Source organism: Bacillus sp. T2.9-1 (genome assembly GCF_950097965.1).
Lineage (GTDB): Bacteria > Bacillota > Bacilli > Bacillales > Cytobacillaceae > Niallia > Niallia hominis.
This window is the reverse complement of sequence record NZ_CATNHG010000035.1, coordinates 1-83,645: the sequence shown is the minus strand read 5'-3', so window position 1 is coordinate 83,645 and position 83,645 is coordinate 1. Positions and strand designations below refer to the sequence as shown.

81 protein-coding genes, 1 riboswitch and 3 other annotated features are annotated in these 83,645 nt (G+C 34.3%); of the genes, 13 read left to right on the top strand and 68 right to left on the bottom strand.

Annotated elements, in window-relative coordinates; translation table 11 throughout:
• Window positions 1–537 precede the first annotated feature (537 nt).
• Window positions 538–693 carry a hypothetical protein gene (locus QQZ16_RS03565; protein ID WP_284561102.1) on the top strand — a complete coding sequence of 52 codons (156 nt, stop codon included), beginning with the start codon at window positions 538–540 and terminating at the stop codon, window positions 691–693.
• A gap of 212 nt (window positions 694–905) precedes the next feature.
• Here the strand turns inward: QQZ16_RS03565 and murA are convergent, their stop codons facing one another.
• From murA to QQZ16_RS03550, 3 genes are all read right to left on the bottom strand, one after another.
• A complete protein-coding gene (gene murA, locus QQZ16_RS03560) occupies window positions 906–2,210 on the bottom strand; it encodes a UDP-N-acetylglucosamine 1-carboxyvinyltransferase (RefSeq protein ID WP_284561101.1) in 1,305 nt (434 codons plus the stop codon).
• 28 nt (window positions 2,211–2,238) lie between these two features.
• Entirely contained in the window at window positions 2,239–3,021 is a 783-nt protein-coding gene (locus QQZ16_RS03555) for a DeoR/GlpR family DNA-binding transcription regulator (protein ID WP_284561100.1), read from the bottom strand.
• A 220-nt stretch (window positions 3,022–3,241) separates the two neighbouring features.
• A complete protein-coding gene (locus tag QQZ16_RS03550; protein WP_284561099.1) occupies window positions 3,242–3,838 on the bottom strand; it encodes a DJ-1/PfpI family protein in 597 nt (198 codons plus the stop codon).
• A gap of 136 nt (window positions 3,839–3,974) precedes the next feature.
• Between QQZ16_RS03550 and QQZ16_RS03545 the strand changes: the two genes are divergently transcribed.
• Window positions 3,975–5,039: a DmpA family aminopeptidase gene (locus QQZ16_RS03545; RefSeq protein WP_284561098.1), complete on the top strand. Its 1,065-nt coding sequence runs from the start codon at window positions 3,975–3,977 to the stop codon at window positions 5,037–5,039.
• A gap of 44 nt (window positions 5,040–5,083) precedes the next feature.
• Here QQZ16_RS03545 and QQZ16_RS03540 read toward each other — a convergent pair whose 3' ends face one another.
• The 25 genes from QQZ16_RS03540 to QQZ16_RS03420 form a co-directional block, all read right to left on the bottom strand.
• Entirely contained in the window at window positions 5,084–5,650 is a 567-nt protein-coding gene (locus tag QQZ16_RS03540; RefSeq protein WP_284561097.1) for a nitroreductase family protein, read from the bottom strand.
• A 113-nt stretch (window positions 5,651–5,763) separates the two neighbouring features.
• Complete coding sequence (locus QQZ16_RS03535) at window positions 5,764–6,381, bottom strand: NUDIX hydrolase (protein WP_284561096.1); 618 nt, start codon at window positions 6,379–6,381, stop codon at window positions 5,764–5,766.
• A 22-nt stretch (window positions 6,382–6,403) separates the two neighbouring features.
• Window positions 6,404–7,576 carry an ABC transporter permease gene (locus QQZ16_RS03530; RefSeq protein WP_235251520.1) on the bottom strand — a complete coding sequence of 391 codons (1,173 nt, stop codon included), beginning with the start codon at window positions 7,574–7,576 and terminating at the stop codon, window positions 6,404–6,406.
• Window positions 7,566–8,282, bottom strand: coding sequence for an ABC transporter ATP-binding protein (locus QQZ16_RS03525; RefSeq protein ID WP_031537767.1), 717 nt, complete (start codon window positions 8,280–8,282; stop codon window positions 7,566–7,568). Before QQZ16_RS03525 ends, QQZ16_RS03530 begins: the two co-directional genes overlap by 11 nt.
• A gap of 356 nt (window positions 8,283–8,638) precedes the next feature.
• A complete protein-coding gene (locus tag QQZ16_RS03520; protein WP_235251522.1) occupies window positions 8,639–9,301 on the bottom strand; it encodes a DUF975 family protein in 663 nt (220 codons plus the stop codon).
• 173 nt (window positions 9,302–9,474) lie between these two features.
• On the bottom strand, window positions 9,475–10,503 hold the full coding sequence (locus tag QQZ16_RS03515) for a glyceraldehyde-3-phosphate dehydrogenase (protein WP_284561104.1): 1,029 nt from the start codon (window positions 10,501–10,503) through the stop codon (window positions 9,475–9,477).
• Window positions 10,504–10,682: 179 nt separating this feature from the next.
• The gene (locus QQZ16_RS03510) at window positions 10,683–11,501 is read right to left on the bottom strand and encodes a protein phosphatase 2C domain-containing protein (RefSeq protein ID WP_284561095.1); all 819 of its coding nucleotides are present in this window, start codon (window positions 11,499–11,501) and stop codon (window positions 10,683–10,685) included.
• Between the two features lie 93 nt (window positions 11,502–11,594).
• On the bottom strand, window positions 11,595–12,122 hold the full coding sequence (locus QQZ16_RS03505) for an AAA family ATPase (protein WP_284561094.1): 528 nt from the start codon (window positions 12,120–12,122) through the stop codon (window positions 11,595–11,597).
• A 27-nt stretch (window positions 12,123–12,149) separates the two neighbouring features.
• The gene (locus QQZ16_RS03500) at window positions 12,150–13,043 is read right to left on the bottom strand and encodes a GNAT family N-acetyltransferase (RefSeq protein ID WP_284561093.1); all 894 of its coding nucleotides are present in this window, start codon (window positions 13,041–13,043) and stop codon (window positions 12,150–12,152) included.
• A 17-nt stretch (window positions 13,044–13,060) separates the two neighbouring features.
• Complete coding sequence (locus QQZ16_RS03495; RefSeq protein WP_284561092.1) at window positions 13,061–13,702, bottom strand: histidine phosphatase family protein; 642 nt, start codon at window positions 13,700–13,702, stop codon at window positions 13,061–13,063.
• A gap of 18 nt (window positions 13,703–13,720) precedes the next feature.
• A complete protein-coding gene (locus QQZ16_RS03490) occupies window positions 13,721–14,452 on the bottom strand; it encodes a class I SAM-dependent DNA methyltransferase (protein ID WP_284561091.1) in 732 nt (243 codons plus the stop codon).
• Between the two features lie 250 nt (window positions 14,453–14,702).
• Window positions 14,703–15,038: an HAD family hydrolase gene (locus tag QQZ16_RS03485; RefSeq protein WP_284561103.1), complete on the bottom strand. Its 336-nt coding sequence runs from the start codon at window positions 15,036–15,038 to the stop codon at window positions 14,703–14,705.
• A gap of 55 nt (window positions 15,039–15,093) precedes the next feature.
• A complete protein-coding gene (locus QQZ16_RS03480) occupies window positions 15,094–15,402 on the bottom strand; it encodes a hypothetical protein (RefSeq protein ID WP_284561090.1) in 309 nt (102 codons plus the stop codon).
• Between the two features lie 144 nt (window positions 15,403–15,546).
• Complete coding sequence (locus tag QQZ16_RS03475; RefSeq protein ID WP_031537782.1) at window positions 15,547–15,975, bottom strand: GNAT family N-acetyltransferase; 429 nt, start codon at window positions 15,973–15,975, stop codon at window positions 15,547–15,549.
• Window positions 15,976–16,071: 96 nt separating this feature from the next.
• Entirely contained in the window at window positions 16,072–17,136 is a 1,065-nt protein-coding gene (locus QQZ16_RS03470) for an AbrB family transcriptional regulator (RefSeq protein ID WP_235251529.1), read from the bottom strand.
• A gap of 90 nt (window positions 17,137–17,226) precedes the next feature.
• Window positions 17,227–17,994 carry a hypothetical protein gene (locus tag QQZ16_RS03465; protein ID WP_235251530.1) on the bottom strand — a complete coding sequence of 256 codons (768 nt, stop codon included), beginning with the start codon at window positions 17,992–17,994 and terminating at the stop codon, window positions 17,227–17,229.
• A 425-nt stretch (window positions 17,995–18,419) separates the two neighbouring features.
• The gene (gene parC / locus QQZ16_RS03460) at window positions 18,420–20,855 is read right to left on the bottom strand and encodes a DNA topoisomerase IV subunit A (RefSeq protein WP_235251531.1); all 2,436 of its coding nucleotides are present in this window, start codon (window positions 20,853–20,855) and stop codon (window positions 18,420–18,422) included.
• Window positions 20,852–22,831, bottom strand: a complete 1,980-nt coding sequence (parE, locus tag QQZ16_RS03455; protein WP_284561089.1) for a DNA topoisomerase IV subunit B — start codon at window positions 22,829–22,831, stop codon at window positions 20,852–20,854. Before parE ends, parC begins: the two co-directional genes overlap by 4 nt.
• 589 nt (window positions 22,832–23,420) lie before the next feature.
• Complete coding sequence (locus QQZ16_RS03450) at window positions 23,421–23,834, bottom strand: CoA-binding protein (protein WP_031538642.1); 414 nt, start codon at window positions 23,832–23,834, stop codon at window positions 23,421–23,423.
• A 524-nt stretch (window positions 23,835–24,358) separates the two neighbouring features.
• On the bottom strand, window positions 24,359–26,071 hold the full coding sequence (locus QQZ16_RS03445; protein WP_235251533.1) for a glycosyl hydrolase family 18 protein: 1,713 nt from the start codon (window positions 26,069–26,071) through the stop codon (window positions 24,359–24,361).
• A 161-nt stretch (window positions 26,072–26,232) separates the two neighbouring features.
• On the bottom strand, window positions 26,233–26,658 hold the full coding sequence (locus QQZ16_RS03440) for a GNAT family N-acetyltransferase (RefSeq protein ID WP_235251534.1): 426 nt from the start codon (window positions 26,656–26,658) through the stop codon (window positions 26,233–26,235).
• Between the two features lie 168 nt (window positions 26,659–26,826).
• Window positions 26,827–27,411, bottom strand: coding sequence for an energy-coupled thiamine transporter ThiT (gene thiT / locus QQZ16_RS03435; protein WP_031538646.1), 585 nt, complete (start codon window positions 27,409–27,411; stop codon window positions 26,827–26,829).
• A gap of 68 nt (window positions 27,412–27,479) precedes the next feature.
• Window positions 27,480–27,578: riboswitch (TPP riboswitch) on the bottom strand.
• A gap of 113 nt (window positions 27,579–27,691) precedes the next feature.
• Window positions 27,692–28,954 carry an MFS transporter gene (locus QQZ16_RS03430; RefSeq protein ID WP_235251535.1) on the bottom strand — a complete coding sequence of 421 codons (1,263 nt, stop codon included), beginning with the start codon at window positions 28,952–28,954 and terminating at the stop codon, window positions 27,692–27,694.
• The gene (locus tag QQZ16_RS03425) at window positions 28,938–29,543 is read right to left on the bottom strand and encodes a TetR/AcrR family transcriptional regulator (protein ID WP_235251536.1); all 606 of its coding nucleotides are present in this window, start codon (window positions 29,541–29,543) and stop codon (window positions 28,938–28,940) included. The genes QQZ16_RS03430 and QQZ16_RS03425 overlap by 17 nt, the downstream gene beginning before the upstream one ends.
• Before the next feature lie 465 nt (window positions 29,544–30,008).
• Window positions 30,009–31,487, bottom strand: a complete 1,479-nt coding sequence (locus QQZ16_RS03420) for an aminotransferase class V-fold PLP-dependent enzyme (protein WP_235251537.1) — start codon at window positions 31,485–31,487, stop codon at window positions 30,009–30,011.
• Between the two features lie 111 nt (window positions 31,488–31,598).
• Here QQZ16_RS03420 and QQZ16_RS03415 point away from each other — a divergent pair, with 111 nt between their 5' ends.
• Window positions 31,599–32,543 carry a tyrosine-type recombinase/integrase gene (locus tag QQZ16_RS03415; protein WP_235251538.1) on the top strand — a complete coding sequence of 315 codons (945 nt, stop codon included), beginning with the start codon at window positions 31,599–31,601 and terminating at the stop codon, window positions 32,541–32,543.
• 53 nt (window positions 32,544–32,596) lie between these two features.
• On the opposite strand, the gene spoIIP is transcribed toward QQZ16_RS03415, so the two are convergent.
• The 4 genes from spoIIP to QQZ16_RS03395 form a co-directional block, all read right to left on the bottom strand.
• Window positions 32,597–33,736, bottom strand: coding sequence for a stage II sporulation protein P (spoIIP, locus tag QQZ16_RS03410; protein WP_031538655.1), 1,140 nt, complete (start codon window positions 33,734–33,736; stop codon window positions 32,597–32,599).
• Between the two features lie 211 nt (window positions 33,737–33,947).
• On the bottom strand, window positions 33,948–34,367 hold the full coding sequence (fabZ, locus tag QQZ16_RS03405; protein WP_235251539.1) for a 3-hydroxyacyl-ACP dehydratase FabZ: 420 nt from the start codon (window positions 34,365–34,367) through the stop codon (window positions 33,948–33,950).
• Window positions 34,364–34,969 (bottom strand): lysophospholipid acyltransferase family protein, encoded by a 606-nt coding sequence (locus tag QQZ16_RS03400; protein ID WP_235251540.1) that lies wholly within the window; start codon window positions 34,967–34,969, stop codon window positions 34,364–34,366. Before QQZ16_RS03400 ends, fabZ begins: the two co-directional genes overlap by 4 nt.
• A gap of 406 nt (window positions 34,970–35,375) precedes the next feature.
• On the bottom strand, window positions 35,376–36,143 hold the full coding sequence (locus tag QQZ16_RS03395; RefSeq protein ID WP_235251541.1) for an alpha/beta hydrolase family protein: 768 nt from the start codon (window positions 36,141–36,143) through the stop codon (window positions 35,376–35,378).
• Between the two features lie 220 nt (window positions 36,144–36,363).
• Between QQZ16_RS03395 and QQZ16_RS03390 the strand changes: the two genes are divergently transcribed.
• Window positions 36,364–37,155: a histidinol-phosphatase HisJ family protein gene (locus QQZ16_RS03390; protein WP_031538661.1), complete on the top strand. Its 792-nt coding sequence runs from the start codon at window positions 36,364–36,366 to the stop codon at window positions 37,153–37,155.
• A gap of 181 nt (window positions 37,156–37,336) precedes the next feature.
• Here QQZ16_RS03390 and manA read toward each other — a convergent pair whose 3' ends face one another.
• The 5 genes from manA to QQZ16_RS03365 form a co-directional block, all read right to left on the bottom strand.
• The gene (gene manA, locus QQZ16_RS03385; RefSeq protein WP_031538662.1) at window positions 37,337–38,281 is read right to left on the bottom strand and encodes a mannose-6-phosphate isomerase, class I; all 945 of its coding nucleotides are present in this window, start codon (window positions 38,279–38,281) and stop codon (window positions 37,337–37,339) included.
• Window positions 38,282–38,492: 211 nt separating this feature from the next.
• On the bottom strand, window positions 38,493–39,716 hold the full coding sequence (locus QQZ16_RS03380) for an MFS transporter (RefSeq protein ID WP_031538665.1): 1,224 nt from the start codon (window positions 39,714–39,716) through the stop codon (window positions 38,493–38,495).
• The gene (locus tag QQZ16_RS03375) at window positions 39,713–40,147 is read right to left on the bottom strand and encodes a MarR family winged helix-turn-helix transcriptional regulator (RefSeq protein WP_031538666.1); all 435 of its coding nucleotides are present in this window, start codon (window positions 40,145–40,147) and stop codon (window positions 39,713–39,715) included. Before QQZ16_RS03375 ends, QQZ16_RS03380 begins: the two co-directional genes overlap by 4 nt.
• A 236-nt stretch (window positions 40,148–40,383) precedes the next feature.
• Window positions 40,384–41,103 (bottom strand): MOSC domain-containing protein, encoded by a 720-nt coding sequence (locus QQZ16_RS03370; RefSeq protein ID WP_235251542.1) that lies wholly within the window; start codon window positions 41,101–41,103, stop codon window positions 40,384–40,386.
• 80 nt (window positions 41,104–41,183) lie between these two features.
• Window positions 41,184–41,516 carry a DUF3889 domain-containing protein gene (locus QQZ16_RS03365; RefSeq protein ID WP_031538670.1) on the bottom strand — a complete coding sequence of 111 codons (333 nt, stop codon included), beginning with the start codon at window positions 41,514–41,516 and terminating at the stop codon, window positions 41,184–41,186.
• A gap of 149 nt (window positions 41,517–41,665) precedes the next feature.
• Between QQZ16_RS03365 and QQZ16_RS03360 the strand changes: the two genes are divergently transcribed.
• The gene (locus tag QQZ16_RS03360; protein ID WP_235251543.1) at window positions 41,666–42,271 is read left to right on the top strand and encodes a biotin transporter BioY; all 606 of its coding nucleotides are present in this window, start codon (window positions 41,666–41,668) and stop codon (window positions 42,269–42,271) included.
• Between the two features lie 259 nt (window positions 42,272–42,530).
• Here QQZ16_RS03360 and QQZ16_RS03355 read toward each other — a convergent pair whose 3' ends face one another.
• On the bottom strand, window positions 42,531–44,186 hold the full coding sequence (locus tag QQZ16_RS03355) for a copper resistance CopC/CopD family protein (protein WP_235251544.1): 1,656 nt from the start codon (window positions 44,184–44,186) through the stop codon (window positions 42,531–42,533).
• A gap of 340 nt (window positions 44,187–44,526) precedes the next feature.
• Here QQZ16_RS03355 and QQZ16_RS03350 point away from each other — a divergent pair, with 340 nt between their 5' ends.
• Together QQZ16_RS03350 and QQZ16_RS03345 are read left to right on the top strand one after the other, a co-directional pair.
• Window positions 44,527–44,700 carry a hypothetical protein gene (locus QQZ16_RS03350; protein WP_192840946.1) on the top strand — a complete coding sequence of 58 codons (174 nt, stop codon included), beginning with the start codon at window positions 44,527–44,529 and terminating at the stop codon, window positions 44,698–44,700.
• 261 nt (window positions 44,701–44,961) lie between these two features.
• Entirely contained in the window at window positions 44,962–45,981 is a 1,020-nt protein-coding gene (locus QQZ16_RS03345) for a cation diffusion facilitator family transporter (protein ID WP_031538677.1), read from the top strand.
• Window positions 45,982–46,079: 98 nt separating this feature from the next.
• Here the strand turns inward: QQZ16_RS03345 and QQZ16_RS03340 are convergent, their stop codons facing one another.
• From QQZ16_RS03340 to QQZ16_RS03330, 3 genes are all read right to left on the bottom strand, one after another.
• Window positions 46,080–46,487 carry a hypothetical protein gene (locus QQZ16_RS03340; protein ID WP_031538679.1) on the bottom strand — a complete coding sequence of 136 codons (408 nt, stop codon included), beginning with the start codon at window positions 46,485–46,487 and terminating at the stop codon, window positions 46,080–46,082.
• A gap of 110 nt (window positions 46,488–46,597) precedes the next feature.
• Complete coding sequence (locus QQZ16_RS03335) at window positions 46,598–47,599, bottom strand: LLM class flavin-dependent oxidoreductase (RefSeq protein ID WP_235252134.1); 1,002 nt, start codon at window positions 47,597–47,599, stop codon at window positions 46,598–46,600.
• A 90-nt stretch (window positions 47,600–47,689) separates the two neighbouring features.
• Window positions 47,690–48,850, bottom strand: coding sequence for a metallophosphoesterase (locus QQZ16_RS03330; protein ID WP_235252135.1), 1,161 nt, complete (start codon window positions 48,848–48,850; stop codon window positions 47,690–47,692).
• A 247-nt stretch (window positions 48,851–49,097) separates the two neighbouring features.
• Between QQZ16_RS03330 and QQZ16_RS03325 the strand changes: the two genes are divergently transcribed.
• Both QQZ16_RS03325 and QQZ16_RS03320 read left to right on the top strand, forming a co-directional pair.
• Window positions 49,098–50,033 carry a MerR family transcriptional regulator gene (locus tag QQZ16_RS03325; protein WP_031538683.1) on the top strand — a complete coding sequence of 312 codons (936 nt, stop codon included), beginning with the start codon at window positions 49,098–49,100 and terminating at the stop codon, window positions 50,031–50,033.
• A 165-nt stretch (window positions 50,034–50,198) separates the two neighbouring features.
• Window positions 50,199–50,993 (top strand): HAD family hydrolase, encoded by a 795-nt coding sequence (locus QQZ16_RS03320; protein WP_235252136.1) that lies wholly within the window; start codon window positions 50,199–50,201, stop codon window positions 50,991–50,993.
• Window positions 50,994–51,077: 84 nt separating this feature from the next.
• Here the strand turns inward: QQZ16_RS03320 and QQZ16_RS03315 are convergent, their stop codons facing one another.
• The gene (locus tag QQZ16_RS03315) at window positions 51,078–51,515 is read right to left on the bottom strand and encodes a hypothetical protein (protein ID WP_031538686.1); all 438 of its coding nucleotides are present in this window, start codon (window positions 51,513–51,515) and stop codon (window positions 51,078–51,080) included.
• Window positions 51,516–51,848: 333 nt separating this feature from the next.
• Here QQZ16_RS03315 and QQZ16_RS03310 point away from each other — a divergent pair, with 333 nt between their 5' ends.
• Entirely contained in the window at window positions 51,849–52,166 is a 318-nt protein-coding gene (locus QQZ16_RS03310; RefSeq protein ID WP_031536788.1) for a thioredoxin family protein, read from the top strand.
• A 67-nt stretch (window positions 52,167–52,233) separates the two neighbouring features.
• Here the strand turns inward: QQZ16_RS03310 and ppc are convergent, their stop codons facing one another.
• The 4 genes from ppc to QQZ16_RS03290 form a co-directional block, all read right to left on the bottom strand.
• Complete coding sequence (gene ppc / locus QQZ16_RS03305) at window positions 52,234–54,996, bottom strand: phosphoenolpyruvate carboxylase (protein ID WP_031536787.1); 2,763 nt, start codon at window positions 54,994–54,996, stop codon at window positions 52,234–52,236.
• Between the two features lie 442 nt (window positions 54,997–55,438).
• Window positions 55,439–55,738, bottom strand: coding sequence for a heme biosynthesis protein HemY (locus QQZ16_RS03300; RefSeq protein ID WP_031536786.1), 300 nt, complete (start codon window positions 55,736–55,738; stop codon window positions 55,439–55,441).
• 219 nt (window positions 55,739–55,957) lie between these two features.
• Window positions 55,958–56,338, bottom strand: a complete 381-nt coding sequence (locus QQZ16_RS03295) for a hypothetical protein (RefSeq protein ID WP_031536785.1) — start codon at window positions 56,336–56,338, stop codon at window positions 55,958–55,960.
• A 277-nt stretch (window positions 56,339–56,615) separates the two neighbouring features.
• Complete coding sequence (locus QQZ16_RS03290) at window positions 56,616–57,230, bottom strand: YitT family protein (protein ID WP_231512529.1); 615 nt, start codon at window positions 57,228–57,230, stop codon at window positions 56,616–56,618.
• Between the two features lie 239 nt (window positions 57,231–57,469).
• Here QQZ16_RS03290 and QQZ16_RS03285 point away from each other — a divergent pair, with 239 nt between their 5' ends.
• Window positions 57,470–57,919, top strand: a complete 450-nt coding sequence (locus tag QQZ16_RS03285) for an Lrp/AsnC family transcriptional regulator (protein ID WP_031536783.1) — start codon at window positions 57,470–57,472, stop codon at window positions 57,917–57,919.
• 54 nt (window positions 57,920–57,973) lie between these two features.
• On the opposite strand, the gene QQZ16_RS03280 is transcribed toward QQZ16_RS03285, so the two are convergent.
• From QQZ16_RS03280 to QQZ16_RS03250, 7 genes are all read right to left on the bottom strand, one after another.
• Window positions 57,974–58,762 carry an HAD family hydrolase gene (locus QQZ16_RS03280; protein WP_235252138.1) on the bottom strand — a complete coding sequence of 263 codons (789 nt, stop codon included), beginning with the start codon at window positions 58,760–58,762 and terminating at the stop codon, window positions 57,974–57,976.
• Between the two features lie 204 nt (window positions 58,763–58,966).
• Window positions 58,967–60,157, bottom strand: coding sequence for a class I SAM-dependent rRNA methyltransferase (locus tag QQZ16_RS03275; RefSeq protein WP_235252139.1), 1,191 nt, complete (start codon window positions 60,155–60,157; stop codon window positions 58,967–58,969).
• Window positions 60,158–60,290: 133 nt separating this feature from the next.
• On the bottom strand, window positions 60,291–60,872 hold the full coding sequence (clpP, locus tag QQZ16_RS03270; RefSeq protein WP_031536780.1) for an ATP-dependent Clp endopeptidase proteolytic subunit ClpP: 582 nt from the start codon (window positions 60,870–60,872) through the stop codon (window positions 60,291–60,293).
• A 28-nt stretch (window positions 60,873–60,900) separates the two neighbouring features.
• A complete protein-coding gene (locus tag QQZ16_RS03265) occupies window positions 60,901–61,515 on the bottom strand; it encodes a sigma factor-like helix-turn-helix DNA-binding protein (protein ID WP_031536779.1) in 615 nt (204 codons plus the stop codon).
• A gap of 72 nt (window positions 61,516–61,587) precedes the next feature.
• Entirely contained in the window at window positions 61,588–63,087 is a 1,500-nt protein-coding gene (locus tag QQZ16_RS03260; RefSeq protein ID WP_031536778.1) for a DUF4153 domain-containing protein, read from the bottom strand.
• Between the two features lie 95 nt (window positions 63,088–63,182).
• Window positions 63,183–63,803, bottom strand: coding sequence for a hypothetical protein (locus tag QQZ16_RS03255; RefSeq protein WP_251628219.1), 621 nt, complete (start codon window positions 63,801–63,803; stop codon window positions 63,183–63,185).
• A gap of 20 nt (window positions 63,804–63,823) precedes the next feature.
• Window positions 63,824–64,156, bottom strand: a complete 333-nt coding sequence (locus tag QQZ16_RS03250) for a PadR family transcriptional regulator (RefSeq protein ID WP_235252140.1) — start codon at window positions 64,154–64,156, stop codon at window positions 63,824–63,826.
• 173 nt (window positions 64,157–64,329) lie between these two features.
• Here QQZ16_RS03250 and QQZ16_RS03245 point away from each other — a divergent pair, with 173 nt between their 5' ends.
• On the top strand, window positions 64,330–65,196 hold the full coding sequence (locus QQZ16_RS03245) for a YitT family protein (protein WP_031536775.1): 867 nt from the start codon (window positions 64,330–64,332) through the stop codon (window positions 65,194–65,196).
• Window positions 65,197–65,920: 724 nt separating this feature from the next.
• Here QQZ16_RS03245 and QQZ16_RS03240 read toward each other — a convergent pair.
• The 7 genes from QQZ16_RS03240 to QQZ16_RS03210 all read right to left on the bottom strand — a co-directional run bounded on the left by QQZ16_RS03240 (window position 65,921) and on the right by QQZ16_RS03210 (window position 74,021).
• Window positions 65,921–66,100, bottom strand: a complete 180-nt coding sequence (locus tag QQZ16_RS03240) for a hypothetical protein (RefSeq protein ID WP_031536774.1) — start codon at window positions 66,098–66,100, stop codon at window positions 65,921–65,923.
• A gap of 127 nt (window positions 66,101–66,227) precedes the next feature.
• Window positions 66,228–67,127 carry an AEC family transporter gene (locus QQZ16_RS03235; protein WP_031536773.1) on the bottom strand — a complete coding sequence of 300 codons (900 nt, stop codon included), beginning with the start codon at window positions 67,125–67,127 and terminating at the stop codon, window positions 66,228–66,230.
• A gap of 79 nt (window positions 67,128–67,206) precedes the next feature.
• Complete coding sequence (locus tag QQZ16_RS03230) at window positions 67,207–68,454, bottom strand: glutamate-5-semialdehyde dehydrogenase (RefSeq protein WP_031536772.1); 1,248 nt, start codon at window positions 68,452–68,454, stop codon at window positions 67,207–67,209.
• Window positions 68,455–68,470: 16 nt separating this feature from the next.
• On the bottom strand, window positions 68,471–69,568 hold the full coding sequence (proB, locus tag QQZ16_RS03225; RefSeq protein ID WP_235252141.1) for a glutamate 5-kinase: 1,098 nt from the start codon (window positions 69,566–69,568) through the stop codon (window positions 68,471–68,473).
• Window positions 69,569–69,644: 76 nt separating this feature from the next.
• Window positions 69,645–69,859 (bottom strand) — a binding site (T-box leader).
• 153 nt (window positions 69,860–70,012) lie between these two features.
• Window positions 70,013–70,789: a Cof-type HAD-IIB family hydrolase gene (locus QQZ16_RS03220; protein ID WP_235252142.1), complete on the bottom strand. Its 777-nt coding sequence runs from the start codon at window positions 70,787–70,789 to the stop codon at window positions 70,013–70,015.
• A 360-nt stretch (window positions 70,790–71,149) separates the two neighbouring features.
• Complete coding sequence (locus QQZ16_RS03215; protein WP_031536769.1) at window positions 71,150–72,118, bottom strand: DMT family transporter; 969 nt, start codon at window positions 72,116–72,118, stop codon at window positions 71,150–71,152.
• Between the two features lie 190 nt (window positions 72,119–72,308).
• On the bottom strand, window positions 72,309–74,021 hold the full coding sequence (locus QQZ16_RS03210; RefSeq protein ID WP_031536768.1) for an ABC transporter ATP-binding protein: 1,713 nt from the start codon (window positions 74,019–74,021) through the stop codon (window positions 72,309–72,311).
• 633 nt (window positions 74,022–74,654) lie between these two features.
• Between QQZ16_RS03210 and QQZ16_RS03205 the strand changes: the two genes are divergently transcribed.
• Window positions 74,655–75,569, top strand: coding sequence for a LysR family transcriptional regulator (locus QQZ16_RS03205; RefSeq protein WP_235252143.1), 915 nt, complete (start codon window positions 74,655–74,657; stop codon window positions 75,567–75,569).
• A 154-nt stretch (window positions 75,570–75,723) separates the two neighbouring features.
• Here the strand turns inward: QQZ16_RS03205 and trpA are convergent, their stop codons facing one another.
• The 8 genes from trpA to QQZ16_RS03165 form a co-directional block, all read right to left on the bottom strand.
• A complete protein-coding gene (trpA, locus tag QQZ16_RS03200; RefSeq protein ID WP_031536766.1) occupies window positions 75,724–76,515 on the bottom strand; it encodes a tryptophan synthase subunit alpha in 792 nt (263 codons plus the stop codon).
• A gap of 2 nt (window positions 76,516–76,517) precedes the next feature.
• Window positions 76,518–77,714 (bottom strand): tryptophan synthase subunit beta, encoded by a 1,197-nt coding sequence (trpB, locus tag QQZ16_RS03195; RefSeq protein WP_235252144.1) that lies wholly within the window; start codon window positions 77,712–77,714, stop codon window positions 76,518–76,520.
• Between the two features lie 17 nt (window positions 77,715–77,731).
• A complete protein-coding gene (locus tag QQZ16_RS03190) occupies window positions 77,732–78,343 on the bottom strand; it encodes a phosphoribosylanthranilate isomerase (protein WP_235252145.1) in 612 nt (203 codons plus the stop codon).
• Window position 78,344: 1 nt separating this feature from the next.
• Window positions 78,345–79,136, bottom strand: a complete 792-nt coding sequence (gene trpC, locus QQZ16_RS03185) for an indole-3-glycerol phosphate synthase TrpC (protein ID WP_235252146.1) — start codon at window positions 79,134–79,136, stop codon at window positions 78,345–78,347.
• Window position 79,137: 1 nt separating this feature from the next.
• A complete protein-coding gene (gene trpD / locus QQZ16_RS03180) occupies window positions 79,138–80,163 on the bottom strand; it encodes an anthranilate phosphoribosyltransferase (protein ID WP_031536762.1) in 1,026 nt (341 codons plus the stop codon).
• Window positions 80,160–80,744, bottom strand: a complete 585-nt coding sequence (locus tag QQZ16_RS03175) for an anthranilate synthase component II (protein ID WP_031536761.1) — start codon at window positions 80,742–80,744, stop codon at window positions 80,160–80,162. Before QQZ16_RS03175 ends, trpD begins: the two co-directional genes overlap by 4 nt.
• Window positions 80,725–82,122: an anthranilate synthase component I gene (gene trpE / locus QQZ16_RS03170; RefSeq protein WP_031536760.1), complete on the bottom strand. Its 1,398-nt coding sequence runs from the start codon at window positions 82,120–82,122 to the stop codon at window positions 80,725–80,727. The genes QQZ16_RS03175 and trpE overlap by 20 nt, the downstream gene beginning before the upstream one ends.
• Window positions 82,123–82,211: 89 nt before the next feature.
• Window positions 82,212–82,446, bottom strand: a binding site (T-box leader).
• Between the two features lie 45 nt (window positions 82,447–82,491).
• Window positions 82,492–82,742 (bottom strand) — a binding site (T-box leader).
• 61 nt (window positions 82,743–82,803) lie between these two features.
• On the bottom strand, window positions 82,804–83,445 hold the full coding sequence (locus QQZ16_RS03165; protein WP_031536759.1) for an MOSC domain-containing protein: 642 nt from the start codon (window positions 83,443–83,445) through the stop codon (window positions 82,804–82,806).
• Window positions 83,446–83,645 lie beyond the last annotated feature (200 nt).

The following is an 83,645-nucleotide window of genomic DNA, read 5'->3' as shown; positions in this document are numbered from 1 at the left end:
CAAGATGCACTTAAACAAACGAATAAGAAAATCAAAAAAATAATTCAAAGTCAACTTGAACAGTGGATCGCTGGCCTTCCTAATTATATCAAGGCTTATTTGCCGATATCACTCTGCGAAAGTTGAGATAGTAATTATATTGGAATACGAAAATGTTTTTTTTGACAAAATACCCCAATAATTATTTTATATCTATTGATGCGCTGGCTTCTTCCCTCCTCTTTTTCTTTTGCACACACTTTTTCCATAAACTTCTATGTATGGTCCTGCCACCTCTCCTCCGTCTTATATACTTCCTCTATTTAATACGAATATTATAGAGAAAGGTTTCATTATTTTTACACCGTATTCAAGCAACTTGTTTTTAGTTAACTAACTAATTAGATGTATCGCTATTGTTCGTACCGTAATTTGTCACCATAAATGAACTATTCCTTTGGGATATAGATTGTTTTTAAGCTTTTTTCTTGTATATATACTGAAATAAAAAGATAATTAAAGAGGAGACTTATAAATATTTTTTAGGAGGATTGTACGTTGAACATACATATTAGCAAAGCTGCTTTAACTTGGTTTAAAGAAGAAGTAGGGTTAGATACGGGAAGTTATGTGCGCTTTTATCCAATGATTTACGGAAATAGTCCCGTTCAAGAAAACTTGGCTTTTCCATCGAGGCACCTGTTGATGCAATAGCAAGTAGTGAAGCAGAAGGAATTCATTTTTACGTAGAGGAAACAGATGTTTGGTACTTTAATGGGCACGACTTATATGTAGAATTTAATGAAGCAATGGATGAAGTGGAATATCAATATAAATTACCAAAATAAAAGGTTGAAATATATATAACCGCCGATAAACTGGCGGTTATATGGAATTTACATATTAGATGATACAATTTCGTTTTACTAATTAATTTTTTTAAGTTCTTCTATCAATCTATCATTTGTAATCTCGTCAGAATGATGTAAAGTGATATTTGCTCCTAGACTATTAAAAGCTGCTACTGCATTGTCGTATCCTCGTTCTATATGTTCAATCCCAGTAATCGTTGTTGTTCCTTCTGCGATGACACCTGCAAGAATAAGGCATATTCCTGCGCGGACATCGGAAGCATTAACTAATGCTCCATGTAAATTTGATTTCCCTTTAATATGTGCAACACCATTTGTTACCTCTATACTAGCTCCCATTTTATTCAACTGATATACATGATTAAATCGATTCGGATAAACCGTTTCCCGAAGCGCACTTTTCCCACTCGCTTGTGTTAGCAATACGGTTAAAGGCTGCTGCAAATCCGTAGGAAATCCTGGAAACATAGCGGTTCTTACTCTTGTCGCTCTAATACGACCATCTAAAAAGGATGTAATATTATTTTCTTTTATTTCAATGCCTACACCAATCTCTTTTAATTTCGTTATACAGGAAGTAAGATGTTCTGGAATAATATCTTTTACTGTAATCGTGCCTCCCGTAATCCCAGAAGAAATCAGAAATGCTCCTGCAATAAGGCGGTCAGGAATAACGCTGTAGGTACAGCCATTTAATTGCTTAACACCTTTAATTTTGATTGTATCTGTACCTGCACCGATGATTTTTGCACCCATTTGATTTAAAAATAACGCTGTATCTGTTACTTCAGGATCTCTTGCGGCATTTAATAGAATAGTTTCCCCTTCTGCTAATACGGCTGCTAGCATACTATTAATTGTCGCCCCTGAAGTAATTGTATCAAAATAGATTGTTGCACCTTTTAACTTAGAAGCTTCTACTTCATAATAATCTTTATAAATAGTGAATGATGCTCCTAGTTTTTCTAATGACTTTATATGCTGATCAATAGGTCTGCTTACAAAATCATCTCCGCCTGGATATCCTAGTGATACTTTTTTAAATTTAGCGAGTAATGCTCCAATAAAATAATAGGCTGTTCTGAATTTACCAGATTTTTCAGGTTCAATTATTGTATTATTTATTTTAGTCGGGTCAATATGGACGTCTCCTAAACTATCTCGATTCATTACACATCCAATTTCATCTCCAATTTGACGAAGCACTCCAAAATCTGCGATGTTTGGGATGTTTTTTAAAATTACGGGTTCACTAGCTAAGCATGCTGCCGCAAGAATTGCGAGTGAGCTATTTTTCGAACCTGGTACTGTTAAGGAACCTTCTAGCTTAGAAGGTCCTTCTATGTTCATCCATCTCATTATGAATCTCCTATTCCTCTCATTCTAATCAATGTAAATCCGCAAAAATAATTTGCGTTCTTTTCTTTTTTATCTCTTGAATTGTTTTTTCCGGGGCACCTAGATCTGTGATAAGAATATCTATATCCTCCATTGGTATGGATTGCATAAACATTTCAAGCCCTATTTTTTCATGGGGTGCAAGGCATACTACTTTTTGGGCAACACTTGATACTGTTTGGGCAAATGCTGCGGCTTCAGGAGTCGACGTACTAATTCCTTTCGCATTAACTCCTCCTCCTGTTAAAAAACAAATATCTAAAGAGAATTTACGCATCATTTCCATAGCAAGACAATCTATCATACTACCAAATGAATCCTCTCTTAATTTCCCTCCGATTAAATAGGAGCTAATATTTTCTCGTGCTCTAATATGTTCAGCAATTTTTAAGGAATTAGTGACAATTGTAAATGGGATATCCTTTGGCAAATATTTTATCATTCCATAATGAATACCTGCTCCTCCAAGAAAAACAGTATCATTTTTTTTTATATAGGAAGCTGCTAATTTCGATATAGCATTTTCATGTGGAGCACCTACTCCATATCTGATTGATTCTTTCTGTGGCATTGTTCGGACTTTAGGTGTTGGTCCATGAAGAATAGCACCACCATATGTTTTTTGAAGCAAGCCTTGTTCTTCCATAATCGTTAAGTCTCTTCTTATCGAATCAAGAGACATCTCAAATTGACTTGCTAAATCTTTGGCTATTACTTTGCCATCTGTTTCGATAATTTCTAAAATTCTTTTTCTTCTTTCCTCCGCTAACATATTCTTCCCTTTCTCAATAAGATATAAATTTATATTATTCCGTTTTATTAAGTATTGTCAATCTTATTTTTTCCTTTTCTTTCATTTTCATTCCGTATTATTCGTTTTTTGCACATACAGAACATTTGTTCTATTTTTTTAAAAGCATCCACTAGAATTTGCTAATACAAAAATGATTGCTGCATAAAAACAGCAATCATTTTTGTAATGTTTCCCACTATTAAAGGTCGATATCATATTCCATTCGCTTCGCAGTTTCTGTCATCAATTTAGTACCTACCAAACGCTTTCCAAGATGAAAAGACATATTTATTCCTGCGGAAATCCCTCCTGAAGTAATAATATTCCCTTCATCTACAAATTTAACGTTTTTCACTACATTTACTTCGGGATACTCGTTTTCCAACCTGTCTAGACTTGCCCAGTGTGTTGTTGCTTTTTTTCCATCTAACAAACCTGCTTTTGCTAACAATAATGCACCAGTACAAACAGACGTCATAAATTGTACCTCTTCCATTTGCTGTGATATCCAATGAATAACACTTTCCTTCTTTATTTCGCTCTCTCTTGCCCCAAGCCCTCCTGGAATAATTAAAATATTAAAGGTTGGCATCGTTTCGAAGCTAAAATCAGGGTGCACCTTCAAGCCATTTCTCGCATGTATCATTTGTCCGTTCTCTGAAATGGTATGCACAGAAAATGGTTTCGTCCCATCTTCACTTGTCGTGACAGAGAATACTTCAAATGGACCTGCAAAGTCTAGAACCTCCACATCATTAAATAGAAAAATGCCTACTTTCCACTGTTTATTTTCCATTTTACCCTCCCTAAATCTTTTCTTTCATCATTATAGCTAATAATCCCATTAAGAGGAGTAAATTCTAATAATAAACTTGATAACCTTCTTAATTTTTGAAAAAATAAAACTATCTAAAAGGAAGGCAGGCTATAGAATGAAACAACAAAAAAGAGTGAGAGATTACGGGTTGACAGTTGGTAGACTAGAAACGGGCAGTAATAATGCCATTACAGATGTTGAGGGTGTTACTGTTGGTCATGTTACATTAAGCAATGGTGATATACAGACAGGTGTAACGGCCATTTTGCCACATCAAGGAAATGTTTTTAAAGAAAAAGTAATCGCTGCAAGCCATGTGATTAATGGTTTCGGCAAAACGATGGGCACCATTCAAATCAATGAATTAGGGACAATTGAAACACCTATCCTCTTAACAAACACATTAAGCATTGGTACTACTGCTGATGCACTCATTGAATATATGCTAAATCAAAACGAGGAAATTGGCAGATCGACTGGAACCGTCAATCCGATTGTCTGTGAATGTAATGATATGTTCCTAAATGACGTAAGAGCACGAAACATTACAAAAGAACATGTTTTCGAGGCTATCGCTAATGCATCTATTGAATTTGAAGAAGGTTCTGTTGGTGCTGGGAGAGGAATGCTTTGTTATTCATTAAAAGGTGGAATTGGTACATCCTCTCGGTTAATGACAATGGAGCATAGGACATATACAATTGGTGTGTTCGCTCTAACTAATTTCGGGATATTAAGTGATTTAACAATAGCGGGGAATCCAATTGGGCAAGAACTAAAAGAATATCTTCTCCAGGCAAAGAATGACAAAGATCAAGGTTCTGTCATTATTATTGTTGCGACAGACCTTCCAGTGTCAGAGAGACAATTAAGCCGCATCATTAAGCGGGCTGTTTCTGGTCTTTCCCGTACTGGCTCCATCATAACAACAGGTAGTGGTGAAATCGTCATTGGTTTTTCAACAGCAACAAAAATACCTCACGAAAAGCCAGCTTCAAGCGTTCCTGTTTCGACAATCCATGAAGAAGATATTGATTTAGCTTTCAGAGCCGTTGGTGAGGCAACAGAAGAAGCAGTGCTCAACTCCTTAATCACTGCAACCCATGTAACTGGTCGAGAAGGAAATGAGCGTCCTGCCCTTAAAGATTTAATCGATAAATATGCAATTAGTCTTAACTAGTAAAAAACCAGACGCCTGTTTTCATACACCGCGTCTGGTTTTTCTTATTTATATTTTCCTTCAAAGATTGTTTCGACTAACGGACGACGATTGGAAGGTAGCTCACGTGCTTGAAAATCTTCTGGCAATGCATCCTTCTCTCCTTGATATCCAATGGCAATTGCTACTTGAACATTATACTCTTCTGGAATATTTAATACTTCTCGTGCTTTGTCCTTATCAAAGCCACCAATTGCATGTGTTTTTAATCCTTCTTTGATTGCCTGTAAAGATAAGAATCCCCATGCAGTTCCACTATCAAATGCATCCATCCGATTTTGGTTATCTGATATAAGCACCGCTAACACAGGCGCATTTTTGCACCACTCTAAGTTTCTTTCAAAAATAAATGAATAAAATAGTTCACGTTCTGCTTGGGTACGAGCAAGGATAAACCGCCATGGCTGCGAATTATTAGCAGATGGAGCCCAACGAGCAGCCTCGAAAACACGCATTAACACTTCTTCTGGCACTTCTTTTTTTAAAAAAGAACGGGGAGACCAACGATTGATAAAAATGGGATCAATCTCATGGTCTGGTTGACGTAATTGTTGTATTTCTTTTTCGTTCATTAATAATCATCCTCAAAAATTTTTTCAGTTCCCTTCCATTTTAATTTTTTCAAAATTACAAATCAACTAATTGATTTCCCTATTTAATAATTACATGCTCATTTTAACAGGGGTTAGTCTAAATAAGCAGTCTCCTCTGGATGATGTAAATGTTTAAAAGCTAAATAAATTTGTGATTCTGTATTTCTTGGTATGGATAGACGCGGAAGTTCATTTTCCGGAAAAAAAGCCACGGAACTTGTTTCCATTCCTTCTTTCGCCTCTCCACCTATAATCTCACATTGAATAAACATCTTATATACATGGTATGGAGAAGGTGGATGAGGATGGCACTTCTTGTCTATTACCCCAATTAACTTAACAGCTTTCACATCGAAACCTGATTCTTCCTGAACCTCTTTTACCGCAACTTCTGCCGGAGTTAACCCAATATCTCCCCATCCTCCTGGTAGCGCCCAGGACTGATCTGTTTTTTCTTTTACCATTAAAATTTTCTCGTCTTTAAAAACCACTGCTCGGATATCCACTTTTGGAGTAGCATAACCTGTTTCATTTGCAAAAAGTTCACGAATGATTGACGTATCAACTTTTGTATATTCCGACATCATTTCTATACTCATTTTTCTAATCTCTTCAAATCGTTCTAAATCATATATATCTTTTGAATACGTCAAGCCTGCTTGAGCTATCGCTTGAAGTTGCTTTGCCCACTGTAACCATTTTTGTTCCATACTATGCCTCCCTTTTTATATTTTAGACAATACCAATCATTTCCTTTAACAACCAAACAATTGTATAAAATAAGATGATGACTAATAAAGCTAGAACGAGCATAATCCATACGCCTCTTTTCCTTGCTGAAAAATAAAAATCACGATCCATATATTTATTCATTAATGGATTATACTGACAGACTTTATCCCATAGAGAAAAAAGCCATCCATACATCATAAAGCAAAAAGCGGTAAAAATTGTTAATTTTAGCCACAAGGGTGGGACGAGAATAATAGCCCATGTTGTACTATTGATTAACATAAAATAGCCATATAAATAACTTGAATTTCGAACCACAATTTTAATAAACAATTCGATCAAGCCATTAATTGGAGTACGCTTTTTAAAAATTCGTTTGGAGTTCCGGAAAAGTAATGGTTTTTTTCTTCTTATCACCACTGGCTTTTCTATTTGCGGCGAAGCCATAAAGATAAATTGAGTAATACTCGATTTTCTTTCTTGCTCCATTTCAATATGTATGTCGAGTGAACCTTTTTTCCCTATCGCTTTCAGACTTAATAGAATCGACAAAATAAGTACTGAAATAGAAATAACATAAACTGGAAGATGATAACCACTATCTATAATACGATACATCCATTGACTGCACCAATTAAAAACCAGAAACAAACAAAGTGTGATGATACTTTTTCGAAAAGTAGAGACAACTTTTCTGATTGGATATTTCAGAAATAGGAGGCACGCTTGTAAAGAACGAAAATAAACAAATAAGACGATAATCTCCTGCCAGCTTAACAAATAATAATTAAGCAAAAAAGGTAGAAGACAACTAAACCCTGCACATATGACAAGCAATTGTTGAAGAAAAGAATAAAGATAAGCCCTTCTTTTTAAGCCACTTAGCAATTCAGGCTTTTTCACCAAAAATACTTTGTCCGCTTCCACAATAAAGGTCCGTATATTTCCGCTCCATGAAAGAAGGTAAAGGAAGAAAAACGGGATGATAAAAGGAATGTTATCAAGCCATTCAGGTAATTCCTTCCACCATGAAAAATATACTGCTGTACAAAAAATAACTGCAGGAATAAGAATATATAAGACTACCGTCCAATCAGCCACAGAACGAAAAACCTGACTTTGAAACTTCCAATTTCTTATTACACGATCATAAAATAGCTGCCTACTTTTCATTCTTAGTACCTTCCGCTAGCACATGAAAGCAATCATACAAGGAGCCATCTGGCAATTGGCACTGTCTTCGTATATCCTCTAGCGTGCCTTTGGCAACGAGGTGTCCATCATGAATCATAAGAAATCGATCGCATATCTTTTCTGCTGTATCTAATACATGTGTAGACATCAGGATTCCAGCGCCACGCTTTCGTTCCGCTTCAATCGATCCTAGGAAAAGCTTCATCGCATTTGGATCAAGTCCCATAAATGGTTCATCAATAATATATAATAAAGGATTCGTTATCATCGCAAGAACGAGCATTGCTTTTTGCTGCATACCTTTTGAATATTTCGTTGGGTTTTCATGTGCATGTTTAGATAGCTTGTACTTATCCAATAACGTATTTGCCTTTTCCTTATAAGCTAGTTCTTCTAAACCTTCCATTGCCGCAACAAAATCAAGATGTTCCCATAAAGTTAATTCATCATAAAAAATCGGCCTTTCTGGTAAATAAGAATAAGTGATACCATCTTTGGATGAAATCTCTCCATCTAATTGGTCCATTAAACCAAGCAGACTTTTTATCGTTGTGCTTTTACCAGCCCCGTTTGGTCCTATTAAGCCAACCAACTCCCCTTTTTCAATTGCGAAATGAATGTCTTTGATGATGTCTTTCTTTTTTTCATAGCCAGCTGATTCTATCGCTACACGTAAAAGAGACATGTCCACACCCTCCCTCTCTTGTTACAAGTACATACGAGTGAAAAGAGGAAAAAGTTTCTATATTGAATAAGAAAGATGTATTTTTTCCCATATAGATACAACTTGCCAATAGTAATAAAGTGGAATGGTTATACAATAATATTATGCAATAGTTCGTGTTTGGAAAGAATTATATAAAAAAGTCCGTTGTTATTACCCGCGGTCTGAATACACTCATTTTCCATGGGCTATGGGCTTTGCCTGTGGGGTCTCACCTTTCTCGCTGATCCTACAGGAGTTTTTGTGTATTCAGACTGCTCAGTTCTTCCATAGAAATGAAGTTTTTCTATTTCCATAATCGTTTATAGAAAAACAATCTAAAGTTCTATTACTTCTTTTTCTGCAATATGATTCTCATAGAAAGTAGCATTAGCAGTATATACGTAAGGAACTAACCAAAGAAAGCCAATTCCGATGGAAAGGATACAAAGTAGTCCCCAGCCAATAAAGCTTAGACCTAACAAAAAGTACTTCCACTTGTATCCATCCATTCTTCTTCTACTTTCAGTAATTGCTTCAAAGATTCCAAACTCTGGATTATCCTTTAACAGTAACATCGTTTGGGAATAAGCTAACCCTTTAATAATTCCAGGAATAAGGAACAATAAGGACCATAAAAAGGTAAAAATGCCAATCATGATATTTGTGCCAATCAGCTTCACAGATAGTGCAACATTTGTATAAATGCTAAAAATTTGAGAAACTTGTGGATTTTCAGTACGTACTAAGCCAAGATAAAACCAAATAATGCCTACAGTTAAAGGAATATACAAAAGAGAGATGATAAAATTTCCAAATTCAGAGCCGACAGGAGAGTATTCCTGATAAAGCCAATTATGTATCCCACCACTAAATAAAATATCAACGATTGTTGTGAGAACCATACTAACAAAGAAATAAATGAAAGATATGAAGACACCTTTTCCCCAATATCCTCTCAGAGCTTGCCTTGCTTCTGTTTTAATTTGTTTTATTTTCATTTCTATTCCTCCTTATTCCAAATTAATGAAACCATCCTCCTGTCATTCCTAAATATAAATATGCGTAATATTCCCATTTATGAAAAGGAAAAAGGCTATGCTTAGCAAGAGAATAAAAAAGATAGATGCAGTTAGGTACATTACCTTTCTGCATCTATCTTTTTTTCTTTCATTTATACAGCTTGACTATCCATTTTCATAACCATTTTGCTTCCGATAAGCTTGACTAAATCTACCACTCGATTTGAATAGCCCCATTCATTGTCATACCATGCTAGTATTTTCACTTTATTGTGGCCGATAACCATTGTCGATAAAGCATCAATAGTTGCAGATTCGGTCGTTGTATTAAAATCAATAGAAACTAAAGGCTCCTCCGTAATAGCAAGAATACCTTTCAAATTCCCCGTTGATTCCTTCTCAAAGGCTCGATTAACTGATTCTCTCGTCACATTTTTTTCTAAATCAACGACTAAATCTACTAAAGAGACATTCTGTGTTGGCACTCTTAATGCCATTCCATGGAGTTTCCCTTCTAAGTGTGGAAGAATCTCTTTCAAAGCCTTTGCAGCACCTGTCGAAGTTGGAATAATATTTTGCCCACATGATCTTGCACGCCGTAAATCATTATGTGGATTATCTATATTGTTTTGATCATTTGTAAAGGAATGAATCGTTGTCATTAATCCATTCTTTATCGTAAAATGTTTATCTATAACCTTAGCAATTGGCCCTAAACAATTGGTTGTACAGGAGGCATTCGAAATAATATGGTGTTTATCCATATTTAATACCTCTTCATTCACTCCCATTACGATGGTTGCATCAGCATTTACCCCAGGAGCTGTAAGCACTACTTTTTTCGCGCCGGCATGTAAATGCATTGCTGCTTTATCTCTATTGTTAAATTTCCCCGTAGCTTCTACAACGATATCAATATCCAGTTCACGCCAAGGTAATCTTTCTGGATTGCGATTATTTACTAATAGAATCTCTTGACCATCTATTAGAATCGAATGATCCTTAGCTACTACTTTTCCAGGGAATTTCCCATGAATTGTGTCATACTTTGTTAAATGTGCTATCGTTTCAGAAGGATAACTGGCATTAATAGCAGTAATATGTATATTTTCATCATTAATAGCATTCCTAAGCACCATTCTTCCGATTCTCCCAAAGCCATTAATTGCTACTGATATTATCATATAATCCGCTCCTTTTTTAAATATGTTATACTAATAATCCTTAATCTTTAATAAGTATAACACACATAAAGTAAAATACATCTTATTTATTAAAATAAGATGTATCATTCTTTCTTATTTGGTTTTAAGAGTAGATAAACATTACTATCTCTTTAGTCAACAACGCACGATTGAAGTCACGAGGATTCTCGGCTAAAGCCTAAATCACTCGGTGTTGTAGCTTCTTTGGTATTTCGAACAAACCAAGATATAATAGTAGTGCTATCACGAATATTTTTATTTTTGATGTCTTTTAACAAATAATAGACACTCTCTTGATTAGAAAATGTTTCAAATCCTTTAAAAATAGATCCTATCTTATGATAATCCGTATTGGGGCATTCAATTAGTCCATCAGTGGTAAGGAAGATATGTGTTATTCCTTTTCTCAATTCTTTCACACCTAGATTATAAGTGGGCACATCTTGATGAAAGGTACTATTTTGTCCAATCCATTCATAGAAGCTTCGATGATTTTGCTGGTATTCTCCCAATTTTGAAAACTCTGGATGATTTAATGCGAGTATGCAGTCGCCAATTGATAACCACCATAAATAGTTTTTTTTTCGCACAACGATTAAACATGCAGTTTCTCCTTTAATCATTTTGCATTGCGCTAGAAATTCCTTGCTGGCGAAATGGTTTAAGAAAAAAGTAGTAATTTGTGGGAATACTTTATTTAGTGGCAATTGTAGAATTGTTTTTATCTCCTCTTTTTTTTCATCCATGCTTTTTATCACTAAATCTGCGCTTTGTGCTGTATCATGTGCATCTAAAAGGGTCGCTAATTCCCAATCATCTTGTTCGTTTATCCAGATTAAGCAGCCATCTTCATTTTTGTATTGACCTACAGAAGAATTTCCTCCAAATCTGCCTAATACTAGATTATTTTTTAGCTGAAGAATGTTAATCTCATCCACAAAATGTTTGTCACTACCTACCCATTTATATTCCATATAGTTCTTCCTCACATATAAAGCAACATATAGCCATTTCCCATTCCCCCTATGATAAAAATGGATAGAAAATCTAATGTCTCCTTGAAAGAATCAATAACCCTTTCGAAAAAATTTTTGATATGCAACTTTTTTACTCTTAACCACGAAAACCTTTCCCTGATACTCTTGATATTTTTTTAAAAAATCAGGCTTGCCCACTTCTTCAAAGTGTTTATTCCATTGAAACATTTTAAAGAAAATCTTAAAGGAAGGCTGATAATGTGCTTTTTCAATGCCTACCTTTTGCTTAATAAATCTTTTCATAATGCGATAGGTACGAATATAATAATTAGTATCCAAGAAAATAATGATATCCGCTTGTTGGAAACTGTTCTTTACCCATTCGTCATGATGAACTCCTTCGATAATCCATTTATCTGTTTGGACAATCCTATGTAATAATTTCTCTCGTTCCTCTTCGGTTCTTCTGCTATCTCCATTTTCCTTTCGCATCCAAACGACATTATCGAGTTCATAATATGGAATTTCTAGTTTCGTTGATAATTCCTTCGCTAATGTTGTTTTTCCACTACCAACAGAACCAATGATATGAACTTTAGCTGGAGCAGTTTTCACCATTCAACACCTCCCTATGATAGCCGATTATTATGCATGAGAGGTAAGTGGAAAAAGGATTGGTTCAAGGTTTTCAATCTTTCTCGCATGTCGAATAAATAAAACATCTGAACTCTCTGCAACTATATAATTTCCTTTGCTTTTTAAATCATCTGGTATAAAATGAAATATCACTTTATTCATCGTTTCCGTAAAAAGAGAGGAGAGAAGAGCTTCCATATTTACAATAGATGCACTAATCACATCATATATATGTAATTCATCCTCTATTTTTTCATAAATAACAATAACATCTTCTTTTTCAAAATAATAAGTGATTTCATGAAAAACTTCGATTAAATAAAAGAATAGCAAATGAGTATTCTGTTGTACTCCACAAATGGTAGAAACAGGAGCCCGCTTATCAGCAAGTCTTTTCATGAGACAAAAGTCCTCGCTATTATTTACATCTAACTTTCGAATAATGGAGGGATTCTCTTCTTTTATATGGAAATCAACAGTCAAGTCCATATGAAAGCTCCTTTCCTGCAACCTACCAAATCCAAATTTCGGATAAAAATCAAGAACAGATGAATTAGCAAATAAATAGATAAAATCATACTGGTGTTCATATTTCGAAATAATATGATTGATTAATTTAGCCGATAATCCTCTATTCCGGTAGTCTGGATGTGTCATGACAGTACCAAGCTGAAGTGCCTTATACGCTTTTTTATGAAGGATGATATCCATTTTATTAATCGAAACATTGGCTATCACTTTTTCACCATCTAAAAAGGAATAACAAATATAGTCATCATTCCAGCAACCAAGCTGATCCCATCTGGAAAAGTCGATTTGAAAAACTTGTTTAGCTAATTCTATAAAACTCTTTTTATATTGTATGTTTTCTTTATAATTCGATATTATTGAATAGGGGCTCATTTACTTTCTCTCTTTTATTATTTTTCTATGCTTAAAGATACCTTTCCACTATCTCGGAAAGACGCATCTGCTACTTTTTCTACTATCATTTGTCCATCTTTCACAAGGATAACCGATACACAGCAATTGTCATGATGGGGGAATCCTTCACTATTTAAGAGGGACTTCATCAAAAAGCCAATAGTGACACCATGTGAGAAGACTGCTATATTTCCACCAGTATCTTTATGTGCAGCTATGATATCATCAACTGCAGCTTTTGTTCGATTTATTAAATCAGTAAAAGATTCTCCATCTTGCACTTTACTTTCCACATCTTTAAAGGAAAAGAGTCTATCCAGAATATCACCATGCTCCGATATAATGTCTGCCTGTAGCATTGCTTCAAACATACCAAAATTCATTTCCTTTAATCGTACATCTTTTGTTAATTGAATTTTTCTCGTACCTAATGCATATTTAGCAGTATCTAAAACTCGCTGACTATCACTTGCATAAGCAGCTACAAAGGAAATATCTACTAAACCAGCTCCTACAGATTTCGCTTGCAGTATCCCATTTTCCGTTAAGGGAGAATCACAAAATCCTTGCATCCTTTTCTCAATATTATATTGGGTCTCTCCATGTCTTATAAAATATAATCTCAATTCGTTATCCATTTCAAACATCCTTTCTTTTTATTTTTCACAGGATAAAATCAAGAAAAGCGGAATTCTCTTCCGTCTTTCAAAATCTTCTTTTTGCTCAAAGTTCTCTTGCTTTGGCATACCTTCCCGTAAATCTGTTACTTTAAAGCCTGCTTCCTTTAACAGCCGAAAATATTCTTCGATTGTCCGATGATACTTAACTACATCTTCTCCTATCCATGGCTCTGTTCTTTCTCCCATTGAAAAATAATCATCCACAATCCAATTCGTTCTTTTTTTCGAGGAATCGGCGCTCTCAATTGTAGAAAGCAATAGTGGGTGTTGAACACTGAAGACAAATTTCCCATCTTCCTTTAACTGATTATAGATACCGTGAAAAATCGTATGTAAATCTTTTATATAATGAAATACTAAACGGGATACAACTATATCGACCTTGCTATTCATAAAATCCCAATCTTCCAGCTTAGAATGATAAACCGAAGCAGTTGTTCCATTTACATGCCGGGAAGCTTCGTCAAACATTCGCTTGGAGCCTTCCACTCCAATATAGCTTTCTGCACCTTTCCCTAAAAGCTCGAGTCCAAAGTTTGCATCTCCACACCCTAAATCTAGAATAGACTTTCCTTTCATTTCTTCCAATAGCTCATAAAAAATCGGCCTTTCTATACTGTTATTGGGACTCGAATCATGATTTCTTCTAGATCGGTAATTTTCAAAAAATTGCACATTATCGTATACAGAAGAACCTTTATATGCCATATATCCACCTACCAAATTTCGCGAATTTTTTTTACAATCAAATCTACTAAAATATCATATCCTTCTTCACCGAAATGAAGACCATCATTGTGTATGCCTTTTAATTTATTCTGATAACCTTTGAAAGATCTACATGTTTCTATCCTATTTTATACCATTGAAAAGGATTCGTCTTATTCTTATAAAAATAAAATAGGATTCTTGTTCCGTTTGAAATAATGATAAATAAAGGGAAATATATGCTATGATTTTATAATAATAACAATAAGTCGGATAACTTATTGATGCTAGGATATTTTGAACTTTCTTGGAGGTTTGGTTTTGAAAGAATTAAGATGGACTGTATCCCAAGATTTGCAGCACTATCCAAGTTTTTTTCATAATCATCGAGGAATACTGTTTCTTTTGCAGGTAGATTCATTCCCTGAAGTGCATGCTCAAATATCAATGAACATGGTTTGTTTACGCCAAGTTCGAAATTAAATGTCAGTTGATCAAAATATTCATATAAACCTGCGTTTTTTAAGACTCTCACAATAGATGGATCTGTATCTGATATAACGCCAATTTTATATTTTTTTTCAATCCTTCCATTGTCTTTTTGGCATCTCCATAGATAACATAATTGGCATCGTTATATACTAATCACAAGCAATTATTTCTGCATGTTGCTCAGATAATTTAATTTCAGGTAGCATTTTACCAATTATTTTATAAAAATTTATATATCTTTCAAGTTCCTCCACTTCCTTTTTGTATATTTCCGGTTTTAAACATTCATTTGCTTTTAAAAATGCTATATGAAGCTTTTCCTTTGGTATGGAATGAAGTAATTCTATATTTATAAATTCTAAAGCTTTTGCAGTTATTTTCCAATCACCAGTATAAGGACGAAAAATTGTCCAGCCAAGATCAAATAATATCCCGCGTAACGGTTTATTTATTATCATAGACAAACTCCTTGATAAAATAATAGGATACTAACTTCCCGCAACAATTACTAGTATTCCGTTTACTTCAAACGCAAATATTCTTATCTAATTTTAGAAAAACAACAAATTCAAATATTACAATTTTAAATCTGGTGAGAACTATCACAAAGGTTTCGAAAATCCTGTGCTCTCAGCTTTATATCCCATTTTTCTATAAAATTGGTGTGCATTTGCTCTTTCTTTACGATTTCCGCTATTTAAACCGATTCCAACTGCGCCGATTTTTTTCGCAAAACTTTCCACTTCATTTAATAATAGCTTTCCAATCCCTTTGTTTCGATAATTAGCGCCTACTACGAAGGCAATGACTCTAGCATAAATACCATCTTTATTGTATAGAATATCTGTATGAAATCCGATCATCCCAACCACTTTCATTTCATAGCAAGCTACTAAAGTATAATGATTGGGACTAGCTTCAATAGCATGTAATCGAATCCTCATTTGCTCAACGGTAGTCGTATAGCCAAGTTGATCCATCAATACAGCTAATTCCTTTATATCATTTAAAGTTGCTTCTCTTATCTCCATTCCCCTTTCCCCCTCATGATACATTTGACAGATAAAAGCTTTTTCAATCCATGAAATAAATTATTTGCTATACAAAAAGAAATACCGATAATTCACTTATCCTTTTCGCTCCTCTAAACGCTTTTCTGCATGTTGAAATCCCCATTTCATCATAATTGGCACACAAAACAAGATAAATAATAAACGGAATAACTGATAGGTTGTAATAATCGGCAAGTTAGCATGAACAGATTGTCCTAGTACTGCCATTTCCGCCATTCCTCCTGGCGCTAACCCAATAAATGCAGTTAATAAGGAGATATCGCTGTCTATGCTTATTAAAATATAACCAAGTAATAAAGAAAATAGAACAAGTAGAGTGGAAGTGACAGTGACAACACTTAAAAACTTTGCCTTATTTTCGATATTTCCGAATTTAATTTGTAATCCAAGATGAATGCCTATTAACGTTTGGGCAACACAGACTAAAGTAGTCGGAATTGCTGGCACATCTAACCCAGCAATGGATATCGTCGCAATAAAAAGCATCGGACCAATCATAAACGGTGCTGGAAACTTCCACTTTTTCACTAAGCTTGCGATAAGATAGCAACAGAAGAGGAGCAGAAAAATCATCCAATGATAGCTTACACTGCCTGTTGTAGTAGCTACTGATGAAGTTGCTTGATTTCCATATAAAATCGGGCTATAAACAAGGAGTGGAACGAGAATGATAACGGATAAGATACGGCTTATTTGAATAACTGTTACAACAGTTAAATCAATTCCTTTAATTTCAGAACTGATGGCAATCATTTGGGATAAACCACCAGGAATACTACCTGCAACAGTTGATTTTAAATTGCTGTGTGTTAACTTCGAAGTGATAAACGCAAGGATTAAACTAAAAGCAATCATGATAACAGTCATTAAAAGCATCGATGGTAAATGACTACCCATTTCTACTAATGTCTGTTTCGTGAATTGCTTTCCAATGAGGTATCCAATCACAAGGAGCCCGATATCTCGAAAAGAGAAAGGTAATTTAGGAGAATTTTTGGCAAGTCGAACATAAAGAATCGTACTGAACATGGGGCCAAGTAGCCAAGCAAGGGGAAGTTGGCATACTTGAAACACCCATCCTCCAAGTACAGCACTTAAACATAATAAAAGTAATGACATGATTTCGATCCCTTCTATAAAAATAAGTACTCTCATTATACTACTTATTTTCCCTTAAAATGAAGGACTACTTTCATTTTTTGATAATCATTAGTTGCCTTTATAGCTTATTTCCTTTACTTTTACTTTTTGCAGCACCCATTCTTGCTTATTCCAAGTCCACCAAGTTTCCAAGTAGCCAATGGTATCAACAGCAGCTAATCCACTTATCCGTTGTTTTCCCTTGATAGCAGTTTGATTATTTAGTCTAGTTACCTTTAACTCAGAAAATGGAGATAAGATTAACTCGGTCGGTTCATTTAATCTTCCTTTATGGTAAAGGCCAAGCTTTTCATAATGATGTCTGCGATCATATAAATCAAAAATATACATTTTTTCTTTATTTATCTTTAATTCTGCTTTATATGCATCCTTAAACTGGCTTTCTACTGATGCTAACTCTGGTTTTTGCAATTCTACTAATTTATTTCCTTGCAACTGAAAGAAATAAAAACTCTTCTCTGTTCCTCTTTCATTCGCAGATACAGATAGCAATAATTCTTTATGGTGATCATCATTTATATCCATTATATGTAATTTAGGATCAAAGCCACCTTCAACGGCTAACGTTGCAGTCTTATCTTTTTGAATAGAAACATCAAGAAATAATTCCTTAAAAAAATTACTATTTTCAGGTTGATCTGAAGCATCTCCCTTTAATTGAATCATTTCTTCTTGCCCATCACTTGTAATATCTGTTTTTTCTTCTAGGATAAGTTTATAGGTCTTCTCATCCTTCTCCATTGCATAAACACCAGTAATAGCAGTTAAAGTCATTAAAAAGAAAGCACTCAAAGCAACAAGTAATTCCCTTCTCATGCTAAAACCTCCTAACATCATAATAATTTTAGCATGTCCTTTTTTGGAAAAATCATGTAAGTAAGGAAAAGAATTTTTAAAAAATAACGGATAGTTGATTTTTTGATGCTGGATATGTGTATTGGTTTTGGATGGAGAGGCAGGAACGCTATTTTTCGCTTAACCCTAGTTAAAAGTGGTTTTCATTCCTTTGATGAACACCATTTTTCCCTTAGCTCTTACCGAAAGTGGTTTTGATTTCCCTGTTGAACATCATTCTTACCGTATCCTTCCCAACAAATTCTAGCTTTCATCACTTACTATATATCTCATAATCGCTCCCGCTCTATAATACAAGTATTTCAACAAATGAATGCCAATACACCAAACAAAAAAAGACTCCCAATCGCAAAGACACTTTGCAAATTGGGAATCTCTTTTATTAATTATGCTTCCTCTTGACTAGCTTTTTCTTCCCACAATTCGATAATCTTTCCTGCCTCTGTTTCATCGATAACAAAGGAGCCATTCGAATAGCGATCATTAAAGCGGAGCTCTGCAATTTTCACAGATTCTATCTCCCCTTTTTCTGTTTGTATGTAAACTGTATCTTTTGCTTTGACAACAGCCATACCAACAATTCGATGTGGGTTTGCTTTTAATTCACGAAGCATAATTAACCCACGTTTTGCTCTTCCAGAGAATTCAAATTCAGAAAGCTTCATTTTCTTGATAGAACCACGCTGTGTAATAATCACGATACTTTCTGTTTGCGGATTTGTAATTACCTTTCCAGCTACCACATAATCGTTGTCTTTTAGATTAATACCTTTGACACCTGCTGCTCTTGCTCCAACTATATTGATTTCTTCTTCATGGAATCGTAAAGAATAACCTATATGTGTGGCAATTAACACTTCTTTTTTGCCATTAGTAAGGTGAACATCAACTACTTTATCATCACCTTTAAGATTAATGGCTACTAGCGGTTTTGAATAGCGTTGTGCTCTATAATTAATCAATTCTGATTTCTTAGCCATTCCATTTTTCGTAAAGAAAAGCAGATATTGAGATTGTTCAAAATCCTTAATTGGCATAGCATTTATAATTGATTCGTCTCGGTCAATTGGAATAATATTAGAAACATGCTGTCCTAGATCCTTCCAGCGTATATCCGGTAATTCATGAACAGGTAAATATAAATAGTTTCCTTTATCTGTGAATAATAATACTACTTCTGTTGTGTTCACATCAATTTTAGAAAGAATTCTATCCGTATCCTTCATTCCGAAATCCTGGCCATTGCTTGCTGCGTAAGAACGTTGACTTGTTCGTTTAATATACCCATCCTTTGTGACAGTTACAATCACATCTTCACTCGCCACTAATACTTCAAGATTAATTTTGATTTCCTCAATTTCATCTTGAATCAATGTGCGTCTTTCACTAATAAAGCGTTTTTTTACGTCTTTTAGTTCCTTTTTAATAACAGAAAGCAATTTCTTTTCACTTGCTAGAATTGCGGTCCACTCTTCAATTTTTTCTGCTAATTCTGCAGCCTCTGCTTCTAATGCAGTTATATCTGTATTCGTTAAACGATATAGCTGTAATGAAACGATTGCTTCTGCTTGTGGCTCCGTAAATTGATAAGCAGCGATTAAGTTACTTTTCGCATCTCGTTTATCTTTAGATGCACGAATCGTTGCGATTACTTCATCCAATATCGATAGCGCCTTAATTAAACCATCAACAATATGTTGACGATCCTTGGCTTTTTGTAAGTCAAATTCTGTACGTCGTTTAATTGTTTCCTTTTGATGTTCAATATAGGCATCTAATAAAGCAATGATGCCCATTAGTTTCGGACGTTTGTTATGAATGGCAACCATATTAAAGCTATAAGTGATCTGCAAATCGGTGTTTTTAAATAAGAAATTTAAAATCCCGTTTGCATCTACTTCTTTCTTCAGCTCAATGACAATACGCAAGCCTGTTCGATCGGTTTCATCTCTAACCTCTGCAATTCCTTCTACTTTTCGATCTAATCGCAATTCATCAATTTTTTTAACGAGATTGCTCTTATTTAACTCATAAGGAACCTCCGTAATAACGATTTGCTGTTTGCCGCCTCGTAATGTTTCAATTTCCGTTTTCCCGCGGACAATAATTTTCCCTTTTCCAGTTTCATAGGCTTTTTTAATGCCTTCTACTCCTTGGATAATACCGCCTGTTGGAAAGTCCGGTCCTTTAATGTGCTTCATGATGTCTTCAACCGTACAATTTGGCGAATCCATTCGCTCAATCACACCATCAATTACTTCCCCTAAGTGATGGGGTGGTATATCTGTTGCATATCCAGCCGAGATACCTGTTGAACCATTCACTAATAGGTTTGGGAATTTTGCAGGCAGAACGGTCGGTTCGTTGGATGTATCATCAAAGTTTGGGATGAAATCAACGGTTCTTTTTTCAATATCACGCAGTAATTCAGCTGAAATAGCAGATAGCCTTGCCTCTGTATAACGCATTGCTGCTGGCGGATCACCGTCAATGCTTCCGTTATTTCCATGCATTTCAATTAAGACATTTCGAACCTTCCATTCTTGACTCATCCGCACCATGGCGTCATAGACAGAAGAATCTCCATGTGGATGATAGTTACCAATTACGTTACCGACTGTTTTGGCTGATTTCCGAAAATGTTTATCATGTGTATTACCTTCTACATGCATGGCATAAAGGATACGGCGCTGTACAGGCTTCAACCCATCCCTCGCATCAGGAAGTGCCCGCTCTTGAATGATGTATTTACTATACCGTCCAAAACGGTCACCGATAACATCTTCTAAGGGTAGATCACGATATTGTTCTAATGAACTCATGATGGACTTCCCTCCTCTGCAACCGTAATATTTTCATTTTCTAAAATGTTCCCTTCATCTTCTAATCCGAAGGCAACATTTGATTCAATCCATTTTCTACGTGGCTCTACTTTATCTCCCATTAATGTTGTTACACGACGCTCAGCCCGTGCAAGATCATCAATTTTCACCCGGATTAACGTTCTTGTTTCTGGATTCATTGTTGTTTCCCACAGTTGATCTGCATTCATCTCGCCTAGACCTTTATAACGTTGCAGGATATAGCCTTTACCGATTTTCTTAATCGCATCTTGCAGGTCATCATCACTCCATGAATATTCGATGACTTCTTTTTTTCCAGAACCTTTGCTTACCTTGTATAAAGGTGGTAAAGCGATATATACCTTCCCAGCTTCAACTAGTGGTTTCATATAGCGATAGAAAAACGTTAACAGAAGTACTTGAATATGAGCTCCATCGGTATCTGCATCCGTCATGATAATGACTTTATCATAGTTAGCATCCTCTACCTTAAAGTCCGCTCCAACCCCTGCACCGATAGCATGGATGATCGTATTAATCTCTTCATTTTTAAAAATATCTGCTAGCTTTGCTTTTTCTGTATTGATAACTTTCCCACGAAGAGGCAGTACCGCTTGGAAACGACGGTCTCTTCCTTGCTTCGCAGATCCACCAGCTGAATCCCCTTCCACTAAATAAAGTTCATTTTTCTGTGGATTTTTTGATTGCGCAGGTGTGAGCTTACCAGAAAGAACCGCTTCGCCACGCTTACGCTTTTTGCCGCTTCTTGCTTCTTCTCGCGCTTTTCGAGCTGCTTCTCTTGCTTGTGCTGCTTTAATAGACTTTTTAATCAAAAGAGAACTTACTTCAGGATTTTCTTCAAAGAAATAGGCTAGGTGTTCAGATACGACCGCATCTACAGCTGATCTTGCTTCACTTGTGCCTAATTTACCCTTTGTTTGTCCCTCGAATTGTAGTAAATCTTCTGGTACACGAACAGACACAATCGCAGACAGCCCTTCCCGAATATCAGAACCATCTAAGTTTTTGTCTTTTTCTTTTAGGAGGCTGACTTTTCGAGCATATTCATTAAACATACGTGTCATCGCTGTTTTCGCGCCAGCTTCATGGGTACCGCCGTCTTTTGTACGAACATTATTCACAAATGACAGAACATTTTCGGAATAACCATCGTTGAATTGAAAGGCATATTCTACTTCAATTCCATTGCTCTCTCCCTCTAGGCTAACAACTGGATGAAGAGAATCTTTCTCTTCATTTAAATATTCTACAAATGCTTCAATCCCATTTTCATAATGGAAAACACTTTGTTTATTGTTTCTTTCATCAATAATTTCAATTCGCAGTCCTTTTAACAAAAAGGCAGATTCTCTTAATCGCTCACAAAGTGTTTCATAATTGTACGTTGTTGTGGAAAAAATCGCTGGATCTGGCTTAAAGTGAATCGTTGTTCCAGTTTGGTTTGTTTTCCCGATTCTTTCAAGTGTCGAAACAGGTTTACCACCATTTTCAAAACGCTGTTCATAAACAAAACCATCACGCTTAATATTTACAACAACCCATTCTGATAACGCGTTAACTACAGATGCGCCTACACCATGCAGGCCACCACTTGTTTTATAACCACCTTGTCCAAATTTTCCTCCAGCATGAAGAATGGTAAAGATAACTTCAGGTGTTGGCTTTCCAATCTTATGCATTCCAGTTGGCATTCCACGTCCTTTATCCTTCACACTTATGGAATTGTCACGATGGATTTTTACAATAATCGTATCTCCAAATCCAGCCAGTGCTTCATCGACTGCGTTATCTACAATTTCATATACAAGATGATGCAAACCTCTAGAATCTGTACTCCCTATATACATCCCAGGACGCTTCCTTACAGCTTCTAATCCTTCTAACACTTGAATGGCATCATCATTATATTCGAATGCTTGCTGATTCTTTGCCACTGACATACCCCTTTCACTTCTACAAATCCGACATATTATCTTTCTATGTATCATGTCGAACAATTGTTTATGTATTCGTCTAAAAAATGAATTATCCTCTTAAATATTAAAATTTAATGGAAGAACTACTTTTCTTTATTAGACGACCTTAAAAGAAGGCTTCTCTTTCCACCTTCTTTTTCGCTTTCAAATTTATTGAATTTTTAATAAACAGTTGTTGATACTAATTCCAAAACAGAACAATTGTTCTTACATCGTATTGTAGCACATAATCTCATTTTTCACGTTCATTTTTTTCATTTTATCTTTCGATTTTTTCCCGGCAAAACCAATATTATACCAATCATCAAAAAAGCAAAAGTATTTTTTTAAAAGGTTTCCCTCTATTTATCTATATTATGTTAACACAGATTCTTAGGAAAAACGAATAAGTTTATTAATTCAGTTTCCATTTTTAGCGTATGATAACGTTTTATTTAATCAAATTACAGGAATGTTTTATGTATTCTTTGCATGTTGGAACAAAAAAAACAGAATGATTTTTTATAACCATTCTGCTTTTCACCCATATCCATTTAAATATAATATCCTATTTCGTCATTGCATGTTCCACTTTAATACAGCGATCCATGATCACTGTATAGCCTTTTTCTTTTAATTGATTAAATGTTTCTTCATGAACGAGACCTAATTGTGCCCAAAAAACATCTGCGTCAATTTTTTCAAACTCTTCTGCAACCTCTGGCAAATATTCAGATCTTCTAAATACATTGACAATATCAACATGTCCTTCAATGTCTGTTAATTTTTTTACAGCTTTAACGCCGAGCACTTCATCTACTGTAGGATTAACAGGGATGATTTCATAACCTGCATTCTTCATTGCTTCAGATACCATATAAGAGGTTCGTGAAGGATTATCACTTAAACCGACTACCGCAATTCTCTTTGCCTTTTTTAGAATAGCACCAATTTCTTCTCGACTCGGATTATTAATTGCCATTATATTCGCTCCTTTTCCAATCATTTTTTATACGTTTCCCCAAAAGCAGGAAGAAAAAACAATAGAATGCCATTAAAGCTTTCTTCCTTATACAATAGCAAATATTGCTATTTTCTGAAAGTTTGATCCATGAATTAAATATTGGATTATCATCACCAACATGCAACTTTGGTAGCTCTTGTTGAACTGTCTAACTGTTTCTTTACTCCTTCTTTAAATAGATTAGAAGTTCCTAAAAGAATAATTATTTCACTATCATCCAACTTTTAACAATCAATTATTCTCCTGTTCAAGTCGTAGAAGAGTCTACTTCTTCAACAGAAAATATTGCAAAGCTTATCCAAATCATTCAAAATGACACGGAAACGACCATCGATACGATGAAGAAAGTTTCTGAAGAAGTTCAATTCCTCTTTAGCGCTTGCTCAATTAGCAGATGAACTACAAAATATAGTGAAGTTATTTAAAATATAAAAAGACATGAAAAAAACCACTTTCCAATTTAAGAAAGAGGTTTTTTTCTGTTATTGCTCCTGCTTCTCTAACGTTAATGCTGTCCAAGCTGTTTCATTGGCAAAAGTCCGCGACCAGCTTCCAAGACCAGCTAAATTATACTTTTCTACTAATTCAGCTCTTTTCGCCAAGGATAATTCATCCTCTAGCCAAATTTTGTACGTTGATTTTGTTTCTTTATCAACATATTCCCCGTAGTTTTGACCACTAACTTCGTCATATGTTGGAGTAACATTATGCTCTTTTAACCATTCCTCCACACTTGCCATGGAAAGGGATTTAGAAGAAACTTCTCCATTTTCTTTCTCCTCCCACAATCGTGCATATAACGGTACTCCTAAAACGAGCTTATCACTTGGTACAACATCAAGTAAGGTTTCTAAATTTGCTTCCACCCAAGGGAAACTCGCAACACTTCCAGAAATCGGACTTGTTGCCCAATGTTCATCATATGCCATCACAATAAGATAATCGACTATTTCTGCCAAATGGTCTCTTTGCAGGAATGCAGAATAATTTCCGTCTGCAATAAAGGTAATATCCATCGAAACCGTAATGCCTGCCTCATGTAAATAGGGCGTTGCTTCTCGAACAAACTGTGTTACATATTTCCCATCTTCTTCGCGAACATTCTCAATATCGATATTAAGACCATCTAATTTATACATTTCACTGTAGACCAAAAGCTGCCTAATAACGGTCTGTCTTTTTTGATAATCCTTTAAAACTTCATGTGTTTTATCCGGATCAAAATCATTGGAGAATAACCCCCATACTTGATAACCCTGTTTATGTGCCCAATCTACATAGGCTGTTGACCCTAAATTTGATACATTCCCATCATTTCCAGAAAGCTTAAACCATGTTGGAGACACAACATTTACTCCGCTCATTTTTGGAATGCTTGAAGTGTCTGGATTTCTTGAATATACTGCTTCCCAGGTCAATTGAATTGGTCCATCGATTTTGTTCAGCTTTGGTTCAAGCTGTTCTAATTCGACCTGAACTACTTCTGATTTTCCTTTTTTCACGTATTTCTTTTTTACGAAACCTGCGATTCCATTCTCTTTTCTGACATAATAGAAATCTTCTACTTCATTTTCAATCGTTACCTGTTCACCAGGAACTAACTCATCCGTATAAGGAGCAGATAATGTTGCACCAGAACGCAATTTGGTGAAATCCTGCCTGACTTTTTTAGAAGTAAATGTTCCATCCGCTCTTTCTTGCCCATTCTCTTCCAAGAGTACTACTTGTTCTTTTTCTAAAATCGTATATTTAATCGGATAAAACGTAGCTAATGGATCTAATGCCACATAAATTGTCCCGTCCTCATCTTTTAAAGGCTGAAAGGAAAGCTCTGTATTCTTATCATTAACATAATAAGAAACAGAATCAGTTGGAAACTGAATAACTTTATCTTTTGTCGTCACAATAACAGAATTACTATTTTCATCATATGTGATACTTCCATCTATTTTTTCCTGCCAAATACTTAATGGTAAATATACTGTATCTTTATCAAAAATAGCATTCCCAATTTGTTCACCATTCAATAAAACTGGATTTTCTCCTTGAAAGTAATCCACTTTCTCCTTATTACCAAACGGATAGAGAAAAAGCAAAATAATGGATATAACTACTACTAAAACCGCTATAATAAGACCAACAATTACTTTTTTATTTGTTGGTTTTTTCTGAAACGAATAATTTATTTCTGTCATTTGTTCCTCCTTGGAGTTGTTCATGGAAAGTCGAGTTACTAGAATAATAGACGTAATGGGAATATTCCTAGTTTCATATTAACATATAATTCGACAAAAAAAGAACCATCCAACAGATGGCTCTCCTTTCCTACTAATCAAACTATATGTATTATACAAAATCATCTATTCCATTCAGCAAACGTTTTTCTAAATCCATAAAAAGGGCGAAAACCTTTGTTTTCATAATAGGTTTGAGAAGTACTAGAAGCAAGCATTTCTACTCTAGTAGTTGGATATAAGCTATGTACATAGTATAGGAGTTCCTGCCCCACGCCTAATCCCCTATAAGCTTGGTCAATGAGTAATTCGCAAATGAATAGAGTTATCGATTGATCGGTGATTCCTCTAATATAGCCTATTATTTTATCATCAACGATTGCAACATAAGCAATATTCGAATGATTCCAAGCAGCTTTTGCATCATCCTTTTTCTTCACTAGATTGCTCCATGCTTCTTGTTCATTTAAGGTGTGAATCGACGAAAAGTCAGCTTCTTTATAGGAACGAATTTGAATTTCTATCTCATTTTTTAACGTAATCATCATATTGTTTTAACCTTCTTTCCTGTAGAGTCTTACTGGTTTAAGAGTGTGAAAAGCATTTTACTATCATTATTATCGATGCATTTCTTTCATCAACAGATTCTTTTTTGTAATATTATACAACAAAAAAGGCGCTCCCTCAGGAGTGCCTTTTGATACTTAATACGGACCTTATTTTTTCGCTATCCCATTTGATGGTCTATCAAGCACAATCCGTGGTGCTGAAATTAATAAAAGAACGAGGATTATAGAACAAAGTATTGTTGCTCCTAAGTATGAACCACCGTTTACAATCAAGGAATTGATAAATGGTGACATTCCTTCTGGTGCATAGCTCGCCCAAATAGTCACACCTGCAATGAAATGCCAAATATAGCGAGTAAATCCACCAACAACCACTGCCAAAATAATTAAGCCAGTCGCTAACCCTTTTTGTTCCGTTTTTAAAGCATTTTGAATAGATGAAGCAAATAATCCAGCAAATCCAATACATGCAAAAGCAAATAAATATTCTAAAATTACTTGCCAAAAACTTAATGCCTGCAGATCACCGACAACTATTTGTAAAACGCCCCATAAGAAACCTGCAATAGTGCTAGCTTTAAAGCCCCAGCGAAAAGCTACGATAAAAATAGGTACCATTGCAAAAGAAATGGATGTGTTAAAAACGGGAATGGATGGCAATAAATCTAGAATAAGTGCAATGGCAGCCATGATTGCCACTTCTATCATGACAACTAATCTCATATTTTTCATAAAAAAATCTCCTTTTTTTGCAGACCAAAAGGAGAACTAACGCGCGAAATGAATTATATAGCATACTATATGAACTCTTCCCACATTCCTACGTTAGAATTAACTAACAGGTTCGAAGGGTCAGATCTATTGATCACTCTCAGCATTACGCTCCCCTTGTGGTTTGCTTATTATCAAATTATAGTTATTATAGCATAAATTTTCATTTAAATAGGCCTTTTCCTTAAATAAAGAATATTCAAACTTTAAAGTATACAACAAAAATAATAGTAGAATTTTATTAAATTATTTCTGTTATGTTCACTTGCTTTTTAGAATTAGTTTCTTTTTTAACAACATAACCCATTAATAACAACCCTACTATCCCAAATGAGAATAATCCTAAAGACATTGTTAAGGCGGATAGCTTACTGCTTATCGTAATGGCTAGTCCAGCTAAAATCATTTGTCCTTGACCAATTAATCCATTTAAAGCTAAATAAGAACTTCGGTAATTTTCATTCACTAAATCTGCAAGGATGCTTTGATTAATCGGAACATACATTAATTCACCTATTGAAATAAACAGCATGATAATAATAAGCCATACTGGTGAAGAAATATAAGTTAGAATACAATAACTAACAACAAATAAACACATGCCAATAAAATATTGCTTATAGTCAGATAGTTTTTTCATCATCCAAGTAACCATACCCACACAAAAAACTACAAATATGGTATTTTCCGCATGAAGAATCCCCACCATATTTATGCCATTAACAGGAAGGATACCGAAGAGAATAGTATCTTCCATCGTATCTCTTAAGTGAATGGCGATATAATTCGTTAAATGATTCTCAAGAGAAAAGATAAGTAAACAAGAAAGTAAATAAAGCATAAAAGTTTGGTCCTTCCAAACATATTGATAATTAGACCAAATTGTAGATTTGGATGTATGAGCATTCCTTATATCATGCCTTTTCATTAGCGATTCTTTAATAAATAGATAAGTAATGAAGCTAGATATAATTGAAACAAGGCCGACTGAAAAGAAGAAATAGAAATGATAGTCCATAAAGAAAAAAGCCCCTGTAATGGTTCCAAGTGCTGTTGCTAAATTAGCTAGCCAGTACATCGCTGTAAAAACAAATTTCCGTTGCTCTGCTAATACTAAATCATGAATCATTGCAGTAGAAGCGGGGAAAAACATGCCATTAAGAAATAAATTAATCATAAATAAACCAGCGCTAATATATGGAAGATTAATCCATGGTGAATTAAAGGCTGCAATGACAAGATAGGTTATACCTACCCCTAGTTCTGCAATTATCATCATTTTTCTTCTGCCGATTCTGTCTGATAAGTAGCCACCTATTAATGCGCCAATTATACCAGATAAGATGACTATGATAACAATTACTCCGGTTATCGTAGTTCCAATTAATGAACTAAAATAAACAGAAATATAAGGGATTATTGCACTAGATGTTATAGAAGTAACAAATTGTAAATACATGCGAATACGAAGAGAAATATGCAATTGACTAAATGTTTTCATCATCACGTTTCCCTTCCATTCCAAATAAGCGATAAGCTTGATTTGTAAATGCACGCGTAAACATAGGGTAGGCTTGATCTGAATAGGTTAACCTTGCCCCCATTAAGAATGCTAGGTATCCATAACCAACCTCTTCAGGATTACTTTTTGGTAAAAAACCCTTTTCCATTCCTGTATGAACTATTTCTTGAATATAACCTAAAAAAAGTACGACAAATTCGTCTAGTGCATTAATTTCAGAGAACCTATCTGGCTGTCCAATCACATATTGGACAATGCGGAGTTCTTTTTCTGACTCCATAAATAAATCAAGATGTTTTCGAATAATATCTTTTAATTTTTCTTCGGTTAAATCAGTAAGTTCTTTCTTGGTTTCATTTATAACCTTTTTAAATAATTGCAGAGGTCTATTAACGCATTCTGTAAACAAAGCCTCCTTGTTTTCATAATAAGTAAATACGGTTCCAAAACTAACACCAGCTTCTGCAGCAATATCCTTAATAGTTGTTTTACTAAAACCATTATGTGAAAACAATTTTAACGCTGCCTTAAAAATATCATCTTTCTTTTGTTCAGATCGTGGTTTGGCCATATAAATTCTCCATTCTTTTTAATTGATTGATTAATCAATCATATTATATAAAAGAAAATATTGGTAGTCAATCTTTTATTAAATTTTCAATCTATTTACTCCTCCTCTAAACAGAGACAAAATGAAATAGAGAAGCTGTAAAAGACGAAGAATCTCTAATGTTGCTCTTAAATAAAGCTTCATTCATCTCATCTACTGCTGAGAATTTCTTTTTTTAAATATAGTCAAGTATAATAACCTAATTCGTTTTATTACGCTACAAACACTCGATACACAGGGGAGCAACTCAAGCCTCCTTAGCCACACAGATAGTGAAGAATATTCCGGCTAAGGGGAAAAATGATACAGCATTTTTAAAAACTAATAAAAAAACCAAACAATCACTTTCGTGTGATTTTTTGGTTTTAACATGGGGTGAAATACTTTTATCCAATCTTCTTTTTTTAAGGCTTTCGTTGATGCAACTTATATCACGAACAAGTCATTCAAGTCGATTTCGCCTTTTCTTAATGCTGGATACTCACCATTTGACGGTGTAGTAATATAATCTTTTTTCCATTCTTCATGATGATTTATTATCTTTTTAATAGCTCCAACAATAAAATAGATATCCTCATTGCTCATTGTTGGATGAAGGGAAATTCGCACCCAGCCTGGCTTATGCGAAAAATCTCCCTCTTGTATTTCTTTACTTATTTCTTTGGAATGTTCTTTTGTAATAGATAGTAAATAATGCCCATATGGCCCTGCACATGAACAACCACCTCTTACTTGAATACCAAAACGATCATTCAGTAACTGTGCGACTAAATCATAGTGAATATCTTCGCAAATAATGGAGATAATCCCTAATCTATCTTCGTTTTCTGCTTCAAGAATTCGTAGTTTTTTTATTTTTTTAAGTTCAGTCATTGCTAGCTGTACTAATTCTTTCTCCCTTTTCTCTATTCTTTCTATTCCCATCGCTTCTTTTAATTGAATACATAATGCTGTTTTAATAGCTTGTAGAAATCCTGGTGTTCCACCATCTTCTCTCTCTTCGTCCTCTTTTTTATAAAGAATATCTCCCCATTCATTTGTATAATCTACTGTTCCTCCGCCTGGATGATCTGGTATATTCGAATAAATGAGATTCCTTGACATGACAAGCACGCCACTCGTTCCAGGACCTCCCAGGAATTTATGAGGGGAGAAATAAACAGCATCTAATCGTTCCTCTTTATTATCAGGATGCATATTCATTGCTACATACGGAGCTGAAGCAGCAAAATCGACAAAGCAATAACCTTTATGCTGATGCATAATTTTCGCAAGCTCATGGTAATTCGTTTTCCTTCCAGTAACATTGGAACACGCTGTAAATGCCCCTATTTTTAATGGTATGTCCTTATATTGCTCTAGCAAGGATTCTAAATGCTCTCTATTTACATCTCCATTTGCATTCGGCTTTATCATGATGACTTCTGCATTTGTCTCAAGCCAGGATAAATAATTAGAATGATGTTCCATATGTGTGACAAAAACTACAGCTATTTTTTCGTTAGTAAAACAAGTATTCTTTAAACCCATTATTCTTTGCAGTTTGTTGACCACTCCTGTCATACCAAAGCCATCAAATAATATAATATCATTCTCATCTGCATGAACATGCTTTTTGATGATTCGTTTTGCATCCGCATATGCTTTTGTCATATAAGTTCCCGTTATATTTGATTCAGTATGTGTATTGGCAACATACGGGCCAAGGTTTTTTGTAATCTTATCCTCAATAGTCTTATATAATCTGCCACTTGCTGTCCAATCCGCATAGAGCAGCTTTTGATTTCCATAAGGTGTAGAAAAGGTTAAATTATTTCCAATGATATTATGCTTAATTTTTGAAAAATAGTGCTCCAATTTAGTATGATATTGGTATACAGACTCACCAACTTTAATTCTGATCAATTTAAAAATCCCCTTTCTCTCTCCTTCTTTAACCTATGTCAAAATGAGAAGAGGGGTTATTGCATTTCGAATTGTTTGAAAAAAATTCATAAGAAGGATGGAACATAACAAATGATTACCTTGCCTGATTATGCACTTGATTATATGGAGAACTTAAACCAGTCTGGACGGAGCAAACTTACATTAAAACAGTATGAATCTGACTTAAAGAAATTCTTTAGCTGGCTCGATATATACAAAGAAAACACTAAATTCGAAACAATTAAAGCTTTGCGTGCCGATGATATTCGCGCTTACTTTCATTATTTAAAGGATAAGCAATTATCACAAGCTACTATTCGCCGCCTTGCATCTGTACTAAGCCGATTAATGATTTACCATCAATGTGTTTGCGCACATGAAATTCATAAACTAGCAGAAGCGTCTCCACTACGTCCTCTAACCACAAAAGACTTTATTACAAGCGAAGAATATAATAAATTATTGCAGCATCTGTTAATAAAGGATATAGAAAGCACCAAAAAATCAGCTAGAAATTATCTGCTATCAAGAAATTGGACAATCGTGGCTTTATTAAAAAACTTTGGACTAACACCTATCGATATATATCGTATCAAGATGAAAGATTTAAACTTAGCACAAGGAGAGCTTACCCTCAATAGAGAGGATGCTCCGTTAACTCTTCCACTTTCTCATGATATAATGACTAAATTACGAGATTACTATTTTTCTATACCGGAAGCGTTTCGCCCAAAATATTATTCCAATGATCCTGTATTTATAGCTTTCAACAATATCTCATATTCCTTCCAATATGATTATGATCGGCAAAAACCAAAAGCACTATCTGTCCGTGCAATCCAAGAAATGATTAAAGATGAAGTAAGAAGAGCAGGCTTACGTAAAATTTCTGCTGTCAATCTTCGAAACGCAGCTATATTAGAGGCATTAGCAACAGGAGCAAGTGATGAGAAGGTAATGCGCCAATTTCATTTAACAAGTGAAGCGGCACTAAGAAGGTATAAACAATATTTACTGAATAAAATGAATGATTGAATGAATAAAAAAGATGGTCCTCAAATTTAAGTGAAGATCCATCTTTTTTATTATTACTGCTGTGTTGCGTCATTTTCTTCCCAATATACTTTGCTGAATATGTCAGCAAATGCTTCCATGCTTCGATTCAATTCTGCTTGTGTATTGTCTACTCCACCTACTTCTAAAAGAATAGCACGATCAGAGAAGTTTTGATTATATACCCCATTTCCTTCTTCTTTTCCTTTTAAGAATACACCTCTTGAAATTCCAGGATATTTTTTATCCAATTCAGCATGAAGCTTTTTCGCAAATTCCTGGTTTTTTTCATATCCTTTATTTGCATCGCCAATAATGAATAATAGTTTTGCATAGCTTTTTCCTTCAATTGTTGCTGTTGTCGTTTTTTTCCTAGCTGAATCTCGATGTATATCAATTAAATAGTTTAAATGTTTATTTTCGCTAACTGCTGTCTCAACCACTTCCTTTGATACGCTATAAGATGAAAAATAGTTCCATCCTCTATCAAGAAGTTTTTGGTTAATATTCGTTTTATCTAGTTGAACTCCAATTCCCTCATCTTGTAATAGATTACTTAGTTTATTACTTAATCCAACAACATTTGCTCGTTCATCGGAGCTTACTGCTTCATTTTCATTTGCATTCTTCAATAGTGGCAAATATGCTTCTAGATTATGCGTATTATAAACTAAAACTGTTTTATTTTTAGGCTCTGTTACTGGTGCTTTATTCTCTGAAGGCTTTTCTTCCTTCTCCACTTTTTCCTCATCTACTTCTTTAGGGTTTTTCATAAGCTCTTCAGAAGGAGTAGACTCAAATGGAAGATTAGCAAGGCTTGTCCCTTCCTCTGCAACAACAATTTCGGTATGAAAAAAAGTTAAGGCAGGAAGTTCTCTTCCTAAAAGTGTTCGCGTGTCATCTAAACGAATATTGGTGGCAATTTGGAACAGAATATTGCCTAATGAAAGTCCCTTTCCATCTGATTTTGGAAAAAGATGATTTTCACTATGAAATATTTCCGTATAAATTTCCGTAGTATTGACAGACTTTAAAATACTGGCAACATTATCTGAAGTCAATTTGAAAGAAAAAATAGAAGTTGTAATTCCAGCAATAAGGATAAACATTAGGATGATTCCTAATATTGTTGTATTCAAATATTGGATTAATGTACGCGTTTTGGAGGTTTGCATAATAGGTACATCCCCTTTCTCATACAGATATATGCCTTCTTACTAGAAAATAGTCTTGTAATCTATGAAATATTTGATAGGGAATTGTCATTATTTTAAGGAAGGATTGGAATTTTTATAAATAAGTTGGATGCGTAAAATTATTTTATACAATAAATAAAGTCACTGCCCAAATACATATGCTCTAGGACAGTGACTTTATTTTTCTATTTTATTGAAATGAAAAAAGAAACTCCGCTTCGCAGATTAATTCTCCTGCTACCGTAGCTTTGCCCTTTGCTTTCGCAAAGCTATTTTTCACCTTTTCCACGATGACTTCCATACAAAGCTCATCACCAGGAAAAACAGGCTTTCGAATTCTTGAATGATTAATGCCTGCTAACAAGGCAAATTTATTACTATGCTTTTCTTCACTATGAATGGCTACTGCTGAAACTTGAGCAATAGCTTCAATAATTAGGACTCCTGGCATGATAGGATTATTGGGGTTTTGTCCATTCGCAAATGTATCTTCCTTATTAATTTGCTTTACACCTACAGCCAATTCCCCTTCTTTCAATTCTAATATTTCATCCACTAGAGGCAGAGGATACCGATTTAATATATCCTTCACTTTCTGTAGATTCATCATTTCTTACCACCTAGATTATTTAATTCATTTTGTAGCTCAGCCATAACATTACTTAATTCCGTTGTTATGTCTGCTGGATCTTTCTTCGTTCCGTCCTCATTTTTTAACGAAATAGGATCGCCAAATATGACATGAATTTTTTTACCGCTTAACAGTCCTTTTAAATCCGTTGGGCCACTATACGCAGCTGGTACTAGTGGAACTCTTGCCAAATTAGCAATAGTAGCAGCGCCTTTTTTCAAAGGCACATCCTCTGACGATCTTGTGCCGCTTGGAAAGATTCCGACTATCTTCTTTTCCTTTAATAGTTTAACTGGTGTTTTAATACTACTTGGACCAGGATTTTCTCTATCGACTGGAAAAGCATTAATGCTATGGAGGAATTTAGCTGCTTGCGGTTTAGCAAATAGCTCTTTCTTCGCCATAAAATGAATCTCATTCGGCAGTAAAGAAGTGCCAAGAGCAACAACGTCTATCCATCCAGTATGAGAACAGGAAACGACATAACCGGTGTCCTTCGGTAATTTATCCTTATTAATAACCTTTGTTCTTCCAAAGATTTTTAACACTACATTAGCAAATCGACTCGTAAATGCATACATTTTTTCTTTCTCCTTTTTGTGCAAAATAACTTAATTATCCCATCGGTTCTACTAACTAACAGCGGGTATGAAGGCCCCTCATTGCTAGAAGTTGCACTTTATGTAAAGTTTCCCTATATGAAAGTATTTTAAAAAGAGATAATACTCATTCCTCAAAAAACAGCCACTGATAAATTCAATCTTTTCAACATCTACTATTAGTAGTAGCTACTATATTTATTCACTACCAACTTATTATATCTCATTATTGCTAAAAAAAATAGTGTCTAAGTACTACAAATAGGCACTATCTATATAGTAATAATCATAAATAGAATTTTATATATCCCATTTAAAGGAAGTCACTCAAAAGGAAAATCAAACAACGCAAATGGATGATACATGTATTACCATTTACGTATTTTGCTTATTTACTTTCTAACCAATGAATTGTTCCATTTATTAATGGATGAAACTGACTAGTTGATGAAAATGTATGTTTTCCATTTTCAATAAGTAATGTTTCAACCGTTCCTTTTTCTCGCTTTAAATACTTATTTTTATACTCATCCATATAATAACAGGGGATATCCTGATCTGCTGAACCATGCGCTAATAGGACATCACCAGAAAAAATATCGGCGACTTCTAACGGACGAAAATCTGCTAATGATTCAAAATAGGTTTGATAAAAGGAATAACCATTAAAATCAACCACTTCTTTTTCTGCTAATTCGCTCAACCTTTCCGTACCAAATATTCTTCTTATATCAAAGTCTGGTTTTCCGACAGCTGCCCACTGAATTAAACGGCTAACTCGTGAATCATTAATAGCAGTAAATAAGGCAACAGCTCCACCGAGACTATGACCAAGCAAAATAAGTTCCTTTATCGAAAGCTCTGCATATGCAAATTGAATAATCGCTTCTGTTTGCTCTATTAAATCGGATAATCGATTACGACCATATTCACCACTCGATTCACCACAACCTTTATAATCAAACCGAATCACTAAATACCCTTTTTCTGTAAGCAAATTACTAGTCTTTACAAATAGCCGATCTACACCTATTCTACTGCCAATTAATCCATGACAAATAATCACCGTTTTATAGTCATTATATTTTTCTTTAGGATAATCGATAGAAAGTACGATATTGTCATCCTTCCAATTGATCGTCTTCACCTCAGTCATTTCTAGTTCCTCCTAATTACTATTTATAATTACTTATTATATATTATTCCTACCTGTTTAGTAAGTTTAAAACAAAAATTTTCTGAATTCTTTTTTCATCATCCCAAATATTCGCCTTTTTTCACCATTTATTTTATCAAAATATAATTATGATAAAATAGCTTTAGTGAAAAAAATATCTACTGACCAAAATAGACGGTCATCATAAAAGGAGATTTCTATGTATTATATTGATTATCATCATCATTCCAATCATTCATTTGATTCAAAAGCAATAATGATGGAAATTTGCGAAAATGCAATAAGCAAAGGAATAAATGAAATTTGTTTTACAGAACATTTTTCAGTTAATCCAAATGCTCCAACCTTTGGGCATATGAATTGGACAAACTATCTAGCTGATATAAAAAAATGCCAGGCTGCTTATAAAGATCAACTTACAATAAAGCTAGGGATTGAATTATGCGAACCTCATTTAATGCGAGAGCAATATAAAGACGCATTATCCAGTATTCCGTTTGATTATATTCTCGGTTCTGTTCACAATCTTGATGGACTAACCCTTCGAAAATATATGAATGCACATCCTGAAGAGGATATTTATCTAGCATATTTTAAAGAAATGCTAGAATTAGTTACCTATGCGGATATCGATGTCCTTGCACATTTTGATTTAATGAAGCGCTATGCACATACGACTAGAGGACTTTATGCCTTTTCAGACTATGAAGATATCATTGCTTCCGTTTTAAAAACAGCTATTAAAAGAGGCATTGGGTTAGAAATTAATACTTCAGGCTGGAGAACAAGCTTAAATGAATCTTTGCCATTTATCGAAATATTAAAGCTTTATCGAGAACTAGGTGGAGAAATTTTAACGATTGGATCTGATTCCCATAGAAAAGAAGATGTGGGTGAAGGATTCATCCAAGCGCTTAATCTAGCAAAAAATGCAGGGTTTAGTGCTTATTATCTATTTGAAAAAAGAAACCCTGTTCGAATTGATATGTAAATAAGTGCAGAGGGATTATTTACATTAAATGACCTAACCATTAATGAGAGTTTTCCTTCACACCATAGGGATGTGTCAGTCTATCGATTACCGATAGTATTTAATGGGAAAATTTTTTATCGTGTGCGCAAATTTAACAATTAATAGAAAAGAAGAGTGTCCAATGAGACACTCTTTCGGTTTAAATAAAGGAAACAATAAGCTCTGCTTTCCCCTTTAATTCAAATGCACCAAATTTATTGGGAAGCAAGAAATGATCCCCTTTTTGGAATGCGTATTCTTCTCCACTCTTCGTTAGAGAACCATCTCCCTCTATTACGCTGCATAATAGGAAAGCTTGATCTTGCTCTTTAGTTGCCTTTCCATCGAGTGACCATTTTTCAACTGTAAAATAGTCACATTCAACAAAGCTTGTAATCTCTATATCCCCTTGTTGTTCAACAGATGGAGAAGTTGCTGCTAATTGATGTGGAACGGTCGTAACATTGATCGATTGCTCAATATGTAATTCCCGAGTATTTCCTTCTGCATCCCGGCGATCATAGTCATAAACACGATATGTTGTATCCGAATTTTGTTGGGTTTCAAGAATGATAATCCCTTCCCCAATAGCATGAATTGTTCCACTTGGCACAAAGAAGAAATCACCTTTTTTAACAGGAACTTTATTTAATAACTCATCCCATCTATTTTCAGCAATCATTGCTGCTAATTCATCTTTTGTTCTAGCATGATGGCCAAAAATAATTTCTGCCCCATCCTGACAGTCAATAATGTACCAGCACTCTGTTTTGCCAAGTTCTCCATTTTCATGAACCTTTGCATAGTCATCATTTGGATGAACCTGTACAGATAAGTCTTGATTTGCATCTAATATTTTTGTTAATAAAGGAAAACGATCGCCTTCCATATTTCCAAAAAGCTCACGATGATTTTCCCATAATTGTTCTAAATTTTTCCCTGCTAATGGTCCATTCTTGACAACACTTTGTCCATGAGGGTGTGCGGAAAATGCCCAGCATTCCCCTGTTGATTCACTCGGTATTTCATAGCCAAAGCTACGCAATGCTGTACCGCCCCAAATTCTATCTTTAAAAACCGGATTAAAAAATAATGGCTCGCTCATTCGATTACGGAACTCCTTCTTTACAATATTTACTAGACTATTCTACCATATTCTCCATTAAAACGGATTTTATTTTCAAAAATAGAAAATGAAAGATCATTAGGAATGGCCTCTAGCTATCTAAAATAAAGCATACATTATTTCTACTAATACAAAAAATAAGACTCTCCTTATAGAAACTTTACCATTTCTTTAGGAGAGTCTTATTTTGTTATGCACCTGTATTGAATTGCTCTTTTTTCGGAATAATCGTTTCTTTTCTAATCGTTTTCCCATGCAAATAGTAATAAACTGCAATACCAATTAAAATATAGATACTACTAAAAGAATAAAATGCATTTAAGCCAATTGCATCCCCAATAATCCCAACTAAATAAGAACCGAAGCCAATCCCTATATCAAAAATAGATAAGAACGTTGCCGTTGCAAGTCCTCTTCTATGTGGTGCTGCTTTTTGAATGGCAATGGTTTGAAGACAAGGAAACATAGATCCGTATCCTAACCCAATTAATGCTGCTGAAAGTAAAAACATCCATTCAGATTCAGCCATGCCAAGCAAAATCATTCCAGCGGAGAATAAAACAATACAAGGATATACAATCTTATTTGCACCATAGCGATCAAACCATTTTCCAGCAAAAGGTCTTGCCATTAGCATAAAGATTGCATATACAACAAAGAAATAACCTGAAACACTAATAAAGCCTTTATCCTCTGCATAAACAGATACAAAGGAGAGTATCGACGAATATACAATTCCGAATATTGCCGCTACGATACTAATTTTCACTGCAGTATTTTCAATAATTTGATTGAATCGAATGCCTTTCTTCTCTGTATGCTCTATTTCTGACATTTCCATTTCTGGCGCATGTTCAATTTTCATAAATCCGCCTGTTAAAATGGCAAAGAATGCAAAAATAATTGCTAAAATAAATAGAGTGGAAGTTCCCCAAGAATTAATTGCCTGAAGACCAATAAATGGACCGATAACCATTGCTAAATTCATGCTCATGGAATAATACCCCATGCCTTCTCCTCTTCTGGAGCTTGGCAGAATGTCCGCAACAATTGTTCCTGTTGCAGTTGTTGCCATCCCAAATCCAATACCATGTAAGGCACGAACAAATAGTAAACCGCTTAGAGAGTCAGTAAATAAATAAAAAACGGAGGCACTTAAGAAGATAAGTAAAGATGTTAGGAAAATGGCCTTTTTCCCAATCTTTTGCATTAAATTACCAGCTATTGGCCGGATGAGAATAGCTGTAATAATGAAAACCGTAACAATTAGGCCAGCTGAAGACTGTTTTTGATTTAATTCGCGAATTGCATAAATTGGTAATGAAACTAATAAAAAATAAAATGTCATAAATAAAAAAAAGTTACTTACCCATATTTGGATAAATCCCCTTGTCCATAATGCTTCTTTTTTCACTTATTTTCCTCCTTGATTGCTAATGAATGGGACCAGCCTAATATAATTTGATGTAAATATTCCCATGATTCAGCTGGTAATTGTGCAAGTAAGCCCTTGTTTGCTTGTAAAACAGCCTCTTCCCATTTTGCGTATTCTTGTATTGCTATATCGGTTAGAAACACTTTATTTGTGCGTCTGTCTTCTCCTTTTACTTGGAGAACATAATTTTTTTCCACGAGCTTTTTAACTGTACGAGTAACAGGTGGAGCTTCAATCGATAAATATTCAGCAATTTCTTTTTGGGCAAGTGGACCGTTCTCTTTTAATACATATAAAATTGCCCATTCTGAACTATATATATCAAATGGCTCTAACGCTATATTTAATTCCTTCGTAAATTGTCGAGCAAGCTGTTGGATAGAATGGAATAAGTCATGAGTCTTGTTCATATCTTTCTCCGATCTAAAATTAATTACCTAGGTAACTATATCATAGTATATTGGTTGTAGGCAATACTATTTTTAAACATTGGTGTTAATCAAACGTTTGATTAAGAGAGATATCGCTTTCAAAAAAAGGTGCTTTCTATCCATATTATTACATCAAAAAAACTCCTAAGTAGTTGAGCTAACTAATTAGGAGCCATTCACATGTTAGGACAGTTTGTTTTGAAATGCATTTTGTGTTATAAAATGGTCATTTGATCACCAGTATAGATGGTTCCCGTCTGAATAACACGAGCATAAATGCCGAAATGATTATTTCTTTCTTTCACTATCTGCTTTAATAGCTGAGGCTGCCTTGTTCCTGTTATTGGATCAACCGTTATGATCATACATCTTTCACAGAATTGATTAATTTCGAGAATTACTTCTGAACCAATTTTAATTTGCTTCCCCATTATATCCTGTTCTTTTATGCCCATCTCTTTTCGATCATAAATAATATTTCCCCTAAATCGTCTCTCATCAATTGGTTCACCGTATGAGGAAGATAATTCTGCAAGAGCTTCTGTTGAGATAAGAAGAATATTGTCTACTTCAATCGCTGGGATTGGAACATTGGTTGGGGAATATGTAATGGACTCTAATGTTCGATTTGTTTCTTTTTCCATTCTTTCTACTAATGCTTTTTCATTCCAATCAAACTCTGCTCCATCACTTGCTATCACTTTTAGCTTAGGAAAAACTTCTATCGACTCTTCTCCTAAAAATTGTGCTTTGTATGTAACCATTTTAGGAAATTGCGTAATGGTTAAATGCTTGTTCTTATTTGTTTTATCAATAAATGCATGACTTCTATCCCCATAAATTCCGTATGACATAATTTTTGCCTTTGAAAGATATTGCCCTGTAAAGGATTTTACCGGATACCGCATAATTTTTTGGATAGTTCCAAAGATCATACCTTCCCCTCCCTTTCTCCTTATTCCATTAAAACAAAAAAACTCTCTAAAACCAATTACTTTAGAGAGTTTTTTAAAAATTATGGTTTGGTTTCTTCCATGTCGACAGATAACAAACGTTCGGTTCTTGTATCAAAGGTTAAGTTTACAAACACACCAATTTCTTTTTGATCATTTTTTACAATAAGCTTAAACTTTTCAACAGAAGTTCCCTTTTTATCTTCCTTGCCTACATGCAGATAATCAGTTACTTCACTATTAGGATATTTTTCTTGTGCTTTTGTCATGGCGATTCTTCCCCATTTAACATAGGAAGGTAGCCCTTCTGCTTCTGCATGGATTGGAATGTTTATCTGCATAAGGAATAAACCAACTAATAAAATATTTATGAATGGAAACTTTAATATTTTCATGTATGCATCTCCTTTCATTCTACATTTAGTATGAACTTTCTATAAAAAATTATGTATTTTTATATGTTAACTTTTTTAAAAAATTAGTTGACATATAAAAAGTAGAGAAGTATAGTTATTTTAGGAAATTATTAAAAGGAGTGACGACTTTGAAACCGTGGAAAGCTTTAGATATTACAATGATTGCATTATTTGTTGCTTTTATGGCAGTTGGTGCCAATGTAACCAGTTTTCTTGTTATTGGAGGAGTTCCTGTTACACTTCAAACCTTTTTTGCAATCCTTGCAGGTCTACTTCTAGGCAAAAGACTAGGAAGTTTTGCAATGGTAGTTTATATGCTCGTTGGACTTATCGGGATTCCTGTATTTGCGGAAGTATCTGGAGGACTAATTATTTTAACCAAACCATCCTTTGGATTTATTTTAGCTTTTATTCTTACTGCCTTTATTGTTGGCTTAGTTGCCGAGAAAAAACAATCGATTCCAAACTTTATTTTTAGTGCATTTATTGGCTTATTAATCAATTACATAATCGGTACAAGCTGGATGTATATGGCATATAAATTATGGTATTTGGCACCTTCTGGGTTTACTTATCAACTGCTTTGGTCCTGGATGGCTTTCCCTCTTATAAAAGATGTTATTCTTACCTTTATCGCAGGAGTAGTCGGTTATCGCTTATATAATTCAGTAATAAAGAAAAGCTCACTGCAAGTACATTTTCATTCAGATTCTACACATCAAAAATTTGACTAAAGAAAATTAAATAGATAAACTGAAAAGCCGAATATGAAAATCAATAAATTAAAAAGCCAAACAATTACGATTTTATCGTGTAATTGTTTGGCTTCGTCTATGCCTGGAATACATATGACGGACACTCATTTTACCAAAACCGATAATTTTCTATCTGTTTCGCCATTTTACGACCGTATACTCAAGAATCCTGTCTATTTCTGCGGTTTCCCGAGAAATATTCCATTATTCCATTCCCTATTTTTCCTACCATCAAACATTATCTAACTTGCATTTTAAAGGAATAATCAAGCGATTCTAATTCATCTGTTAAAACATGTATTTCTACTTCCAAATTTCCTGGCTGATTCAATAGAAGATTTTCTGCAAAGTAATGCCCCTCTTTCTCTTTTGTTAAAGGAAAGGATGTTTCATTTTCCCCATTGATTAAGCCTATCGTAATTTGTTCGATTGGATCAATCGGGTTTCGACTATTATCAAATACAAACACTTCATATTGATTTTGAACACCTGTTTTTTTAGGGGTAATAGATAAGCTAATATTCTCATTATACCCTAGTTCTGCTTCCTCATAAAATGGCAAATCAATTGGCAAGGTTGGTGTTTGGATTTGGGTAAAAACGCTTGTTACCAGTAATACCAAAATTCCAAGCGTAATCTCTATTTTAATCGATACTTTATAGAACTCTTTCTTTTTTAAAAGAAGCCTGCTAACTAAATGATAGGCTCCGAAAATTAGCATAAACACTAGTAAAGCCACCTTAATAAGCAAAACTTTCCCGTATGTCGTGCTAACTAATGAATGAAAATCTGGTATTAATAAAGAAGCGTTTATTGCTCCAGAAATACAGAGTGCAGCAACGGAGAAAAGGGCCCATAGCGAATATCTTTCCATACTAGACCAATATAAATCATGTCCTTCTCCTTCACTCGCAAAAATCCCTTCCCTTAAAAATAAAAGGATGACAAGCATCCCACCAAGCCAAATGGAAGCTGCGACCAAATGAGTAAAATCAAACAAAATCGCCACCGTTTCATATGGAGAACTAGACGGATGACCAAGAAATGCTTTTGAGAGCATTATGCCTAAAAACGCTAATCCAGGGATAGTCAGGCGCTTTCTGTCTGTGTATATTTTCCAAATGTAAAGATGGCTCAAATAGAGGATAACCAACAAGATTGTTTGCAGAATCCAGATGGTCCCTTCTTTCGTACTTTTCAGGGTTTCCAACAAATTACTGATGCTTAAGGATGCTAGTAAACCTCCACCAGCATAGCTTTGTGTCTGTATGAAAATGGAGCTGATAATACTGATTGCTAGTAATGCTATTGCTGTAATCGAGACAGTTTGGGTCCTTTTTATTAAACTATTGGATAATTTCTTGCCCTTATACCATATCAAATAGAACAATAATATCCCCATATATAAAGAAAATCCGATATAAAGGAAGCCTTTATTTATCATTGTACTTATAAATGTAAACATATTTCCATTTTCTTGTTGTGTTGGGAAAGCCGTTCCCTCAGGTAATTCTCCAATACTAAAAGGAATCATTCCTGAAACAGAATGTCCATCTGCTGATACTACTCTCCACTCAACTGTATAAATATCGTTAGGTAAATCTGGCTGTAAATCTACTGTCATTGATTTCTCTGTTTTGGGGTCTATCTTAACATTTTTCTGATCTACTCTCTCTCCAGATGAGTTTAAAACATTTAATATCGTAAAACCAGTTTGGATTTTTTCATTAAATTCTATGTAAACATTTTTCGGTGCTGTTTCTAATATTTCATTTTCATTAGGAGTGGAATTAGTAATATATGCATGGGCAGATACTGTATTAACTCCGATAAAATAAAATATAAGTGCAGCTAATTGTAACATTAGTAGCTTTTTCCATTTCACTTTTTTCATCACGTCCCTCTATGTTCATCCTGCACCACTCAATTATAGCGAATGAACCACAATTCGTACAAGGAAGAGATCGACTAGGCAATAATTCCGTTTATTCTGATATATGAAACTTCCATTAGTTGAATCAATTGTACCTATACGGTTAAGCGATCTCCACCTACTCTCATTCTCTTAAGAAAAAAACCTCTTACCTAATAGCTAGAATACAGTCGTTATTTGTCTAAATAATAGCATATTTTGCGCTTTCCCGAGAAATATATATTAATTTTTTTATATAAATATCGTATATTTTCCTTCATGGCGGTAAAGAATAAGAACAAAATAAAAAGGAGGTAAGTCAATGGATATTAGCATGACTGCTGATGAAGTAATGTTGACTATTCAACAATTACGTTCAAATGGCATGAATATGAATAAAAAGAAGGTAAAGCAAAGCCATCCAGAATTAATGCGCCATGCGCTACATTATTTCCCTGATTGGAACAGTGCGGTTGAAAAAAGTGAATTAGCTTAATAGTTAACCGAACGATTGCTTCTTAGACCTACATATTCAAGATCGTGTAAATAACACCATAGACTTACGAAAAGGGACTTCTGTTACCCATTTTTACATACAGAATAAAAGATATCTAAAAAGAAGAATACAGAAGCTCATCGAGGCTTTCCATAAACATGAAAACCATCTTTAACAGGCAAGATGGCCATTTATTGGAAAGCTCTCTTTTTATTTCCATTCCAAAGCACTAATAGTAAGGAAGAAGGGTACTATATTACGATGAAGGAATTGATAATTTTACTTAAGAATGGGAATCGATCTGCTCTCCTTGCTGCACTCGTAAATACGATTATTTCCGTCTTAAAAGGAGTCGCATTTTTCTTATCTGGCAATGTCGCTATGTTTGCAGAAACCATGCATTCCCTTGGCGATGCAGCCAATCAATTTTTTGTATTTATTGGATCGGCATTAAGCAAAAAAGCCCCTACCAAGCGGTTTCCTGGTGGATTTGGCAGACTAGTAAATATTGTTTTATTATTTGCCGTCCTTATCGTCGGAATAATGGCATATGAAACAGTCAGAGAAGGCATCGACCATGTCATTAACCCCCAGGAATCAACCGCCTTTTTGCTTATTATCAGCGTTCTTTCTCTATCTGTATCTCTTGAGTTTATTGTGTTAACAAAGGCTATGAAAGAAATTGTCACAAATGCTGGGGTAAAAACAAGAGGTTTGAAACTTTATTCATCTAGTTTTACCTATTTAAAATCGGCAAAACCGGCAACAAAATTGGTTTTTTTAGAAGATTCTGTTGCAACTGCCGGAGGAATATTAGCAATCCTCGCAGTTGTTGTAACGGAATATACAAATTTTAAACAAGCAGAAGGGATCGTATCTATTGTTATTGGATTACTTATGTTTATTGTAGTTGGAAGAGTGTTCTTAGATAATGCAGCAGGTGCGATTGGTGAAGCTGATTTAGAAATGCAGGGGGTAATTGGCAACATCGCTATGAAAGATCCAGATGTAAGAGATATTCAAGGGCTTGCTGTATTTAAAGAGGGGGAAGATTTTCATGTAGAGCTAAGCATTGAAATTGATAGCAAATTAACGGTAGAACAAGTAGATAAAATAAGACAGCGAATAGAGAAACAAATACTATCAGAAAAAGGAGTTTCTGATATCATCATTGAATTTGATAAGGATGATGGAATTTTAAATTGGCCAAATTCCATTCATAAAAATGAAAAAAGAAAGAAAATGCTAGAAAAACATTCCTCTTGGAAAAATGTTGATTAATTCAATTGACGTAAACATCCTTCCATCGTTGTGAAATAATATATTTGTGAAAAGGTCAGGATTATCCTCTTTCATTAGAACCCTGACCGAAAAATATACTATTCATTTACCGCATCTTCAAAAGGTGCAAAAAAAACGCCTTTAGGGGCAAGGATATTTGTTTCTGATTCCTCTTCTCTTCCGTTAACTTCATAAACCCCTGCTGGGAAGTAATCATAATAGCCAGATTTCACGTGTAAATCGACGTAATATTCATCCAGTTCCCTCATTAATAGATGATAAGCTTCCCTATCGATAATTTCACCTAAATCATCCAATTCAAAATTCTCTTTTAGTGCTTCTATGAAAGGTTCATAAGAGTCTGCAGCAACATATAAATCTACATCACAGCATTCCATGCAGAGCAAGACCTCTTCTCCTTTTATATTTTCATATGCATAATCGACCATTTCTTTTAAAATCTGTTGTATTTTATCTTTATTAACCAAATTCATGGTTGTTTTCACTGCAATTCCCTCCAACTTTTTACAAAAGCTATACAATTAACCTATAGCTTTATCATACACAAAAATAAGTACAAAATGAAATGATATCCTTTTGTATTTGTTGGCAATGATTACATCACTATTTTTTTTACTATCTCATAGGAACGTAATCGATCTGTTTGGGAATAGACTTGGGTATTTATTATCATTTCATCTGCTTGCGTTTCATCTAAGAACGCTTGTAATTTTCTTGCGACCGTTTCCTCCGAACCAATAATAGAAGCTTTAAGTTGCTTCTGTACAATCGATTTTTCATAAGTAGTCCACAGTGCTTCCATATTTGGAACCGGCGGCTTTAGTTGGGTCGGATTGTTTCGAATTAGACTTAAAAATTGCTGTTGTGAAGAAGTTGCAAGAAATTCTGCCCTTTCATCTGTGTCTGCCGCAATAATATTTACCCCCACCATTGCATAAGGTTGCTTCAATTTATCCGACGGTGTAAACGAATTATAATAGGTATGGAGAGCAGGCACTGTATAATCTGGTGAAAAATGGCTTGCAAAAGCAAATGGAAGACCAAGACTTCCTGCTAATCTCGCACTAAAATCACTGGATCCTAATAACCAAATCGGTATTGCCAATCCTTCTCCAGGAATTGCTCTTACAGGCAATCTAGTTTCCTCATGTGATTTTAAGTACGTACTTAATTCCTCCACTAATTCAGGAAAGTCATTTCCATCACTTGGATAACGACGTAAAGCCCTTGCAGTCAACTGATCACTTCCAGGTGCCCTACCTAAACCTAAATCAATTCGATTAGGATACATGGATTCTAACGTTCCAAATTGTTCGGCAATAACTAATGGTGAATGATTCGGAAGCATGATACCACCAGAACCAACTCTTATTTTACTTGTTCCTCCAGCTATATAGCCAATCAAAACTGATGTTGCACTGCTAGCTATTCCAGGCATGCTATGATGTTCTGCAACCCAATACCGGTTATAGCCCCATTTTTCAACATGGCGAGCAAGCTCTAAACTATTTTTAAAGCTTTCTGTAGCATTACTGCCTTCTTTTATTGGTGCTAAATCAAGTACAGAGAACTTTATATCTTTCAGAGTTTTTCCCATAATCCCTCATCCCTTCCTTTATCTCCTTCCATACTATAACTGACTTTTTTAGTCTTCAAGTTTATTGCTTGTATAAGGATGTTTAGCCTCTCACTCTAAATGATTCAATAATTGCTTGCTATTCATATATTCCAATGTTTCTTTCTGATAATTTGACAGAATATATTCTATTTGTGGCATCGGAGACACAATCGGTATTTTTTTCTTTTTAATAATCCGGATAATCGGCTTTGCTGTTGATTTGGACTCCTTTATCATCCATTTATCTTTTTTCTTCTGAAGTGTTAAATCGATAATACCTAAATGATTTCCCCAATTTCCTGCTTGTACAGTTGGTTTTCCATTGATTAATCCCTTATCATGATTCACACCTTTCGGCCCCTTTGCCCCCTTTACCGGAAAGATGCCGTGGGTATGGCCATAAAGAATGACATCAATTCCTTCCACCTTACTAATATCTCGAACATTATTTCCTGATTTCGGTCTATAATTCTGATCAGAATACAATCCCGCATGTACTAACGCAATTATTATATCAGCACCTTTTTTTTTCATTTGAGGTACAATTTCTTCTGCTGTTTTTCGCATATTCTTTATAATTAATCTATTTTCAAAATGTTCCTTATCCCAAACTTGTGTTATTGGCGTAATAAGTCCAATTACTCCCACCTTTAACTTTTCCATTTCTCCATTTTCATTTACTACATCTTTATCCAGTAGTAAATATGGTTGAAAAAAATGGATGTCGTCTTGTTCATACTCATTGCGATCATCTACATATATATTCGCATTTGTATATGGGAAATCTGCCCCCCTTAATGTATTTAAAAGAAAATCAAGACCATAATTAAACTCATGATTTCCAACTGTTGCTGCATCATATCCCAATAAATTCATACTTTTATATGCAGGATGAATGTCGTTCGAATAAAACATCGGAGAACTTGCAACAAACTCCGCCAATGGACTTCCCTTTATAACATCTCCTACGTCAAATAATATTGTATTTCTTTGTTCTTTTTTTGCTTGCGTTATCAAACTTGCCACTCGATTATATCCATATTCAATCGTTTTCTTTTTTTTCTCATAATTATAATCCAGTAAATAAGAATGAATATCCGTCGTTTCTAATATACGAAGTTTAACGGTAGGTTCCTTCAATGTTTCACTAATTGCTTCTATTTGGATAACATTTAGTTGCATAAAAAGGATAAGTGTGATGGAAAGAATAAATAATAATTTCTTTTTCATTTGGCTATCTCCCCTTTTTCCCAGCTTTCCTTCGATTCTTTTAGTTTATACAGATGAGGTTAGAACTACACAGTAATCACAATCGGATTCTACAAAATGATTCCCTGTATTAGAAAAATCGGGAAAATTGTCAACAAATTAGAAGTTTTGATAGCTTTTGTCTTGTTGCAGGAAATTTCTTAACAGTTCTATAAATATTACGGTAGAGATGTTCTATTACGGTGATAATTACAAAGGAGAGAGAGAAATGAAGGCATATACGATAAGGGAAGCATCAAAAAAACTTACGACAACCCCAACAATGTTAAAACAATGGGAAAAGGACTTACAAGGAATAATCATGATACCAAGAACAAAAACAGGTGCACGTATTTATACAGAAAAAGAAATTACTTTACTTCATGAAGTCAAAAATTTATATAAAGAAAAAAGGAAAACAAAAGAAGTGAAGGAATCATTAACGATGCTAATTAATCGACCTAAAAAAGAAGAAAGTAAAGAAGAAGATAAAGCAGAGCAAAACGAAAATACTTCGATTGAAGTACTTAAAAAAAATACTAACGACACACTAGAATCGAATTATCCGTACACAGCGGAACAAAACTTCCGATTGCTGCTATCCTCCTTGGAAAATTATAAACAAGATTTTCTAGAAGAGGTCAAAGGGGAAATCAGAAATGGTATTAAAAAAGAAGTTTTAGAAACAATTACAAAGGAAATAAAAGCAGGCAATGAAGAAGCCATTCATCACATTACAGATACTGTGAACAAAACACAGGAAACAACGACTGAACATTTAGAGGAGTTTTCAGAACTATTACATACAAATACAGAAAAAACAGCGATAGAATATGAAGAAATTCGCTCTAAAATAAAAAAACTTTCACAAATATCAAAAGCAGAAAGAAAAACATATTCTAAACAATGGACATCAAATGTGTCTTCTACCAAAGAAATGAAATCAATGATTGAAAACCTTTCAAAATCTAATGAAGAATTAAATAAAACAGTTGAACAACTAAACGAAAATGATCAATATTTAATGGAAACACTTCGTTTAGAAAGAGAACAAATAGATAAAGAAATTAAACAAAGAGAAAGAAACTTTCAAGAATTAGTGCAAACCTTCCGTCATACAGCTGCCTCTCATGAAAAAAAGAGACAGTGGTGGAAAATTTGGTAATCTTATTTTATTAGACTATTTATGCAAAATCATTAAAGCTACGTAAAATTTCTTTAAAGAGTAAGCAAACTTTTTTCAAATTTGCTTACTCTTTTTCTTTTGGTCATTTTATATGATAGTATGGTAGTGAAGAAATGTATTAGTATGTATTAATTGGAGGTCAAGATGTCTACAAATTATAAAATTTTATTCCTTGATATTGATGGGACGATCCTCACACCGGATGATACGATTCAAGACTCAACCAAAAAAGCAGTTCAGTTAATGAAGGAACAAGGATTAGAAGTCTTCTTAGCTACTGGAAGACCATTACACGAAATATCTCATATAGGGGAAACACTTGCGATAAAATCATTCATTGGCTACAATGGCGCTTACGCTATACATAATGGTAAAGACGTATTTAGACAACCAATGAGTCCTGACTTAGTAACTAAATACTTAGAAATTGCAAATGATAAAGGAAATGAACTAATTTTATATACAAATACACATAACCTTCTTTCTCATCCTGACGGGGAGATGACGAAGCAATTTAGCAAGAAGTTCCATCTTAAGCAAAATAGAACATTTACACTTGATGAGAAAGAAAATATCCTTGGAATTACAGTTGTGAACTTAAAAGAAAAGGATATTGCCTTATACGAAGAATTTCCTGATATTCATTTATCCCAAGTAAATATCGATGGATTTAGACATTCCTATGATGTAATAAGTGATAAAGTCAATAAAGGATTTGCCGTGTCACTGATTCTAAAAAGATTAGGGATTGAGAAGGAATTCTCCATCGCCTTTGGAGATGGTCTTAACGATAAAGAAATGTTGCAAGTAGTAGGGGAAGGCTTTGCAATGGGAAATGCTCATGAAATGTTATTTTCTTATGCAAAACATAAAACAACTTCTGTAACAGATTCCGGAATTTATAATGGGTTAAAATGGCTAGGATTGATTAAAGAATAAAATTTTACATAATACTGCTGTCTAAAGACTTTTTCAAAATTTTAAAGGGTCAGACTCCTTATCCACTGGAGACTGACCCTTTTATTACACTTCCGAACTATTCTCGCCTACATTTTCGCCATTTAGATGCTGCAAAATTTTCTTATCGTAATATTCTTCATTCATTTTGTAAGAAATTTCAAATGCAGGCGTTGTTGCAAACTCTCTTTTTATAAAATAATAATTTTCTTCTTTTATTGGCTCTGTTAAATCAAGCATGATTGTAATCTCAAGTGAAATAAGATTTTTGTTTTTGGTAATTGTTACAGTAGGATTTGTGCTTCTTCCAACTTTATTTATTAGCTTCTTATTAAAAAGCATAGAAAAATATAGCTCATTGCCACTTTTATTCTTCTTATTCAGTTTCAGTAAATAGGAATCGCCTAGATCTACTAATTTCTCTTTATCCATATTTTCTATTGCTAAAATTAATCGTATGTACGTACCTTCTACTGGTGAAATGTTTATTTTTGTTGTACTCATTTGTAACCTCCTCTTACTTGAAACCGCAAAATTGACCCTTTTTATCATATGACAACATACCCTTTATTATAACGAAAAAAGTGTACCAATAAGATAACAGGATAAATCAATAATATTATTTCAATATATTTTTTCTGTTATAACAGTACTACCTTTTTCTCCTACCTTGTATATTCTTGTCTTTCTTAAGTTATATTGCAAATAAAATGCTTATAAGTTTTTCAAATCGAAAGTTAATGCTTTTAAAAGGAAAAAAATAAATCTAAAGTGTATAATAAAGGATATTACCTTATTAATAGTTAAAAGGAAAATTTAGGTTGAGGAGTTTTGAATATGAAGGAAATTAAAACAGTAGAAACATTTGAAGAAATCATTAACAATGGCGAAACAAATATCGTAAAGTTTTTTACCACTTGGTGTCCAGATTGCACAAGAATGGATATGTTCATAGGGGAAATTATGGAAGCTAATAACGATAAAACCTGGTATAGCCTTAATAAGGATGAATTACCAGAAATAGCTGAAAAGTATGACGTAATGGGAATTCCAAGTCTGTTAATTTTTAAAGATGGCAAAAAAACAGGTCACCTACATAGTGCCAATGCAAAAACACCAGAACAAGTAGAAGAATTTTTGACAGCACAAAAGTAAATTTTTTGATAGAAAAGACGAGAAGAATTCCCTTCTCGTCTTTTCTATTGCCTTTTCTACTCTATAATCAACCAGTGTTGCGTAAACCTGCAGCAATACCATTAATCGTTAGAAGCACTTGATTCATTAATTCCTTATCCGGTATTTCTTGTTCACGAAGCTGTTTAATTAACTCTACTTGGAAGAAATTCAATGGGTCGACATATGGGTTTCTTCTATAAACAGATTCTTGAATTGTCGGCGTATGATCAAGTAATTCTTCAATTCCCGTAATTTCGAGTAATATTGCCTTTGTCTTATCATATTCTTCTTTAATATTTTGATAAATGCGATTACCAATAGCTTCATTTTCAACAAGGGAAGAATATTCTCTAGCAGTTGTTAAGTCTGCTTTCATTAGAGCCATTTGTAAATTATCAATCGTGGATCGGAAGAATGGCCACTTAGCATACATTTGCTTTAAAATTTCAATATTGCCTTGCTTTTGATTTGCAAATTCAGAAAGACCAGTACCAGAAGCATACCATGCAGGTAGCAATTGCCTACTTTGAGTCCATGCAAATACCCATGGAATGGCACGTAAATTTTCAAATGTAGTTTTATTTTTTCTACTCATTGGTCGAGAACCAATTTTTAAGTTTCCTATTTCGTTTAAAGGTGTCGCTTCTTTAAAATAGGTCATAAAATCAGGATCATTAAATACTAGTGATTGATATTTTGCCAAAGAAATAGCAGATATTTCTTCCATGGAACTTTCCCAAAGGCTTCTTTCCTCTTTATGTTCACTAATATCCTTCGAGATATGAGCAATTGCCATTAACAATGTCGACGTTGCTTGTTCCAAGCTTCGATAAGCAATATCTTCCAACAAATAACGAGAAGATAATACTTCCCCTTGTTCTGTAATCTTTACTCCATCCCCTAATGTTTCAGCTGGTTGAGATAGAATGCTTTTATTTAAAGGACCGCCGCCACGACCAAGGGAACCACCGCGGCCATGGAAAAACTTCAAGCCGATTTGATAATTGCTTGCCATTTGGTGAATCTCTCGTTGTGCCTTAAATAGCTTCCAGTTCGCCGTTAATGTACCGCCATCCTTACTTCCGTCAGAATATCCTAACATAATTTCCTGTTGGTCATTATGCCGTCTTAAATGCTCTCTATATACTGGCATACGAAATAAAGTTTCCACAATTTCTGGACCTGCAATTAAATCCTCGATTGTTTCTAATAATGGTGCAACATTTAAATGACTTTCAACTGTTCCATCAGCATGTAAGCGATAAATTCCCGCTTCTTTTGCCAATACAAGCACCTCAAGAATATCACTTGGTGATCGTGTCATACTTATTAAATAAACATTAATTGCACGCTCACCAAATTTTTTATGAGCTTCCCTAATCATCGTAAAAGTACTAATCATTTCCTGTGTTTCTTTTGAGTAGTCTTCGTTTAGCAAAAGAATCGGACGAGGATCTTTTAAAACAGACTCCAATATACCTAATTTTTCATTTTCAGGTAGATTTTTATAATCATCTGTTATGCCAACTTTGCGCAAAATCTCATCGATTGCAGATTCATGTTCTCCACTATGGTTTCGAATATCCAATGTTGCTAAATGAAAGCCAAATAATTGCACTTGACGAATTAATTTTTGCAAATCCTTTTGCTGATGAGCTTTCGGCTGATGTAGTGCAAAGCTTTCTTGAATTATGTATAAATCTTCTAACAATTCTTCTGCTTTAACATAGCCTTTTTCAGATTTCCCATATTCTTTTAATCTTTCTAAAATAATTGAAAACTTTCTGCGGTATACTTCTTTTTCTACTGGCCATTTCTTTTCAGGAGTCAAATATAGCTGTTCTTCTTCCATAATCGTTTGAATTAGCTTCGAACTAACTTTCACTCGATTAGTGGAATGACTAAATTTCTTCATTAATTCATCGACTGCACCGATGTATTTTTGAATTACTAATTCATTTTGCTTATGAAGTGTTTGCCATGTAACATCTGGAGTTACATTCGGATTACCATCTCTGTCTCCACCGATCCAAGAACCGAACCATAGAAAATTAGGTACTTTCCATTCAAAGTTAGGATAGTTTTCTTGAAGTGCATCTTGAACTTCTTGATGGATTTCCGGAAGAACATCAAACAAAGTTTGTTCAAAATAATACAGCCCATTTCTTACTTCATCCATTACAGTAGGACGTTCTTGACGAAGCTCATCCGTTTGCCACATGATGGTAATTTCCTCAAATAAATCATCATTGAAATGTTGTCGTTCTTTCTTTGTCAGCATCGGATTATCAAGTTGTTTTAAGATAGTTGCAATTCTTTTTTGGCTTTCTAGAATCGTACGTTTTGTTGATTCAGTCGGATGTGCAGTAATAATCAATTCTAATGAAAGGGTATTTAGCACCTCTTGAATCGTTTCTTCCGATAAATTCTTTTGTTTAAATGCCATAATTGCACGCTCAATGGAATATGGCTGGACGCCTTTTTCCTGACTTAATTGATATTCTCTTTTGCGACGAATACGGTGGTTTAATTCAGCTACATTCACCAAATGAAAATATTTGGAAAATGCTCGAATAACTTGTCGACGTACAGGCTTTTCTAATTGCTCCATTTCAAGCTTTAATTGATTATATGTATGTTCATTGTTTGTCTCGCGCAGTTCCTTTGCTAACTTACGTATGATCTCAACCTTCTCTAATAATTCTTGACCACCATGGTGGATAAGTACTTCACCAAGAATATTTCCGAGGTGTTTTACATCTTTTCGCAAAGGTAAACTACTCTCATTTCCTTTTATCTTTGTTGTCATTAGATTACCATCCCTTAATCTAAATTTTTAATTAACTACTCTATTATCATTAATCGTATCACTATTCTTTTAAAAATTCATTAACTAAAATCAATTATTAATAGATAGAAAAGATAGATTACAGATAATCCATCTAATAATTATATTATTCATTCGGAAATACACTTAAAATGGATTTATATTCCAATCGCTGGCGCGTGTAATAAGAAAAAATTGGTAAAATTTAATTTTGGGCTCCAAATCTATATTACATAATTTATATAACCTAAATAATTTAATGTGTAAACCCATTTTCAAAAAATAACTGAAAATTGACGGATTTTTTTTGGTACATGTTCCATTTAGAAGCAAATTATATCACATTTATAACAGGATGAAAACAAGCACTAGCGTTATGTGTTTTATTATATAAAAAGAGGAAGTGTTTCCACTTCCTCTTTTTTTAATGATGATGATGTTCTTTCGCTGGGTTATAAATTGTAAAACCTGGTTGCGGAACATGAAAATATTGAATCCATACGCCATCCAAGAAATCAGCATCTCTTGTATCTAATAAGATCGGAATGTCTTTATCAGACTGAACAACTTCATCATGCTCGGTCTTTTGGTCCAATTTCAAATCATAATGTGCATGATTTCCATGATTCTCTGTTATGTATACACGAATCATTTCGCCTTCTTCCGCCTTTTCTAGCATTTGATTGAGTACTTTTACTGCGTGTCTGTTTATTTTGACTTTCATCTAAATATTCCTCCTAAAGCAAAACCTTGCCTTCTTCTAAATACTATTCCATTGTAATCTCCCAAAGAGATGTTTGCAAATATTCAAGCCTTTTTCAGCAATTTTCCTAAATGGTTCTTATTTGCATAGGAATCGTTAGAATGTCTTAGGTGCACTTAAAAAAAGCAAATAAAAAAGCAACCCATTAACAAACCTGGATCGCTAATAAAATGATACTAATTAAATCATTGCACGGTCTTTTTGAATGGCCTTTAAATCATTTAATTCTCTTGCAAATACGTCAAATTTCTCTTTATTTAAAACATCTAAAGACTCATTGACTTTATAGTCTAAATAATTCATTCTCAATTCCAGATCTAGTAATGAGGTAATCTTTTTATTTGCGATAAATTCTTCTATTTCATCAACAAACATAAAGAAACTATAATCATTTATCATAACGAGTAGAAGCCAACCAAGGGAATCTACATACTTTTTTTCTTCTGTAACTGTAATAATATCCCCTTTATGTAAATCAAGTATGAATGTATGTTCAGGTCTAGGACAGGTACATTCGATCATATATTGAAATGGAGTTAAAACAATGAAATCATTTTTCACTATATCTTACACCTTCCTAATCTTTTCTTTATATTATTTGTCTTTATTTTAAATGAAAATGATTATCACTGTCAATTATTTTTCTTATAATTATACTGAAAATACAAATATATTTTTCTAAGACCAGCAGCATGACTACACTTTGATTTCCATGGGGCAACCGACAAGCCTTACTCGCCATTCCAGGAAGGAGACAGCCTAAATAAAAAACCTTTCATATCTCCTTTAATTTTCTAATCGCAGGAAATTTATGAAAGGTTTTCTAAATTTCTGATTCTTAAACAGAATGTGTTTCTACAACCGTACTAGTTTCTACACTACCTTTGACTGTATTTCGGTGCGCTATTTTTTCCTTAAAAGTACTCATCATAAAGGAAATAATAAACACAGACACTATACTATATAAGCCTCTAACTATACCTACACTATATAGACCAATCAAAATAACAATTGTATCAAAAATAAAATTTGTCTTCCCCATATTCCAGTTAAATTGCTTTTGAAGAGTAATAGACAAAATCTGTGCTCCTCCTAATGAAGAGCCATTCATAAATAAAATAATCGTTCCTATCCCAATAATGAATCCGCCCATAATCGAACCTAATAAAGGATAAAAAGCTATGGATGGAAGAATAATTGGGAGTAAAGAAGAAAATAAAGTAACTAAGGATACGGCTAATATTGTTGAAAATGTAAACTTCTTTCCCATTTTAAAATAAGCCAGTATATAAAACGGGATGTTTATTAAGGTGAATAAAATGGAAAAAGAAATAGGTAGCAAATAAGATACACTTAATGCCAGACCTGCTGTTCCTCCTGTAACGATGGACGAGCCTTTTAATAAATACAAACCAAATGACGTAAGAAAACATCCGAACATCATAACTGTCATTTTTTTCAAATATAACACTCCTAAAGTAACGTAAAGTAAGTGGAATAGTAATTTGAGGATTCATGGGTGAAATCCTATAAAAATATGTGGTTTTTTTGTGGAATTCTTACATATATAATGATAGAATATATCGAAGCAATTTTACATACCAATCTGAATGTATTTACCCTGTACACCCTCAAATTCGCATAAATAATTATACTAATACATTCAATTTGCAAAAAGGAGCATTTATTGTAATGGATAAAGTTGACATACAATTACTTAAAATTTTACAGGAAGATGCCAGAATTACGGTTAGTGATTTATCCAAAAAATTAGCATTAAGCCGTCCAAGTGTGTCTGAAAGGCTGTTGCGACTGCAAGAAAAAGGAATTATTTTAGAGTTCAGTGCGAGAATATCGCCTGCAAAACTAGGCAGAGAAACCCTCTTATTCATTCAAATTAGCGAGCTTAAAGAAGAACCACATGTGTTTGAGGAATTCATCAAATCAGAAACAGATATTATTGAATGTCATCGGGTGACTGGACCTGTAAGCTATACTATAAAAGCAGCTGTTTCAGGAATAGATGGGATGAGAAACTTAGTTGATCGACTTATCCCGTATGGAGCGATAAATACATCAGTCATTTTAGCATCCCCAGTTCCTTACAGACATATATTGCCAAATGACCAACCAGAAGATTAAGGTGAAAAGTCTGGTAATCATAAGCATATTTAATCGCTTATGATTACCAGACTTTTAATCTTTCTTATTCAAAATGGGCAATAAATCATGAAGATCATGTATCTCATAAGTAGGCTGAATTTCCTTTTTTTCTACATGCTCCCGATTTATCCAGACTGATTTAATTCCCGTTTTATTCGCACCTTTAATATCTGTCATCAAATTATCTCCCACCATTAAACATTCCGACTTATCTACACCAAGTAGTGAAACAGCATGTTCAAAGATGGACGGGTCAGGCTTTCCTATTCCAAAATCCCCAGAAATGACAATATGATCAAAATAAGGAGAAATTTCAGGCGTAATGGATAGCTTTGTATTTTGCAAATGAGGGGAACCATTTGTCAATAATAATAAGGAGTAATTTCCTTTTAATTGATCTAAAATAGAAAAGGTTTCCTCATAAACATGTGGCGATTGTTTTCTGTATTCTGGAAAAGCTTCTGCTAATTTCTCTCCAAATTTCGGATCATCAATTCCTAATGCTAGCAAACCTTTTGTCCATGCCTCTTTTCGATAAATCGGAATAATCTCTCTCATTTTTGGAAATGAAGCATGCTCTTCAAGAAATTCTCCCCACAGTCCTTCGAATGGATTAATGCCAATCATTTTCGTAAAAGCATAGGTATCATATCCTTCATATAGAGCTCTTGCCTCTTTGCGAACCGCTTCTTCTAAATGTTCGGCAGAAATATTAAATTTTTCTTCTGCAAGCTTGCATGTCTTTAAAAAAGCGTCTTGCACACTTTTTTTATCCCATAACAACGTGTCATCTAAATCAAATAGAATTGCTTTAATTGTCATTCTCCACGTTCTCCTTTTTTATGTAAGCGATGATTTATTGAAAAATTACTTTTTCAAATAGAATAAAAGAAAAAGTTACCTTCTTTAATAGATTACAAACGTTTTACGATTACGTAAACCCTATATTTAAATAAAAAGGATTCTGCAATCTTTATGCAAAATCCTTTTAACAGTACCTATCCAGTACATTAATATTCTAAAATATCATTTGCGTTTTTTTATAAAAACGACTTTTAAATAATTACTCTCTTTTACATCTTTTATATTGGCAAAATCATTTGGTAAGCCAAATTGCTCTAAAATTTGATATCTGTCTTTTTGATGGGAAAAGGCTGCATCGATAAAGCTTTTGAATTTTTTCATATCAATAGTAGCACAATTAGTGGAAGCGACAATGATTCCATCATTATTAGTAATCGCAATTGCTTCCTTAAGTAAATTTGTATAGTCTTTTGCTGCTCGAAAAGTATGTTTTTTGGAACGAGCAAAGCTTGGTGGATCCAGAATGACCATGTCAAAGGAAAACTGTTTCTTTACTGCATACTTAAAATAATGAAAAACATCTTCTACTATAATGTTTTGACTCGTTAAATCTATTTCATTTAGTAAGAAGTTATCTGCTGTTTTTTGTTTGGAGCGATTCGCTAAATCAACACTTGTTGTTGATTTACTGCCACCAACTGCTGCGGCCACGGAAAATGCACCAGTATAAGAGAAGGTATTTAGAACGTTTTTACCATGCGCATATTTTTCGCGAATGGTTCTACGCACATCTCGTTGGTCTAAAAAGATCCCTGTCATAGCTCCTTCGTTTAAGTTTACCGCATATTTAACACCATTCTCTAATACAGTAATGGGAAACTCCCCTCTTTTGCCGCTCACAAAATCATCATCTTCTAAATAAGTTCCTTTTTGATCAAATCTTTTTTTCTCGTATATCCCGTCCACATCTAATAATTGTTGTAACGATTCTACAATCCAGCTTTTGTATTTATAAATTCCAATACTGTACCATTGTATTAAAAGATATTTGTTATAAGAATCCACAGTGAATCCACCAATTCCATCCCCTTCTCCATTAAAAATACGAAAAGCTGTTGTATTTGTATCTTTAAAATAGGAAACTCTTCTATCAATCGCTTTCTTCAATTTCCTTTTAAAAAATGAAGCATCAATAGGAATGTTTTGCTCTCTCGATAAAATCCAGCCGATTCCTTTATTTTGAATGGCATAATATCCTCTGCCAATAAACTTATTCCTTTTTGTTACGACATCGATTATTTGCCCTTCTTCTAGACTGTTGGTAGATGCAATAGCGTCTTTATATAATAAGGGATTACCATTTAGGAGGTTTTTTTCATACGGAGTTTCAATTTGTACTGTTACAATATCCATTTTGTCACCTTTTACTTTCAGAGCTGATATTTTATTTCTTTTTCTATTATACATGAAATGATGATAGACGCTAGTGCTAGAGGGTATTCACATAGATAGGCATCCTATAATTAGCAGGATGCCTCTGTTTCTTTTATTTTGCGGTAATGATTTCATCTACAATCCCATAACTTTTTGCTTCTTCTGCACTCATAAAGTAATCTCTTTCTGTGTCATGTGCTATTTTTTCAATAGACTGACCTGTTTTATCTGCAATAATCTGATTTATATGACTTTTAAGCTTCACTATTCTTCTGGCAGAAATTTCTATTTCTGTTGCTTGCCCCTTTGTACCACCTAATGGCTGATGAATCATAATTTCACTATTCGGCAAGGCATATCTTTTTCCTTTCGCGCCAGCAAGGAGCAATAACGCACCAAAGGAGGCTGCCATTCCTGTACAAATCGTACGAACATCTGGTTTGATATAGTGCATCGTGTCAAATATAGCAAAGCCAGCTGAAGTTGATCCTCCTGGACTATTTATATATAAGGAAATATCTTTATCTGGATCCTCGGCCGCGAGAAATAACAATTGTGCGACAATATTATTGGCGACAGCATCATTGATTTCATCGCCTAGCATGATAATTCTGTCCTTCAATAATCTTGAATAGATGTCATAGGATCTTTCTCCACCTGATGATTGTTCAATTACATATGGAATCGTGCTCATTTTTTTCGCTCCCATTTTAATAAAGTGTTTAAGCTGCCATAAGCATGGAATGATGTGACGGATATTTTTTCACTTGTTTCGCTAATACGCTTTCCTTATAGATGAAGTTAAACAATATAGCTGGATCTTCCTTTTTTAAAACTTCATAATAGAGGTAACTAAGTGCATCTCTATTTTCTTCTAGATGAAGTTTTCCAGAAGAGCCATCTTTTTTTAATTGAGTTCTTGCCCGAAATAAAACTGATTTAGCTGCAGTCTCACTCATATTTAGTTGCTCGCCAACCTCTTTCAAACGAAATTGAAATCCTTCCACAAGCATATATACGATACCTTGTTTTAATGTCAGCTTTTCAGCAAGATATTCAGCAAGTATCATGGAAGTTAAACTATTTTTTTCTATTCCTATTTCTTTTGCTTGGATGCCAATTAGGTCTTTCTTTTTTCTTTGCTTATCGATTCGCTTATTTCTGGCTATTTTTTTTAGTAATGCCGGTGTAATATCTTGCTCTTTATAATTTTCTATCGCTTTTAAAAGAGAATCTTGGATTAAATCTTCCCGTTCCCATTTGTCCATCGAAAGATATTGACAATAAAGGTCGAGTTTTCGATACAGTTCGTTTATATCTGGTAGTTCCCCTCTCATCCTTTCATCCCTCCTTTGGCTGTTTATATATTAAACGTTTGAAAAAGCAAAAAAGATACGGGGATAATACATTTATTTCTTTTCATTTTTGCTTTCTTCTAATCGATACTTTTTTCCATTCTCATTTTCTGCCGTTTCATCATCTAGGTTCATTGATGCAAGCAACTTTCTTGCTCGGTCTTCCATCATGTTATAGCTTTGCCACTTTACATCTCTTTTTTCAAGAAGTTCTTTTTTTGCGAGTAATACATGTTTTATGCTATTCATTTCTCGATTTCTTTCGTAATAATTCATTAGAACAGGAACTGTAGAAAGGGATAGTGATTCAATATATTGTAAATCGATTAAATTTGTCTCTTCAAATCGCTCTAAATTTTTACTAACGATAAATCGATCCACATCAATTACATTAAGCCCACAGTAATATAACAATGCAAGCAGCAAAAAAATGCGCATAAGCTGAATTTTTTCTATCCAAATCTTAATCATCGTAAAAGCAAATAACACTGCTAATAGGAAAATAAAGGAATGGGAAAACAATCGTAAATATGTGTAGCCGTAAGCCTGTTCATATAAGCTTAATCGCAAATGTGCAGATAAAAGAATTATAAAACTGAAAATAATTAGTAAGGATAAACTAGTTTTTATTAAGATGGTTCTACTTTTACTAAATCTATTGACTAATAAGGTGATTGAGATATTAATAATCGTTACAATAATCAACTCAAAAAATCCTCTTTTTGCATAAGTTGCATAGGTAAAACCATTCATTAATACATCATTAAAAAAATATTGAAACTCAAATATTGTATAAAACAAATACAATCCATTTATAGAAATTAAAATTGTTAATAAGGTCGCTTGTTCCCAACTCCTATTTATTTCCTTTTTATCTTTCAAAATTATAACTGACTTCTTGCTAATTGTTTTTATCCATAGTACTAAAAAAACAAATACTAAGAGGATACGGAGGAAAATACTTATTTTATCTATATTAAACGATACAAGATGTGTAATCATTTTTTCAATCAAAATGCTAAAATACTGGTCTGATGAACTTAAGAGAAAAATTAAGACAAATAATATTGGTAATACGATAACAATTCCTAATAATATTCTTTTTGCTATAGCATAATTCCTTTCATTCTCATATTCCTTTATCCTTTTTCGCACAAGTATTGAAAGATACCTACTAAATTTAAATAAGGAGGAAAATTTCTTTTGCATGTACCAAAGGAATTCAACATTGCTCCAACTAAGAAAAGATGGACTTGTGATTAGAATTGTATGTACACCTATTAACAGAAAGATGACCAACAGATTAACAGCATAAAAAGGTGGATTTGCAACGAAAACGAAAGACAAAGTTAAAGTCCAAATACATATAAAAATATAAATTCCAACGATTCGATGTGTATGAGTCTCCTTTTTCGTCATGTAAAAATAAAAAACATAATAAGCGACAACAAAAAAGCTAAGAGAAATACCAATTTTCTCTGTAAATAATGTCACTTCTGCAAAAATGGCAAGCAATAAACATCCGATAAAATAAAAACTATTTTTCTTATTCATTTCCATCTTCTCCTTTACATAGAAATTCTATATAGTTATTTAAAAAAATAACACCATTATACAAAGTAATTCTAGGTAGAATAAAGAAGAACAACTTAAATAGACTTCGTTGTTCCAAAGCGAAATGCGAGAAAACATATTGGGTACAAAATAATCGTAAATGCGATACAAATCAAGATAAATTCAGGTGTAAGTAATGGATCAAAAAAGGTTATGGGAATAATGTTGAAAACAACTGAGCACATTAACATAATATTCGGAATTAACGAGATACAAAACGTTTTCATTAATAATTTTTTACCACCAAGTCCAAATTCCTTCCCGACTTCATACCCTAGTAAGAGCCAAAAAAATAAATAGAGCACAATAAGAAAGAATGGAATACTAGTAAGAAATAACCATAATCTACTAATGATTGGATTCGAAATGTGATGGTAAATAATCGTTAAACCAATCCCACCTGTAAAGAATATTAAATTTGCCAAAAAGAAATTCCATTGTGTATTCTTTGCTGTCATGGTTAGTTCTTCTTGATATAATGCAGCAATTTCTTGAGGTGTGCCTAACTTTTCTACCGCGATTAGGATTGCTTCTTTTACCGTGCACTGCTCGCTTAATAGAATATCTTCTAGCAAATCAGTGAGATGATGCTCATATTCCATGCATATCTCCTCTGATTGATTATGGTTCTTTAATAACTCTCGAAGTTGTTTCATAAAGGAATCTTTTGAATAAATCATAGCCCTTTTCTTCCGATCACTTTATCTATGGTTTGCACAAAATTTTTCCATTCAGTGGTCTTTTGCTCCAAGATTTGAAGACCTGTCTCTGTTATTCGATAATATTTTCTCGCTGGCCCTTTTTCTGATTCTTTCCAAAATGATTCTACATATTCTTGTTTCTCCAATTTATGTAGGGCAGGATATAAGGTCCCTTCTTTTACCTGTAAAGAGTAGTCGCTTCTCCTCTCCATCTCTTTAACAAGTTCATATCCATACATTTCTTTTTCTGCTAAAAGCTGGAGCAGGATTAAGGAGGTACTCCCTTTTACCAATTCTCTGTTAAACATTTTTTCACCTACCTAGAATTAAAATGTACTATAGGTAGTATTTTAGCGTCCAAACCTATATAATGCAATATTTTGCTACAATTCCTTCCACTAATTTTTCCCTACAATCTTCTTGTGGTACTATATAATCCACAAGTTCTTTACTATTCATAAGGTGAAAGGTGTTTTATTTCATGGTAAAAACGCATAAAAAAGAAACTACTTCACATTTAATAATGCGATACTTCATGCTCACAATTGGGGCTGGTTTTGCAGCAATCGCTATTGATTTATTCTTAGCTCCAAATACGATTATTGATGGCGGTGTCATCGGGATTTCCTTAATTCTTAAATATAGTTATGGTCTAAGCTTTGGAGTCCTAGTGTTCATTCTCAATCTCCCTTTTTTATATGCGGGCTATAAATACATTGGGAAGAACTTTTGTATTTCTTCCCTTTATTCGATTATAATGCTCGCTATTATTGAATTTTTGCTCGAACATTTTGAGCCAATAACTACACAGCCACTACTTGCAACAGTTTTTGGTGGATTATTGCTTGGGGCTGGTGTAGGGATTGTCATTAGAAATTCTGGTGCGTTAGATGGCACAGAAATACTTGGAATCCTCCTCACTAAAAGAATCCCGTTTTCCGTCGGAGAATTTGTGATGTTTATAAATGTCTTTATTTTCTCCTGGGCAGGGTTCGTATTAGGCTGGGAACAAGCGATGTTCTCCATCCTTACCTATTATATTGCGAGTAAAGCGATTGACTCTGTTATCCAAGGCTTTGATGATACAAAAGCTGCAATGGTTATCTCTGATGAATATGAAGAAATTGCACAAGCCCTTTCTGATCGTTTGGGCAGAGGGGTAACAAAGCTTAAAGGAAAAGGCGGCTATTTGGATCAAGAGAAGGAAGTATTGTATGTAGTATTTACACGATTAGAAGTAGCTAAATTCCGAAGTATCGTCCAAGAAATCGACCCAAATGCTTTTATTACGATTATGGATACACAGGAGGCTCATGGCGGGAAATTTTCTAAGTCTGCGATTCATTGATTTTTTACAGAGCACCTCATCCATAAATAACCACTATGAGAAAGGAGCTTTATTTAAGAGAAACATTGATGATAATATTTATTATGTTTTTTTCAAAGAGATAACGGATTCATTAGAAAAAACTTTAGAACAACAAATATTTTATTCCCTATTATAAAAATAGTCGAAGTAAAAACAACTCATACTGTAGGCAAAACCCTTGTAATTAGAGATTTTGTCTACTGTTTATTTATATGGTTATGGTACTCTCTCATACAGATGTTGATTGGCTACAGGGGTTTCACGTTCCATGACACAAGTGTTATGCAGGTTCACAGCTCACTGACCCATAATGTGAGTACTCGAAACGTCCATAGTTACTCTCTATCATTCGTTTGGTATTTATAATTATAATGAGGATGAGGCTGGGACTAAATATTTCAACCAACAATAAACACGAACTATAATGTAATTATATTATATAAAAGTTCGTGTTTGTTTTTTTAGAAAAAGGTTTAAAAACGAAGTGAAATGGAGCGGAGGACGCTCGACTCCTGCGGGAAATAGAGGAAAAGCTGAGACCCCGCAGCGCAGCGAGGAGGCTCAGCTTCCTCCCCGGCGCATCGTGCGTCTGTAGCGAAATGGAACGTCTTAGTTTTTACACTTACCTATATTTAAAAACAGAGATTAAGTAGCTTTATTTAAGAGCTAAATTAAACATTGTTCGTCTTTAATGATTAGTTATTTAGTTTTGTCCAACCCTCTTTATAAATACATTTAATAACAAGATTATTAAAAAAAGTACCCCAAAAATCGCAGCTATAATTTCAGTAACCTTATCATTATTATCCTCTTTATTATCTTTATTAATTAGTTTTCTATATTTAGCTTGTATTTCTCTTTTTTTATCATTAGTCGATTTCATATTAACCCCCTCTTGATTAGATTTTTACATTCGATTAAAGTTTAAGGATTTATCATTCTTGTTCAACTTCAATGAGTTTTATTAGCACATCTATAAAATATCGAAAAGATATTTTATAGATGTGTAGTTATATGAGAGATAAAATAACAGGCAGCGTTATTAAACTAGCTAATGTACTAAATAAAGTCGCACTAGAAACAAAATCTGGTTCTGTTCCATATTGAACAGCGTAAAGTGTCGTGTTTGCTGCAGCTGGCATTCCAGCAAGTAGGATCATGATTTGCTTTAATAGCTCATCTACTGGCAAAATGAATGTCAGAAGCCAGGCAATAACTGGCGAGACAATTAGCTTTAATAACAAAGAGATGGATAAAGGTCGATAGGCAATTTTTCTGACACTTACATTAGCGAGCTGGATGCCCAATACAAGCATCACAGTTGGTATAGCTGCATTTCCAACTAGTTTAATAGCTTCTAGCATTGTTTCTCCAATCGGTATTTGCAAGGAATGAAAAATAGTACCTAATATCGCCCCATACATAACAGGTACCTTTAGCACTTTCTTTAAGGTATCTGTTCCGTTCCCGTCGTCAACAGAACCTTTCGCTGCATAGTAGACACCTATCGTCACCATGATTAATTGTTGAATAACCATTAAAATAACTGCATAATGTAAGCCAGGCTCACCGAACACGAATAAAACAAGTGGTGTGCCATAATTGCCGTTGTTCATAAATGCGGAAGATAAAATCATCCCACATGTCTTCCTAACCGAATACCCTCTAAAATAGCCAATAACATAAACAATAGCAACAATACCTAACACTAAAGTTAATGCATAAAGCGTCATATACAAATAGTCCATTGTAAAAGTTGTTTCATAAAATACACTAAATGACAATAATGGTGTCATTAAATAAACAGATACAGCTGATACAGATTTAATGTCAATATGAAGCTTCTTTTGCCCAATAAATCCAACAGCGAAAATAAAGAAAATCGGTAATAAAATACTTAAATACTCCAATATCATCATCCAATCTACCTAATGTATGGCTTCATCTAAAAGTAGAGTCTACACTTTCTAGAATTTTTCCACCCTGCTGTTAGTTTCTGACTTGCCCATCTCCATAAATGAAGTATTTAACAGATGTTAATGCATTTAGTCCCATTGGTCCCCTTGCATGAAGTTTTTGTGTACTTATGCCAATCTCCGCTCCATAGCCGAATTCAAATCCATCTGTAAATCTAGTACTAGCATTATGGTAGACTGCTGCTGCATCCACTCCTGCTAAAAAAGTAGTTGCATTTTCTTTATTCTCGGTAATGATTGCTTCTGAGTGTTTTGTTCCATATTTATTAATATGATTGATTGCATCCATAACTCCTTTTACAACCTTTATACTAATCTTTAAAGCAGAATATTCTGTATACCAATCATCTTCTGTCGCTTCTATTGCTGTTTCATATGCAGCACAAACTGTTTGATCACCGTAAATTTCGACTCCTCTATTGTCTAATGCTTGTAATAGCGATAATCCATTTTGCTTAAACCATTTTTCTTCTATTAAAATAGTTTCTAGAGCATTACAAACAGATGGGCGCTGAGTTTTTCCGTTTAAGCTGATTTTTTTTGCCATGTCGATATTAGCTGTTTCATCGATATATAAATGACAATTTCCAGCCCCAGTTTCAATAACAGGAACAGTTGCTTCTCTTACTACTGTTTCAATTAACCCTTTTCCACCACGAGGTATTAAAACATCTAAGAATTCTTTTAAATGGAATAGCTCTTTTGCCGTTTCCCTGCTCGTATCCTCGATTAATTGAACAGCTTCTTTAGGCAAAGCTGATTTTTCAAGTGCCTTATGAATGGAATGAACAAGTGCTATATTTGATTCCTTCGCTGAAGAACTCCCTCTTAAGACAATACTGTTTCCTGTTTTCAAGGCAAGGCTTGCCGCATCTATGGTAACATTTGGCCTTGCTTCATAAATCATGCCCATTACTCCAATTGGAACTGTTTTCTTCAGTATTTTTAGACCATTATCTTTTTCTATTTCTTCCACTACTACACCCACTGGATCCTTCAGCTTCACTAGCTCCTTTAAAGCGGAAGCCATATCCTTCATTCTTTTTTCATCCAGCATAATTCGATCTAATATAGAAGAAGTAAGACCGTTTTCTTTTCCCTTTTCAAGATCGACCTTATTCGCTGCCATAATCAAGTCTTTATCTTCTAATAATTGATTACTAATTAATAATAATGCATCATTCTTTTCATCTGTTGATTTATTTAATAATTGATAGCTTGCTTTCTTTGCTAATTCACCTTTTTGATAAACCTCTCCCATTTTCATCTCTCCCTTGTCAAATTTTCACCCATTTATCACGGTGAATTACTTCCAATTTCGGATTTTTATCCAGTCTTTTTTCTGCCGTTCTTTGTGTGATGATTTTTTTTAATTCTTCAGAAGAGTAAAGCACTTCACCTTTTCCAATAATGCCATTTATACCAAATACCTCTACTACATTCCCTTTTTCAAAAATACCTTCTACTTTATAAATCCCTGCTGGTAATAAACTACTCCCATTATGAACCAAAGCAATTTCTGCCCCTTCATCGACATACAAGCTTCCTTGTACGGTGGAATGCAGTGAAATCCATTGACGATTACTATTAATCAATGTTAACGCATCGGAACCAATATAAGTTCCATCCCCATTACCATCCATAATATCAATTAACTTATTTTCACCCGATCCTTTTCCAATGAATACCTTTACACCTAATGACAATGCTGTTTCTGCTGCAATGAGTTTTGATTTCATACCTCCTGTTCCAACCTTTGATCCACTACCTTTTGCTACGTTTTTCCATACTTCTGTAATTTCCGGCAAATAATCAATTCGTTTTGCTGTTTGGTCTTCTTTCGGATTCTTGTTATACAAACCATTAATATCTGTAAGAATAATCAATTGATCTGCATGTATAAGACCACTAACGAGAGCGGATAACATATCATTGTCTCCAAATGTTAATTCTTCTACAGATACAGTGTCGTTCTCATTAATAATAGGCAAAATATTTCTTTCTAATAATTCTGTAAGCGTGGAATAGGCATTTCGGTATCGATCTCGCTTGGAAAAATCGTTGCGCGTTATTAAAATTTGTGCTGGCACTATGCCATACTTACTTAATTGTTCATTATAGCTTTGAATTAATAAGCTTTGACCAACAGCAGCTGCAGCCTGCTTTCCTTTGAGTGTGACTGGTCTTGCCGGATAGCCTAATTTTGCAAAACCAGCCGCGACAGCACCAGAAGAAACTAATAATACTTCATGGCCACTATTTTTTAAATTGGCAATGCTTGCAATATGGTCCCCTAATTTTGATTGGTCGATTGCACCCTTTGAATCTGTGAGAGAGCTGCTTCCGATTTTTACGACAATCCTTTTTTTCTCCATGTTATTTCCTCCGAACTTTAGTAAACCTGCGCCTATTTTTACAAAGAAATAGAAAAAAGCCCTTTTCATTTCCTTATAAAAGGACGAAAAAGGGCTTTCCGTGGTACCACCTTTATTGAATCAATTCAAACAATTGATTCCACTCTGTCTGATAACGCAAGAAATGCGCCTATTGTAATAGGACTTGAAAGGTAGGTTCTGTGAACTTTTATAATGAAGTCTTTCAGCTTATAAACTTCACTCTCTTTTATAAAAGCGTCTCACATACTAGTCCTTTCGCTTCGTTCATTTTTCTTTTTACTTATTATAAGCAGTTTTTTCTGTGGTTTCAATTGTTTTTTTATTTATCGACCAGAAAAAATAATTTTTAGTGTGAAGAACAGAAAAACTAGTTTTTTATTTATCGACCAGAAAAAATAATTTTTAGTGTGAAGAACAGAAAAACTAGTTTTTTATTTCTGCAGCTTCTCTATTTAGAGCCCATTTTCTTATTGCATGGGCTACTCCATTTTCATTATTTGTTAAGGTTACAACATCTGCTGTCTCCTTTACAAAGTCCTGAGCATTTCCCATTGCCACTCCTATGCCAGCTTCTTTAATCATGCTAATATCGTTCAGGCTGTCTCCAGCTGCCAATACCTGATCCATTGAGATATGTAATAGCTCACATACTTTTTTGAGGCCTCTTGCTTTATTAATTCCTAATGCATTTACCTCAATATTTACAGGGGATGAATTACTGATTTCAAAACATTTCTTCTCTTGTAAACTGTTCAAAACCTTTTCTCTAATTTGATTATCTTCAATATGAAAACCAAACTTTAGCCACTCTAATTCTCTTACATTTTCCGGCATCTCATCAAACCATAATTTATCACAGCTAGTTGCCCACATTTTTGCTTTGTGTTGCTGTGCTAGGCCCCACATCCATTGGATATGATTGGCATCCACAAGATTTCTATCAATTAAATTTCCCTTTGTATCCCAAATTTCACTACCGTTTACTGTAACTAAATATGATTTTAATAAAAGACTTTTTGCGTGATCCTTACAAGTAGCAAGAGAGCGACCTGTACTTAACACAACATGTAATCCATTATCGTGGGCTTCTTTAATTGCTTTTCGGTTTTCCTCTGGTATTTCCCCTTTTTCATTCAATAATGTCCCATCCATGTCAAGAGCAATCAGCTTAATGTCCTTATCTTCCAACTTTTTCGTCACTTTGCTTTTCCTCCTAATTTTTATATTTAGAAGTGATAGCCAAAAAATACGACTGACAGAATACCACTTTCTTAAGGCCCTAGCTTCATATCTTGCTTAGCCAAAGCATCTTTTTTTACTATGTAAGATGATTACTATTTAATCTTGTTTACTGTTTGGACAAATAAATTTCATCTTACATGCCATTCATTTTTATCAACACTTTATCTACAAGCATTAATTCCTACATACTAACATAGTATAACGATTTCTTTTGAAAAAGTAAAAAATTCCGATAACTCCAAATAAACTTCATATAGTTATTACATTCTTAACATATCTTTCATGATTGAAATAAATATTCAGTCACAAAAACCATGATTATGCTTCAATGCTACTATTTATGTGTATTTTCTTACTCGAATATACACTATGCAAAATCATCCCAAGCATTACAAAACAAATACCGAGAAGACTAATAGAGGTTGGTAAAGGAGAAGATAAAAAGATTATTTCACCAAACAAAGCAAATAAAACTTCCAATGATTGTGTTGCTTCTACAGCCCCTAATTTAACCATATTGTCTTTAACTAAGTCTGTTGCTGCAAAAAATAATACCGTCGCAATAATACCAGAAAATACTGCCACGATTGCTGATTGACCTACCTGCTGCTTTCCAGGAAGCCCGACTGTTAATACACCAATAATAGATAATAGAATCCAAAATGGAAGACTTGCAATTGTCATTCCTAATACACGTTGAAAAACATCTAATCTATCATTACAAAGCTCCATCATCTTTCGATTCCCTAACGGATACGCAAATGATGCAATAAGTATAGGAATAAGACAAAATAAAGCATCCTTTAGAGAAATAGATACAGCAAATTCTAATTGCATAATGATGACTCCAACAACGATTAAAATGGAAAAAGTTAAACTTTTTAACGGTATTTTTTTTCGAACTGATTGAAGATTTCCATCTCTTCCAATCTTATTTTCATAAAATAAAGGTGTGAGAAATATGCCAGAAATGATTGTAAGCTGCCAAGTACCCGCCACAAGCCAACCTGGTCCATATGCACCCGCAAAACAAATCCCAGCGTAAAAGAAACCAAAACCAACAGTACTCCATATTAACCAAGAAGCAGGATTTTCTTTTAACTCCTGCCATACAACCATTAAGTTATTTCTACACACCACAATTAAAATTAAGAGTGGCAACATAAAAAAATAACGTAAAGAGGCACTCCATAACCAGCTTCCTCCACCTATTTCCATCGACTGATTCAACACAAATGTAAACGCAAAAAATAGCGCTGCAAATATCCCTAAAATAATCGGTCTCAATAATTTACCCCTCTCTTTAATCGAATAACCCAATAACTTATATCCAATATATCGCATATTGAATATTTATCCTAGTGTTTTTGTAAATTGAGTTTTCTTTATGTTGTCGAGTAAAAAATAATAACAATCCGTGATCAAGGATAAAAGGAACCCAATAAGGTCTGTACTATTATAAGTACAGACCTTAAACTTAACGCTGATATTGTACACGATGAAGGTTAGCGAAAATCCCGTTCTGTGCTAATAATTCATCATGCTTTCCTTCTTCTTCTATCCCATTTTCTGTAACTACAACAATGCGATCAGCGTTGCGAATGGTCGCAAGGCGATGTGCAATCACTAGTGTTGTACGGTTTTGAGCTAGCTCATTTAATGAATTTTGGATAATTAATTCCGTTTCTGTATCAAGTGCAGAAGTCGCTTCATCTAATATGAGAATGGGCGGGTTTTTTAGGAACATCCGAGCAATAGCGATTCTTTGCTTCTGTCCACCTGACAGCTTCAATCCTCTTTCACCAATCTGCGTTTCATAACCATCTGGCAATTTAAGCACTAAATCTTCGAGATGTGCTCTTCTAACTGCTTCATGAATTTCTTCATCTGACGCATTTAAATTACCGTAAGCAATATTTTCTTTTAACGTACCTGTAAATAAAAATACATCCTGCTGTACAATTCCAATTTGCGATCTTAATGATTTCATCGTCATATCACGAATATCCATTCCGTCAATCTTGATACTCCCACTATTCACATCATAAAAACGAGGAATTAACGAACAAATCGTCGTTTTACCGGCACCAGAAGGTCCGACAAAAGCAATCGTTTCACCAGCAGTTATGGACAAATTAATATTTTTCAAAACAGGATTACTGTCATAACTAAACGTTACATCCTGTAGTGTAATATCTCCCTTTAATCCATTTACTTCTATTGCATCTTTCTTATCTAAAATCTTTGGTTCTGAATCTAGCAATTCTAAGAAACGCTTAAATCCAGCCATTCCCTTTGGATATAGTTCTAATATGGCACTAATTTTATCAATTGGTTTTTGCAATATATTTACAAACAAAATGAAAGATACTAGTTCCCCGATTTTCATTTGATCATGAAAGGTTAGCCAAGCACCAAAGACTAAAACTACTAAAGTAAAGAATCTCATTAACATATATACAGAAGAAGACGTAAGCGACATTACTTTATATGCACCTATTTTTGCCTTACGGAATCTTCTATTATTTACTGTAAATCTAGAAATTTCATAGTCTTCATTTGTAAAAGATTGAACTACACGTACACCAGAGACACTATCTTCCACTCTAGCATTTACATCTGCAATATCCCCATACATATGGCCCCATGCCTTATTCATGCTTTTGTTACAGTATGTAATGAGCCAAACTAGAATTGGAACGATAAAGATAACAATTAATGCTAGTTTTATATTAATTGTAAGCATAATCCAAAATGCACCAACAAATGTCATAAAAGCAATAAATAAATCCTCAGGTCCATGATGGGCAAGTTCTCCTATATCAAATAAATCATTGGTAATACGACTCATGATATGGCCAGTTTTTGTATTATCAAAAAAAGAAAATGATTGTCTTTGCACATGGGTAAATAATTGGCCTCGCATATCTGTTTCAATATTTATCCCAAGTTTATGGCCCCAATAATTGACTATGTATTGAAGAAAGGTACTTGTTACATATAATAGCAGTAATCCCACACCTACGGATAAAATCGTGCCCCAATTTCCTTCTGGAAGCAAATCATCAATATACCAAGAAACCGCAAGTGGAAAAGCAAGCTCTAATAGTGCAACAACGATTGCACTTGAGAAGTCGAGCGTAAATAATTTTTTATGTGGTTTATAATATGAAAAAAAACGTTTAATCATAATTTATCTCCTTCACACCTAACCTTTCTAATTTGTTATCCTCTTTTATCATTCGTTCCAGTTACTACATAAACGATATACTATCATACCATTTACGTAGTTTCTGTCTGCATCGAACAATTCTTTTCTTCTTTTTTACATTCACCTATATTGAGAATCATTATTGATTATAGTAGTTATTTGCAATTTCCACAAGATAAATATTTGTCCACTTCTTAACGGACAGTAAAAATCTGCCTGCAAGCTTTATGCGATTTTGAAGATAGTTGGTAAAAGTTCAACTGTCCGTATAGCTCCGACTGCTTCTACTATCATCAGTGAAAACATAACTTACGAATGGAAGTTTCAGTTTATATATTCGACATAAATCAAGCGAAATACCTTACAAAATAGGAGTATGGTCTGATTGTTTAATTATTCAATAAAATGGATAAAAAGTTATTTAGTAAATATTCATTATTTTTGCATTATTCTATCAACTTCTATTTTTATCCACACTCCTTTTTAGTATAATAATAGAAAGAGATAATTTTCTATTACTTATATGAATTTCCTTTAGCCTATTTTGGTATATAAACTGCGACTAATATGTCTTAACATCCATTCTATCGTTTATTAAAGGAGTGTGTTTTTTTGGATTATCATTTATTGACCTTTGTGACAGTTGCTGAAAAACTTAATTTTACTAGGGCAGCAGAAAGCTTACATATTACTCAATCTGCAGTAACGCTTTCCATTAAAGCACTTGAAAAAAAGTATAATGTTACCTTTTTAGACCGAACGAATAAATATGTAAGACTAACAAAAGCAGGCGAATTATTTTATTTTCATGCAAAGAAAATTTTATCTGAGTACAAAGAAGTGAATAATTTGATTGATCACCTCTCTAAAACGAAAAGCCGTCCACTTTCCATTGGCTCTAGCTTCACATTCGGAGAATATTTACTTCCGAAAGTAATTGCAGACTATATAAAAAAAGACAAGAAACATGATAATCCTATGATAAGTATAAGAAACTCGAATCGCATTATCGATCAATTGCTACATGGAGAAATTGATTTAGGAATCATTGATAGTCATTTGAAACATCATCCACATTTAAGCATAACACCATTTAAAGAAGATGAACTTGTCATTATCGTTAGTAAAAATCATCGTTTTGCCAGTCTTTCATCCATAGAATTAAAATATTTGTATGATGAGACTTGGATACTTAGAGAAGAAGGTTCAGGAACAAGAGAAGTAGTAAATCAGTTTTTTCAAAACCAAAACTTTGATCCACCGAGTGTTCGCTCATTTGGAAGCACACAAATTATTAAAGAGTCTGTGGAAGCTGATTTAGGGATATCGATTGTTTCTAAATATGCAGTCCAGAAAGAAATGTTTATGGATACCCTTAGTATATTACGTATTAAAAATGTCCCAATCATCAGATACTTTTCCTTTATCGTTCCTGAATTTTCCTTTAAACAGCATGCTGTTTCCCCTCTTATCACCGAGCTAACGAAGGAAAATAAGCTATATCAAAATCTTTCATATGGTGAATAATCTTTTAAAAGGGCTGAACTTTTCGAACAGCCCTTTTACGGATGAATTTCTTCCCTTCTATCTCTCGAAATCATTTCACTACTTATCAAACAGATTAGGCAAAAATCCTCCCTCCTTATTCTGAACCAGAATGAAGAAGAGAGGATTCCACCTTTTAAATAGCAGATAATGTGTTTCCTTTTTTACTTGCAGCAATCAGTTCCTTTATTTCCTCTAACTTGTTCTCTGAAAAAAGTTCCACGATTCTACTTCCAACGATTACACCATCACAATATTCTGTCATACTTGTAACATGCTCTGGAGAAGAAATGCCAAATCCTGCTAGGACTGGGATGGGACTTACTTCCTTAACCTTTAGTAAATGTGTACCTAAATGTTCTTGGAAGCTAGTTCTCGATCCCGTTATACCGTTTACCGTTACGGCATATAAGAAGCCATTTCCTTTTTTTGCAATGTTTTCAATTCGATCTAACGGACTTGTTAATGTCACTAATCGGATTATTTCAACATGATGCTTTGCAGCTAATTTTTCTATGATTACTTCTTCTTCTACCGGTAAATCAGGGACAATCAGTCCATTTATTGATGCTTTTTCACAGTCTTGGAAAAATGCCTCTACTCCGTATGCTAATATAGGATTTAAATAGGTCATCATCACAAGTGGAATAGTAGTTAACTCTCTAAAAGATTGAATCGATTCAAATACACCTTTAAGTGTTGTTCCTGCTTGAAGGGAACGGATGCCTGCGGCTTGAATAATCGGTCCATCTGCTACAGGGTCAGAGAAAGGAATGCCTAATTCAATGGCAGTTGCTCCTGCTTCTTCAAGAAAAAGCACTTTATCCTTCAACGTTTCAAGACCACCGTCTCCAGCCATTATATATGGAACAAACGCTTTATCTCCTTTTTCAAGCCCCTCATGAAAGGCTTCTCGAATTGTCTTCATTTTTATTCCCCCATTCTTTCCATCACTGTATTTACATCCTTATCTCCTCTACCAGACAAGCAAACAATAATCCCTTTTTCCTTATCCATCTTAGCAGCAAGTTTTACTGCATAGCTAATTGCATGAGCACTCTCTAATGCAGGAATAATCCCTTCCACTTTACAAAGAAGCTGCAGTGCTTCAAAAGCTTCATCATCGGTGATTGATTCATAGGTTGCACGTCCAATATCATGAAGATAGCTATGCTCAGGACCAATACCTGGATAATCTAAGCCTGCAGAAATTGAATGTGCTTCTTGAATTTGCCCATCATCATTTTGTAGCAAATACATATAAGAGCCATGTAATACACCTGGTTTCCCTTTTGATAAGGAAGCAGCATGCTTTTCCGTATCAAGACCATGCCCCGAAGCCTCTACTCCATATAAAGCAACACTTTCATCCTCGATAAACGGATAAAAAATACCCATTGCATTACTGCCGCCACCAATACAGGCAACAATCGCTTCTGGAAGATTTCCGACTTTTTCAACGTATTGTTTTTTTGCTTCTTTACCAATGACACTTTGAAAATCACGGACCATCATTGGAAATGGATGTGGTCCCATTACAGACCCTAAAATATAGTGAGTATCAACAACATTTGTTACCCAATAGCGTAAGGCTTCATTACAAGCATCCTTAAGTGTGGCACTTCCAGAAGTAACGCCAACTACTTTTGCTCCTAGTAATTCCATTCGGAATACATTCAGCTTTTGCCTTCTAATATCCTCTTCCCCCATAAAAATCGTACATTCTAAGTTTAATAGCGCACAGGCTGTTGCTGTGGCAACACCATGCTGTCCAGCTCCTGTTTCCGCTACAACTTTCTTTTTGCCCATTCTTTTTGCCAGTAATGCTTGGCCTAAGGAGTTATTAATTTTATGAGCTCCTGTATGATTCAAATCTTCTCTCTTTAAATAAATTTTTGCGCCACCAGCGTATTTTGTTAGATTTTCTGCAAAATAAAGGGGTGTTTCTCTTCCGACATAATCCTTAAGCAAATTATTTAATTCCTTATGAAAAGCTGGATCCTGCTGCGCTTTCTTATATTCTGTTTCAAGTTCTGTTACTGCCTGCATCAATGTCTCTGGTACGTATCTACCTCCATACAACCCGAAATGTCCTCTTTTATCTGGAAACGCATATGTTTCTGCCATGATAGCTCCCTCTTTTCTTAAATATGAACTGTTTTTCCAATTTGTAAAAAATTCTTGATTTTCACTAAATCTTTCTTTCCATCCGTTTCCACTCCACTGCTAACATCCACCATAAAAGGATTGGTTATTTGGATGGCTTCAGCTAAGTTTGATATATTTAATCCGCCAGCAAGGATAATTTGCTTTTGGCCGAAGTCATAATTTTTAATAATGCTCCAGTCAAATGCTATTCCATTTCCTCCATGATACTTTCCTCTCGGACTATCTAGTAGGGCATATTCACATGGAAAAGCAGTTACTTGTTGAAGATCTTCTTTGGATGATATACTAAATGCCTTAATTATTGGCAAAGAAAAGCTTGAAGCAAATTCTGGCGTTTCATCTCCATGAAGCTGAATTGTATTAATACCTGATAATTTCACAATTTTCTCTATATTCTCTTTAGTCTCATTGACAAATACGCCCACCTTCATTATATCTTTAGGGAGAGTATCAATAATTTCTTTCGCCTTTTCTGGATTTATTTTCCGTTTACTATTCGCAAATACAAAGCCTAATGCATCCGCTCCATATTGAACGGCACATGCTGCTGCATCTTTTGTTGTAATGCCACAAATTTTTACTTTCACTTTATCTCAAGCCCCCCAAAGATACTTTCATTTCTTTGATTTTGCTTTCAAGGTCTGTTGCTTTCATAAAGGTCTCCCCAACTAAAACAGCATTCGCTCCACTAGATGTAACCTTTAAAATATCCTCAAATGTGGCTATACCACTTTCGCTAACCATGTATCTGCCACTATTCTTAATTTTCCCAGCTAATTTTTCGGTTGTTTCCAGTGATACTTCAAATGTTTTTAAGTCTCTGTTATTCACACCAATTAACGGAGCATCTGTTTTTAAGGCTCTTTCCAATTCTTCTTCATTATGAACTTCAAGCAATACTTCCAGCCCTAATTTCGTTGCATACGTATATAATTCATGCAGCTTTTCGTCCTCTAATGCAGCTGCTATTAGTAATATGAGGTCTGCACCATATGCTTTAGCGAAATCGATTTGAATCTTATCAACAATAAAATCCTTGCATAGAATGGGCAAATTAACCGCTTCTCTCACTTTTGCCAAATCCTCGTATGATCCTTTAAAAAAGGGGGTATCTGTTAACACAGAGATAGCATCTGCACCATATAATTCATACATTTTAGCTTGTTCCTTTGGATCCTTCTCCACATTGATATCTCCCTTTGATGGAGAAGCCCGCTTAAACTCAGCAATTACGGATAATGCTTCTGCCTGCATTATTTTATTTAATAACGATCTTCTTTCCTTGCTTTGAACGACTGTCTTCAACTCTTCTTTTCTTTTATATAATTCTTCAATCGTTTCGCTTTTTTTTGCAATAATTTTATCCAAGATGGTTTCCACTTTATATCCCTGCCCCTTCGAATTCTTTGCTTGTCTCCACTAATTGATTTAATTTATGAAGTGCTGCTCCTGAATCAATACTTTCCTTCGCTGCATTTACTCCTTCGATAATACTGTCAGCTCTTCCTGCCGTATAAATACCGATGCCTGCATTTAAAAGTACCGTATCACGATAAGCACCCTTTTTCCCCTTTAAGACATTCCATAATATTGTGGCATTTTCCTTTGCGTCTCCTCCACGTATTTTTCCATTTGTATAATAAGGGAGGTTTACATCTTCTGGATTAAGGATCGTTTCCTCTATTTTTCCATTTTGCAAAATCACCAGTTGATTATCACCTTGTAAAGAGGCTTCATCCATTCCGCCTGCACCATTTAAAACAACAGCTCGCTTTCTGCCTAATTTTTTTAAACTTTCAGCAAAAGTTACAAGTAAATCACTTCTATATATTCCTAATACTTGCGTTTCAAGGGATATTGGGTTTGTTAATGGTCCAATTAAATTAAAAATCGTTGGAAGCTTTAATTCTCTTCGAACCTTCATAATTCTGCCCATTTTCGGTTGAACATGCTGAGCAAATAGAAATGTAATTCCTACTTCTTCTAATTGACGAATATTCTGTTCTGGAGTCACATTTAGTTTTATTCCTAGTTCTTCTAAGACATCTGCACTTCCTGTTTTACTAGAAATACTGCGATTTCCATGCTTAGCTACAGGTATTCCTGCTCCTGCTAAAACAAATGCTGAAGTGCTGCTTATATTAAAGCTTTGAGATCTGTCTCCACCAGTACCACAGTTATCAATACAGCCCATTATTGTTTCGGAAAAAGGGAGAGTCTGTTTTCGTACAGCATTTACGATACCGACTATTTCCTCTACTGTTTCTCCCTTCATTTTTAAGCTTGTAATAAAAGCCGCAATCTCTGTATCTGTTATTTCATCTGAAAAAAGGAGGCTTGCCGCATTTTCCATTTCAGCTTCCGTTAATGATTGATTCGCCATTAATTTTTCTACGTATTCTTTCATCTTTGAACTTCCTTTCCAGTTTCCATGATAAAATTTTTCAACAACTGTTTTCCGCAGTCAGTCCCTATTGACTCTGGATGAAACTGATAGCCATATAACGGATACTTCTTATGCTTTATCGCCATAATCTCGTTGTCGTCTGTTGAGTTAGCCAAGACTTCGAATTCCTCATTTAATGTATCCTTCTTAATAACAAGAGAGTGGTATCGCATCACTTCCGGGTCTTCTATATTTCGAAAAACGGAGTTATTTGTTACCTTTAATTTCGATGTTTTCCCGTGCATTACATTAGAGGCTTTTACTACTTCTGATCCAAATGCATATCCAATTGCCTGATGTCCAAGACAAATGCCAAGAATCGGAAACTCCTGATAAAGAGTTTGAATAAGCTCAATTAAAATGCCTGCATTTTCAGGTCTACCTGGTCCAGGTGAAAGAACAATCCGTTCTGGATTTAAGCGACGAATTGCCTCAATCGAAATTTCATCATTTCGAACAACCGTAATCTCTTCCCCTAATTCTCCTAAATACTGAAATAAGTTATACGTAAAAGAGTCATAATTATCGATTAATAAAATCATGCTGTTCCTCCAAGAATAATTTTAGTTTATGAATCGTTTCCTCATATTCCTTTACTGGAACAGAATCATGCACGATCCCTGCACCAGCCTGAATGTATGCCTTTTTGTCTTTAATAACCATTGTGCGAATTGCTAGGGCAAAGTCCATGTTTCCATTTTTTGAAAAATAGCCAACAGCCCCTGAATAGACTCCTCTTTTTGTTCCTTCTAATTCATTGATAATCTGCATAGCACGTATTTTAGGAGCTCCTGATACTGTCCCGGCAGGTAAACAAGAAACAAGTGCATCTACACATTTGAAATCTTTCTTTAATTCTCCGCTTACCTCTGAAACAAGATGCATAACATGCTTATACTTTTCTACTTTGATATACTTATCAACAGAGATACTACCAAAACCACTAACTTTTCCAACATCGTTTCTTGCTAAATCAACTAGCATTTTATGCTCTGCTAATTCCTTTTCATCTACCAACAGCTCTTGCTCTAGCTTTATATCTTCCTCCAACGTCGCTCCTCTTGGCCTCGTTCCAGCAATTGGATTTGTTATTACTTTTCCGTTAACTGCTTTAATTAAGCTTTCGGGTGAACTTCCAAGCACTGCATACTCCTCAAAATCGAAAAAATACATATATGGTGACTGATTTTTAATGCGAAGTTTTCGATAATAAGAAAAAGCAGATCCCTCTATTTCAGCAGTCATCCTTTGGGATGGAACTACTTGGAAGATATCCCCTTCCAAAATATAATCCTTTGCTTTGTTAACCTTCTCGATAAATTGCTCTTTCGAAATGCTTGCCTGAAATGGAGTTAGTTTCACTTCCGGTAAGTCCTCTTTATAAGGAGCAGTGACCTCTAGCTTTCTAATCTGCAGTCGAAATCTTAGCTCTTGTTCTGTTGTCGTTTCCTTTAATGGACTTGCAACCAAATAAACTTTTTGTTCTAAATGGTCAAAAATTACTAAATCTTCAAAAAACATAAGATGCACATCTGGTATTCCTATTTCATCCTTAGCGTCTGGACCGATATATTCATATTGCCTTATATTGTCATAGCCTACATAACCGAATGCTCCTGCATTTACTGGCAAGAAATGAGGAAGTTCTGCTTGATTTTCTGGCAAGAATTCTTTTACCAAATCAAGTGCCCTTTCTTTTCTTATTTCTCGTTTATCTCCATCAAGAATCATTGTTTCAAAACCACTTCCAATAAGCTCAAATGTTGGATTACATCCTATGATGGAATATCGTCCTGAATCTTCATGTTTTAGAGAGCTTTCGAGCAGGAATTTCTTTTTTCCAGATAGTCTTTGATAAATCCCTATAGGCGTTAATGTATCTCCTTGAATTTCATCTATTAATAAAATATTGGTTTTCATCATTAAATCCTCCTTGTTTGACGCTTTTTATTAAAACATTGAATATTAGCCAACAAAAAAAGTCCCCTATCTGCATGATTCTTTTGCAGATAGAGGACGATTAATTAACCGCGGTACCACCTCAGGTTAGAGTGATTATTCACTCTCACTTTTCGAGTACAATTTATACTCTATCCCGATAACGGAGGATACCGTTGAACCCTACTATATTTTCAGATTCACACTCAGAAGTCCATTCAGTATAAGGAATGTATCGGTTCACACCAGCCACCGACTCTCTTTAACATCGTGTTTATACTTACTACTCTTCTTCATTGCTTTAGCAGTATTAGTTATTTTTTTATAAAACAAAAAGGGCCTCTCTCCTATAAAAAGGACGAGAGACCCGTGGTGCCACCTTCATTAGCTTAATAATTTAAGCTCACTTTAAGAAATCCGTCGAAATACAACTAAATTTCTGTCTCTTGTAACGATGAGACGTTCGCTAAAGCCTACTACAAAAAATTGGTTCGGTTTAGAAGCTCAGAAGTCCATTCTCTTTATCGTCCACACTGGTTTGCACCAACCACCAGCTCTCTGAGGTTTTCAATAAAGGTACTACTCTTCTTCATTGCAGTTCGATATGTTACTTATATGATATGGAACTATATAATAAAAGTCAACTATTTTCCACTAAAAATTTTAATTGATTTTTTCAAGCGCTTTTTTATAGCGGTTTTTCCAATCCTCTGCTAATTGTTCGATTTGTAATATCGTTAACATCGCATCTTTATTTTTACGATCTAGAAGCATCACTTTCGTTGCATCCCAAACGGAGACTTTATCTTGGGGACGTTCTATTAATTGAAAGCTTGAATTCGCATTTACCATTCCTTCTTCGATAACTTTTAGAAAATAGCCCGTATAACAAGTTTCCACTATTCTGCTTAAAAATGTGTCCACTTCATTATATTTTGAAATAGTAGAACAAGGAACCCTTCCTTGGGTTACTTGTACAATCGCTTTCCCTAAAGAAAAGATATCGCCAATATATGTATTATGTTCCGTAAATTCTGTTCCACAAATATTTTCTCCAAAAGCAGGTGGATTAAGCTTTATTTTAAATTCCTCTTCCCACTTTTTATAATGTTCAAAAGGATAATAGCATACCGCTCTTTCTTTCCCACCATGAAAAGCCTTATTCGCAACACCATCGCCAACAAAGCCATCAACTGTTAATAACACTTCTTCCACTTTCTCTTTTCCAATTGCCGAATGAACCATTTTATCTTTCCATGTAAATGCTTTTTCTTTACCAATGCTTAAAGCAATAACTTCCCCCACTTTTACACACCACCATCATTTTTATTTCATCATATCATATTAGTTAAAGAAAAGAAGAAAGGAGTTGGCAAAAGATTGAGTCAAGTTTTTGTGGGAGTTTTTTTTAGCTCCCTTTTTATAAAGTAAAACTTCTAATTTTGTATCCGTTTTCTAAATGTTTTCTTTCATCAAAATTTCGTCTTTTTCTTTTTTAAAAACCT

What these genes read in the sequence shown, in the direction of transcription:
- murA (WP_284561101.1), bottom strand. Translation starts at nt 2,210, where the DNA reads ATGAGATGGATGAACATAGAAGGACCTTCTAAGCTAGAAGGTTCCTTA.
- QQZ16_RS03555 (WP_284561100.1), bottom strand. Translation starts at nt 3,021, where the DNA reads ATGTTAGCGGAGGAAAGAAGAAAAAGAATTTTAGAAATTATCGAAACA.
- QQZ16_RS03550 (WP_284561099.1), bottom strand. Translation starts at nt 3,838, where the DNA reads ATGGAAAATAAACAGTGGAAAGTAGGCATTTTTCTATTTAATGATGTG.
- QQZ16_RS03545 (WP_284561098.1), top strand. Translation starts at nt 3,975, where the DNA reads ATGAAACAACAAAAAAGAGTGAGAGATTACGGGTTGACAGTTGGTAGA.
- QQZ16_RS03540 (WP_284561097.1), bottom strand. Translation starts at nt 5,650, where the DNA reads ATGAACGAAAAAGAAATACAACAATTACGTCAACCAGACCATGAGATT.
- QQZ16_RS03535 (WP_284561096.1), bottom strand. Translation starts at nt 6,381, where the DNA reads ATGGAACAAAAATGGTTACAGTGGGCAAAGCAACTTCAAGCGATAGCT.
- QQZ16_RS03530 (WP_235251520.1), bottom strand. Translation starts at nt 7,576, where the DNA reads ATGAAAAGTAGGCAGCTATTTTATGATCGTGTAATAAGAAATTGGAAG.
- QQZ16_RS03525 (WP_031537767.1), bottom strand. Translation starts at nt 8,282, where the DNA reads ATGTCTCTTTTACGTGTAGCGATAGAATCAGCTGGCTATGAAAAAAAG.
- QQZ16_RS03520 (WP_235251522.1), bottom strand. Translation starts at nt 9,301, where the DNA reads ATGAAAATAAAACAAATTAAAACAGAAGCAAGGCAAGCTCTGAGAGGA.
- QQZ16_RS03510 (WP_284561095.1), bottom strand. Translation starts at nt 11,501, where the DNA reads ATGGAATATAAATGGGTAGGTAGTGACAAACATTTTGTGGATGAGATT.
- QQZ16_RS03505 (WP_284561094.1), bottom strand. Translation starts at nt 12,122, where the DNA reads ATGGTGAAAACTGCTCCAGCTAAAGTTCATATCATTGGTTCTGTTGGT.
- QQZ16_RS03500 (WP_284561093.1), bottom strand. Translation starts at nt 13,043, where the DNA reads ATGAGCCCCTATTCAATAATATCGAATTATAAAGAAAACATACAATAT.
- QQZ16_RS03495 (WP_284561092.1), bottom strand. Translation starts at nt 13,702, where the DNA reads ATGGATAACGAATTGAGATTATATTTTATAAGACATGGAGAGACCCAA.
- QQZ16_RS03490 (WP_284561091.1), bottom strand. Translation starts at nt 14,452, where the DNA reads ATGGCATATAAAGGTTCTTCTGTATACGATAATGTGCAATTTTTTGAA.
- QQZ16_RS03480 (WP_284561090.1), bottom strand. Translation starts at nt 15,402, where the DNA reads ATGATAATAAATAAACCGTTACGCGGGATATTATTTGATCTTGGCTGG.
- QQZ16_RS03475 (WP_031537782.1), bottom strand. Translation starts at nt 15,975, where the DNA reads ATGGAGATAAGAGAAGCAACTTTAAATGATATAAAGGAATTAGCTGTA.
- QQZ16_RS03470 (WP_235251529.1), bottom strand. Translation starts at nt 17,136, where the DNA reads ATGTCATTACTTTTATTATGTTTAAGTGCTGTACTTGGAGGATGGGTG.
- QQZ16_RS03465 (WP_235251530.1), bottom strand. Translation starts at nt 17,994, where the DNA reads ATGAGAAGGGAATTACTTGTTGCTTTGAGTGCTTTCTTTTTAATGACT.
- parC (WP_235251531.1), bottom strand. Translation starts at nt 20,855, where the DNA reads ATGAGTTCATTAGAACAATATCGTGATCTACCCTTAGAAGATGTTATC.
- QQZ16_RS03450 (WP_031538642.1), bottom strand. Translation starts at nt 23,834, where the DNA reads ATGGCAATTAATAATCCGAGTCGAGAAGAAATTGGTGCTATTCTAAAA.
- QQZ16_RS03445 (WP_235251533.1), bottom strand. Translation starts at nt 26,071, where the DNA reads ATGACAGAAATAAATTATTCGTTTCAGAAAAAACCAACAAATAAAAAA.
- QQZ16_RS03440 (WP_235251534.1), bottom strand. Translation starts at nt 26,658, where the DNA reads ATGATGATTACGTTAAAAAATGAGATAGAAATTCAAATTCGTTCCTAT.
- thiT (WP_031538646.1), bottom strand. Translation starts at nt 27,411, where the DNA reads ATGAAAAATATGAGATTAGTTGTCATGATAGAAGTGGCAATCATGGCT.
- QQZ16_RS03430 (WP_235251535.1), bottom strand. Translation starts at nt 28,954, where the DNA reads ATGATGAAAACATTTAGTCAATTGCATATTTCTCTTCGTATTCGCATG.
- QQZ16_RS03425 (WP_235251536.1), bottom strand. Translation starts at nt 29,543, where the DNA reads ATGGCCAAACCACGATCTGAACAAAAGAAAGATGATATTTTTAAGGCA.
- QQZ16_RS03415 (WP_235251538.1), top strand. Translation starts at nt 31,599, where the DNA reads ATGATTACCTTGCCTGATTATGCACTTGATTATATGGAGAACTTAAAC.
- spoIIP (WP_031538655.1), bottom strand. Translation starts at nt 33,736, where the DNA reads ATGCAAACCTCCAAAACGCGTACATTAATCCAATATTTGAATACAACA.
- fabZ (WP_235251539.1), bottom strand. Translation starts at nt 34,367, where the DNA reads ATGATGAATCTACAGAAAGTGAAGGATATATTAAATCGGTATCCTCTG.
- QQZ16_RS03400 (WP_235251540.1), bottom strand. Translation starts at nt 34,969, where the DNA reads ATGTATGCATTTACGAGTCGATTTGCTAATGTAGTGTTAAAAATCTTT.
- QQZ16_RS03395 (WP_235251541.1), bottom strand. Translation starts at nt 36,143, where the DNA reads ATGACTGAGGTGAAGACGATCAATTGGAAGGATGACAATATCGTACTT.
- QQZ16_RS03390 (WP_031538661.1), top strand. Translation starts at nt 36,364, where the DNA reads ATGTATTATATTGATTATCATCATCATTCCAATCATTCATTTGATTCA.
- manA (WP_031538662.1), bottom strand. Translation starts at nt 38,281, where the DNA reads ATGAGCGAGCCATTATTTTTTAATCCGGTTTTTAAAGATAGAATTTGG.
- QQZ16_RS03375 (WP_031538666.1), bottom strand. Translation starts at nt 40,147, where the DNA reads ATGAACAAGACTCATGACTTATTCCATTCTATCCAACAGCTTGCTCGA.
- QQZ16_RS03370 (WP_235251542.1), bottom strand. Translation starts at nt 41,103, where the DNA reads ATGATCTTTGGAACTATCCAAAAAATTATGCGGTATCCGGTAAAATCC.
- QQZ16_RS03365 (WP_031538670.1), bottom strand. Translation starts at nt 41,516, where the DNA reads ATGAAAATATTAAAGTTTCCATTCATAAATATTTTATTAGTTGGTTTA.
- QQZ16_RS03355 (WP_235251544.1), bottom strand. Translation starts at nt 44,186, where the DNA reads ATGAAAAAAGTGAAATGGAAAAAGCTACTAATGTTACAATTAGCTGCA.
- QQZ16_RS03350 (WP_192840946.1), top strand. Translation starts at nt 44,527, where the DNA reads ATGGATATTAGCATGACTGCTGATGAAGTAATGTTGACTATTCAACAA.
- QQZ16_RS03345 (WP_031538677.1), top strand. Translation starts at nt 44,962, where the DNA reads ATGAAGGAATTGATAATTTTACTTAAGAATGGGAATCGATCTGCTCTC.
- QQZ16_RS03335 (WP_235252134.1), bottom strand. Translation starts at nt 47,599, where the DNA reads ATGGGAAAAACTCTGAAAGATATAAAGTTCTCTGTACTTGATTTAGCA.
- QQZ16_RS03330 (WP_235252135.1), bottom strand. Translation starts at nt 48,850, where the DNA reads ATGAAAAAGAAATTATTATTTATTCTTTCCATCACACTTATCCTTTTT.
- QQZ16_RS03325 (WP_031538683.1), top strand. Translation starts at nt 49,098, where the DNA reads ATGAAGGCATATACGATAAGGGAAGCATCAAAAAAACTTACGACAACC.
- QQZ16_RS03320 (WP_235252136.1), top strand. Translation starts at nt 50,199, where the DNA reads ATGTCTACAAATTATAAAATTTTATTCCTTGATATTGATGGGACGATC.
- QQZ16_RS03315 (WP_031538686.1), bottom strand. Translation starts at nt 51,515, where the DNA reads ATGAGTACAACAAAAATAAACATTTCACCAGTAGAAGGTACGTACATA.
- QQZ16_RS03310 (WP_031536788.1), top strand. Translation starts at nt 51,849, where the DNA reads ATGAAGGAAATTAAAACAGTAGAAACATTTGAAGAAATCATTAACAAT.
- ppc (WP_031536787.1), bottom strand. Translation starts at nt 54,996, where the DNA reads ATGACAACAAAGATAAAAGGAAATGAGAGTAGTTTACCTTTGCGAAAA.
- QQZ16_RS03300 (WP_031536786.1), bottom strand. Translation starts at nt 55,738, where the DNA reads ATGAAAGTCAAAATAAACAGACACGCAGTAAAAGTACTCAATCAAATG.
- QQZ16_RS03290 (WP_231512529.1), bottom strand. Translation starts at nt 57,230, where the DNA reads ATGACAGTTATGATGTTCGGATGTTTTCTTACGTCATTTGGTTTGTAT.
- QQZ16_RS03285 (WP_031536783.1), top strand. Translation starts at nt 57,470, where the DNA reads ATGGATAAAGTTGACATACAATTACTTAAAATTTTACAGGAAGATGCC.
- QQZ16_RS03280 (WP_235252138.1), bottom strand. Translation starts at nt 58,762, where the DNA reads ATGACAATTAAAGCAATTCTATTTGATTTAGATGACACGTTGTTATGG.
- QQZ16_RS03275 (WP_235252139.1), bottom strand. Translation starts at nt 60,157, where the DNA reads ATGGATATTGTAACAGTACAAATTGAAACTCCGTATGAAAAAAACCTC.
- clpP (WP_031536780.1), bottom strand. Translation starts at nt 60,872, where the DNA reads ATGAGCACGATTCCATATGTAATTGAACAATCATCAGGTGGAGAAAGA.
- QQZ16_RS03265 (WP_031536779.1), bottom strand. Translation starts at nt 61,515, where the DNA reads ATGAGAGGGGAACTACCAGATATAAACGAACTGTATCGAAAACTCGAC.
- QQZ16_RS03260 (WP_031536778.1), bottom strand. Translation starts at nt 63,087, where the DNA reads ATGAATAAGAAAAATAGTTTTTATTTTATCGGATGTTTATTGCTTGCC.
- QQZ16_RS03255 (WP_251628219.1), bottom strand. Translation starts at nt 63,803, where the DNA reads ATGAAACAACTTCGAGAGTTATTAAAGAACCATAATCAATCAGAGGAG.
- QQZ16_RS03250 (WP_235252140.1), bottom strand. Translation starts at nt 64,156, where the DNA reads ATGTTTAACAGAGAATTGGTAAAAGGGAGTACCTCCTTAATCCTGCTC.
- QQZ16_RS03245 (WP_031536775.1), top strand. Translation starts at nt 64,330, where the DNA reads ATGGTAAAAACGCATAAAAAAGAAACTACTTCACATTTAATAATGCGA.
- QQZ16_RS03240 (WP_031536774.1), bottom strand. Translation starts at nt 66,100, where the DNA reads ATGAAATCGACTAATGATAAAAAAAGAGAAATACAAGCTAAATATAGA.
- QQZ16_RS03230 (WP_031536772.1), bottom strand. Translation starts at nt 68,454, where the DNA reads ATGGGAGAGGTTTATCAAAAAGGTGAATTAGCAAAGAAAGCAAGCTAT.
- proB (WP_235252141.1), bottom strand. Translation starts at nt 69,568, where the DNA reads ATGGAGAAAAAAAGGATTGTCGTAAAAATCGGAAGCAGCTCTCTCACA.
- QQZ16_RS03210 (WP_031536768.1), bottom strand. Translation starts at nt 74,021, where the DNA reads ATGATTAAACGTTTTTTTTCATATTATAAACCACATAAAAAATTATTT.
- trpA (WP_031536766.1), bottom strand. Translation starts at nt 76,515, where the DNA reads ATGAAGACAATTCGAGAAGCCTTTCATGAGGGGCTTGAAAAAGGAGAT.
- trpB (WP_235252144.1), bottom strand. Translation starts at nt 77,714, where the DNA reads ATGGCAGAAACATATGCGTTTCCAGATAAAAGAGGACATTTCGGGTTG.
- trpD (WP_031536762.1), bottom strand. Translation starts at nt 80,163, where the DNA reads ATGAAAGAATACGTAGAAAAATTAATGGCGAATCAATCATTAACGGAA.
- QQZ16_RS03175 (WP_031536761.1), bottom strand. Translation starts at nt 80,744, where the DNA reads ATGATTTTATTAATCGATAATTATGACTCTTTTACGTATAACTTATTT.
- trpE (WP_031536760.1), bottom strand. Translation starts at nt 82,122, where the DNA reads ATGAAAACCAATATTTTATTAATAGATGAAATTCAAGGAGATACATTA.